This is a genomic window from Janthinobacterium aquaticum (assembly GCF_009208565.1).
Taxonomy (GTDB): domain Bacteria; phylum Pseudomonadota; class Gammaproteobacteria; order Burkholderiales; family Burkholderiaceae_D; genus Janthinobacterium.
Genome location: NZ_WFLK01000006.1, coordinates 173,014 through 285,388 on the forward strand (window position 1 = coordinate 173,014; position 112,375 = coordinate 285,388).

Genomic DNA, 112,375 nt, shown 5'->3' on the forward strand with positions numbered 1-112,375 from the left:
TTCGGTGGATCGACTGCATAGGCATTATTTATCATGACCAGCATAGCCAGCGGAATGAATTTGTTGACGCTCACAACGTTCCTTTCAATCATAGGCCACTTAGCCAATGCAAATTATCAGATATCTGACCGTATCAATTCAGCATTACTTTGCATTATCTTGAAAACAGCAATAACTACTTACGGTTACATTTAGCAAGACAACACTTATCGATTATCTTTAAAGCTTAAAGTATTTCTAACCAGTAACTCCATCGAATAATCACAATCGCTTTGATAGTTGAAGAAAATTGCATAAATAGCTAATGACCGTATTTTTTACGCAACAAATATAGCGTTAGCGCCATAAATAGCGTTGTTTTTCAGATTTTAAAAAATATTCGCATACGAATACCATTATATAAAATACAATTTTACACATTGAAAATATATTTTATTTAGCAAATTACCTCAGAAACATTTATATAAATATATGTTTTTCATTCATTGTTGAAATATTAAAATATATAAATAATATTTACTGATAGTCGCAAACCGATGGTTTCTGACTGGTTGAAAAAAGTGAAGCCTACGGGGGAAGGGAAAAGAAGAGGGGCGCGGCATGCAAACCGGCAGAAAACTGGCAGGCGCGTTGGCCTGCCAGAGAATGGATTTTATTGAACAGCGCTGATTAAGTAGCGCTCACTTGCGGCCAAGGCGGGTAATCAGGCTGGAAGTATCGAAGCGGTTGCCGCCGGCTTGCTGGACTTCGCCATAAAACCGGTCGGTCAATTCGGTCACCGGCAGGTCGCTGCCGTTGCGGCGCGCTTCGGCCAGGCAGATACCGAGGTCCTTGCGCATCAGGTCGACCGCAAAGCCGAAGTCGAACTTGCGCTCGATCATGGTCTTGCCGCGACTTTCCATCTGCCACGACTGCGCCGCGCCCTTGGAAATCACATCAATGACCAGTGACGCATCGAGCCCGGCATTCTCGGCAAAGGCGATCCCCTCGCTCAATGCCTGCACCAGGCCGGCGATGCATATCTGGTTGACCATCTTGGTCAGCTGGCCGGAGCCGGACGCGCCCATATGGGTGACGGCGCGCGCAAACAGCGCCATCACCGGCTCGGCGCTAGCGTAGGCATCGGCCTCGCCGCCTACCATCACCGTCAGCTTGCCATTCTCGGCGCCGGCCTGGCCGCCCGAAACGGGCGCGTCGAGAAAGGGCACGCCGCGCGCCTGCGCTGCTGCATGAATGGTGCGCGCCGCTTCGGCCGAAGCGGTCGTATGGTCGATCAGGATGCTGCCCGGCGCCATCGCCGCCAGCACGCCACCCTCTTCCAGTATCACCTGGTACAGATCGTTGTCGTTGCCGATGCAGGTCAGCACGAACTGCGCATCGCGCACGGCCTCGGCTGCCGTGGGCGCACTCTTGCCCTGGTACTGCTCGAGCCAGGCCGCAGCGCGTGCCGGATTGCGGTTGTAGACGGTGACCTCGTGACCGCCAGCGGACAGGTGTCCTGCCATGGGAAAGCCCATCACGCCCAAACCGATAAAAGCTACTTTTGCCATCTTGTCCGTCCTGTGAAATAAAATCAGTTGTCCGCTTGCGGCAGGATCGCGCGCAAGGCCTGCACCAGTGCCGCGCACTCCTGCCCGGTACCGATACTGATACGCAAATACTGGCTGATGCGCGGCGCCGTAAAATGGCGCACGATAATCGAGCGGGCGCGCAAGGCTGCTGCCAGTTGCGCCGCGTCATGCGCGTCATGGCGGGCAAACACGAAGTTGGCCTGCGACGGCAGCACCTCGAAACCCAGCCCCTCCAGTTCCTGCGTCAGCTGTTCGCGGCTGGCGATCACAGCGGCGCGGGTCTGCTGGAAATACGCCTCGTCCTCGAACGAGGCAGCCGCACCAGCCAGCGCCAGGCGGTCCAGCGGATACGAATTGAAGCTGTTCTTGACGCGTTCAAGCGCTTCGATCAGGTCAGGGTGGCCCAGCGCAAAACCGACGCGCAGGCCCGCCAGCGAACGCGATTTGGACAAGGTCTGCACCACCAGCAGGTTCGGATAGCGCTCAACCAGGCTGGCCGCGCTCTCGGCGCCAAAGTCGACATAGGCTTCGTCGACCACCACCACCGCATCGGGATGGGCGCGCAACATCGCTTCGACGCCATCGAGCAGCAGGCCAATGCCAGTTGGCGCATTCGGGTTCGGGAAAATAATTGCGCCACAAGCACCACTGTAGTCTTGCGGACGGATGTGCATGGTCTCGTCGAGCGGCACGGTGCGATAGTCGATGCCATACAGCTTGCAGTAGACCGGATAGAAGCTGTAGCTAATATCGGGAAACAGCAGCGGCGCCTCGTGCTTGAGCAGCGCCATAAAGGCCAGCGCCAGCACTTCATCGGAGCCATTGCCGACAAACACCTGTGCCGTGCTCAAGCCATGATAGTCGGCCAGCGTCTGCTTGAGCGCGCTCCCCGAAGGATCAGGATACAGCCGCAGCTGTTCGTTGGCTGCCGCACTGATGGCCGCCAGCACCTGCGGCGACGGACCATACGGATTTTCATTGGTATTGAGTTTGATCAGGCCAGGCAGTTTAGGCTGCTCGCCAGGCACATACGGGGTCAGCTCGCTGACGATATTACTCCAGAATCGGCTCATTGCTTTTACTTGAAAGTCGGAAGATGGGTGGGAATGCAGCGAGAGCTAGATTACCATAGGCCATGCAGGTGCAAGGAGGGAAGATGCCTGGGGATTTTTATCGCGGCCAATAAAAAAAGCTCCCTTGCGGGAGCTTTTTTATTTATTCTGGCGGAGAGGGTGGGATTCGAACCCACGGTACGATTTAACGTACGCTTGATTTCGAGTCAAGTACATTCGACCACTCTGCCACCTCTCCAGGTACTGCTTTGCTGTTGCGGTCTTTCTGCGCATTGCTGCGAGAAGGCAAGATTATATAGGGGGTGATGGGGAAATGGAAGGGTTTTTTGGGTCACAACCATTGTGACCTGACCTTCAAGCCGCCAAGTTGGCGTACCGGCTCGACAAGCGCACCAGCAAAGGTGACAGCACTCCAGGCGCCGGCACAGGAACATCGGGCCAAGCGGGGCTGAAAAATGTCGAGGGCAAGGCGCAGCGACGAAGACAGTACGAATGTACGGCGAGGAGCTGCAACGCAGCCATCGGCATTTTCTCAGACTCGCGTCTCTGGCCCGCTGTTTTTCGTCTTAGGGCTTTGCATATCTGAAAAAATTTAACTTAGCGGCATTATGCTTGCTTTGACTCTCAAACCTTTCGGTATCTTGGCTTTTACCCCAAAAAAATCCCCTTTGCGCTGCGCGCTTTGGGGGATTTTTTTAACTGCAGAATGGGCGATTCGGAGAGGGCTGGGCAAATATGCCCAGCCCTTCGAATCCCACGCGCCCGCCCCGCAGGGGGCGGGCTCCTCTCCGCCGACACAAATAAAAAAGCTCCCTTGCGGGAGCTTTTATTTGTTCTGGCGGAGAGGGTGGGATTCGAACCCACGGTACGATTTAACGTACGCTTGATTTCGAGTCAAGTACATTCGACCACTCTGCCACCTCTCCAGGTACTGCTTCGCTATTGCGGTCTTTCCTCACATCGCTGCGAGAAGGCAAGATTATAGCAGCCCGCAGCGAAAAGGGAAGCGATATTTTATGGCTTCAAATGCGTAAGGCCACCCATGTATGGGCGCAGCACTTGCGGGATCTCGACGCTGCCGTCGGCCTGCTGGTAGTTTTCCAGCACGGCCACCAGCGTGCGACCCACGGCCAGGCCGGAGCCGTTCAGTGTGTGCACCAGTTCCGGTTTGCCGGCGGCGTTGCGGAAGCGCGCCTGCATGCGGCGGGCCTGGAAGGCTTCGCAGTTCGACAGCGACGAGATTTCACGGTAGGTGTTCTGCGCCGGCAACCATACTTCCAGGTCGTAAGTCTTGGTGGCTCCAAAGCCCATGTCGCCGGTGCACAGCGACATCACGCGGTATGGCAGGCCCAGGCGCTGCAGGATGGTTTCGGCATGGCCGACCATCTCGTCGAGCACCTGGTACGACGTTTCCGGATGCACCACCTGCACCATCTCGACTTTATCGAACTGATGCTGGCGGATCATGCCGCGCGTATCGCGCCCATAGCTTCCCGCTTCCGAGCGGAAGCATGGCGTGTGGGCGGTCATTTTCAGTGGCAGCGCGTCGGCCGCCAGGATTTCATCGCGGGCCAGGTTGGTCAGCGTGACTTCCGAAGTCGGGATCAGGTAGAAGGTCTCGCCCTCGCCTTCGGCGCCGCCTTTTTTCACCGAGAACAGGTCGGCTTCGAATTTCGGCAGCTGGCCGGTGCCGCGCAGCGAATCGGCGTTGACCATGTATGGGGTATAGCATTCGGTGTAGCCATGCTCGTCAACGTGCGTATTGAGCATGAACTGCGCCAGCGCGCGGTGCAGGCGGGCAATGCCGCCCTTCATCACCGAAAAGCGCGAACCGGTCAGTTTGGTGGCCACTTCAAAGTCCAGGCCCAGCGGGGCGCCGACGTCGACATGGTCCTTGACTTCAAAATCAAAGCTGCGCGGCGTGCCGACCTTGCGCACTTCCACGTTGCCCGCTTCGTCTTCACCGACCGGCGCCGACTCGTGCGGCAGGTTCGGTACCGCCATAATGAAGTCGCTCAGCTTGGCTTGCACCAGGCTCAGGGCGGCTTCATCGGCTTTGAGTTCATCGCCCAGGCCCGATACTTGTGCCATCACGGCCGAGGTATCTTCGCCCTTGCCTTTCAACATGCCGATCTGCTTGGACAGCGCATTGCGCTTGCCCTGCAGTTCTTCGGTACGCGTCTGGATCGCCTTGCGTTCGGCTTCGAGGGCGCTGAAGGCGGCCACGTCGAGCTTGAACTTGCGTGTTGCCAGACGGGCGGCAACGGTGTCGATGTCTTTACGGAGTAATTGGATATCTATCATGGGTGCGTGTCGGTGCTGGTGTATCGAAAACAGCCATTGTACCGCGACCCGTTCACTTCATTATGTGTTTTGCAGGCAGTGCAGCAACACCAATCAGATCATTGCGGCTTTCTCTTCGGCAGAAAGGCGGCGTGCGCTGACGGTCACCACCGGCATGCTGCTGTCGGCTGCCTGGGCTACCAGAGCGCTGCTGGCGGCGACATCGACGGTGCGTGCATCGGCGCTGGCGAAGCTGGCGGCAATGGCCAGGGTAGCGGCGGCGATAAAGGTGATTTCCATGTTTTTCAGTGCGTTCATGATCGGTTCTCCTGGTGGGTTTGACTGCTTGAGTGCAGCTGGTATGGTGTTACTTTAACCAGCTGCCCTTGCCAATTCCACCAGCTTGCGACCAGCCGCAAAAAACGCGGCGCGAACGGTAAAAAATGCGGATTGAAGCGAAACGGCGGTCAGCCTTTGCCCGCCTTGCGGTCGAGTTCGCGCAGCCAGGCCAGCTTGTCGGCGATCTTGCTTTCCATGCCGCGCGGTACCGGCTTGTACCAGCCTGGCTCCGGCATGCCATCGGGGAAATAGGTCTCGCCAGCCGCATAGGCGTCAGGCTCGTCATGCGCGTAGCGGTAGGCGTGGCCGTAGCCCAGTTCCTTCATCAGTTTGGTTGGTGCATTGCGCAGATGCACCGGCACTTCGCGCGACTTGTCTTTCTTGACGAACGCCATGGCCGTATTGAAGGCGTTGTAGCCGGCATTGCTTTTTGCGGCGATCGCCAGGTAGATCACCGCCTGACCCAGTGCCAGCTCGCCTTCGGGCGAACCGAGCCGCTCGTAGGTGGCGGCTGCATCGTTGACCATGGTCATCGCGCGCGGGTCGGCCAGGCCGATATCTTCCCAGGCCATGCGCACGATGCGGCGCGACAGGTAGCGCGGATCGGCGCCGCCATCGATCATGCGGCAGAACCAGTACAGCGCCGCATCGGGGTTGGAACCGCGCACCGATTTGTGCAGCGCCGAGATCTGGTCGTAGAAATTGTCGCCACCCTTGTCGAAACGGCGCGAATTGAGCGTCAATGCATTGTCGACAAAGGCCGCGTCGATTTTGGTGGTGCGGGTCGAACTGGCGGCCGTCTCGGCCTGTTCGAGCAGGTTGAGAAAGCGCCGCGCATCGCCGTCGGCGTAGCCGATCAGGGTATCGGCTGCTTGCGCATCGAATTCCAGGTGCTGCAGGGCTGAGCCTTGTGCCTTGGCCAGCAGCTGGCGCATCTCGTCATCATTGAGTGATTCCAGCACATACACCTGCGCGCGTGACAAGAGCGCCGAATTGACTTCAAAGCTCGGATTCTCGGTGGTGGCGCCAATAAACGTGACTAGGCCCGACTCGACAAACGGCAGCAGCGCATCTTGCTGCGATTTATTAAAACGGTGAATCTCGTCGACAAACAGCAAGGTATGCTTACCGAACTGGTCGAGATTATGGCGCGCCTGGTCCATCGCGGCGCGGATATCTTTCACGCCGGCAAACACGGCCGACAGGGCAATAAATTCGCTGTCGAAAGCATTGGCCATCAGGCGCGCCAGCGTGGTCTTGCCCACGCCTGGCGGGCCCCACAAGATCATCGAATGGGCCTTGCCGGCTTCAAATGCCAGGCGTAGCGGCTTGCCGACGCCCAGCAGATGGGTCTGACCGATCACTTCATTGAGCGTTTTCGGGCGCAGTGCCTCGGCCAGCGGCTGGCGCGGTTCGGTGGAAAACAGGTCAGCCATAAGATTACCCCGTAAGAATACAAAAGCCCCGCATCGCTGCGAGGCCGCTTGATACGCCGGTTGCGGCAGGATCAATTATTGATGACGTCGGCGCCTTTGGGCATGACAAATTTAAAGTGATCGGCTGGCAGCGACGGGTTTTTCTGGAAGTTGCCAAACGACAGTACCGAAGTCTGGCCGAACGAGTCGCGCAGTTCCATCGCTTCCGGCGTGCCATTGCGCAGGCCGATATTGATTTCGTCAAACGTGGTGTCTTTGGCCTTGGGCGTGGCTTTCAGCCATTCCAGGCCGTCGCGCGTGCCGGCCTCGGCCAGCGTGAAATTCTTTTCCAGGTCGTTGCTGCCAAACAGGATGGCGGCCGGCGAGGAGCCTAAAGCATCGCCCAGTTTCTTGACCGTCACCTGGCTCAGGTCCTTGTCGTAGATATAGAGCTTGTCGCCATCGGCCTGCAGCAGCTGCTCGTAGGGCTTCTTGTAAGTCCAGATGAACTTGCCTGGACGGGCAAATTCAAACGTACCGCTGGCCGGGGTCGATGTTTTGGTTTTCGAGCCGGCCTCGGTTTTTTTCACCTGGCGCTGCACGAAGTCACCCTTGGCCGATTTGGTGCCGGCGGCGAACGCCTTGAATTGCTCCAGCGCGCTGGCCGAGGCGCCGGCGGCCAGTACCAGACCGGCCACGCCCAAAACGATTTGTCTGATTGAGTTTTTCTGCATCTTGTACCTTTATTCGCTACTGGTAGCCGGCACCAGGATTTCCCGGTTGCCATTGGACTGCATGGATGACACCACGCCGCTGTTTTCCATCTGTTCAAGCAGGCGCGCGGCACGATTGTAGCCGATCCGCAAATGCCGCTGCACCAGCGAAATCGAAGCGCGGCGGTTTTTCAGCACCACCGCCACGGCCTGGTCGTACAACGCGTCGGCTTCGCCACCGCCCTCGCCGGCTGGCGCCCCTTCGGCACCGTCGCCCTCGAGCGTGCCGCCTTCAAGGATGCCGTCAATATAGTTCGGCTCGCCCTGCAGCTTCAGATGGCTGACCACGCGGTGCACCTCATCATCGGACACAAAGGCGCCATGCACGCGCATCGGCAAACCGGTGCCGGGCGGCATATACAGCATGTCGCCCATGCCCAGCAGCGTTTCGGCGCCCATCTGGTCGAGAATGGTGCGCGAGTCGATCTTGGACGACACCTGGAAAGCAATCCGGGTCGGGATATTTGCCTTGATCAGACCGGTAATCACATCAACAGATGGGCGCTGCGTGGCCAGAATCAAGTGCAGGCCGGCGGCGCGCGCCTTTTGCGCGATACGCGCAATGAGCTCTTCCACCTTCTTGCCCACCACCATCATCAGATCGGCCAGCTCGTCGATGATAATCACGATGGTCGGCAGTTTTTCCAGCGGCTCGGGCGAATCGGGCGTCAGGCTGAACGGGTTCGGGATATGTTCTTCGCGCTTGGCGGCCTCGGCAATCTTCGCGTTATAGCCGGCCAGGTTACGCACGCCCATCTTGCTCATCAGCTTGTAGCGGCGCTCCATCTCGTTGACGGCCCAGTTAAGCGCATGGCCGGCCTGGCGCATATCGGTCACCACCGGCGCCAGCAGATGCGGAATGCCTTCATACACCGACATTTCCAGCATTTTCGGATCGATCAGAATCAGCCGCACATCGAGCGGATCGGCCTTGTACAGCAGCGACAAAATGGTAGCGTTGATGCCCACCGATTTGCCGGAACCGGTGGTACCGGCCACCAGCAAGTGCGGCATCTTGGCCAGGTCAGCCACCACTGGCTTGCCAGCGATATCCTTGCCCAGTGCAATAGTCAGGCTCGATACGCCGTCGTTATACACCTTGGAGCCGAGGATTTCGGTCAAGCGCACGATCTGGCGCTTGGTGTTGGGCAATTCGAGCGCCATGTAGTTTTTGCCCGGAATGGTTTCCACCACGCGAATCGAGGTCAGCGACAAGGACCGCGCCAGGTCGCGCGCCAGGCCGACGATCTGGCTGCCCTTGACGCCCGTGGCCGGCTCGATTTCATAGCGCGTGACCACCGGGCCGGGGTAAGCGGCCACGACCTTGGCGTCCACGCCAAAGTCGGACAATTTCTTTTCAATCAGGCGGCTGGTAAATTCCAGCGTTTCAAGCGACACGGTTTCGACCACCGTTGGCGCTTCGTCGAGCAGGGAGAGCGGCGGCAGCTTGCCGTCGCCATTGACTTCAAACAATTGTGTCTGGCGCTCTTTTTCCACCCGCTCTGACTTGACGACCGTCACCACCTGCGGCTCGATCTTGACCGGCGGCGCAGCCACATGCTTCTCCACATGTTTGGCGCGCTCCGTTACCACCGCCTCGTCGCGGCGTACGGCCGCCACTTCGCCCTGACGGCGGTCTTCACGGTCATGGTAGCGCAGCACAAACCAGTTGAACGTGCCTTCGATGGTGGCGCCGATGCGCTCGGCCACCTGCAACCATGACACATGGAAAAACAGCGAAAAACCGAGGGCAAACAGCAACAGCAGCAGCAAGGTTGCACCCGTAAAGCCGAACGCCACGTGAGCGCTGTGGCCGGCCAACTGGCCCAGCACGCCACCGGGATCGCGCGGCAGTTGCACATGCAGGCTCTTGGCCATGCGCAGGTATTCCAGGCCCATGCTGCCGATCAGCATGATGGAAAAGCCGACAATGCGGATCAGCATCTCGATATGGTGTTCGCGCTCGACCTCTTCCTCCTGCTCGAGCAGGAAGCGCCGGCTCAGCCGGCGGTAGCCGTTCCAGACCGTGCGCAGCAGCCACACGCACCACCACCACGCGGAAAAGCCGAAGATATACAGCAGCAGATCGGAAAAAGTCGCGCCCAGCCGGCCGCCCAAGTTGGCGACCCGGTCGACACTGGTGGCGTGCGACCAGCCCGGGTCGAGCTTGTTGAAGCTGGCCAGTATCAGCACGAAATACAGCGCAAAGGCAGCCAGCGCGAACCAGCGCGCCTCGCTCAGCAGCCGTACCAGCCGGTTAGGCAGGGGCCGGCGGACGACCGGTTTGCGGGTATAGCTATTGGAAGTGGCCTGGGCTGGTTTAGTCATTCTGGGAAGTACTGCAAGGTGGAAAATGTTTCTGTCAGGGAATTTCCCATTATAAGCAAGTATTCTAAGACATATAAGCTCCAGACCATCTCACGATACGTCTGCTTGGTCGCCTTGGTCTATAATCAGGCATTGCTTGCGTCAGAACAACACCATCTTGTGCCTGGCGTGATTGCCCCCAAATTCGCTTAGATTCCATTATAGAGAAGCTCTCATGACAACTACCAAACACGCCCGCGTACTGATTCTCGGCTCCGGCCCTGCCGGCTACAGCGCTGCCGTCTACGCCGCCCGCGCCAACCTGAAACCGATGCTGGTCACCGGTGTGGAACAGGGCGGCCAGCTGATGACCACCACCGACGTGGAAAACTGGCCAGGCGACCCGATGGGCGTACAGGGTCCGGACCTGATGCAGCGCCTGCTGCAACACGCCGAGCGTTTCAATACGGAAATCGTGTTTGACCATATCCACACCACGTTCCTCAATGAAAAGCCGATCCGCCTGAAAGGCGACAGCCATGAATACACCTGCGATACGCTGATTATCGCCACCGGCGCCTCGGCGCAGTACCTGGGCCTGCCGACCGAGTCCGAATTCATGGGTCGCGGCGTATCGGCCTGCGCCACCTGCGACGGCTTCTTCTACCGCGACCAGGAAGTGGCCGTGGTCGGCGGCGGCAATACCGCTGTCGAGGAAGCGCTGTACCTGTCCAATATCGCCAACAAGGTCACGCTGATCCACCGCCGCGACAAGTTCCGCGCCGAAGCCATCCTGATCGACCGCCTGAACGCCAAGGTTGCCGAAGGCAAGATCGTGTTGAAATATAACCACACTCTGGATGAAGTGACCGGCACCGAAAGCGGCGTCACGGGCCTGAACATCAAGTCGACCATCGACGGCAGCATCGAGTCGTTGAGCGTGCATGGCGTGTTTATCGCCATCGGCCACAAGCCCAACACCGGCATCTTCGAAGGCCAGCTCGATATGCACAACGGCTATATCAAGACCAAAACCGGCCTCGAAGGCATGGCCACGGCCACCAGCGTGCCGGGCGTATTTGCCGCCGGCGACGTGCAGGACCATATCTACCGCCAGGCCATCACCAGCGCCGGCACCGGCTGCATGGCCGCGCTGGACGCCCAGCGCTATCTGGAAGGCCAGGAGTAAGCAGCGCCATGGCCTCGATGAAAGACTTTGCTGACCTGAAAGCGGTCAGCAAGCAATTGCGCGAGCAGGCCGAAGCGCGCGCGCAAGCCGAGGCCGAGCGCGCACGCACGGCCAAGGTGCAGGCACTGGAAGGCAATCTGTTCAAGGCCAGTATCGGCGGCGTCAAGCGCCTGCCGGAAAGCGACCGGTATGTCCCGAGCGCGCCGAAGACCAGCACTGCGGCGCCCGCGCCGGCGCGCAAGCTGAGCCAGGCAGAAGACGATGCGGCCGTGCTGCGCGAGTCGCTGTCGGATCTGTTCGAGGTCGACCACTACCTGGAGAACGATCCGGCGCTCAATTACGCCGCGCCCGGCATTGGCCCGGACGTGGTGAAAAAGATGCGCAAGGGCCACTGGCCGATCCAGGACGAACTCGACCTGCACGGCCTGCGCCGCGACGAGGCGCGCGACAGCATCGGCGCCTTTCTCGGCCACGCCACGCGGCGCAAGCTGCGCTGCGTGCGCGTGATTCATGGCAAGGGCTTCGGCTCGAAAGGCCAGGAACCGGTTCTGAAATCGATGGTGCACAGCTGGCTGGTGCAAAAAACCGAAGTGATCGCCTTTTGCCAGGCGCGCCGCTCCGAAGGCGGCGATGGCGCGCTGGTGGTGTTGCTGGCCTCAGCCTTGCAGGCGGTGCGCTAGGCGCACGTTCAGCCCCTCGTAAAAGTTATACCTAAGTTACACCACCACGGCCCCGTTTGTCACCATTCGGGGCCGTGTCATGTTAACCTGTGGCTACTTTTCCCGCTACCACGCACGACTCCATGCTGCTACCGCAACTGACACCAGGTTCGCTGATCAAACTGATTGAAGTGATCGCCATCCTGGTCGGTGCGTTTTCCGGTTTTATCGAGGCGCGCCGCAAGCGCATGGACCTGGTCGGCGTATTCGTGGTGGCCTTTATTACCGCGTTTGGCGGCGGCACGCTGCGCGATATCCTGCTCGACAAGCGCCCGCTGTTCTGGGTTTCGCACCAGGAATATGCCATCCTCATTTTCGTGCTGGCCCTGATCGCCGCGCCGCTGATCCAGCACCTGCGCCAGATCGTGTCAGAACGCCTGATCATCGTGGCCGACGCCATCGGCCTGGGCATGTTTGCCATTGCCGGCGTGGCCGAAGCCATGCGCGCCGGCATGCCGATCTTTATCGCCTCGATGATGGGAGTGATTACCGGCATCTTCGGCGGCGTGCTGCGCGACATTATCTGCAACGAAGTGCCGATGGTCTTTCGCGACGGCAAGCCCTACGCCATCTGCGCCTTTATCGGCTGCTGGGCCTACCTGCTGCAAATGCACTTCGGCGCCGAGCACGACTTTGCCCTGTGGACCAGCGCCGCCAGCATCACCATCATGCGGCTGGTGAGCTGGAAATTCGATATGCGGCTGAGCGGGTAGTAACAACAACGCAGGGTCAGTTCCGCCATTTGGACACAAGCTGGGCTGTAGCAATCACGGCTTTGCAACCGGAGACATATTCTTGCTCATACAGATGAGGCTGTGTCTGATTGGCGGAACTGACCCCGAGTTGCAGGGTATGGGCGGATTAGACTGCGTCCGGGCCGGTTTCGCCGGTGCGGATGCGGATCACCTGTTCGACGTCGCGCACGAAAATCTTGCCGTCGCCGATCTTGCCGGTGCGTGCCGCCTTGATAATGGCGTCGACCACCTGCTCGGACACGCTGTCGTCCACCACCACTTCAACCTTGACCTTGGGCAGAAAGTCGACCACGTATTCGGCGCCACGGTACAGCTCGGTGTGGCCCTTCTGGCGGCCAAAGCCCTTCACTTCCGTGACGGTCAGGCCGGTGACGTTCACGTCGGCCAGCGCTTCGCGCACTTCGTCGAGCTTGAATGGTTTGATAATGGCGGTAATCTGTTTCATGGTTTTCTCCTGGTCTTGAACATATTGATGCAATAATTTTTTTGGCTGGTTTTTATCGCGATGCCAACCATGTTGTCGGATTACGCGGGGCTTTGCCCCGCTAATCCGACCTACTCATAAAACTTTGACGTAATCGGATAGCGCCAGTCGCGCCCGAAGCCGCGGTGGGTCACGCGGATGCCGACCGGGGCCTGGCGGCGCTTGTATTCGTTGATCTTGATCAGGCGCGTGACGCGTGCCACGTCGGCAGCCGGGTAGCCAGCGGCGATGATCTCGTCGACCGGGCGGTTTTCTTCCATATACAGCTGCATGATGCCATCGAGAATGTCGTACGGCGGCAGCGAATCCTGGTCGAGCTGGTCGGCGCGCAGTTCGGCCGACGGGCCGCGCGTCAAGATGCGTTCGGGAATCACCTCGGCCACGCTATTGCGCCACGCACACAGGCGGTACACCAGCGTCTTGGCAATATCCTTGATCACGGCAAAGCCGCCGGCCATGTCGCCGTACAGCGTGCAGTAGCCGACCGCCATCTCGCTCTTGTTGCCGGTGGTAAGCACAATGCTGCCGTGCTTGTTCGACAGCGCCATCAAGAGCGTGCCGCGGATGCGCGCCTGAAGGTTTTCTTCGGTCGCGTCTTCCGGCAGGCCGGCAAATTCGGTGGCCAGCGTGGCGCGGAAAGCGTCGAAGGTGGCCTTGATCGGGATTTCATCGTAGCGCACGCCGAGGCGCTTGACCATGTCGCGCGAGTCGATCCAGGAAATATCGGCGGTGAACTGCGACGGCATCATCACCGCGCGCACCTTGTCGGCGCCCAGCGCATCGACGGCGATCGCCAGCGTCAGGGCCGAGTCGACGCCGCCCGACATGCCGATCAGCACGCCCGGAAAACCGTTCTTGACGATATAGTCGCGCACGCCCAGCACCAGCGCCTGGTAGACCTGCGCTTCAATCGCCAGCGCCGGCGCCACCGACTGCGCCAGCGGACGGGCACCATCGAACTCGACGATCTGCAAGTCTTCCTCGAAATGGCGCAGCTGCGCGCAGATGGTGCCCTCACTATCCATCACAAACGAATCGCCGTCGAAGATCAGTTCGTCCTGGCCGCCGACCAGGTTGGCATACACCAGCGCCATGCCTTGCGCGCACACATTCTTGCGCATGGTTTCGTAGCGCAGATGCTGCTTGTTCATGTGATACGGCGAGCCGTTCGGCACCAGCAGCACTTGCGCGCCGGCAGCGTGGGCGCGCTGCGGGGCGTGGCTGAACCAGGTGTCTTCACAGATATTGATGCCGAAGCGCACGCCCTTGACTGCAAACACGAAGGCCTGGTCGCTGGAGGTGAAATAACGCTTTTCGTCAAACACGGTGGTATTGGGCAAATCATGCTTGCGGTAGGTGCCCAGCACTTCGCCATTGCACAGCACGGAGGCGGCGTTGTAGCGGTGTTCGCCGCTCTCATCCTGCAGCGGCAGGCCGACCACCACGTGCAGGTCGGGGAACTGCGCCAGGTCGGCGGCCAGGGCGGCAAACGTCTGCTGCGTTTTTGCGTAGAATGCATTGCGCAGCAACAAATCCTCGGGTGGATAGCCGACCAGCGACAATTCCGGCGTGAGCACGATATCGGCGCCCAGTTCATGGGCACGGCGCGCCAGATCGAAGATGCGGGCGCGGTTGCCGGCCAGATCGCCGACCGTACTATTCATTTGAGCAATTGCGACTTTGACTGTCATGATGATGGCTATTTCGTTTATTAATTTTATTAAACAAGCGGGCAAGCGGAGCTGGCCCCGGCGGTGCGCAGGCCGATGGCGGCGGGCCGAAAGTGAAGAATGCACACGACAACGATGAATTATCGCACGGGTATCGTCTCGACTCTGGCTGAAATTGGCGAAGCTGCCTGGACCGGACTGCTGGCGCAGCAAGCCGAAGCCAATCCTTTTCTCTCCTATGCGTTCCTGCATGCGCTGCACGAGTCGCGCTGTGCCAGTATCGAATCGGGCTGGCAGCCCAACTATCTGGTGCTGTGGCAAGGCGACACGCTGGCCGCCGCCCTGCCGCTGTACCTGAAAATGCACTCCTACGGCGAGTATGTATTCGACTGGGCCTGGGCCAACGCCTACGCGGAGCATGGCCTTGCATATTACCCGAAACTGCTGTCGGCCATTCCGTTTACACCGGTCAGCGGCACGCGCTTGCTGGCGCGCGATGATTATGCGCGTGCGGCCCTGCTCAGCTTTTTGCAGCAACAGCAGCAGGCGGCCGAAGTGTCGTCCACGCATATCCTGTTCCCACCCGAAGAAGAGGCGCGGCAGCTTGGGCAGGCCGGCTTTTTGCTGCGCAGCGGCGTGCAGTTTCACTGGATCAATCCCGGCTATGCCGATTTTGAACAGTTCCTGGCCACGCTCGAACACAAGAAACGCAAGAATATCCGCGCCGAACGGCGCAAGGTGCTTGATGCCGGCGTGACCATGCGCCAGGTGCGCGGCGCCGATATCACGCCGGCACAGTGGGAGTTCTTCCACCGCTGCTACAGCAATACCTATGCCGAACACCGCTCCTCGCCTTACTTGAGCCTGGAATTTTTCCAGCGTATAGGCAGCAGCATGCCGGGCAATATCCTGCTGGTGCTGGCCGAACGCGAAGGCCGCCCGATTGCCGCCTCGCTGCTGATCCACACGGCCGACACGCTCTACGGGCGCTACTGGGGCGCGCTCGAACACGTACCCTGCCTGCATTTCGAGACCGCCTACTACCAGCCGCTGGAGTTCTGCATCGCGCAAGGCATCGCCACCTTTGAAGGCGGCGCCCAGGGCGAGCACAAGATGGCGCGCGGCTTCCTGCCGCAAAAGACCTGGTCGGCGCACTGGCTGGCCCATCCGGCCTTTGCCGACGCCGTGCAGCGCTTTCTCGAGCGCGAACGCGGCGGCATCGACGCCTATCTCGATGAGTTGCATGAGCATAGTCCGTTTCGCGCACCGCCTGCAGACTGACGCCACACTGCAACAATGGTTTGTTTTACAAGCAAAGCGCTTGTGTTAAGCTGCCATCCGCCCGCCTTTCAAGCGGGCAACAACCGGATATTCAACTTCTACTTGGTGGTGTAATTGCAAGCATTTAAATTGACTGGCGCACGTGTGGCGCGCCGCGGGAGCCGCGCATGACGGGCGTGATCGGCTGGTGGGAAGCGGCCCTGCTGGGCCTGATCCAGGGCCTGACCGAATTTTTACCTGTCTCGTCGAGTGCGCACCTGCGCATTATCGGCCCCTTCCTGCCTTCCGGCACCGACCCTGGCGCGGCGTTTACCGCCATTACCCAGATCGGCACCGAGCTGGCGGTACTGATTTACTTCCGCAAAGATATTTTGCGCATAGCGCTGGCGTGGTTTGCCGCCCTGCCCGGTACCGGCGCCAGTGCTGAAAAGAAAAACAATCCCGATGTGCGCCTGGGCTGGCTGGTGATTATCGGCTCGCTGCCGATCGCCATCCTGGGACTGGCGTTCCAGCATGCAATCGAAACCTATCTGCGCAATCTGTACCTGACAGCCGTCATGCTGATCGTGTTCGGCCTGATCCTGGGCGCGGCCGACCGCCATGGCCGCCATGCGCTATCGCTGTCGAGCATGCGCTGGCGCGACGGCATCATCTTCGGCTTTGCCCAGGCGATGGCGCTGATTCCTGGCGTCTCGCGCTCGGGCGGCACCATTACGGCCGGCTTGCTGATGGGCTATACGCGCGAAGCGGCAGCGCGCTACTCGTTCCTGCTGGCCATTCCAGCCGTGCTGGCCTCAGGCTTTTACCAGCTCTACAAGAGCTGGGGCGTAGCCGGCCCGGTCGCACCCGGCCCTACCCTGCTGGCCACGGCAATCGCCTTTTTTGTCGGTTACGGCGTGATCATGGTGTTCCTGCGCATCGTAAGCAGCCGCGGCTACTGGCCGTTTGTGGCCTACCGCATCGTACTGGGCGTGTTTGTGCTGGCTTTGCTGGGCATGGGCGTCATCCAGCCGCACTAAAAGCATGTCCATATAAAAAAGCCCCGCTCCTAGTAACAGGAGCGGGGCTTTTTCTTTGCCTGCAACAAATTACGAAGCGGCTTTTTCTGCGTCGGCCTTGTAAGCGGCTACGCCGTTCAGGATCTCGGCGCGGGCTTCGTCAACGCCGTACCAGCCGTCGATCTTGACCCATTTGCCTTTTTCCAGGTCTTTATAGTGCTCGAAGAAGTGCTGAATCTGGCGCAGGCGCAGTTCGTTCAGGTCTTCCGGCTTTTGCCAGTGGCTGTAGATCGACAATACTTTATCGACCGGCACGGCCAGCACCTTGGCGTCTTCACCGGATTCGTCGGTCATTTTCAACACGCCGATAGGACGGCAGCGCACGACTACGCCAGGAATCAGCGGGAACGGGGTGATCACCAGCACGTCGACCGGGTCGCCGTCCGGCGACAGCGTATTCGGCACATAGCCGTAGTTGCATGGGTAGTGCATGGCGGTGCCCATGAAGCGGTCAACGAAGATCGCGCCCGACTCTTTGTCCACTTCATACTTGATCGGATCAGCGTTCATCGGAATTTCGATGACCACGTTGAAATCGTTCGGCAGGTCGCGGCCGGAAGAAACATTATTCAAACTCATGGCAAGTCCTTATGTGCAGATTGTTTAACGGCGTAATTATAGTGAAGTCGGCATGGCTTGTGCGGCGCAACAGATAAAAAAACAGCCCGCCTTTCAATGAAAAACGGGCTGCCTGCAGCGCTTATAGAATTGTTGCCAGCGCACACTGGCGGTAATGGGCGGCCGCCTGTTCGTCCTGCTGCAGCCCCTCGTGCATCTGCGCCAGCTTCAGGTGCGCATCGCGCACCATATGCGGCTCGCCAGCGTCCGACAGCGCCTGTTCCAGATGACGCTGGGCCTTGCCCCACAGCTTTTGCTTCAGGCACAGCGAACCGAGCGTCAGCGCCAGTTCGGCGTCCAGCGGATGCTGGCGCTGCCACTGTTCGCAGTGTTCGATCTGCAGCAGCAGCGCCGGCGTGCCGGCTGGCGCCGCCGCTTCGCGGTAGGCGCGCAGCACGCGCTCGTCCCAGTCGGCCGCCAGCGACTCTTCGCAGACCAGCCGCGCTTCGTCGTGCAGGCCGCGCGCGTTGAGCGCCGTGGCGGCGCGGCAGGCGATATAAGGCTTGATGCGGTCGGCCGTGGGCACGGTCGACCAGACCCGCAGCAGCGACTCGGCGTCGTGCGACTTGTCCGACAGCAGATGCTCGTAGGCCAGCTCGCGCAGGCGCGACGACAGCGCCGGATGCAGTGCGCGGTGCTTGTCGAGCGAACGCACCAGGCGCAGCACTTCGGGCCAGTTCTTGGCCTGCTGCTCGGCTTTCAGCGACCATTGCAGCGCATGGATATGGCGCGTGCCGCTGGCGTTGAGTTCACGTACGGCCGCCAGCGCCGCCTCGGGCTGGTGATCATCGACCAGCAGCTCGGTGACCGTCATCAGGCGCGCCGTCTTCAGGGCGTTATCGTCTTCGATGCGCGCCAACCAGCTGTCGCGGCGCTCGGCCTGGCGCATGCGGTGCGCGGCGCGCGCGCCGATCAGCGCGGCCAGGCCGGCGTTGTCGGGCAGGTCGGCGGCGCGCAAGGCGGCTTTCTCGGCGTGGCCAAAGCGCCCTTCAAACAGCGCTTTGAGCGCTTCGCGCAGGCCCTTGTTGCTGTCGCGCTCGCGCTTGCGCAGGCGGTATGCCGCCACTTCGGCCGGCATGCGCGCCGTGGCACGCACGGCACGTACCAGCAGATACAGCGCGACGAACAGCAGCACCTGCATCAGCACGAAGAAATTGAGCGACAGGTCGATGCGATACGGCGGATAGAACAGCACCACGTTGCCGGGATTGAAACGGGCTGTCACGGCGATGCCGATCGCCGCGGCCATCAAGGCGAGTAACCAAAGAAATAAACGCATGACTTATGACTTCGCTTTGTAGTTGCGCACAGCCGTCAGGCTGTCCGACAAGGTCGGCATTTCAATCGCCAGATTGCTCGCCTGCACCTGGCGCAGCAGCGCCTGCGCCGTTTGCGTGACCCTGGCGCGGGTATCGAAATACTTGGCCAGCGCATCCTGGGCCGCGATCAGATCGTTACGGAATGCGGTTTCATTGCGCGACAGCAAGGCCATGCGCGCATTGAGCAGGCGCAGCTTGACGTTTTCACGCAGGAAGTACGACTGGGTCGGCGACAGCATCAGCGCCTCGGGCGTATCGACGCGACGGATGCGGATCAGCTGGCGCACGTCGTCCCACATGTCACCGCTCCAGCTGTTCCAGCCTTCGCGCACCTGCTGCAACAGCGGTTCCGGCGCGGGCGGGCCGACCAGCTTGCCATTGGCGTCCTTGACCGCCTGCACCTTGCCTGGCTTGACCGGCGCGGCTGGCAAGGCCGGCTTTTCGTCCGACAGCATCGGCAAGGCGTCGATCTGGGCAATCACGGCGTCCAGGCGCAGCGCCACGCCGGTCGAATCGACGCTCGGCAGGGCCTTGAGTTTTTCCATGTCGCGCCCGATGGCGCGGCGGATGGTAATGAATTGCGGCTTGTCCGAACGCGACAGGCTGCGGTCGGCATTTTGCAGCGCGATCAGCGCGCCGGGCACGTTACCGGCCAGCTGCAGCTGCTGGCTGGCGGTCGACAGTACCTGCTCGATCTCGGTCAGCGCCCATTCGTCGCGGTTCTTCGACAGGTCGTTATACAGCTGCTCGAGCGCCAGTTGCTGGCTTTGCGTCTCGCTCTGGCGGTTTTCCAGTGCGCCGACCTTGATCTGCAGCTCTTTCGTGCCTTCTTGCACGTTGCGCGCCAGCGCGCCCGTTTCGGCGTTGCTGACGTCGCCTTTTTGCAGGCGCTTGGCCACTTCCTCGCGCAGATTGCGTATCTTGCTGCTGCTCGACCAGCTTTGCGCGGCCAGCAGCACGGCCAGCACGATAATGGCAATGCTGGTGGGCTTTTGCAATTGCGTCAGCAAGGAAGGCGCGCGCGCACCGGATTGATCGGCAGCCTGCGGCGCCGTCGTGACGGTGCTGCCAGGCGTGGCATTCGGTTCGGAGTGTGTAGGCATTTCGTTCATGCTCGTGATTGTAACGCGGCAAGCACGCCTGCGTCGCCAGATCGTGTCAGGGTGACCCGCACAAAGCCCAGCGCCTGCGCCGATTGCGCGATGCGCGCGTGCGGTACGATCAAATGTTGCTGTTGCATTTTCGCAACAATGCCATGCTGTCCATCGCCATTGGCCAGGTCGATCTCGCCCAGCAAGCCCAACAGGCCGCGCAACGCTTCCGAGCTGGTGATGATCCAGTCATTATTCTGCTGCAATAGCTGTTCGAGCGTGGCACGCATGGCCGGGGTCAAGACTGGCGGCGCGCGCCGGTAGGCGGTCACAAAACTGACCTCGGCGCCGGCCTCGCGCAAGGCGTCGGCCAGAAAGTCGCGCCCGCCATCGCCACGCACGATCAGCACGCGCCGGCCGCGCAGCGCCGGCAGGTCGAGTGCCTGCAGCAGATGCTCGGAGTCGCTGGGCATGTTGGCGGCCGGACGATGGATCAAGGCGGTGGCGTCGGTCACGCCATGCGCAGCGAGCGCCAGCCGGCTGCCCTCGCCCACTACTGCCAGTGGCACGCCGGGCGGCCAGGCGGGCAGATGGGCAAATACGCAGTCGATCGCATTGGGCGAAACAAACACCACCAACTCGTGCCGCTGCAACTGCGCCAGAGCCGCCAGCAGTGCGTCAAGCTGTTCACCTTCAAGCGCATGGATTTCCAGCAGCGGCAGCACGTGTACCGGCAAGCCCAGCGCCGCCACGCTGGCCGCCAGCGGCCCGGCTTGCGCCGCCGGCCGCGTGATGACCACCGTATCAGGCATGCGGCGCCAGGCCCTCGTGCTGGTCGGGCGTAACGATGCACGACGCAAGGATGGCGCTGGCGTCCTGCTGGCGCAGCAGTTCGGCCACCTGTTCGCCCAGCTGTTCGGGCGCTTGCGCGTCGCCGGCCACGTCGGCGCTGGCCATGCGCGCGCCGTCGGGGGTGGCCACCATCGCGCGCAAACGCATTTGGTTGCCATCGACGGTGGCAAACGCGGCCAGCGGAATCTGGCAGCTGCCACCGAAGATTTTCGATACCTTGCGCTCGGCCGTCACCGCCTGGGCAGTGGCCGTGTGGTTGAGCGGCGCCAGCAGGCGCTGCAGGTCGACGCCATCGCTGCGCCCGGCCAGGATTTCAATTGCCATAGCGCCCTGGCCGGCGGCCGGCAGGCTGTATTCGGGATCGAGCACGGCGCGGATGCGCTGTTCCAGGCCCAGGCGCTTGAGACCGGCGGCGGCCAGGATAATGGCTGCATAGTCACCTCGGTCCAGCTTGCCCAGGCGCGTGTCGAGGTTGCCGCGCAGCGGCAAAATGGTCAGGTGCGGATAGCGCGCCGCGATCAGCGACTGGCGGCGCAGGCTGCTGGTGCCAACCACGGCGCCGTGCGGCAGCTCGTCCAGGCTGGCATAGTCATTCGAGACAAACGCATCGCGCGGATCTTCACGTTCCAGAATGGCGGCCAGTTCATAGCCGTCGGGCAGCTCCATCGGCACGTCTTTCAGCGAATGCACGGCCAGGTCGGCACGGCCTTCCTGCATCGCCACTTCCAGTTCCTTGACGAACAGGCCCTTGCCGCCGACCTTGGACAGCGCGCGGTCAAGGATTTGATCGCCGCGTGTGGTCATGCCGAGGATCTCCACGCTACACTGCGGATACAGGGCGGCCAGGCGCGCGCGCACATGCTCGGCCTGCCACATGGCCAGGCGGCTTTCACGCGATGCAATAATCAGCCTGGCAGGCACGGTGTAATTCTGTTCTTGGTTCAGTTCGGATGCATTCAAAACAAGTTCTTTCGCTATGTTTATTCACACTAATGGCGTCATCGCGCCGGCCGTCGCTATAATCGTGTTGCCTTTGCCTCTACGGCCAATGACATCCAACCAAGGCCAGCGTCCATGCTAAATACCACAAATTTTATCATGCGCCCCTACCCAACTGCGGCCAAACGCCCGGTGCGATCCTCATTTCCTTGCTTTTACACCTATATTGGTTACAACTATGCTCAATGACGTCCATGCACCCCAGACGGCCGCTCCGGCCACGCTTGATAAAGATGCTCCGCTGAAAGAAGATATCCGCCTGCTCGGCCGCCTGCTTGGCGACGTGCTGCGCGAGCAAGAGGGCGATGCTGTCTTCAATGTGGTGGAAACCATCCGCCAGACGTCGGTGCGTTTCCGCCGCGAAGACGATGCCGAAGCCGCCATGGAACTCGACGCCATGCTCAAGGACCTGACGCGCAACCAGACCATCTCGGTGGTGCGCGCCTTTTCCTATTTTTCGCATCTGGCCAATATTGCCGAAGACCAGCACCATATCCGCCGCCGCCGCGCCCACCTGCTGGCCGGCTCGCCGGCGCAAAAAGGCAGCATCAGCTTTGCGCTGAAAAAACTGCATGGCGCCGGCGTGCCGCGCGCGACCATCAAGCGCTTCTTTGACGACGCACTGATCGCACCGGTGCTGACGGCTCACCCGACCGAAGTGCAGCGCAAGAGCATTCTCGACGCCGAGCACGATATCGCGCGCCTGCTGGCCGAGCGCGACCTGCCGCAAACACCGAAGGAGCAGCGCGCCAACCTGCAGCTGCTGCGCGCGCGCGTCTCGACGCTGTGGCAGACGCGCATGCTGCGCTACTCGAAGCTGACGGTGGCCGATGAAATCGAGAATGCGCTGTCGTACTACCGCATCACCTTCCTGCGCGAGTTGCCGGCCCTGTACGACGATATCGAGGACGATATCGCCGCCGAATACCCGAACGCCGACGGCACAACCGAGGCGATCAATGCCGCCTACGTACAGATGGGCAGCTGGATCGGCGGCGACCGCGACGGCAACCCGAATGTGAACGCTGGCACCATGCAGCACGCGCTGGTGCGCCACGCCACCACCGTGCTCGACTTTTATCTCGATGAAGCCCATGCGCTGGGCGCCGAACTGTCGGTCTCGACGCTGATGGTGCCGGCCAGCGCGCCGCTGCTGGCGCTGGCTGAACAGTCGCCGGACGCCTCGCCGCACCGCAGCGACGAACCGTACCGGCGCGCCCTGATCGGCGTCTATGCACGCCTGGCCGCTACCGCGCGCAGCCTGGGCGCCACCAACATCCTGCGCAAGGAAGTGGGCAGCGCCGCGCCCTACCCTGACGCTGGCGCGTTTGTGGCCGATCTGCGCGTGATCGTCGCTTCGCTGGAAGCACACCACGGCGGCGCGCTGGTGCGTCCGCGCCTGTCGACGCTGCTGCGCGCGGCCGAGATTTTCGGCTTCCACCTGGCGTCGCTCGACATGCGTCAGACCTCCGATGTGCACCAGCGCGTGCTGGCCGAGCTGTTTGCCCACAGCGGCGTGGCGCCCGACTACGCAGCGCTGTCCGAAGAAGAAAAAGAAACGCTGCTGCTGGCGGAACTGGCGCAGCCGCGCCTGCTCTATTCGCCGTATATCACTTACAGCGATGAAACCAATTCGGAACTGGCCATCCTGCGCGCCGCGCGCGAGATCCGCCAGCGCTATGGCGCGCGGGCGATACGCAACTACATCATTTCGCATACCGAAACCGTGTCGGACCTGCTGGAAGTGCTGCTGCTGCAAAAGGAAACCGGCCTGCTGCGCACCGAAGGCGGCGACAGCACCTGCGAACTGATGGTCATTCCGCTGTTTGAAACCATCCCCGACCTGCAGCGCGCGGCCGGCATCATGAGCCGCACCATGGCGCTGCCGTTGGTCAAGCAGCTGATCGCGCGCCAGGGCCAGTTGCAGGAAGTCATGCTCGGCTATTCGGATTCGAACAAGGACGGCGGTTTCCTGACCTCGAACTGGGAACTGTACAAGGCCGAGCTGGCGCTGGTGGCGGACTTCCGCCAGGCCGGCGTCAAGCTGCGCCTGTTCCATGGCCGCGGCGGCACGGTCGGACGTGGCGGCGGCCCCAGCTACGAGGCCATCCTGGCGCAGCCGCCAGGCACCGTCAATGGCCAGATCCGCCTGACGGAACAGGGCGAAATCATCGCCTCGAAGTTCTCCAATGCGGAAATCGGTCGGCGCAACCTGGAACTGCTGGTAGCGGCCACGCTGGAGGCGAGCCTGACGCCGCAGGAAGACGATGCGGCGCGCAGCAGTACGCTGGCGCAGTTTGAAAGCGTAATGGCCGAACTGTCGCAGCTGGCCTACAAGGCGTATCGCAACCTGGTCTATGAAACACCGGGCTTTACCGAGTATTTCTTTGCCGCCACACCAATTGCCGAAATTGCCGAACTGAACCTCGGTTCGCGCCCCGCTTCGCGCAAGGCCAACCAGCGCATCGAAGACCTGCGCGCCATTCCCTGGGGTTTTTCCTGGGGCCAGTGCCGCCTGCTGCTGCCGGGCTGGTACGGTTTTGGCAGCGCCATCGGCGCCTGGATCAACGACGCGCAAGGCGGCTCGAAAGACGAGCGCATCGCCACGCTGCGCGCCATGCATGCGCAGTGGCCGTTCTTTGCCACGCTGCTGTCGAACATGGACATGGTACTGGCCAAGACCGACCTGGCGATCGCCTCGCGCTATGCCGAGCTGGTGGCCGATACCGAACTGCGCGAGCGCATCTACAAGCGCATCACGCAGGAGCATGGCCATACGCTGCAATGCCTGGAGCTGATCACCGGCAAGGCCGAGCGCCTGGCCGGCAACCCGATGCTGGCGCGCTCGATCCAGAACCGCTTTGCCTACCTCGATCCGCTGAACCATCTGCAGGTCGAACTGATCAAGCGCCACCGCGCACTATCAAGCAGCGGCGACGTCGACGAGCGCGTGCACCGCGGCATTCAGCTGTCGATCAACGGCGTGGCGGCGGGGTTGCGTAATACGGGCTGATGGGCATGCATCGTAGGTCGGATTAGGCCCTGCGGGCCGTAATCCGACACCACCGCGAACGTCAACAATGTTGTCGGATTACGGCCTCTTTGGGGCCTAATCCGACCTACGGTCCTTGCGCTTTTTGCGCCAGAGCCGGCGCGCCAGCAGGGCGCCGCCGACCAGCAGCGCCAGCAAGCCGCCGCCAGCGAGCCCCACCGGCAACGGCAGCACGCTGCGCTGTGGCAGCGCGCTGGCCAGGCCGTCGCGTAGTGATGCCGGGAAAGGCCGTGGCTCGACCGGCACGATCTTCCAGTCGGCGTGATCGGCCGGTGCGCGCGCCATGAATTCGTCATAGGAAAATACCGGCGCCGAACCGAAGGCGCGGCTCGATGGAAACTGCGGAATGCGCACCAGGATCAGCGCCTCGACATCGCTTTGCAGCTGCTGCTCGAATGGCGTCAGCACCCTGCCCGGCTTGCCGCTAACCAGTTGCAGCAGATCCTGGCCTGCCGCGTCAAAGGCCACGGCCGGATACAGCCGGGTCTGCTCTTCATTCAGATACTCGTAAGCCTTGCGCCCTTCGGTCAGCTTGCCTGTACTGATCGCCTTGTAGGGATAGCCGGCCAGCGCCATCAGCGCGTGGGTCGGACCGCGCTGCGGAATATGCCAGCCCAGCGCGGCAAACACGTCCATGCTGAGGCCGGCGCAATTGTTCAGCGCGCCGTCATAGGCAATATCGTGCCGGTAATACTGGTTGTAGATACGCTGCACGCCGCCCTGATAGGCTGCAGCCGTGCGCGCCTGATTGAGCACCGCCACCAGCATATACGAGGGGCGGTAATACGATTGCCCGCTATTCAGGTCGGCAAGATAGTTATCCATCGGCACGGGCGCGGCCAGGATGCCCTTTTCGCCATACGCATCGAGCGCATAAAAATTGTTGACGATCCAGTCGGCCATCTCGCCGCCCGGCCCCATGGTGCCGGTGGCAATCGCAAAGTGGCCGCCATAGGCTTCGTCATCGTCGCCCTGGGCGCCATTGAGCATGATGCCGAGCACGGGACGGCCCTGCCACTGGCGCCCCGCTCCCGGATGGCGCTCCCAGATCAGCCGGTTGTCATAGGCACTTTTCGCGCCGCCATCGTGCGCACGGACATAGTCGACCAGCGCGTTCTTGCCGGCCAGCGGCGCAAGACGCAGCGACTGCGCCTTGATGACATAGTCGCTGGGCCAGATGGTGCGCGCCACGAAACGCGGCTGGCCGTCATGCTGTTGCGCGCTGCCCCGCATGCGCACCGGCCCGGCGCCAAAAAAAGCCAGTGTACTGGCGTCGAAGTAAGACAGGTTGGTGGCAATTTTCGGCACTGGCTGCCACGGCAGCAGCGCGCCGCCGGGCAGCTTAAGGCTGGCGCCATCGGGTGCAATGGCGGCCTCGACCGTTTGTGGCGCCCCGAGCCAGACCAGCCCCGGGTAGGCCAAGGCTTGCGCGCCACTGGCAGCCCAGGCCTGCACGTCATCCCGGCCGCGTTCGGTAGTGGAAAATCCCGAGACGGGCAAGCCAGCTTTGGGCACGGCAATGACTTCGTCACGGAAATAAAACAGCGCCTGCGGCAGTGCTGCACAGTCCTTGCACTGGCCATCGGCCAGGCGAAAGTCCGAGCCCGGATACAGGCCCAGGCGCTGGCCTTGCAGCGCATCGCGCACGCCAGGCGGTGGCACCGCACCGGTATCGGCAGCAGCAAAGGCCTGGCCAGCCAGGTTGACAATCAGCGCCGCCATTATCGTACGGGCAAGGTTCTTGCGGTCAAGCATGGATCAACGACTCCCGAAGAAGATGCTTCACGCCGGGCCATGGCGGCCAGGCAGCAATATGACAGGTAAATCGGCATTGATACTACCTCATGCAGGCATGGTGTTCGTTGCGCAAAGGCAAAAAAAACGCCGCATCGAATGCGGCGTTCCGGTGTGTCGCATGTCCTGCCGCGCCGTTGCCGTCGCGGTCAAGCCACTGTACCTCAGTTTTGCGTCAGGAACGTTTTCAGCTTGTCCGAACGCGACGGCTGGCGCAGCTTGCTCATGGCTTTTGCCTCGATCTGGCGGATGCGCTCGCGCGTCACGTCAAATTGCTTGCCCACTTCTTCGAGCGTGTGGTCGTTCGACATTTCCACGCCATAGCGCATGCGCAGCACTTTCGCTTCGCGCGGGGTCAGCGAGTCCAGCACTTCCTTGATCACGTTGCGCATCGAGGCGTGCAGCGCGGCGTCCAGCGGCGCGAGCGTGGCGTTGTCTTCGATAAAGTCGCCCAGCTGCGAATCGCCATCTTCGCCCATCGGCGTTTCCATGGAAATCGGCTCCTTGGCGATCTTCATGATTTCACGCACTTTGTTTTCCGGCATTTCCATCTTGACGGCCAGCGTCGCCAGGTCCGGCTCGCTGCCGGTTTCCTGCATGATCTGGCGCGAGATGCGGTTCATCTTGTTGATCGTCTCGATCATGTGTACCGGCACGCGGATGGTGCGCGCCATGTCGGCGATCGAACGCGTGATGGCCTGACGGATCCACCAGGTGGCGTAGGTCGAGAACTTGTAGCCACGACGGTACTCGAACTTGTCGACCGCTTTCAACAGACCGATATTGCCTTCCTGGATCAGATCGAGGAATTGCAGGCCGCGGTTGATGTATTTCTTGGCGATCGAAATCACCAGGCGCAAGTTGGCTACCGTCATTTCACGCTTGGCGTGACGGGCGCGCTTCTCGCCGGCCGCCATCTGCTTGTTGGTCTTGCGCAGTTCGGCCAGTGGCATGGCCACGCGTTCCTGCAGGTCGATCATCTTCTTCTGCAGCTCTTTGACGGCAGGCACGTTGCGGCCCAAAATGGCGCTGTACGGATAGGCGCAATCGACTTCGCGGTCGACCCATTCCAGATCCGTTTCATTGCCCGGGAAGACCTTGATGAAGTGCGCGCGCGGCATGCCGCATTTGTTGACGCACAGTTCCAGCACGGCGCGCTCGATATGGCGCACTTCTTCCATCTGGCCGCGCAGCGTGTCGCACAGCTTTTCAACCACCTTGGCCGTAAAGCGGATGCCCAGCAGTTCCTGCGAGATCGCTTCCTGCGCCTTGACATAGGCTTTCGAGTTGTAGCCTTCCGGCGCCTTACGCATTTTTTCGTACTGGCTGGCGATGACGTCGAATTTTTCCAGCGCGCTTTTCTTCAGCTGCACCAGTTGCTCGCTCGAGAAACCGGCCGCGCCGCCATTGGCGTCGCCGTCTTCTTCCTCGACTTCTTCTTCCTCTTCCTCGTCGTCGCCATTCTCGCTGGCAGCGGCCGGCGCAGCGGGCGCAGGTGCAGCGGGCGCATTGCTTTCGTTGAGGTCGACAAAACCGTCGACCACTTCATCGACCTTGACTTCGTCGCGCTCGATCTTCTGCGCCAGCGCAACGATTTCGCCGATGGTGGTCGGGCAGGCCGAAATGGCCTGGATCATGTCTTTCAGGCCGCCTTCGATACGCTTGGCGATCTCGATCTCGCCTTCGCGCGTCAGCAGCGCCACCGCGCCCATTTCACGCATGTACATGCGCACCGGGTCGGTAGTGCGGCCGAAGTCGGAATCGACCGTCGACAGCGCGGTGGCGGCAGCCGCTTCGACTTCGTCGTCGCTGGTGACGGTGGCGACGTTATCGGTCAGCAACAGGCTTTCCGCGTCAGGGGCGCGCTCGTAGACGGCGATGCCCATGTCGTTGAAAGTCGCGATAATGCCTTCGATCGCTTCCGGATCGATGATATTTTCCGGCAACTGGTCATTGATCTCGGCATAGGTCAGGAAACCGCGCTCCTTGCCCATGTTGATCAGGCCGGTAATTTGCTTGCGGCGACGCTCGAGGTCGGCCGCCGATGCTTCCGGATCGCCCAGCGCGTCGGCCATGGCGCCCTTGGCCTTGCGGTCGCGCGCTTTCGAGACCGCCTTCAGTTCGGCGCGCTCGACCGCGTTCAGTGCTGCCACTTCGTCGTTTTCCGGCGTAAATTCGCTCGGCTTGCGGCCACGGCGGCCTGGCACCTTGACGGTCGGCAGGAAATAATTCGAGGTATCGATGGCAGCCAGGGCATCGGCATCGGTGGTCTTGCTGACCGCCTGCGCGCCGCTGATGACGGTCACCGGCGCCTGCTCGACCTTGGCGCGCACGACTTTGGAACGGGTCGGCGCACTCACCTTGGCCGACGACGCATTGTCGGCCAGCTTGCGCGGGGCAGCGGCAATCTTGACGGACGGTGCAATTTTCACGCTTGGCGCCCGCGATGCTTCTGCTGCCTCTGGCGCTGCTGGTGCCTCGGCATGAGTCTCGGCCGCCATCTCGGCCGCTGGCGCCACGACCGGCGCTTCTGCTGCGGCCTCTGACGGCGCCATGGCGGCCAGGCGCGAACGGCTCTTCTTGACTACCGTAACCACGGTTGGTGTAGTCACGGTTGCCACGGCGGCTTCCGGATTTGCTTGCGCATTATCGATATAGTACGATAAAGTCGTTTTCGGCACGGCAAGCTGAGCCGGTGCAGGACGCGGCGCTTTGGCGGACAACGTTAAAGTTTTTGGCGTATTCTTCATAGATATCTCTTAATGCGAGACCAGATGGTGTCGGCGCGAAGTGAATGATTCCACCTAAGCCTGCGAAACCGGACTCGATGGAGCGTATTGTTGCGGCGGCCGTCTAGCGGCAGCGGCGCCTGCCTGTCAGCAACTGCCGGGGCCGCGCATGGCGCCATGAAAACGGCGGCAGCAGGACCGGAACAGCGTCAGACGGGCAGTGATGTAAGTCAGCGATATACCTTGCGGAATGAAAAAAAGCCCGTACCAGAATGGGCTCGCGGGCTTGTGTTGTTCAGTGAAGACACAGTGGAGAGCAAGATTATCCATGAAAGCCGCTTATTTGAATAATTGATCATCGCCATAGCCGATATCAAAATGCTCAATAACTTAGCTCGTTCATGTGCTGCTCTTATCCCCTGTTTAACCTTGGCTGCACCGTTAAAAACACGGCCCAGTCATCAGCGCAAGGCGACATTATACACATTTTCATGTTTTTGCGCTGCCCCCACCCGCATTGCAGCATGTCAAGTTGCCAAAAAAGACAATGCACTTGCTGGTGCCGCGTGCTATGCTCCCCTTTTATAGCCTAACCAATGAAGTCGATGACCAGCTCCACGCCAGACCAGCAAGCCACCACTCCCGACACGCAAGCGGACGCAGCAAGTGCGCCTGCGCCAGCCCCTGCCGTTCCGGCGCCGGCTGGCCTGACCGCGCGCGCGCTGCTCAAGCAGTTCCAGCAGCAATTTCCGTCCTTCCGCGATTGCCTGCCGCTGGCGATCGGCATCGACAAGCAGATCCTGGCGCGCCTGCCCGAAGTAGACCGCAAGCTCATGCGCGCGGCGCTGGGCATCCATACCGGTTCGCTGCGCTACCTGCGCGTGATGGAAAAAGCCAAGGTGCGCCACGATCTCGACGGCCAGCCCGGCGCGGAAGTGACGCAAACCCACCGCGACCACGCGACCCAGGTATTGCGTGAGCGCGCCAAGAAAGAAGCCGAGCGCAAGAAAGCCGAGCGCGAAACGGCTGCCGCCGAGGAAGCGAACCGCCTGCGCCAGGAAAAGCTCAATTTGCTGACCGCGAAGTTTTCGCGCAAGGGCTGACCCGGTCGCATGGATACCGACTCAGCTGCGCCGCTGCCGCCCTATCGCGGCATCGAACTCGGGCAGGTCAGGCTGGTGCGCACCAGCGCCGAGGCGCAGGCCGCCATGGCGGCGCTGCTGGCCGCCGACGCCATCGGCTTCGACACCGAATCGAAGCCCACTTTCGTCAAGGGAGAATCGTCGACCGGCCCGCATCTGATCCAGCTGGCCACCGACGAGGTTGCCTACCTGTTCCAGGTGGGCGCTGCGCCCACCCCGGCGCTGGCCGAACTGACTGCCATTCTCGAATCAACCACCACGCTCAAGGTCGGCTTTGGCCTGTCGGACGATGTCAAGCGCCTGCGCAGCAAGCTCGGCATCAACCCGGCCCAGGTGCTCGACCTGTCGGTCGCCCTGCGCGGCGGACAGCGCAACGACCTCGGCGCCAAGACTGCCGTGGCCAAATTCTTCGGCCAGCACCTGCAGAAATCGAAGAAAATTTCCACCACCAACTGGGCGGCAGCGCGCCTGACGGACAAGCAGATCCTGTACGCGGCCGACGACGCTCAGGTGGCCCTGCGCGTGTACCGCCGCTGGATCGCCGACGGCGGCAAGCTGCCGCCACAAAAAACGCCGCGCGCCGGTGTCATGGCGACAGCGAACGCGGCGGCGCAATCAGGTACGGCTGACGCACTGAGGTCTTAAGAGAGAACAACCGGGCAGCACAGGGGAACCATCGATGCGCAGCAAAGACACCATGCTGGCCCTGCTGGCCGGCGCCGGCCTGATGTTCCACCCGGCCCATGCGGCACCAGCCACGGTGTCCGACACACTGGAACAGCGCCTCAAGGCCTGCACCGCCTGTCACGCCCCGAAAGATCGCCATGACGCGTTTTTTCCGCGCATCGCCGGCAAGCCGGCCGGCTACCTGTACCACCAACTGCTCAATTTTCGTGACGGCCGCCGCCAGTATCCGCTGATGACGTATATGGTCGAGCACTTGCCGGACGCCTACCTGCACGAGATCGCCGTGTATTTTTCCGAACAGCATCCCGCGCCGCCGCCTGCCCAGGCCAGTACTGCAGGCGCCGCCGTGCTGGCGCGCGGCCGGCAACTGGTGTACACGGGTGATGCAGCAAAAAAAATCCCTGCCTGCGTCAGCTGCCACGGCGAGCGCCTGGGCGGCGTAGCGCCAGCTATTCCAGGCTTGCTGGGTCTGCCGCGCGACTATATCAATGCCCAGTTCGGCGCCTGGAAGAACGGCGTGCGCCGCGCCCACGCGCCCGACTGCATGGCGCAGATCGCGCAGCAGTTGTCCGATGCCGATGTCAGCGCCGTGTCCGGCTGGCTGTCCACGCAGGCAACCGAGGCCGATGCGCGCCCGGCCGGCAGCATCGCCCTGCCCCTGCCGCTGCAATGCGGCAGCGTCAGCTCGCCTGCGGTGGCGCCATGAAGAAAATCGTGCTGGCAACTGCCCTGCTGCTCGCGACCGCGCTTGCCGCCAGGGCATGGCTATGGCCGGCCGACGATGCCGGTGCACCGGCTGCGCCAGGCACCTTGAACCAGCAACAGCTGGTGGCGCGCGGCGCCTACCTGGCCAGGGCCGGCAACTGCATGACCTGCCATACCGTGCGCGGCGGCGCGGCCTATGCGGGCGGCGCGCTGCTGCAGACGCCGTTTGGCGCCGTGGCGGCGCCCAATATCACCTCCGACCGCCAGCATGGCATCGGCGACTGGAGCGGCGATGATTTCTGGCGCGCCCTGCATAACGGCAAGTCGCGCGACGGCCGCCTGTTGTATCCGGCCTTTCCCTACACCAGTTACACGCGGGTGCGGCGCGAAGACAGCGACGCCCTGTACGCCTACCTGCAAAGCGTGCCGGCGAACAACCGGCCCAATACGCCGCATGCACTGCGCTTTCCCTACAATACGCAACTGGCGCTGGCGGCCTGGCGCGCGCTGTATTTCCGACCCGGCGTCTATCAGGGTGATCCCAGGCACAGCGTGGAATGGAATCGCGGCGCCTACCTGGTGCAGGGTCTGGGGCACTGCAGCGCCTGCCATAGCAGCCGCAACGCGCTCGGTGGCAGCGACGGCGCACTGACCGGCGGCATGATCCCCATGCTGGGCTGGTACGCGCCTTCGCTGGTCACCAATGATGAAGCCGCCCTCGGTGACTGGCCGGTGACGCAGATCGTGCAACTGCTGCAAACCGGCGTGTCGCCGCGTGGCAATACCACCGGCCCGATGGCAGCCGTGGTGCGGCAAAGCCTGCAATACCTTGACAATACGGACATGCAGGCGATGGCCGTGTACCTGAAGCACTTGCCGGCAAGCGCCGGCACTGTGGCGCGCCAGCCGCTGCCGGCACCGTCCGCAGCGGTGAAAGCGCAGCTGGCGCTCGGTGAAAAACTGTACGACAAGCACTGCGCCAGCTGCCACCAGGCCGATGGCGGCGGCGCACCAGCAGCCTACCCGCCACTGGCCGGCAACCGCGCGGTGACGACAACATCGGCCGTCAACGCCATCCGTGCCATCCTCAACGGCGGCTTCGCGCCCGCTACCGCCGGCAATCCGCGCCCGTACGGCATGCCACCGTTCAGCCATGCGCTCAACGATGCTGAAGTAGCGGCAGTGGCCACTTACATCCGGGCGTCGTGGGGAAACCATGCGCCTGAAGTATCGGCGCTGGAAGTGAACCGTTATCGCAATGTGCCGCTGGAGTGATGACGCCTCTGATACCAACCCCAGAATTTGCTTTGGGGTAAAACAGCTCCCCCCGCCACCTACCTGAACTTGCTCTTGTGCCCAGTCTTCAGATCAAGCGCAAAGCGTACGCCGTTGTCGGTCAGCATGACTTCATCGGGCGGCTCTTCGCCGGCCAGGGTGCCGTCGATCAGCGGCAGGCCTTCGCCCTTGCGCATCAGGTCGTTGCAGCGCTCGTAGACATTGGCGCAGCCGGTCGAGGCCATCAGCGCCTGCACGATGGCCACTTTCCAGGCGTCGACGCCGCCGGCGTTGAATTCACAGATCAGATAGCCATCCACGCCGCCGAACAGCTGCACTTCCAGGCCCGACAAACCGACATCATCGCCCTTGATCAGGGTCAGCAGCTGGTTGGCGCCGGCCTTGTTGATCGCCGGCAGGCGCTTTTCAATGGCGGTCTTGACGCGGCGCTTGATCAGCGCATGGTCGACCGGCTCGTCTTCCTTGAAGCTCCAGATGCGCGCGCGGATCTGCGACTTGGAGTTATAGGCCGCGCGCGCGATGAACTGGCGCGCGGAATTTTGCACGATGGCCGTCGAGCCGGGCTTCATTTTTTCCTGCGGCTTGCCGTCGACTTTTTCAATCGCCGAAGCATAGATCCACGGCTGGCCCAGCAAGCTTTTTTCCTTGCCCTGTTTGATGGTAATAATAAGCATATTTTTTTCAGTAATCGGTACGGATAGTCAATGCCCGCATAATAGCCCACACAAGGGGCCGATGCCATACTGACGCTGCGCCTGCATCTCAGGCCCCCGATGCTGCGGCCTGTCGCATGGCGCTAGCACAGGCGGATCGGCAGCATTACCATGCAGGCAGTCCAACAAGTTCATCAGACAGGAAACTATCATGACGGTATCGCCGCGCAATGCCCACTCTTCCCTTGCTGCACTGGTTCGCAGCGCAACCCTCGCGCTGGGGCTGTGCGCGCTGGCTGCACCGCTGGCGCCGGTGCAAGCTTCTGCGCTCGACTGGGTCACCGGCGGCCACAGCGTACAAGGCAGCGGCAGGCTGCAGCAGCAAACGCGCGACGTAGGCCAGTTCAACGGCCTGGCGCTGAGCCTGCCGGGCCAGGTGACGCTGCGCCAGGGGCCGCGCGAAAGCGTCAGCATCGAAACCGACGACAATCTGCTGCCGCTGATTGAAACCGCGGTGGAAAACGGCACCTTGCGCATCCGCGCCGCCAAACGCAACACCAGCTTGCGCCAGACGGCGCTCAAGATCGTGGTGACGGCGCGCCAGATCGAGCGCATCAGCGTCGGCGGCTCGGGCAACGTCGAAGCGCGCGGCCTGCGCAGCGACAAATTGCGCTTTGATGTGGGCGGCTCGGGCAATATCACCGCTAGCGACATCGACAGCAACGCCGTGACGGTCGCCATCGGTGGCTCGGGCAACTTCAGCGCCAGCGGCAAAACCCGGCAGTTCAGCGCCTCGATCGGCGGCTCCGGCCAGATCGAGGCGGGCCGTCTGGCTGCGCGCACCGCGCAGGTCAGCATCGGCGGCTCGGGTACGGCCGAGGTATGGGCCACCGACGCGCTCAGCGTCAGTATCGGCGGCTCAGGCGAGGTGCGCTATTACGGCGAGCCGGCCATCAGCCGCGCCGTGCAGCGCGCCGGCAGTATCAAGCGGCTGGGCGCGGCGCCAAACTGATCAGCGTGCCGGCTTGACCGGCTCGCGCTCGATCAGCACCGTGTCGACGCTGTCGGTCAGCCAGATCTGGCCGTCCTGGATGGTGCACTGCAACTGCATGGTGCGCTGCGCCAGCTTGCTCATCTGCTGCGCCGCTTCCGACGGCAGATTGATCACGGTCAGGTTTTTCGCACGCTCGAGCTTATTGGCAATCTGTTTCCACCAGATATGGCTGGTCGCGCCATAGCTGTAGACGATCACCTGCTCCGAGCGGCCGCAGGCCTTGAGGATGCGCTTTTCATCAGGCTGGCCCACTTCGATCCACAACTGGATCGCGCCGGTCAGGTCCTTTTGCCACAGATCGGGCTCTTCCGTATCGAACAGCCCCTTGGTAAACGTGAGCGCTTCGTCGGCATGGATGGCAAAGGCCAGCAGGCGCACCATCATGCGCTCATCGGTTTCCGATGGGTGGCGCGCCAGGGTCAGTGCATGATCCTGGTAATAATTGCGGTCCATGTCGGCGATCTGCAGATCGGCTTTGAAAATGGTTGCTTTAAGAGCCATCGTATTGTTATGTATTGAGATTAATGAACTGCCGCCGCACTTGCAGCCGCAATCAGCGGAACACCACCGTCTTGTCGCCGTTTTGCAAGATGCGATGTTCGACAAACCACTTGACGGCACGCGCCAGCACCACGCACTCGACGTCGCGGCCGATGGCCGTCAGCGTCTCGACATCCATCGCATGGTCAACCCGCTCGACATCCTGCTCGATGATCGGACCTTCGTCGAGGTCGCCGGTGACGAAGTGCGCGGTGGCGCCGATCAGCTTGACGCCGCGGTGATGCGCCTGCGCATACGGCTTGGCGCCCTTGAAGCTGGGCAGGAAGGAATGGTGAATATTGATGGCGCGCCCTTCGAGCGCCTGGCACAGGCCCGGCGACAGGATTTGCATATAACGCGCCAGCACCACCAGGTCGATCTGGTGCGTGTTCATCAGCTCGATGACTTTGGCCTCCTGCGCCAGCTTGGCCGACTCGGGTGCGCCCGCTGCCAGCGGCAGGTAATGGAACGGAATATTGTAGCTGGCCGCCAGCTGGTAGAACTCCATGTGGTTCGAGACGATCGCCGGAATTTCCACGTTGAGCAGGCCGCTCTTGTAGCGGAACAGCAAGTCGTTCAGGCAATGGCCGATCTTCGACACCATCAGCATCACGCGCGGCTTGACGTGCGCGTCGTGCAACTGACCGTGGAACGGACCATTTTGCTGCATCGCCTGCGACAGCGCCGCAAAGTCGGCGCGCAGCTGGGCGTCGCCAACGGCTGCGTCTTCCAGCGCAAAATGCACGCGCATAAAGAACAGTTGCGACTCCTGGTCGCCGAACTGGGCCGAATCGAGAATGTTGCAGCCATGTTCGGCCAGGAAACCTGACACGCGATGCACGATGCCGCGCTGGTCCAGGCAAGACAGGGTCAGAATATATTCAGGATGCGTCATGGTCGCAAAATCAGATAAAGAAGGTGACAAATAAGCGGTGTCCAGCGCGCCGCGCGGGCCGCTGGGGCGCCACTGCGCTACTGCGCTACTGCGAGGCCGGTATTGTCGCACGGCTGGGCTGCGACACCGCGACTTTTCCTGATCTGGCCGCCTGGCCAGCGCCACGATTTGTTTGATCTGGCGCAAAACACCAGTCTTTTCCGCACCCACTTGCGCTTGGCTGCATAAAAAACCTCGCCGCTGCGGAACCTGAGGCGTCGTCCGGCGTCTATCTCTGTGTTTGCTGCATACCTTGCATCCGCCTGGCCGGATGCTGTCCAGACCAACCTGACCAACCTCTTGAGGTAGACCATGACCACCAACAGCCTTACCCCCGCCCTGAAATCGCACCTGGAAGCGCAATGCCAGTTCATGGCCGACTTGTCGCGCAAGATGCTCGACACGGCGCAAGGGCTCAATGCCCTCAATATGCGCCTGGCGCAGGATCTGATCGCGGAAATGACAGCGGCCAACCAGCGCCTGCTGGCAGCTGGCGACACGGCGCAGATGCTGTCGCTGACGGCCAGCCATCCCCAGCCCGGCATCGACAAGCTGCGCGACTATCAGCAACAGTTGTCCGAACTGCTGGCCGGCGCCAGCCGCGACATCCATTCCACGGCCGAGGCACATCTGCCGGCAACGCAGTGCACGGCCGCAGCCTTTGCCGACGAACTGGTGCGCAAGAGCGCGGAAGAAACAGAGAAAGCCGCACAGCGCCAACGCGCGCTGCTGGGGCAACTGCAGTTTTCCATCCCCGGCAACGACGGCGCCGGCCTGCCAGCGCCACAGCAAGGCCGTTGAAACGCATCACCCATCCAGACATCGACAGGAGCACACCATGGCCACCAATCAGCGCGACGAACAGCAGCACAAGGATCAAAATGCGGATCAGCAGGGTAAAAGCGGCAGCCAGAAAAGCACGGTCAAGCGCGGCTTTGCCGCCATGAACGAAGCGCAGCAGCGCGAAATCGCCAGCAAGGGTGGCCAGGCTGCGCACCAGAAAGGCACGGCGCATGAATTCGACTCGGAAGAAGCGCGCCGGGCCGGGCAAAAAGGCGGCGAAGCGGTCAGCCGCAACCGCGAACACATGGCCGAGATCGGCCGCAAGGGCGGCGAAAGCCGGCAGGCCGGCAACCGCACCACAGAGCCGGGCAAAGGCGGCGCCAGCCGCAAGAACGCAGACAAGCAACCGTAGCACCGCAGCGCACAGGCTGGCGCCGCCTGTGGTGCAGGCGCCGGCCTGCCAGCCATCGCGGGCAATCACCGGCGCATCGCTTTGCGCGGATGTCCTTGCGCGGACATCTTTGCGATATGGTACATTCTCGTCCCCGATTCCCCAATTCCCCGACCACTGCGCAATGTCTCCCCTGAAATACCTGAGTGCCTACCCCGACCAGACCCAGGCGCAAGTGCGGCAACTGATTGCGCAGGATAAACTGGGAGAAGCCCTGCTCAAGCGCTACCCGGTTGCCCATGAAGTGCGCAACGACAGGGCCTTGTACCAATATGTGCAGGACCTGAAGAGCGAGTTCCTGCGCAACGCCGAGCCCATCAACAAGGTCGCGTTCGACAGCAAGATCCATGTCATCAACCATGCGCTGGGCCTGCATACCTCGATCTCGCGCGTCCAGGGCGGCAAGCTCAAGGCCAAGCATGAAATCCGCGTGGCCACCATGTTCAAGGACGTGCCGCTGGAGTTCCTGCGCATGATCGCCGTACACGAACTGGCGCACGTCAAGGAAAAGCAGCACGACAAGGCATTCTACAAACTGTGTACGTATATGGAGCCGCAATACCACCAGTACGAGTTCGATGTGCGCCTCTATCTGACCCAGCTTGACCTGTCCGGCCAGCGCTTGTGGACGTAAAAAAATGGCGTTCAGTTAATCTGCCCGACGCATTTAAAAGCGTAAAAACGTAAGGGCGGGCCCGCTTGGCCCGGCACGCCCGTTCTGGCAACTGGGGCCCTAATCCGGTTTGCAGCTTGACCGGTCGAGTAAGGATGCTAACTGAACGCCATTACCGCTTGCGCGGCTTCTTTACATCCTGAGCGATCAAATCGTTTTCCGGCGACGCAGCATCAACGCCATCAGGCCCAGGCCGCCTAACAGCATGCCATAGGTAGCCGGTTCCGGCACGGCGCTGACCGAGGCGCCGATATTATCGACTTGATAGGTATGCACCAGGCCTTGCTGCCACGAGGCTGAAACCAGGTTGGTAAAGCCGTTCAGGGTGTAGTTGCTGAAGGAATTGCTGCCGCTGAGCGACAAAGTCTGGCTGACCGAGCCGCCGCCAGCGAGCTTGCCGACCAGCGTGACGTTGTAGGCACCTGGCCAGCCGATGTAATCGGCCAGGCTGATGGAGCCCAGCGAAAACGCTGCGCCATCGGTACGGCTGAGCGTGGTGGTGCTCAGAGCCACTGCACCCAGGCCAGCCGAGCCGGCATAGGCAAGGTTGCTTTTTTCGGCATAGCTGAGACCGTACCAGTAGTTATTGTTGAAGCTGTAGCCACTCTCGGTGTACGAGTCGAGCAGATTGGTCACTACCCCTCTTTGTTCCAGGCCGTTGAAATTGATAACGGTCGTTTGCGCCTGGGCGGCGCCAGCGGCAAACAGGGCTGCAATGGCGGCAGTGCGCAACAATGACATAGGTTTCAAGATAACGATCCTTTTAGAACAAGCGGCATTTGAATGGAGCAGAACCGGCGTGCGGCGACTAATTTCGCGTTTGCAACTTTTTCGGCCCTGAATTTGATATGTGTCAGTAAAACACATTCATAGTCAAATTGCATCTAAATTTTCAAAAAATCATGTTTTCGAGGAAACCTTATGAACATATTGTCACCAATTACAACACTGGCCCTGATGAATTTTTCCTTGTGGAAATAATAACAGGACCCGCTGCCAACTCAGGCCGGCAGCGACTTCAGGCGCTGCACCAGCGCTGCCGGATCGGCGTCGGCATTGAGAAACAAGGCATGCTGGGGCCGGATAAAACCCTGCTCGCGGCCATTGTTGACAAAATCCAGCAAGCCATCGTAAAAGTGGTCGACATTAAGCAGGCCGATCGGCTTGGCATGGATGCCCAGTTGCGCCCAGGTCAGCATTTCAAACAGTTCTTCCAGCGTGCCATAGCCGCCCGGCATGGCAATAAAAGCATCGGACAGGCTGGCCATCATGGCCTTGCGCTCATGCATGTCCTTGACCACAAACTGGCGTGTCAGTCCCGTATGCCCCACTTCGCGCTCGACCAGCGCGGTCGGGATCACGCCCGTCACCTCGCCGCCCAGGCGCAGCACCTCGTCGGCGATCACGCCCATCAGGCCCACGTTGCCGCCGCCATATACCAGCGAAATATTTTCCGATACCAGCACACGCGCCAGTGCGCGCGCACTTTCCGCATACTGCGGCGTAATGCCCGCGTTGGCGCCACAGTAAACACATAAAGCTTTAATCACAGCATCCTCATCATTTCATTTGGTTTCATATCGTTACTTCAATTCGTCGACGGCATCCTCGACCTCCAGGCGCTCCTTGGCGTCCTGCGCCTGCAAGCCGGCGGCCTGCTCGTACAAGGCGAGCACTTCGGCCAGCTTCTTGTCGCCGTCCAGCATGGTCAGCGCGCGCGCAAACTCCACATGCGCCGATGGTGATTCGGGATTCAAGGCCAGCGCGGTCCTGAAGTGCTGGTAGCCGTCATCCTTGTTGGCGCCATAGGTCAGGCTGCCGATCATGGCACCGACCTTGTCGATGATTTCCGTATGATAAATGCCGAACGCAATATGGGCGTCGGCATGCAGCGGCGCCAGCGTCACGGCGCGGTTCAGGCTGTTGCGTACCTTGGCACCCACGCCCTGCGCCAGCGCCTTGACCACCGAAATGCCCAGCGCATAGCGCCCCAGGCTGTAAGCATGCCAGTAATAACCGGCCGCATCGTCGGGCTGCTCGGCCTGTTGCCGCTCGCAGCGCTCGGCCACCTCCTCGAACAGCGCCAGCTTGCGCGCCTCGTCCGGCTCCAGATGCGTGGCGTAGACGCAGGTGGCCTTGTGCGCCACGCTGTAGCCGGGCACGCCAACGGCCAGCCCCTGGCGCGCCGCGCTTTCAAAGTCGCCCGCATGGTAAGCGAGCCAGGCCTGCACCAGCGCCGCGCGCTGCGGCCACGGCTCGACATCGCCTGCGTGCAGGCGCTGCCAGTGCACCTGCAGGGTCTCTGGCGTGTAACGCCAGGCGTCTTGCGGATAGGGGTAGGAATTCCAGGCCATGGCATGCCTCCTTCAGGTAAGAATCAATCGGGCTTGAGCGTCGTCAAATACTCTTCGGACAGTTTGCGAAACAGCGCATGGGTCTCGCCGCGCAGGTAGGGGCCGATCAGCGACAGCACCTGGTAGCAGCCGCGCGCCAGCGCCTCGGACATCGACTGCTGCTCGCTGTATTTGCGTGGATTGCGCACATATTCATAGGATAGCCAATAGGTGGCCACCACCACCATATTGGTGGCCATGGCGCCGATTTCCATGTCGGAGGCCTCGAGCGACTGCTCGCTGCGCAGGTCTTCGCACAGCTGCGTGGCCACCTTGATCTTGTGCGCCAGGATCAGCTTGAAATGCAGTTCGAGCTTGCGGTTGCGCGACAGCAGGTCATTGAGATCGCGGTAGAAAAAGCGATAGCGCCAGATCAGTTCGAACATCAGCCGCAGGTACAGCCAGACGTCCTCGATATTGGAACGCCGGCCGCTGGGCACCGTCAGGATGCGCTCGATCTCGGCTTCGAACTGCACGAAGATCGAGTTGACGATATCGTCCTTGTTGCGGAAGTGGTAGTAAAGATTGCCGGGCGATATCTGCATTTCTTCGGCAATCACGGTGGTCGTGATATTGGGCTCACCAAATTCATTGAACAGCCGTAAGGACAATTCCAGGATGCGTTCGCGGGTGCGGCGTGGTGCTTTCTGTAGCATGGCGGGCAGTCTCTCTCTATTCTGCCACAAGCATACCATCTTCGCCCCATGCAACCCAACCGCCTGCCCTGCCCCAAGCCTGGCCTGCTCCAAGCCTGTGCTTTGCCAGCCTACGCCGCCGCCTTGACCTGGCCATGCAGCAGGCCGTGCAGGCGAAAGCCCTCGCGGATATTTTCGCGCAGCACGGCGCCCTTCCACGGCTTGGTATAAAAACGGTCAACCGCGCCGCGGTTAATCGCCGCCATGATCGGCGTCAGGTCGGCATAGGCCGACAGCATGATGCGGAACGTATCGGGGCACAGCTGCTTGACGCGCTCCATGAACTCGGTACCGCTCATCATCGGCATGCACTGGTCGCACAGGATCACCTGCACCTTGTGGCGCGCCAGGATATCGAAGCCCTCGGCAGCCGTCTGCGCGGTCAGGATGCGATAGCCATCCTGCGCCAGGAAGTCGCTCAATACATCGAGCATGAACACATCGTCGTCGACGATCAGCAGCGTCTGCTGCTCTTCGCTGCCCGAATCGCGCGGCGCCGGCAGCAGCTTGCCGGCCGACAGCATCTGCTCGAACTCCTCCTGCGGCAAGGGACGGCTGAAATAATAACCCTGCATTTCGTCGCAGCCATGGCGGCGCAGATAGGCCAGCTGCGCATCGTTTTCCACCCCTTCGGCAATCACCTGCAGCTTCATGCTGTGCGCCATGCTGATAATGGCCACCACGATGGCGGCGTCGTCGGGATTGCTGGTCACTTCGCGCACGAAGGCGATATCGATCTTGAGCTTGTCGAGCGGGAAGCGCTTGAGATAGGCCAGGCTCGAGTAGCCGGTGCCGAAGTCGTCGATCGATATCTGGATGCCCAGCGCCTTGAGGTTGCGCAGCACTTCGATGGTTTCTTCGGCGTTCGACATCAGCGAGCTTTCCGTCAGCTCCAGTTCGAGCAGCTCGGGCGCGATATCGTATTTGCGCGTGGCTTTGAGCACCTCTTCTTCCAGGCCGCCGACAAAGAACTGGATGCCCGACACATTGACCGACAGATGCACCGGACCGATATCGCCGGCGCACCACGCGCTGATGGTCTTGCAGGCCTGGTCGAGTACCCAGTTGCCGACCCGCACGATCAGGCCCGTTTCTTCGAGCAGCGGAATAAACAGCGCCGGCGAGACCATGCCGTGGCCCGGGCGGCGCCAGCGTATCAGCACTTCGGCGCCGCTGATGCGACCCGTTGAAATATTGACCTTGGGCTGGAAGAACAGCACGAATTCTTCGTTGTCGATGGCGCGCCGCAGGGCGTTTTCCATATCGAGCCGGGCCATCGACTGCGCATTCATCTCGGCCGTAAAGAAGCGGTAGGCATCGCGCCCGGCTTCCTTGGCGCGGTACATGGCCGTATCGGCATACTGGATCAGGGTATCGGCGTCGGCAGCGTCATCGGGATAGACGGCGATGCCGATGCTGACCGTGACCGTCGCTTCGTGGCCCTGCAGGTCGAATGGCCGGCGCATCGCCTCGCGGATCTTTTCCACCACGCTGACCGAATGCTGGGCGCCGTCGGGCAGCATCAGGATGGCGGCAAACTCGTCGCCGCCAAAGCGCCCGACGGTGTCGCGCACGCGCAGGCAATCGACCAGGCGGCTGGAAAACTGGCGCAGCAGATCGTCGCCGATGGTGTGGCCCAGCGTGTCGTTGACGTTCTTGAAGCGATCGACATCGAGGAACAGCACGGCCAGCGCCCATTGATGCTCCTGTGCCTGCGCCAGCGCATGGGTCAGCGAATCATAGAACTGGCTACGGTTGGGCAAGCCGGTCAGCGTATCGAAATGGGCCAGCTTGAGCAGGCGCTGCTCGGACTCCTTGCGCTCGGTGATATCGCGCGCCACTGCCACCAGGATCCAGCTCTGGCCCGAGCGCAGCGTGCGCCGCTGCACCTCGACGGCCAGCAGCGAGCCGTCCTTGCGGTGCAGCTGCAGTTCGGCCATGGCGCCGTTCTGGTCACCGGCCAGCAGCTTGTTGTACAGGTCTTCGAGCTGCGCTTCGCCCTCGTGCGCATGGCTGGGCCCGACATGCAGGAAATCCTCGCGCTCGAAGCCCAGCATGCGGCAGGCCGTCTGGTTGACATCGACAAAGCACACGCCGGCGCGGTCGACCAGGAAGATGGCGTCGGCGGTGGCGTCCATCGCCAGGCGAAAGCGGCGCAGGTCTTCATCGAGGCGGATGCGCGCGGCCATGTCCAGCGTCAGCTGCTCATGGTTGCGCTTGATCTCGTCGTACAGCAGCAGGTTGTCGTAGGCCACGGCGATCTGCGCGGCCACGGTGACGGCCACGCGCTCGTCAACCTCGGAGAACTCCTGTGCACCAAGCTTGTCGACCAGGTACAGCCAGCCGTGGCTGCGCTCGCGCGAAGCAACCGGTACGCCGAGAAAGGAATGGATGGGCGGGTGCGTGGCGGGCAGATCGAGCACCGTGGGGTCGCCATCGACGCCGCTTACGCGCACCGGCTCGCGCTGCTCGATCAGCCGGCTCAGCACGCCCGTGCGTGGCGCCGTGGCGATCTGTTCGATGTTTTTCTCGCTGCCGCAGGCGGAGAAATAACTGAGCTTGTCGGCGCCCTCCTCGAGCACGCCGATGCACGCATACCGGGCCACGCAGATGTTTTGCGCCACCTTGCAACCAGCCTCGATCAGCTTGCGCGGATCGCGCTCGACGCCCAGGTCGATACCCAGTTCGATCAGCGCTGTCAGGCGCAGGCTGACCGCCTGCAGGCTGCCCAGCGAGCGTGACAGCCGCTCGGTCATGATCGCCAGGTCTTCCGGCGCCGCCGCCTGGCCATCGCCGCGCACGGCCAGCTGCGATATCTGCTGGCTGCTGGTCTCGAGCGCATCGAGGTAGCCGCTGACCTGGTCGCCGATGGCCACCAGCGGACTGTCGTTTTCGGGCGTTTCCGACCTGGCCGGCGTGCCGGCAGGCGTGCTGCCGGCCTGCAGACCGCGCAAGGCTTCGTTGACGGTGCGCACGATCACCTCGGGATCGGACGGCTTGGGCAGCACCCAGCGCACGCCGCAGGCCTGCGCCAGCACAATGGCTTCCTGCTCGCGGTAGGTGGCGGTGTAGAAAATGATCGGCACGTCGGCCAGCGCGGGATTGTCATGCACGCGCGTGACGAACTCGTAGCCATCCATATTGGGCATCAGGATGTCGGAGATGATCAGGTCGGGCCGCTCGGTGCGCATCAGTTCGAGCCCTTCGGCGCCATTGGCCGCCTGCAGCAGGCGATGGCCGTCATAGCCGAGCAGCGCCGTCAGGAACTCGCGGTTCAGTACATGATCATCAACGATCAGGATAGTGGCAGTGTCGTTTTTAGCGGGCGTCGACGGCGCCCCGGGTAAAAAAGATTCGAGTTCCGTCACGAACAGATCGGGCTCGATCGGCTTGCCGATATAGCCGTTGAAGCCCGCCTCGAGCAAGCGTTCGCGATCGCCCACCATGGCCAGCGCCGTTACCGCCAGCGCCGGAATGTTGCGCAGCGCAGGATCTTTTTTCAGCTCCGCAACGACACCGTAGCCATCGAGCTTGGGCAGGTGCACGTCGCAGATGATCAGGTCGGGCAATTCGCTGCGCGCCATGCGCACCCCCTCCTCGCCATCATAAGCGGCCAGCGGCGTATAGCCAAAAGCCCGCAGCAGGTACACCATCAACTCCATGTTGGTGGCGTTATCTTCAATAATCAGGATACGTGCGGACAATTAGCACTCCCACCAAAAAGGACGTTGAATCATTTATACGTTTTTTAACTTCCAGCGTCTGTGCGCTAAAGCACCTGAGCACTTGGACCATAAAGAATCGCTATCGGCGGCACTGCGCCAATGCCATGGTGCAAAGGCAGCAACGTTGCAGCAAGGTGCCAGTATAAATCAATCATGCAACATAATTACAGACCGCCTGCAGCCGTGCGGCTGCCGGCCACCGATGCACGCTACTAGCTTAAACCAGTGTGCACAGGCGCCACAAGACTTTCTCGAAGTGGGCGAACTGCACAACCAGGAGCGGCGACACGGGGCAAATTGACGGGGCAACGCCTGCCCGCCCACTTCAAGCCGGCAGGCTGCTGCGCAAAATTGCGGATTGAGCGACTTTGGAAACGATAGTAATTTCACACAGCACGGCCTGCTGCACCCGCGTATCGAAGGCCAGCGCCACATGGCCGACGCCGTCAAACACCAGGTTGTTTGCGCCGGGCAGTTCGGCCGATGCCTGCGGCGCCACGATATTGTCGTGGCGCGACCAGATCGAGGTCAGCATGGCGCGCCGCGCCGGCGTCTCGCTGGCAGCGAGCTGCGCCAACCAGGCGCTGGGCTGGCCACCCTGGCGGCTCATCTGGCGCGCATTGCTGCCCACGCCCAGGTTGGCCAGCGCCGTGCCGTGATGCGGCGTGCCGAGCGTAATCACGTGGGCAATCCTGGCCTCGCCGTGCCTGGCAAGGTAGGCGCGCGCCACCAGTCCGCCCATGCTGTGGGCCACGATGATCAGCCGTTCGCTGCCGCTACGCGCACACAGCGCATCGACCGCCTGCGCCACCAGCGGCACGAAGTCATCGATGCTGGCCGACGGCGGTTCGAGATCGACTGCCGCATGCACCACGCCAGCGCTGGCCAGCGCGCCGCTCATGGCGCCCCAGAAGCCGCGATTGCAGACGTAGCCATGCACCAGCAGCACCGGCAGCAGTCCATCGGCGGCCTGGCAGGCAACAGCCAGGCGCGGGCGCAGCATGCCCCACGACGACGTCCACAGATTGCCGCGCAATTCATTGCCGAACAGCCGCACCGCCTGCCGCATCGACAGCGGCGCCATGGCCTGCTGCCCCGCTTCGGCGCGCCGGCTGTGCCAGATATTGCGCGCCACGATCAGCGCGCGCGCCGCCAGCACCGCAGCAACGCCGCCCAGGCCAGCCAGCGGCCAGCATATGCCGGCGTGGTGCAGCTGCCAGGCCAGCGCCAGCATGGCCAGCAATTGCAGCAGCATCAGCGCGCGCAGCGCACGCGCGATCATGCCGCCACTCCTGCAGCCTTCGCCGGCTGGCCAGCGAGCTGCTGCGCCAGCGCGCTGGCCAGCCGCGCGGCCAGTGCATAGATCGTCAGTTGCGGATTGGCGCCCAGCGAGGTTGGAAACAGCGAGCCGTCGTGCACCGACAGATTGGCCAGCCCACGATAGCGCCCGTGGCCATCGGTCACGCCCAGCCGTTCATCGTCCGACATGGCGCAGCCGCCCATTACATGGGCCGACACAACGCGCGTGAGCGGCGCCTTCATGGGCAGCGCTTCGATGGCCTGCCTGGCCTGGTGCCAGCTGGTGTAGTGCTGCGCCAGCTCATGCACCGGATAGACGCTTTGCGCGCCGGCGGCAAACTGGATTTCCGCCATGGACAGCAGCGCGCGGCGCACGCCGTCCCAGATAAAAGGCGTCAGCGGATAATCGAGCAGCGCTGCGCCGTTACGGTCCAGCGTCACGCTGCCGCCCGGCGCATCGGCATGAAAGCCGTCGCGCAGCAGCGCCAGCAGGCCATGCACGTGGGGGAACTGGCGCATGGTGTGCGCATGCGCATCGCCAAAGCCGCCCATGGTGGTGGCCATCAGCAGCGGATGCAGCGGCGGCGCCTCAAGCTTGTAGCCGATGGCGCCATCGATGGGCTGGGCATGCAGAAAATGATCGGTATAAATGGTTTGCGGCGCACCGGCATACGCGTCCACGCGCTGCGCAAACAGGCTGGCGGAAATCACGGTCGGATGCAGAAAGGTGCGCTTGCCCAGCAGCTGATGTGGATCGGGCGCTTTCGAGCGCAGCAGCAGCGCCGGCGAATTGATGGCGCCGCCGGCCAGCACATAGTGGCGCGCACGCAGCGTCACCAGCACGCCGGTCGGCGCCAGTCCGTGCGCATCCATGGCCGCCACCTGCAGGCTGGCCACGCGATCACCCTGCAGCACGAAGCGCTCGGCACGGGCATGGGTAAGCAGGCGCGCGCCCAGCGCCAGCGCGCCCGGAATGGTGGTCACCAGCATCGACTGCTTGGCATTGGTCGGACAGCCCATGCCGCAATAGCCGAGATTCCAGCAGCCGTTGACATTGCGCCGTATGGCAGCCGTCAGTATGCCCAGCGCCTGTGCGCCGCGCCTTAACAGATCGTTGTTTTCATTGGGCGGCACGGGCCAGTCGCCGATCTGCAATCGCTGTTCCATCATGGCGAACCAGGGCGCCATCGACGCCACCGTGTAGCCGGACAGGGCGTGCTGGCGCTGCCAGTACGCCAGCGTGTCGGGCGGGGTGCGAAAGCTCGAGGTCCAGTTGACAGTGGTCGAGCCGCCCACGGTGCGCCCTTGCAAAATATTGATCGCCTTGTCGCGCGTCTTGCGCGCCGCCGATTCCTGGTACAGCGCCGGATAGGCGTCGGCCTCGCGCATCTTGAAGTCGCGCGAGGAATGCAGCGCGCCCTCCTCCACGATCAGCACGGCCAGACCGGCCTGCGCCAGGATTTCCGCGGTGACGCCGCCGCCGGCGCCGCTGCCGATTACCACCACATCGGCTTCCAGGGTCAGCTCGCGCTGCAGCGTGGCGCAATCGGTCATCTGCCAGCCAGCGGCAAGGCCGGCGGCAATCGGATCGGGAATCGGCGAAGTGCTCATGGCGCAGGACTCAATTCGGGCAGCGGCCCCGGGTAGCCGATGGCCGCCCAATGGCGCGCATCGCCATACCAGGCGCCCAGCATCAGGTCATGCAGGGCCAGGTATGCCGTCTGCAAGGTGGCAAAGCGGTGCAGGCGCCAGTCCTGCAGAAAGGCCGCCACCTGGGCCGCACTAGCCTCGCCCCAGCCGCCCTTGATACCGACCAGCAGGCGGCGCGCCGGCGCCAGCGCCAAGAGGGCGAACAGATCCTGCACTTCCTGCTGCTGCGCCAGCGGCAGGCCGGCAATGGCCAGTTGCACGCCACGCACCAGGCTGGCGATGTCGGCATTGCGCTGTGGCTCGGTAGCGGCCAGCGCACTGCCCAGCATGGCCGGCGCGATGGCCGCCAGTACGAGGTGCGCCTCGCCATCGAGCGTAAAACGGCCGGGCGCGGCCGGATGCAGCACGCGATACAGCCCCCCACCTGCAGCCACGCCGGCGGCGGCCATCAGGCCCAGTTTCAGGAACGATCTGCGCTGCATCACCATGTCTCCATTTTTTACACGCCAGTGTAAGCGATGCAAGACAGGCGAACGGCGCAAAAACTAGAGCGCGGCGTCTAGCCGGCGCGGCTGCCCAGCAGCTTGACGGCCATCTCTTCGATATCGCCGCGCATGGCCAGCGGCGCACGCCAGGCGGGTGGAATCGCTTCCACGCCGTAGTAGGCGCCGGCGATCTGGCCGACAATCGCCGCGGTGGTGTCGGCATCGTCGCCCAGGTTGGCTGCGCGCAGCACGGCCGCTTCAAAGCTGTCGGTATGAAAAAAGCACCATAAAGCCGCCTCGATCGACTCCACGCAGTAGCCGCTGCCGCGCAGCTGCGCTTCGCTCTTGTCGAGAAAGTGCCCGCTGGCCAGTTCCACCAGTTTTGGTTCAAGCGGCTGCCAGGCGCACAGGCGCAGCAGATCGGCCTTGGCTTGCTCCGCCAGCACGCCGCACAGCAAGGCGGCAAACCACTGGCAGCTCTGCACTGCTTCGGGTGCGCCGTGGGTGGTGCGCGAACTGTCGGCGGCCAGTTGGACCGCTTGCGCCACGTCGGGCCACGCATGCAGCACTACCGGCGCCAGGCGCATCAGCGAACCGTTGCCGGCGGTATTGGGTGAAGTGGAACCGCTGTAGGGCTGGCCCGTGCTTTCAAAGCGGTCGAGTGCATCCCTGACCGTCATGCCGATATCGAAGCAATTGCCGGTTGAACTCAGGTAGCCCCAGCGCCACCAGTTCAGATAGCGCACCATCTGGTCGGCCGCATCAAAATCCTGCTTGACGATCAGGCTTTCGGCCAGGCACAGCGCCATTGAGGTGTCGTCGGTCCACTGACCCGGCTTGAGCGCGAACGGGCCGCCACCGGTCATGCCGATCACCGGCGCAAAACTGCCGCGCGGCGAAAACTCCACGGTGGTGCCGACCGCGTCGCCGCACGCCAGGCCCAGCATGGTGCCAAGATAGCGGCTTTCCAGGGAAATCGTCATTGAACCTTCCTATTTTTTGTTGGCGGCCAGAATATGGCGCGCAATCCCGCGCACGATATTGACCTCTTCCGTTTCCAGGCCGGTACGCGAAAACAGCCGGCGCAGGCGCGGCATCAGCTTTTTCGGATTGTCGGCGTCAAGAAACCCGACGGCCACCAGTGCCTGCTGCAGATGATCGTACATGCCATCGATCTGCGCCAGGCTGGCCGCCTCGCCCTGGAAACCGATGGCGCTGGTCATTTGCGCCACCGGTGCCGCATCAAGCGCCGCCATGCGGCATTCGTAAGCGACCACCTGCGCCGCCTGCGACAGGTTGAGCGAAGAATACTCGGCATTGGCGGGAATATTGATCAATACGTTGCATTGCGCCACGATCTCGTTGGGCAGGCCGAAGCGCTCATTGCCAAAAATCACGGCCGCATGCAGCTCGCTGCTGGCGGCAAGCTGTCCGGCAATCGCGCGCGGGGTGGTGACCGGCGGCGAAAATTCGCGCAGCCGGGCCGAGACGGCGGCCGCATAATTGCACCCTTCCAGCGCTTCGGCGATCGAGCCGACAATGCGCGCATTGGCCAGAATATCCTGCGCGCCGCTGGCAAAGGCCACCGCTTCCGGATCGCTCACGGCATCGGCAAAGCGCGGATTAACCAGCACCAGGTCGGAAAAACCCATGGTTTTCATGGCCCGCGCCACCGCGCCGATATTGCCGGCGCGGCTGGTCTCGACAAGGATAAATCGCAGGCGTTTGAAAAGAGACGTGTTGATTTCGGGCAGATTCATTTAAAATAGCGCCATTGCGCGGTATCGATACAAGGAAATGTTGGGCACGACGTCACACAACGCTGACGCCAGCCCCGGATTTTAACCAGTTCGGCACCGCCCCGCTCTTTAATTCATTCTTGCTCGTCTCGCGCTCCAGTACAAATCGGTACGATGGGCGCTCGCGTGCTTTTAACGGAAAACTGATATGCACCCAATGCTCAATACGGCCATCAAGGCCGCCCGCCGCGCCGCGACCGTCATCAACCGCGCTTCTTTCGACGTCGACCGCATCGTCGTTACGGAAAAACAACATAACGACTTCGTCACCGATGTCGATCAGGCGGCCGAACAAGCCATCATTGAGGTGCTGTCCAAAGCCTACCCTGACCACGCCTTCCTGGGCGAAGAGTCGGGCGCTTCCGCCAACAGCCATGACGAGAATGAATTCCAGTGGATCATCGACCCGATCGATGGCACCATGAACTTTATCCACGGTTTCCCACAATACTGCATCTCGATCGCGCTGGCCCAGCGCGGCGTGATCACGCAAGCGGTGATCTACGATCCCGTGCGCAATGACCTGTTTACCGCCAGCAAAGGCGCCGGTGCCTTCCTGAACGAAAAACGCATCCGCGTCACCAAGCTCGACCGTGTTGCCAACGCCATGCTGGGCACCGGCCACGGCGCCGGCCCGCGCGCACTCGATGAATACCTGAAAATGTACGCCATCATGGGCGAACGCAGCCAGGGCGTGCGCAGCGCCGGCTCGGCCGCGCTGGACCTGGCCAACGTGGCCTGCGGCCGCCTGGACGGCTACTATCAGAAAGGCCTGAAGCCTTGGGATATCGCCGCCGGCGCCCTGATGATCACCGAGTCGGGCGGCATCGTCGGCGAATTTTCGGGCGAGTCTGACTACCTGTACAAGGGCGACGTGATTGCCGCCAGCCCGAAAGTGTTTGGCCAGATGGTCGCGTTGCTGAAACCCTTTGCATAAAACGGTCTTGCACAGCAAAAACCGGCCAGCTGGCCGGTTTTTTTATGCCTGCCGGATCAAACCGACAGGCTACAAAAGAAGCAACAAATTATCAGTCGCTGACCCCATAGCTTGCGTTCGTAACAATACCTGATGGCGTGCGTACCGATACACTCAACAGTCCGTTGCGCACCGTGTTAGGCTGGCAGACGGTGCCCACCTGCGTCACATCGCTGATCATCTGCACCGGATAAATCCAGCCAGCTGCCGAAGGATTGGACGTATTGGGTACCGTGAAACTGCTACCGCTGATGATGGTGCCGTTGGTTGTCGTAAAAGTGATCACAGTTCCAGCCGGCAGCGGATTGCCTGGAAGATCGGGCAAACCAGTTGCATTGGCGCTGTTAATGGCGAACAGCGTTCCATTGGTGTCGCGAATGGCAAGGCGCAAGGTACGCGGCTTGTTTTCAAATACTGCACCATTGACACACTGGTCAAGTGCCACCGGCACAGCATCGAGTGGCGTGATGTTCGCCGTACTCAGCGACAACACCTGCACCAGGGACTGGCGGATATGCACAGTGTTGACAGGCGAGCTATTGACACTGGTCTGCGCCCGCAGCACGCCATTGTACTGACCATCACCAGCCTGATCCCAATGACCATTGCCGTTGGAATCGATATACATTTCATTGCCCACGCGTACCGTGTTACCAACGCTATAAGCATCATCGATATAGTTGGCGTTGGCACTGGTGATGGCGCGGTCATTGCGGAACGGCTCACCGAGTTCAGTGTACTGCTCGCCAGCGTCAAAGCGGTTGTTACCGTTGGCATCGACAAAGCTTTCTTCGCCAAGCGCATAGGCCATGATCGTCACACGGCCATCGGCGGGCTTTGGATTGCCGGCACAAAAGCGCACCGAGCACGAACCCGGCGTGCCTTTTTGCGTAATCACCGTGCCATCGGTAAGCGTGGTATTGTCGAGCCCAGTCAGGCAGGACGCGTCGATGGTGCCGCCTTCAGCCGTAAAGCTCACTGCCGTGCCGTCCGGTACCGGATTATGGAAATGATCGCCCAGGCGTGCCGTGATGAGCGAACCGACGGGCGCTGCACAACCGGCAAAATCGCCGCCTTCGGTATTGAATGTTGCACTACTGAGCGTAAAGCTGTTCTGCTCGCCCAGGCCGGTCGACACTACCAGCTGATCAGACTGCGTCGTCAGGCTGGTGCCGCGCAATACGGCGGTAATACGCACAGGAGTATTTACCGTGCCGGCAGCAACTGTGGTACTGACAGAACCATCCGTGCCGGTGGTGGCCTGTATCGGATTGATCACCAGCCCGCCTGCGTTGCTGTTCAGGCTGAAGTCGACCAATTGGCCACTGACTGGATTGCCATTACGATCAAGCACCTTGAACGAGACCAGCGAGGTTTCCTGCCGGCCGGCACCGCCGGTACCTTTGAGCGCAATATTTTGTGGCAGTGCCGAAACAAACGCGATCTGGCCGGCACTGGCTGCCTGCACCGTCACCGTGCCGGTCTGGCTGATCGTATTGCCATGGAATAAGGTGCTAGCAGTAATCACGTCGGCCGCGCCGCAGCCTTTGTCGATATACGAGGTGCTGGCTACACCATTGACCGTGTTGACCGGGCTGCTGATCGTGGCTTTGCCAGCGATCGAGCACGGCGAACTGAATGCAACCGACAGCACCGGTGCGTAGGCCGTTCCATTAAGCACGGTAACGGCCAGGCCTGCCGTACCGCTGGCTGACAGACTGGCTGGCGAAATACCCATCGCACTCATGGTCAGCGCAGGGAACTCGACGCTGTAATTGGTCGTTGCGGTCAAGGCCGTACCATTGACCGTAGCCGAGGCGGTCAGCACAAAAGCGCCGCTCTGGCTGCCTGGTGCGACAGTAATGGTCGCTACGCCATTCGCGTCCGTCAGGGCACTGGCAGCGCCCGGCGTAAATACGGCGCCCTTGTCGCTGCTGGTCACGCTGAGCAACACGCCAGGTAAAATTTTACCGCTGGCATCCTTGACCAGTGCCTGCAGCGTCGCATTGGCATCGGGACCGACCTTGGTGGTGGCATTGCCATCAGCGCCCTTCAGGCTCAGTACCAACGTAGGCAGTGCCACCGGCGTCACTGGCGGCGTAACCGGCGTGACCGGCGCCGCGCAGCCAGGCAGACTGGGATCGCGGCTCGGGTCGAGCGTGGTGCAGCCATTGCTGCTGGTACCGCCGCCGCCACATCCGGCCAGCAGCACGGCAGCGCTGCAAGCGGCAAGGTAATGCGCCAGATGTACCGGCCGGTTATTTCTTGTTGTTTCAAACATGCACTTCTCCCTGTATGAATATTTTAAATACTGTGCGTTTCAACCCCATCCGGCACTGACTGACAGGCTTTTTTCAAACCACTGCGTGGCCTAAGCATCCTCAATTGCCGCTCATCGCAGGCAACAGCACGCGGTAAATCTGCAGGAAAGCCGGTCCCATCAGCACCACCATCAGCGACGGGAAAATAAAGAAGATCAGTGGAAACAGCAGTTTGAGCGCCACCTTGGCAGCCCGCTCCTCGGCGCGCTGGCGCCGCTTGGTGCGCAGCTGGTCGGACTGCACGCGCAGGGACGCGCCGATGCTGGTGCCGAAGCGCTCGGCCTGGATCAGCAGCGTGACCAGTGCATCGACGTCTTCCACGCCGGTACGCAGGGCCAGGTTGCGCAGCGCCTTGTCCTTGGCGCTGCCGGCGCGCAATTCCAGCGTGACCAGTTGCAATTCCTCGGCCAGCACCTCACTTTTCAGGCCGATTTCCTGCGCCACGCGCGCCAGTGCCGCATCCATTGCCAGGCCCGCTTCCACGCACACCGTCATCAGGTCGAGGGCGTCGGGGAAAGTTTCAAATACTTCACGCTGGCGCTGCTTGAGGCTGCGCGAGAGCCACAGATTGGGCAGGTAGTAACCAAGAGCGGCGGCAGACACCAGCCACAGCAGCATATTGTGCTGGCCATGACGCAAAGTGAAGTAGGTAATCAGCGGCAGCCCCAGAAACAGGCCGGTTTTGGCCGCGTAATACAGCGCCGGCGCCGAATGGCCGCGCCAGCCGGCGTTGATAAAGCGCTTGCGGATCGGCGAATTCTCCCAGCCTTCCTCGGGCAGCGACAGTCTGGCCAGCGGACTGGTCAGACTGATCACGCGCGCCAGCCAGCGCCGCTTGGCATTGCGCCGCTTGTCGACATCGACCTTGACGCCATCGAGCGCGTCGAGCCGCTCCTGCACCGGGCTGCCGGCAAACAGGCGCAGCAGCACCAGGATCACGCCAAAGACGATCAGGAAAAAGACGGCCAGCAGGGCCAGTTGCATCGGATTCATGCCGTTCATGCTCGCTCCCCTCCTGTCATACGCGGATATTGATGATCTTGCGGATCACCAGCACGCCAATCACCAGCAAGCCCATGGCCACGCCCACCATCTTGCGTCCGCCCGAATCGGTATAGAGCACGGCGATAAATTGCGGATTCATCACATACATCATCAGCGCTGCGCCAAACGGCAGCAGGCCCAGTACCCAGGCCGACATGCGCCCTTCAGCCGACATCACGCGTACCTGGCCCAGCAGCTTCAAGCGGTCGCGGATAATCGCACTGATGCTGGCCAGCAGTTCGGTCAGATTGCCGCCCGTTTCACGCTGGATCAGCACGGCAATGACGAAGTAGCGCAGATCGGTACTGGGCACGCGCGCGGCCAGGTTCATCAGCGCATCCGACATGGCCACGCCAAAATTGACTTCATCGAACACGGTGCGAAATTCCTCGGCCAGCGGCGCCGTCATTTCTTCGCCCACCATCTTCAACGCCGTGGGAAAAGCATGGCCGGCGCGCATGGCGCGCGCCATCAGATCGAGCGCTTCGGGCAGTTGCTGTTCGATACGCACCAGCCGTTTGGCCTTGGCGCGCAGCACCAGCAGATACGGCAGCGCCGTGCCGGCCAGCATCAGCCCCAGCCGGAAAAACCACGGCAGCGGCAGTACGCTGGCCAGCAGCAGGCCGATCATCCAGCCCACGCTGGACCAGCCGAGGAAGGTGGCGACTTTCCAGTGCTTGCCCGACTGCAGCAGCACCTGGTCGATCTTCTGCACACCCGGCAAGTCGGCCAGCAGCCCCTGCAGCACCGGATTGTCGCTCAGCGGGCGATCCTTGGTAATCGAGACCGCCTTCTCGCTCTCGCCGCTGGCCGTCTGCATGGCGCGCAAACGCCGCGCCACGCGCGCCGCACCAGGGCCGCGCGCGGCCTGCCAGGCCAGCCAGGCGCCGCCGCACAGCAGCAGCACGGCCAGGAACACCAGCGAATAGACGAGGTAGGAAAGATCGAGCATGTCCATGCCTGTGTTCAGCGCCCGCTGCCGGTCGGCTCGAACAACGAACTCGACACGCCGATGCCAAAGCTGTTCAGGCGTTCCAGGAAACGGGGACGGATACCGCTGGCAGAGAAATGCCCGACTACCGCACCGCCCTCGCCCACCCCGGTCTGCTTGAAGCTGAAGATCTCCTGCATGGTGATCACTTCGCCTTCCATGCCCGTGATTTCCATGATCGAGGTGACCTTGCGCTTGCCGTCGATCAGGCGCGATACCTGCACCACCACCGATACGGCCGAGGCGATCTGCTGGCGGATCGCCTTGCTCGGCAGGTTGGCCGCCGCCATGCTGATCATGTTTTCCAGCCGCGTAATGGCGTCGCGCGGCGTATTGGCGTGGATGGTCGCCATCGAGCCTTCGTGGCCGGTGTTCATGGCACCGAGCATATCGAGCGCCTCGGCGCCGCGCACCTCGCCCAGGATAATGCGGTCCGGGCGCATGCGCAGCGCATTTCTGACCAGCGCGCGCTGCGATACTTCCCCCTTGCCCTCGATATTGGGCGGGCGCGTTTCAAGCCGCACCACATGCGGCTGCTGCAGCTGCAGTTCGGCCGCGTCTTCCACCGTGACCACCCGTTCGGTGTGGCCGATAAAGCCCGAGATCACATTCAACATGGTGGTCTTGCCGCTGCCGGTGCCGCCCGAGATCAGGATATTCATCTTGGCCTTGCCGAGGCCCTGCAGTACCTCGGCCATCTCGGCCGTCATGCTGTTGTAGGCCACCAGGTCGGCCAGGCGCAGCGGATCGACCGAAAAACGCCGGATCGACATCACCGGCCCGTCGATCGCCAGCGGCGGGATAATGGCATTCACGCGCGAGCCGTCCGGCAAGCGTGCATCGACCATCGGGCTCGATTCGTCGATGCGCCGACCCACGCGCGAGACGATCTTGTCGATGATTTTCATCAGATGCGCGTCGTCGTTGAAGGCCACGTCGGTCAGCTCGAGCTTGCCGCGCCGCTCGACATACACCTGCTTGTGGCCGTTGACCAGGATATCGGACACCGACGGGTCGGCCAGCAGCGTTTCAAGCGGCCCGAAACCGAGCATCTCGTTCTGGATATCGCGCGTCAGGCTCTTGCGCTCGCTGTCGTTGATGACCACCGCTTCTTCATCGAGCAGGCGCTCGACCAGGCTGCGCAGTTCGTCGCGGATCTGCTCCTGCGAGAGGCGCTGCATGCTTTCCAGATCGATGCGTTCCAGCAGCAGGCCGTGGATGCGCAGTTTCAAATCGCGATAGCCGCGGTTGTCGATGGCCGGCGTGCGCTGCGGCGTCAGGCTGGCCATCTTGCCGCTGCCAAGGCGATCGCGGATGGATAAAGGTGTAGTCACCATGATGAAATCCTGTTCTTCAGTAACTTAGTCGCGCTGGCGCAGCCGGTCCAGCCAGCTTTTGCGCACCGGTTCCACATGGCCCGACAGTACCGCGGCAAATTCGCGCAGCGAACGCGTGATCGGGCTGGCCTGGTCGAGCTTCAGGATCGGCACGCCCTGGTTGACCGAGGCGGCGGCCGACGCGTAGTGATTGGGCACGGTACGGTAGATTGCCGTGCCGTACGCCGCTTCCAGATCCTGCAGGCGGATTTCGCCGCCCTTGTCGTGGCGGTTGACGATCAAGTGCACCTTGTCCTTGTCGTATTCGAGCGAGCGGAACATGCCCAGCAGGCGCTTGCCATCGCGGATATACGGCAGCGTGGTCTGCAGGATCGGGAAGATCATGTCGGCATGGTCGAGCGTGCGCACGCTGACGGCGTCGAGGTTGCGGCCCACGTCAAGCACAATGAAATCATATTGGCGGCGCGCCAGCTTGATAATGGCGTCAATATGCTCGGGCAGCACCTCGCTGGCGTGGGCCGGGTCTTCGGGCGCGGCCAGCACGCTGTAATTGGGCAGGATGCTGAGCGTGCTTGACGACAGAAACGACGGATCGAGCCGGTGGATCTGGTGCGCCACATCCGACAGCGTGGCCAGCGGCTTGCTTTCCGAGACAAACAGCGAGGCGTCGCCGAAATGCAGGTTCATGTCGATCAGCAGCACGCGCTTGTGCCCGCCGGCAGCGAGCGCATAGCCGAGGTTGGTGGCGATAAAGGTCGCGCCGCTGCCGCCCTTGCACGAGATAAACGCCAGCACCTTGCCATTGCCGTCACCGCTGCTGCGGCGTTCCAGTTTTTCGGCGATACGGTCGAGCGATGTGTGCAGAGCTGGCGCTGTCACCGGCGCCGGCAGCACTTCGCGCACGCCGGCGCGCATGGCCTGCAGCAGAAACTCCGGCGTTTGCTGCGGACACAGGGCAATAAAGGCCAGTTGCGGATACAGGCCCGACAGGCGCTCGATGGCGGCCAGATCGGCGCCTTCCTGGCCGGGCCGGTCAAAAATAAGCACGTCCGGCAGTTGCTGCGCCGAATAGAGCTGCTCGACCGGGCCGGCGCTCGCTTCGACCTCATCGTCGGCATTGCGCGCGCGTACCAGGCGCACCAGTTCGGTCAGTGTCGGGTCGTCACGCGAGATGATGGTGATTTTCAATTGGGATCCGATTCAAGGGCGCGTGCCCACGCCGATGGTAAAAGCGGCCGGCTGCGGCGTCGGCGCACTGAACGATTTCTGATAGCTGTCATAAGCCGCGCTGGCGGCCTGGCCGTCCATGCCCGCAACCGGATCGCGGTTGAGCGGCGCGTTTGCATGCACGCTTTGCTGCACGCGCAAGGCAGCCACGCTGCTGCCGAACTGCCGGTCCAGGCGCGGCGTGGTGCCGCAACCGGCCAGCAAAACAGCCAGACCCAGCAAGCAGGCAGCAGCGCGATTCAAGGGAAATTTCAGCATGGCGCTCTCCTATTTCACGGGCGGCGCGGAAGGAGCAACCGGCGCCGACTGGGCAGGCGGCGTGCCTTCCATTTTGCCTTGCAAGAAAAATTGCGCGCGCGACGGCGGCACGTAGGCATCGGTCGGCAGCGGGAAGTTGCTTTCCAGCGGCTTGACCAGATGCGGGGTAATCACGAACACCAGTTCGGTGCGGTCGGTCTGGAAGTCGCTGCTGCGAAACAAGGCCCCCAGCACCGGGATCTCGCCCAGGAACGGCAGCGCCTTGATATTGGTGGTGACGTTATTCTTGATCAGACCGCCGACGGCAAAGCTCTGGCCGTCGAACAGCTGTACCGTGGTGGTGGCGCGGCGCGTGGTAAAGGCCGGCAATACCGCGCTGCCGGTGGTGCCGCTGGCGGTAATGCCGATGCCTTCGCGGTTCAGTTCCGACACTTCCGGCGCCACCTTCAGATTGATGCGCCCGCCTTCGAGCACGGTCGGCGTGAATTTCACGGCTATGCCGAATTCCTTTTCTTCCAGCGTGATCTTATTGGTGCCGCTGCTGCTGTCCTGCGCTACCGGAATAAAGATCTTGCCGCCTGCGAGAAAACTGGCTTCCTGGCCGCTGATGGCCATAATGTTCGGCTCGGCCAGCACCTTGACCAGACCGTCGCGTTTTTGCGCGTCCAGCGTCAGGAAGTTGCCGTTCTTGCCGTTAAAACCGTCCACCACGCTGGGGTTGCCCGACAGCAGGTTCGACAGCAAGGTGTAAGTCCAGTTGCCGCCAGTGGCGCGCGCACCGATGCTGGCACCGAGCTGGTCGACCAGGGTTTTGGAGACTTCGGCAATTTTTACTTCCAGCATGACCTGCTGCGGTGCGGCCACCGACAGCATATTGATTACCTTGACGCTTGCGGTAGCCGAGGGCAGCGCGGCGGCAGTGGGCGCGGCCACAGTTGCTGGCGCAGCGGCGGTAGCGGAGGTGGTAGCAGCAGCTTCACCGAGGCCGCGCTGCGCATAGGCACTGGCCATTGCCACGATCTGGCTGGCCTTGACGCTATCGCTGACCATGCCCGACAACACGATAGCGCCACCGGCCGCGGTGGCCTTGACCGCCGTCTCGCCGGGAAAGGAAGCGGCCAGCTGCGCCTGCAGGCCATCGGCATCGACATCGACTTCGATATCGACAATCACCGGGCGCTGCTGCTTGTCCCATAAAATCAGATTGGTGCTGCCGGGCGCCACGCCCCACACATACAGTTCGCTGGCGCTGCCGAGCATGCGCGCACCGGCCACTTTCGGATCGTTGACGGCAATCTGCGAGACCGGTTTGCTCAGGCTGCGCAGGGTGGACTTGCCCACCGCAATGCGGATCGGCGCGCCCAGGCGGGGGATATCGGCGCCCAGCGCCAGCGGCGCCTCGGTTGCCGGCGCTGGCGGGGCGGCCTGTACGGCGGCCGGGCTACACAATAGCAACAACAGGCTTGCAGGTACAACGGTGCGAAAAATCATGCTCATCGACTCTTCCTGGCGAGATTTAGAAATGCTGGACGCTGCTGTCCATGCCCTTGATGACCTTGACGCTGTCGCCATCCGGCGCCTTGGGCGCGGCGGGGCGCGGCGCCAGCTGCCTGGCAGGCGCGCGTGGCGCTGCCGGCGCGGCGGCCGGGGCGACGGCCACCGGCGCCGGTTCAGGCAGGCCCAGCAAGGTGGCCTTGGTGGCGCCGCTGGTGTTGACCGGCGCCGGATCGACCTGATTGCGCAGCACCAGCGACAGCTGGCCCACGCTGCGCGCCAGGTCGAGCTTTTCCACCTGCTCGGGCGACAGTTCCAGCGTCACCGCGTTGACCACCTTGGGCTTGTTGTCATCGCGGCTCGATTCCTGCGCAACGGCCAGCACCAATATGCGTTCAAGCACGATCTTGGAAATGGCCTGGCCACCGCCACCGCCGCGCGCGCTGTCGTCGGTATTGACCAGGATGTCGACAAAATTGCCTGGCAGCGCAAAGCCGGCCACGCCCACCACGTCATTGACGCGCACCGTCATGGCGCGCTTGCCGTCGGCCACGATGGACGACAGGCCGCCGGTGGCGCCGGGCGGCGCCAGATGGCTGTCGAGCACCGGTTCGCCGACGCTGACGAGTGCCCGCGTAATGCGCCCGACCAGCGTTTTTTCATCGCCGGTGGCGCCCGGCGGCAGTTCGGACGCCGGCCAGTCGATCAGGCGCAGCATTTCCGGGGTGATCTTGACGCCGACATGGATGTCGACCAGCGCCACCGCTACCTTCTTGTTCGAGGCGCCGGTTTGCCCGCCCATCCAGCGCGCCGCTACCAGCACGGCCGCGCCGGCCAGCACCAGGGCCAGCAACAACATCATCAGGGCACGCGTATTTCTCATCAATTCTCCTCCGACGTGGGCAACAGGGTGTGGCCGCGCCGCTGCGACAGCCGCTCGTGCGGCGCCTCTGCCAGTGCTTCCGGCTTGCCGCGCTTGTGCTCATCAGCAAAATAATTTTCCCAGGCCCAATCTAGCATGTCCAGGTTCAGGACTGGCGCCACACCTTCGTATCGTGCGAGATCGCGCACCTGGCGCAACAGGTCGCGCGGGTAGCACGCCAGCAGCGGCGTGTTCTGGCGCGCGTGCCGCTGCAGCAATGCCTCGAAAACGGTCGCGTCGAACTGCACCCCGCAGGCCGTGCAAGCCTGGCGAAACACCTGCTCATAGCGCGCTGTATCGAGCGCCGGCACCTCGATCTTGTAGCCGATACGGCGCAGGAAAGCCGCATCCGACAAGCGCTCTGGCAGGAAGTTCGAGGAAAACACCACCTGCACATCGAACGGCACCTGAAAGGTGTGTCCATTATGCAATGACAAATAGTCCGATGCACGATCCATCGGCACGATCCAGCGGTTCATCAGTTCCAGTGCGGAACAACGCTGGCGCCCCAGATCGTCGATGATGAAAAGACCGTTGTTCGCCTTAAGATGCTGCGGGGTACGATACAGCCTGGTTACGCTATCGAAACGCAAGTCGAGCATCTCGAGCGTCAGCTCGCCGCCGCTCAGCACGCTCGGGCGGCGCAGGCCGCGTACCCAGCGCATATCGAGTGGCTGGAGTGGCTGGAGCGTCAGCAACGAGGAGGCCGCGCTGGCACTGACCGGCTCTGGCAGCGCCTGGTGCACCAGCGGATCGTAAACCGGCAGCACTTCACCGTCGACCATCAGCGCATACGGCACGGCAATAGTGCCGCCCTGCAGGCCGCCGAGGCGCTCGGCCAGGTAGCTCTTGCCGCTGCCGGCGGCCCCGTGCAGCAGGATAGCGCGGCCCGAATTCATGGCAGCACCCAGCTGATTCATCACTTGCGGATCGATCACCACGCCGTCGAAATGGCGCAGCAGCGCCGCGCGCGTGACCGGTGTACTGGCAGCGCTTTGCGCCGCTACCTGGGCGTTGTAGGCAGCCAGCGGCACCGGACACGGTCCCGCATAGGCATTGCGCGCCATCGCCGCCACGGCGCGCGCGCCGCCGCTCTCGCTCAGTTGATAATGGAGGTCGGCGTCGGTGCCGCTGCCGCCGCGGCGCGTCACTTCCAGCATTTTCTCCTGGCGCATAAAGGCCACCAGCGGCTCGATCACGCCGGGCCCCAGCTTGAGATGGGCACTCAGTTCGGGCAGTGGCAGCTGGCCGCGCTGGAACAGCACCTTGGCCAGCAAATCGACCAGGAACAGGAAGGGCAAACCGGTGTCGTCGACGCTGCGCGGCGCGCGCAGGCCGGCCGGCCCGGTATCAATAGCGGAGCTCAAAACAGCTCCGGCAATACGCCTGCCCGCAACAGCGCAAGATAGATAATGGTGCCGGCGGCAATTGCAATCGCATACGGCAGCTTGCCGCTCGGTGCGGCAGGTGCATCGATATCGGGGCGCTGGCGGGAAATGCCGCGCATCAGGCTGCCCAGCAGCAGTTGACAGGTGTTGCCTGTCATCTGGCGCAGGCTGCCATGCCACGCGCTGACGACCAGCGCCAGCACACCGCCGGCCAGCAGGCTGGCCAGCACGGCACCGAGCACTGCCTGCGGGCCAACGATGGCGCCAATGGCGGCCATCAGCTTGACATCGCCGGCGCCCAGCGTCTTGAGCGCATACATCGGCATCAGCAGTGTCAGGCCCAACGCCCAACCACCCACTGCCGGCCACAGTCCTATCGCCCCAGGCAAGGCAGACGCATTGAGCGCCACGCCAATCAACGCCGCGATCGCAACGAGCCAGTTGGGAATACGGCGGCTGCGCACATCATGCCAGACGGCCAGCACCAGCAGCAAAGCCAGCAAGAGCACCAGCGGGCCAGCAAAAAACGACTCGTTCATGAGATACCCGCAAGTCAAGGCGACATAAAAAATGGCCCGGTGCCGTTAAAGCTGGCCGGACCACTCATTGCGCGCCGCGAGGCGCACCTGCCTGATTTACTTGGGGAAGTAGCCAGCAATTTTCGTGAAAGCAGCCGAGATACCGCCCGTCAAAGAGGCAACTGCAGTCACCAGGACAGCGGCGACCAGGGCAGCGATCAGTGCGTATTCGATTGCGGTAACACCATCTTCTTCGGCGATGAAATTTTTGATGAAGTTCATGATAGATCCATTCAGAGTTAGTTTAACAAAAGGTTATTTGTTCACGTTCAGGAATTGGATCAGCTTTAAGGACCCTTGCAATGGTATGTCGTGCGAACAGGCACATGACCAATTCAGCGTTGCCGGCGGGGTAAGTTTCTGCCCCTTGACTGTTCCATCAGTCTGGCTGACTCGTTGTTGTTGTCGAGTGCTGATGTAGGTATCTTACCGATGGCCCCTTTGATTTGCATCAAACAAAAGTACTTAATCACCAGTACAAAACGCCTTTTCATGCCAGTACATTTGTACTGATCCGGTTAATCCGGCAGCTTGTCGAGGCCATGCTTGCCCGCAAACACATACAGTTCCAGCCGGTTGGCCACATCGAGCTTCTGGTAAATCGTGGTCAGGTGATTGCGCAGCGTCTGCTCGGAAATAAAGGCGCGCTGGGCAATGGTTTTGTTCAGTGCGCCATTGCCTTCGGCCATCATGGCGATAATCTTGCGCTCCTTGGGTGTCAGCTGCGCAATCTGCGCCGCTACCCTGGCCGCCTGCGGATCCTGTACCACCGGCGCCACCGGGCGCATCATGGTACCCAGCATGCGCTCGAACAGCGCCGGCTCGAGCACCATTTCGCCGCAATGCACCTTGGCGATGGCGGCAATCAGCTGTTCAGCCGACGCGTCCTTGCCCACCACGCCGCGCGCGCCGCTGCGCACGGCGCGGCATAATTCATCCTGGTCGCGCGTGCCGCTGAACATCAGCGCGCGCGCAGCGCCGCCAGCGAGCAGCGCCGGCAAAAAGTCAACCGAACTGACGCCGCCCAGGTCGATATCGAGCAGCACCACATCGGGCAGCTTGTCGGCCGCCATCGCCAGCGCCGCTTCGATATCGCCGGCGCTGCCAACCACGCGCATGGCCGGTTGTGCGCCGGCCAGCAGTTTTTCCAAGCCCCACAGCATGGTCTTGTGATCGTCAACCAGCATGACGCGTATGGCATTGTCCTGCATTCCCATCACTCCTATTAACTAAAGCAAACCCTACACGGGAATAGTAATCGAGACGACCGTCAGGGCGCCGCCAGTATTGCCCACTTCGAGCGTGCCACCAAGCGCCTGCGTACGCTCGGCCATCGAGACCGGCAGAAAACTGGCTGCACTGCCCTGGCGTTCGTTTTCCATCGCGATATGAAGCATGCCGGCGCGCTTGCCCAGCACGATGCGCGCGCTGCGGGCCGTGGTGTGCTTGCGGATATTGCTCATGCCTTCATTGACGATCTGGAACACTTCAGCAGCCAAGCGGTCGCTGAGATGGAGCTCGCCCTGCACCACGATATCGATTTCCAGACCAAAGAACTTGCGTATCTGCTCGGCCTGGCGGCGCAACGCCAGCAGCAGTTCGGCTTCTTCGGGCGCGGCGCCGGTGCGCAGTGACTGCGCCATCTGGCGCAGGTCGCCGATGACCTGGCCGCTCATCTCGATCAACTTGTCGAGTTCGCCGATCAGCGGATTGTCGGGCGCGGCGCTGTTGCGCAGTGCGCTCAAGCCATGGCGCAGGCCGATATACGGCTGGATGGTGGTGTCATGCAGATCGCGCGCAATTTTCTGCCGCTCGCGATAGGCGGCGCCCGAGGCCAGGCGGTCGACCAGTTCGATATTTTCAATCAGGGGAAACACCTGCGAGACGATCTGCAGCAAAAAGCGCGTATCGGCGCGCGCATAGCGCTGGCTTGAGGTGGCCAGGTAAATACGGCCCTCGCCTTCGCGCAGCGGCAGCGGCACGCTGATGTAACTGTCGCCATCGAGCAGTTCGGCCACCGCCGCTCCCGTCTGTCCGGTCGCCCCGTCCAGGTGCTGCCAGCGCAAGCTGCCCTGCTCGAAACACTGCAAGCGGGCGTCCCTCCCAAGCCTGGCCAGCGGCGACGCCGCATACAGCACGCTGGTGCGCGCGCCAAAAGCCATCAGCGGCGCCACCGCAGCGGCCCCCATGATGGTGCTGCGCGCTGGCGTGCCGGCAACGGCCGTGCGCAGCAGCCACTGTTCGCCGGTGCCGCGCATAATCAGGGTGCAACTACTGGCATGGAAAAACTGACGGGTCTTTTCCAGGATGGAATTGAGCGTATGATCGACGCCAAAGCGTGGGTTGGACTGCTGGCTGATATCGTGCAGCAGCGCCAGGCGGCGTTTTTGCAGCAGGCCCAGGCCGCCCCAGTAGGCAAACATATAGCCGAGCGCCATCACAAAGATCACCCTCAGCAACAAATCGGGCTGATCGACCAGGCCGCCGCCAAACAGCGAAGCGACACCGAGCAATAACGACGAGGCCAGCGTAATGCGTGTACCCGTGTCGAGCCCGTGCTGGAACGACGAAGTGAGAATGGCAAAGAAGAAAAACGGAAAAAAATAGCTCTCGCTGCCGCCGGTACAAAACACCAACAGACCCGACCAGCAGACATCGAGCCAGTAAATCAGCCTGCCATGCGAAAAAGGCTGATTGAAATGCGCCAGGATAAACAGCACCGCACTATGCAGCACATACAGCAGCAATACCGACCAGGTCAGATGGGCTGGCACGCCGATCTGACCAGGATTGACAAACCAAGTCAGCAAGGCAGTCACGGACAGCAGCAGGCGCATGCCCGAGATCATGGCGACATCGGCATTGCCAGTCGAAGGCGTGTTGCCTGCTTCGATCGATTGTAGGTGGGCCAGCAGCATAAATGATCATCCATCTTGTTTAAAAAATCAGTTTTCCGGCTTGCTACGAAAAACGTGAAAAGCCATGCCCGATAGCCTATCTTAATCGCTTGCAGTGGCGTGCACACCCGACCAGACCATATCATACATGCAACACTATTATCTTGAGAGTATCGAAAAAGTAGTAAGTATCGGTGCTAAATTGACTTAAAACAAGATAGAATAAAAATGCCCATGCCGCCAACACATGGTTCCTGATATCCCTTGCACGCTGCCACCGGCCAAAACACCCGACTCGACATGACAACACTCCCGCCCGTATTCCTGCCTCGCCACGGGCAACGCCCCGTGCGCCAGCGCGGCGCGACGATTGTCGAGTTTGCCATTATTGCGCCGGCGTTCCTGCTGCTGATGATCGGTGTGATCGAATTGAGCATGGTGTATTTCGCCAACCTGACCATGCAGCATGCGGTGCGCGAAGGCGCGCGCTACGCGGTGACCGGGCAGAGCAATCTCGATCCGAACACCTCCAGCCAGCAGCGCTACCAGGCGGTGCTGCAAAAGATCAAGGACAGCTCGATGGGCATGTACGACAAAGTCAACCCGACCGTTTCGGTCACCAATATGAGCGGCGGCAGCAACAGCGGCGCCGGCACGTTCGGCAGCGCCGGCGACATTATCGTCATCTCGCTCGACTGCAACTGGGCCCTGGCCACGCCGATGATGGCGGCCTTTTTCAGCAACGGCAAAGCGCACTTCGTGGTGTCGGCCACCATGCGCAACGAAAGCTACGGCGGCTTATGATGCCACTGCCACGCTACCGAGGCAGGCTTGCGGCCGGCATTGCCGCCGTCGAGTTTGCCATCGTGCTGCCGCTGCTGGTGCTGTTGCTGCTGATGGTGGTCGATCTGTCGCGCGCCATCCAGGCCAAGATCATCCTGCTCAATATCAGCCGCGAAGGCGCCAACCTGGCCTCGCGCTCGACCTCCGACCTGTCCGGCTCCAGCCAGACCATCATGGATGCGCTGGCCACGACCACGCCGCCGCTGGACATGAACAAGCGCGGCATGATCTACATTACCAAGATCATGGGCTACACCAGCAAGTCGGGCCTGCGCAATATCGTGCTGGAACAGTACCGCTGGAACACCGGTGCAAAATCGAGCGGCTACCAGCCGGCCAGCCAGGTGTGGAGCTGCCCTAGCTGGGACAGCGGCGGCACCTGCAGCAGCATCGGCAAGGGTGAAAGCGCGCCGGTAGTCACGCTGATGAAGGGTCAGCTGGCCGATGGCGAACTGATTTACTCAGTGGAGACCTTCTATAACTTCGACATGGTTTTTGGCGCGGCGCGCCTGGCCGATTCGACCCTGCCGACCCTGGGGCCCAACCTGTATTCGATGACGGTGTTCTGATGCACATGCCATTTCCCTCACGCCGCCAGGGCGGCCAAGTACTGTTGATGATGGCACTGTCAGCAGTCATGCTGATTGCCGCCGTCGGCCTGGCCATCGACTCGGGCCTCGGTTACCTGATCAAGGCCAAGTTGAATGCCGCCGTCGACTCGGCCAGCCTGGCCGCTGCGCGCGGGGTGACGCTGGGCGACAACCAGGCGGCGCAGGCGGCCAATGCACGCCAGGCCGCGCGCGAATTTTTCGACGTGAACTATCCCGACAAATACCTGATGTCCACGCCGGTGCTCAATCCGGTCGGCGTGACGTTCGACAAGGGCACCGTAACGGTCGACGTGTCGGCCACCGCTTCGCTGCCGGTCACGCTGATGGGCATCCTCGGCTTCAAGACGCTCGATGTGGCAGCCACCGCGCAGACCATCCGCAAGGACCTCGACATGGTGCTGGTGATGGACACCTCCGGTTCGCTGTCGGGCAACGCCACCGCCGTGCGCGCCGCCGGCGTGTCGTTCATGAACAAGTTCAATTCCACAGTCGACCGCGTGGGCCTGCTGCACTTTGCCACCGGGGTGCAGGTCGACCTGCCGATCAAGCCGGTCAACCGCGGCTTTGACCGCACCGTGGCCACCACTGCCATCAACCTGTTTGCCTTTACCGGCGGCACCAATTCCTCGGAAGGCATGTGGCAGGCGCGCAACCAGTTGAACAGCATCGACCAGGTCAACCGCTCCAGCCTGCGCGTGATCGTGTTTTTTTCCGACGGTTCGCCGGCCGCGTTTTCCTCGTATTTCTTCCCTGCCACCAGCGGCACCTGCAGGACGCCCGGCTCGATCGCCACGCTGACCGACAAACCCGGCAGCGCCTCGCCGCTGCGCGGCCTGTACCGCATGGACCTGACCAATACTGACCTGACGCCCACCACCTCGTGCGATGTCGACCTGCTGACCACCCTGCCAGCCTGGTACAACCCGCATAACCCGGCCGCCAACGCCAATGATGCGTCCTTGCGTGAGTTTCCTATCGTCACCAATACGCCGCGCGTGGTTACCAATTCGCTGGCCACGCCGCTGCTGGAATGGACCAATGTGCACCGCGCCTCGCGCAACCTGGCCGAAGCGATTGCCGCCAAGGCGCGCCAGGAAGGCATTTATGTCTTTACGCTGGGCATGGGCGACTCGCTGACCGCAGCCGAAGGACCGGACAATGAAAAAGGCGAAGACCTGCTGCGCTGCCTGGCCAATACCATCGACGCCAAAGCCAGCTGCCGCAAGCCGGCCGAACCGCAAGGACTGTACTGCTACGCGGCCACCGAAAGCGACCTGAGCCCGTGCTTTACGCGGCTGGCTTCGGCCATCCTGCGCATTTCCAAATAAGCGGCTGCCTCAGCTGCCATTCATGGAAGGCAGCAGCACCCTGTAAATCTGCAGCACTGCCGGGCCCAGCAGCACCACCATCAAGGTCGGAAAAATAAAGAAAATCAGCGGGAACAGCAGCTTCAGGGCAATCCTGGCGGCCGTTTCTTCGGCACGCTGGCGCCGCTTGGTGCGCAACAGGTCGGACTGCACGCGCAGCGATGCAGCGATGCTGGTGCCAAAGCGTTCGGCCTGGATCAGCAGAGTCACCAGTGCGTCGACATCGTCCACGCCGGTGCGCAGCGCCAGATTGCGCAGCGCCCTGTCCTTGGCGCTGCCGGCGCGCATTTCCAGCGTGACCAGCTGCAGCTCTTCAGCCAGCACCGTGCTTTTCAGGCCGATTTCCTGCGCCACGCGCGCCAGCGCCGCTTCCATCGCCAGCCCTGCTTCCACGCAGACCGTCATCAGGTCGAGCGCATCGGGAAAGCTTTCAAACACCTCGCGCTGGCGCTGCTGCAGGCAGTGCCTGAGCCACAGTTCAGGCAGATAATAGCCGGCGGCAGCGAGCGCCGCCATCCACAGCAGCACATTATGCCGGCCGTCGCGCAGCACCAGATACGCTGCCAGGGGCAGCAGCACGGCCAGCGCCGTCTTGCTGGCGTAAAACAGCACCGGCGTGCTGCTCTTGCGCCAGCCGGCATGGATAAAGCGCAAGCGCGCCGGCGATTCATCCCAGCCATCTTCGGGCAGCGACAGCCTGGCCAGCGGCTGCATCAGGCCAGCTAGCTGCGCCAGCCAGCGCGACTGAGCGGGCCGTACGGCCGCTTTCGCCGTGGCGCCAGCATCATAGAGTGCAGCCAGGCGCTGCTGCACGCGGTTGCCGGCCGCGGCGCGCGCCAGCACCACTACCATGGCAAACACGATCAGGAACAACAGCAGCAGCAAGCTCATTTGCAGCAGATTCACGGTTCCGCTCCTTTCCTTGTCAGATTCAAGCTCATATCCGTATGCGCACCACGCGGCGGATCACCAGCACGCCCAGCAGCAGCATGCCGGCCGCCATCATGATCATCTTGCGTCCGCCCCGGTCCTGGTACAGCAGCGCCAGGAACTGCGGATTCATCAGCTGCATCATCAGCGCCGCGCCAAACGGCAGCAGCCCCAGCACCCAGGCCGACATGCGCCCTTCCGCCGACAGCACGCGTACCTGCCCCATCAGCTTCAAGCGGTCGCGGATAATCGCGCTGATGCTGGCCAGCAGTTCGGTCAGGTTGCCGCCCGTCTCGCGCTGGATCAGCACGGCGATCACGAAATAGCGCAAGTCGGTGCTGGGCACGCGCGCAGCCAGGCCGACCAGTGCGTCGGCCATGCCGACACCGAAGTTGACCTCGTCGAACACGGCGCGAAATTCATCGGCCAGCGGCGCCGTCATTTCTTCGCCCACCATCTTCAACGCGGTGGGAAAGGCGTGACCGGCGCGCATGGCGCGCGCCATCAGATCGAGCGCATCGGGTAGCTGCTGTTCGATGCGGGCCTGGCGGCGGTGCCTGGCGCGCGTCACCAGCCAGTACGGCAGTGCGGCGCAGGCAGGCGCCAGCAGCACGCGCATCAGCCATGGCAAAGATAACAGGCTGGCCAGCACCACGCCGATCAGAAGGCACAGCAACGTCCAGGCCACAAAGCGGGCCACATTCCAGCTTTTGCCCGATTGCAGCAGCAGCCGGTCCAGGCTGTCTACGCCCGGCATGCGCTGCAAGACGCGCTGCCATTGCGCATGCTGGCTATACAGGCGCTGCTTGGTAATCGACACGGCGGCGCTATGCTCGTCGCTGGCCGTCTGCATGGCGCGCAGGCGCCGCGCCACGCGTCCGGCGCCGGGACTGTGCCGGCTCTGCCAGCCCTGCCACAGTCCCCAGGCCAGCAGCAGTACCGAGCAAAACACCAGCAGATACACCAGCGTGCTCAGGCTCAACAGTCCAGTTGCGCCGTTCATGCCGCCGCCTTGCCGCGCGCGGCGCCCTGTGGCTCGAACAGGCTGCTCGACACGCCGATGCCAAAGCTGTTCAGGCGTTCCAGGAAGCGTGGTCGGATACCGCTGGCCGAGAAATGCCCGACCACTGCACCGCCCTCGCCCACCCCGGTCTGCTTGAAGCTGAAGATCTCCTGCATGGTGATCACTTCGCCTTCCATGCCCGTGATTTCCATGATCGAGGTGACCTTGCGCTTGCCGTCGATCAGGCGCGATACCTGCACCACCACCGACACGGCCGAGGCGATCTGCTGGCGGATCGCCTTGCTCGGCAGATTGGCCGCCGCCATGCTGATCATGTTTTCCAGCCGCGTAATGGCGTCGCGCGGGGTATTGGCGTGGATCGTCGCCATCGAGCCTTCGTGGCCGGTGTTCATGGCCCCCAGCATATCGAGCGCCTCGGCGCCGCGCACCTCGCCCAGGATAATGCGGTCCGGGCGCATCCGCAGCGCATTTCTGACCAGCGCGCGCTGCGATACTTCCCCCTTGCCCTCGATATTGGGCGGGCGCGTTTCAAGCCGCACCACATGCGGCTGCTGCAGCTGCAGTTCGGCCGCGTCTTCCACCGTGACCACCCGTTCGGTGTGGCCGATAAAGCCCGATATTACATTGAGCATGGTGGTCTTGCCGCTGCCGGTACCGCCCGAAATCAGGATATTCATCTTGGCCTTGCCCAGCCCCTGCAGCACCTCGGCCATCTCGGCCGTCATGCTGTTGTAGGCCACCAGGTCGGCCAGGCGCAACGGATCGACCGAAAAGCGCCGGATCGACATCACCGGCCCATCGATGGCCAGCGGCGGGATAATGGCATTCACGCGCGAGCCGTCGGGCAGGCGCGCATCGACCATCGGGCTCGATTCGTCGATGCGCCGGCCCACGCGCGAGACGATCTTGTCGATGATTTTCATCAGATGCGCGTCGTCGTTGAAGGCCACGTCGGTCAACTCGAGCTTGCCGCGCCGCTCGACATATACCTGCTTGTGGCCGTTGACCAGGATATCGGACACCGACGGGTCGGCCAGCAGCGTTTCAAGCGGCCCGAAGCCCAGCATTTCGTTCTGGATATCGCGCGTCAGGCTCTTGCGCTCGCTGTCGTTGATGACCACCGCTTCTTCATCGAGCAGGCGCTCGACCAGGCTGCGCAGTTCGTCGCGGATCTGCTCCTGCGAGAGGCGCTGCATGCTTTCAAGGTCGATGCGCTCGAGCAGCAGGGTATGGATGCGCAGCTTCAAATCCTGGTAAAGCCGGTTGTCGATGACCGGGCTGCGCTGCGGCGCCAGTGCCGAGACCTTGGCGCTGCCGAGGCGTTCGCGGATGGATAAGGGCGTGGTAGCCATATGCATATGTCTTTCGTCTGTCAGTGGCGCTGGCGCAGCCTTTGCAGCCAGCTTTTGTGTTCCGGTTCGCCGTGGCCAGACAGCACCGTGGCAAATTCGCGCAGCGAGCGCGTAATCGGGCTGGCCTGGTCGAGTTTGAGGATCGGCACGCCCTGGTTGACCGAGGCGGCGGCCGACGCATAGTGATTGGGCACGGTGCGGTAGATTGTGGTGCCGTAGGCCGCTTCCAGATCCTGCAGGCGGATTTCGCCGCCCTTGTCGTGGCGGTTGACGATCAGGTGCACCTTGTCCTTGTCGTATTCAAGCGAACGGAACATGCCCAGCAGGCGCTTGCCGTCGCGGATATACGGCAGCGTGGTCTGCAGGATCGGGAAGATCATGTCGGCATGGTCGAGCGTGCGCACGCTGACGGCGTCGAGATTGCGGCCCACGTCAAGCACGATGAAATCATACTGGCGGCGCGCCAGCTTGATAATCGCGTCGATATGCTCGGGCAGCACCTCGCTGGCGTGGGCCGGGTCTTCGGGCGCGGCCAGCACGCTGTAATTGGGCAGGATATTGAGCATGCTCGAGGCCAGGAAGGACGGATCGAGACGGTGGATATCGCGCGTCAGGTCCGACAGCGTGGCCAGCGGCTTGCTTTCGGACACAAACAGCGAAGCGTCGCCAAAATGCAGGTTCAGGTCGATCAGCGCCACGCGCAGCTTGCCGCTGGCCGCCAGCGCATAGCCGAGGTTGCTGGCGATAAAGGTCGCGCCGCTGCCGCCCTTGCAGGAAATAAAGGCCAGCACCTTGCCTTCGCCGCTCACAGCACTGCTGCGCTGCTCGAACTTGCTGGCCAGCCGCTCGAGCGCCGGCAGCAGGCTGGCCGAGACCGGTGGAAACGGCAGCACTTCACGCACACCGGCGCGCATGGCCTGCAGCAGAAATTGCGGGCTTTGCTGATGGCACAGCACGATGATGGCCATCGCCGGCGCCAGGTTGGCCAGTTTTTCAATCGCCGCCAGTTCGCCGCGATCCTGGTCAGGGCGGTCGACGATCAGGATATCGGGCCACTGCCTGCTGCCGGCCAGTTGATCGAAAGTCGCCACGTCGACGTCGTCGACGCGCGGATGGTGGCGCAGCAGGCGCTCGAGGTCGGCCAGCGTTGCGGCATGGTTGGATATGACGGTTATTCTCACGGTAAGCCTTGTGTGCGGGCCGCTAACGCGCGCCGATGCCGATGGTAAACGCGCCGGCTTGCGGCGGCGGCGCGGTAAAGCTCTTGTGGTACTGCGCGATGGCCGCGTTGGCGGCTTGCCCATCGATGCCGGTCGCCGGATCGCGGTTCGGCGCGGCCTGCGGCGCCATCAACTGCTGCTGGCGCAACTGCGCCACGCTGTGGCCGAATTCGCGGTCGAGCCGGGAGTGGCTGGCGCAGCCGCCGGCCAGCAGGGCGATCACGGCGCCAGTGAGCAGGCAGCGTAAAAACATGGGAAAACGAGCTTGCATGAATTACTCCTGTTCAATCATGGCGCCGTTGGACGGCGTGCCTGGCTGCGGCGGTACGTTGGCGCGGCCTTCCATTTTTCCTTGCAGGAAAAATTCGCTGCGGCTGGGCGCCACGTAGGCGTCGGTCGGCAACACGGGCGCGCCCGGCAGCGGCTTGACCAGGTGCGGCGTAATAATGAAGACCAGTTCGGTGCGGTCGGTCTGGAAATCGCTGCTGCGAAACAGCGCGCCCAGCACCGGAATTTCACCCAGGAACGGCAGCGCCTTGATATTGGTGGTGACGTTATTTTTGATCAGGCCGCCAACGGCAAAACTCTGGCCGTCGAACAACTGCACCGTGGTGGTGGTGCGGCGCGTGGTAAACGCCGGCAGCACGGCGCTGCCGGCCGTACCCGCGCCGCCAGCGCTGATGCCGATGCCTTCACGGTTAAGCTCGGATACTTCCGGCGCCACCTTCAGGTTGATGCGCCCGCCTTCAAGCACGGTCGGGGTGAATTTCACGGCAATGCCGAATTCCTTTTCTTCCAGCGTGATCTTGTTGGTGGTGCTGTCTTGCGCCACCGGAATGAAAATCTTGCCACCCGCAAGAAAACTGGCTTCCTGGCCGCTGATGGCCATGATGTTCGGTTCGGCCAGCACTTTCACCAGACCATCGCGTTTTTGCGCGTCCAGCGTCAGGTGATTGCCATTATTGCCCTGCACTGCGCCGATCTGGCTGGCGTTGCCCGACAGCAGATTGGACAGCAAGCCGTAACTCCAGTTGCCCGTCACTCCGCTCAGGCCCACGCTGGCGCCCAGCTGGTCGACCAGGGTCTTGGAGACTTCCGCAATTTTCACCTCCAGCATCACCTGCTGCGGCGCCGCCACCGACAGCATATTGATCACCTGCACCCCGGCGCTGGCCGGCGCAGTGGCTGTGGTGGCAGCAGCGGCGCTGGCGCCCTCGCCGCCGCTGCCGCTGCCGCGATGTGCATAGGCGCTGGCCATGGCCAGTATCTGGCTGGCCTTGACGCTGTCGCTCACCATGCCCGACAGCACGATCGCGCCGCCGGCCGCACTGGCTTTAACTTGTGTTTCACCGGGAAAGGCCTGCTGCAGCTGCGCCTGCAGGCCATCGACATCGATATCAACTTCGATATCGACAATGACCGGCTGCTGGTTCTTGTCCCATAAGATCAGATTGGTGCTGCCCGGCGCCACGCCCCAGACAAACAGCTGGCTCGATGTGCCCAGCAGGCGCGCGCCGGCCACCTTGGGGTCATTGACGGCAATCTGCGCCAGCGGCCGGTTCAGCTGGCGCAGTGTGGATTTGCCGATGGCAATACGAATCGGTGGCCCCAGGCGGGCGATCTCGCCGCCCAAAGACAGCGCCGGCGCTGCCGGCTGCCTGGCGACGGACGCCGCAGCACCAGCCGGTGAAGCCCCGGCCAGGCAGGCAGCCACTGCCAGCGACAGTGGCAAAATGCGAAGTAATGATGTGCTCATGAGTTCCCTGCTTGCTTAAAATTGCTGGACAACCGAGTCCATGCCCTTGATGACCGTCACGCTGTCGCGCGGTGGCGCCGGACGCGCCACCGCGCGTACTGCCGTGCGCACCGGCGGCGCGACAGCGCGTGGCGGCGGCGTTTTCAGGCCCAGCATGGTGTCCTTGGTGGCGCCATCGGTATTGGCCGGCGCCGGATCGATCTGGTTGCGCAGCACCAGCGACAAACTGCCCACGCTGCGCGCCAGGTCCAGCGTTTCCACCTGCGCCGGCGTCAGCTCGAGCGTGACGGCGTTGACCACCTTGGGCTTGCTGTCGTCGCGACTCGATTCCTGCGCCACGGCCAGCAGCAAGATGCGCTCGAGCACGATCTTGGAAATCGCCGGCGCTGCCGCACCCGCTTCCTTGGCACGGTCGTCCTGGGTACTGACCAGGATGTCGACATAATTGCCGGGCAGTGCAAAACCGGCTACCCCGACCACGTCATTGACGCGCACCGTCATGGCGCGCTTGCCGTCGGCCACGATCGACGACAGGCCGCCGGTAGCGCCGGGTGGCGCCAGCTTGCTCTCCAGTATTGGCTCGCCGATGCTGATGGCGCTGCGCGTAATGCGTCCTTCAAGCGCAGCGAGATCGCTGACGGCGCCCGGCGGCAAGGCGCCAGCCGGCCAGTCCATCACGCGCAGCATGCTGGCGCTGATCTTGACGCCGGGCGCTATTTCGCTGGTGGCCAGCACCAGTTTTTGCCCGGCTGGCGGGGTTTGCCCGCCCATCCAGCGGGCGGCGGCCAGCACGGCGCCGCCTGCCAGCAGCAGGGCCAGCATCAACACGATTACAGTACGGCTGTTGCTCATCAGGTTTCCTCGGTATGCAGTGTATGGTCGACTCTTGCGCGGCGTTCGCGCGCAGGAGTCGGATTGGCGGCGCGGCGCGGTGCGGCGCCAAAATAGTTATGCCAGGCCCACTCGAGCACGGCCGCGTCGAGCCTGGCAGGACCGCCTTCATAGCGCGCCCGATCGCGCACCTGGCGCAGCAAATCGCGCGGATGGCAGGCCAGCAGCGGCACGCGCCAGCGTGCATGCAGCTCCTGCAGCAAAAAGGCAAACGCCGGGGCATTGAAGGGCACGCCATGGGCGATGCAGGCGGCGCGAAATACCTGCGCATATTCGGCCACGCTGAGCGCCGGCACTTCGATCTTGTAGCCGAGCCGGCGCAGAAAGGCCGCATCAGACAGGCGCTCGGGCAGGAAGTTCGATGAAAACACCACCAGTACGTCGAACGGCACGGCAAAGACATGGCCGTTATGCAGCGACAGGTAATCGACGGCGCGATCCATCGGCACGATCCAGCGGTTCATCAGCTCTTGCGGCGAACAGCGCTGGCGGCCCAGGTCGTCGATAATGAAGAGTCCGTTATTGGCCTTCAGGTGCGGCGGCGCGCGATACAGGCGCGTGACGGGATCGAAGCGCAGGTCGAGCATGTCGAGCGTCAGTTCGCCACCGGTCAGGATGGCCGGGCGGCGCAGGCCGCGTACCCAGCGCATATCGAGTGGCTGGCGCGGCACGCCCAGGCTGCACGCACCAGCCGCTTCCTGCCCGGCGCCATGTTGCTGCGCATCGTAGAACGGCAGCACTTCGCCGTCGACCATGATCGCGTGCGGCAGCGCAATAGCGCCTTGCAGCAGGCCGGCCAGGCGTTCGGCCAGCCAGGTCTTGCCGCTGCCGGCGGCGCCATGGATAAAGATGGCACGGTTTGAATTCATCGCCGCACCAAGCTGCCCAAGCACGCGCGGGTTGACCACCATGCCGTCAAACTGCGCTTGCACATGTTCGTGCGTGACATGCATGCCGGCCACGCTTTGCAGCGCCGCCTGCGCGTTGTAGGTGGCCAGCGGCACCGGACATGGCCCGGCATAGGCGTTGCGCGCCAGGCAGGCAAGCGCGCGCTGGCGGCCGCTGTCGGACAATTGATAATGAATGTCGGCATCGGTGCCGCTGGCGCCACGGCGCGTCACTTCACACAGTTTTTCCTGTCGCATGAAGTTGATCACCGGATCGATCACCGCCAGGCTGAGCTTGAGGTGGGCCGCCAGTTCCGGCAAATGCATCTGGCCGCGCTGGAACAGCACTTTGACCAGCAACTCGAGCAAAAACAGAAAGGGCATGCCGGTTTCTTCCACCGTGCGCGGCGCACGCGCATGGGCCGGCGCCAGATCGGGCGTCAGCACTGGCTCAGGCATGCCGGTCATGCCGGTCATGCCAGCACGCCCAGTCGGCCGCCGGCTGCCAGCGCCAGGTAACTGGCCGTGCCGGCAGTAATCGCCAGCGCATACGGCAGCTTGCCGCTGGAGGCCGCTGGCGGCGTCATGCGCAGTGTGCCCTGCAGAAAACCGCCGAGCAGCATCTGGCCGGTATTGGTCAGCACCTTGCGCAGCACGCCGCTGTAGACCGCCGCCGCGAGCGCCAGCACGCCGCCGGACAGCAAGGTAAACAACACCGCCAGCAATACCGGCTGCGGCCCGAGAAACGCGCCCACCATGGCCATCAGCTTGACGTCGCCGGCGCCCAGCGCCTTGAGCGCATACATCGGCAGCAGCAGGGCCAGGCCCAGCATCATGCCGGCCAGCGCCATCAGCAGCCCGGCCGGCGCCAGGTCGGGCAGCGGCAAGGTATTGAGCAGCAAGCCCAGCAAGGCGCCCGGCAGCACCAGGCGGTTCGGGATGCGCCGGCTGCGCACATCGTGCCAGGCAGCCGCGCCAAGCAGGCCCCACAGCACCAGGGCGGGGGAAAACATCCAGAAAGATTCGGGGTTCATCGTAATCCTGGCGCAACGGCCGAGAGGATGCAGAAAATCAACAGGCCCGACATTCCGTCGCGGGATGCGGGCCTGTCATGTGTTCGTACGGCGCCAAGACACTGCGCGCCGCTGCAAGTTAAGGTGCTTTGCCGCCGACAGCGTCGGAGACTTTTTGGAAAGCGCCCTTGATTTCGCCACCAAGTGTACTAAGCACAGCGACCAGAGCCACCGCCACCAGCGCTGCAATCAGGCCATATTCGATTGCCGTCACGCCGTCTTCTTCCACCAGGAATTTTTTAATAGCATTCATTATCCGCTCCATTTACATTTAATTTAAAAACACGATAAAACCGGTATTCAGTTGAATGACGAGAATTACCTCGCTCAATTTCTGATACATGTATTTTATATAAATATAAAATTAATTAAATCAGAGAAAAGTCATTTTATGCACAGTACATATCGCCTTATTTTTTTATTACCGGCCATGACATTTATCCCGGCATCAAGCATTCATCGGCTCTGCCAGCTTGTTGCGCGTGGCATAGACATACAATTCGAGCCGGTTGGTCACGCCAAGCTTGCTGTAAATGGAAGTCAAATGATTGCGCAGGGTCTGTTCCGAAATAAAGGCGCGCTGGGCAATTGCCTTGTTCAGCGCGCCGCTGCCTTCGACCATCATGGCAATGATCTTGCGTTCCTTGGCGGTCAGCCTGGCAATGCGCAGTTCTTCCGGATCGGGTGCGCTGGCCGGCTGGCTGAAGGCGCAGATCATGCTGTCGATCAGCTCCTGATCCAGGCACAGCTCGCCCTGATGCACGCGCACCACCGTATCGATCAGTTGCTCCACCGCCGTGTCCTTGCCGGCGACGCCACGCGCGCCGCTGCGCACCCCCTGTACCAGCAGTTGCCGGTCGGGCACACTGCTGAACAGCACGATGCGGGTGACGCCGTTGTCGAGCAAGGCCGGCAGATACACCACCACCGACTCCTGATCCAGTTCGGTTTCCATATCGAGCACAATCACATCGGGACACAGCGTATTGGCCAGCAACAGCGCGCTGCCCATGTCGCCGGTACTGGCAACGACTTCCATGGCGGGCTCGGCGTTACTGAGCAGTTGTTCCAGGCCCCATGACAGGCTTTTGTGGTCGGAGATCAGCATCACACGGATGACTTTTTGAATCGACATGCATTACCTCTTTACTTGATATTATTGATCCGCATCAATTTATTAAGATCAAATTCCATCACTTTTTTCAATTACGGCACATATTACCCTTTCAATATCAAACCACGCAGCCGCACGATCAATTTTCATCATCAAACTTTCATATAATTGATTTGAGAAAATTTCACAAAAAACGATTCAATATATTATTCCGACCATAATCACCGCCTTGCAGGAATTTTCTTTTCCACTTATGCCGGAATGCCCGGATTTATAGACATGACCAAAATCAAGGCCATACCGGCCAACGCTCAGCGCGGCGCCACGCTGGTTGAAATGGCGCTGATCACGCCGGCGTTTTTATTGCTGATGATCGGCGTGATTGAAATGAGCATGGCCTACTTTGCCAACATGACCATGCAGCATGCGGTGCGCGAAGGCGTGCGCTACGCCGTGACCGGCAACAGCGATCTCGATCCCGACAGCGCCAACCGGCACCGCTACCAGGCCGTCACGCAGAAAATCCGCGACAGTTCCATGGGCCTGTATGACAAGGTCAACCCGGTGCTGTCGGTCAATGGCAGCAGCCAGAGCAATGCCGGCATGTTTGGCCAGGGCGGCGACATCGTGGTGGTGACGATTGCCTGCAGCTGGACCTTTGCCACGCCCATGGTGCGCGCCCTGTTTCGGGACGGCAAAGCGCATTTCGTGGTCGCGGCCACCATGCGCAACGAGAGCTTCGGCGGCCTGTGATGCGCGTTTCTCACCACCATCGCCGCCAGCGCGGTATTGCCATCATGGAATTTGCACTGGCCCTGCCCTTGCTGGCGCTGTTGCTGCTGATTGCTGTCGACCTGTCGCGCGCGATCCAGGCCAGGACCATCCTGCTCAATATCAGCCGCGAAGGCGCCAACCTGGCGTCGCGCTCGACTGCCGACCTGCACGGCTCCAGCCAGACCATCATGAATGCGCTGGCCGCCACCACGCCGCCGCTCGACATGCGCGCGCGCGGCATGGTCTATATCACCAAGATCGCCGGTTACGCCGCCAAAGCCAGCGATCCGGTACGCAATGTGGTGCTGGAGCAGTACCGCTGGAATGATGGCGTGCAAAGCAGCGGCTATGCGCCGCGCAGCCAGGTATGGCACTGCAATAACTGGAACAACGACGGCGCCTGCAGCAAAATACCGGCCGGTGAGATGGCTCCGGACGCGCCCCTGATGCAAGGGCAGTTGGCCAGGGGCGAGCTGATCTACGCGGTGGAAACCTTCTATCGTTTCGACATGCTGTTCGGCGCGCTGGCGCCTGGCGGCGCCAACGGGCCCGCACTGGGCCCTGACCTCTATTCGATGACGGTGTTCTGATGCGCATTCCATGCAGAAAACAGCACGGCCAGGTGCTGGTGATGATGGCTTTGTCGGCCGTTGTACTGATCGGCTCGGTGGGCCTGGCGATCGACTCGGCGCTCGGCTACCTGGTCAAGGCCAGGCTGAACGCTGCAGTCGATGCGGCAAGCCTGGCGGCGGCGCGCGCCGTTACGCTGGGCAATAACGAAGCCGAGCAGAAAGCCCACGCGCGCGAGGCGGCCCGGCACTTTTTCAACATCAACTATCCTGACCGCTTCCTGCTGTCGACCCCGCAGCTGGCGCCCACGCAGGTCAGTTTTGACGCCGGCACGGTCACCATCGACGTGGCGGCCAGCGCCAGCCTGCCGGTATCGCTGATGGGCGTGCTGGGCTTCAGGACGCTGGAGGTCGCGGCCAGCGCACAGACCATCCGCAAGGACCTCGACATGGTGCTGGCCATGGATACCTCCGGTTCGCTCAAGCCGAACCAGGACGCCGTGCGCCAGGCCGGCCAGGACTTCCTCGACAAATTCAACCCCAATGTGGACCGGCTCGGCCTGCTGCACTTTGCCAGCAATGCGGTGCAAGACATCGCCATCCGTGCGACCAGCCGTGGTTTCGACCGCGCCAGCGCCAGCAACCTGATAGGAAACTATGTTTTTGACGGCGGCACCAACACCGCCGAAGGCCTGTGGCAGGCGCGCGACCAGCTCAATACCATCGGTATCGTCAACCGCTCCAGCCTGCGTGTGATCGTGCTGTTTTCCGACGGCTCGCCGGCAGCCTTTTCTTCGCATTTTTTCCCGACCGGCAGTGGCAACTGTCGCAGTGCCGGCGCCGTTGCCACACCCACCGACAAGCCGGACTACCGCAGCAGTTCGGCCCTCGATGGCCTGTATAAAATGGACAAGAGCAACGAAAAGAACGGGCAGTGCAATACCGCCGGTGTAAGCGAATTTCCCGACTGGTATAACGCCCATGACGCGGGCGCGCGCGCGTTTGCCGTCGTCACCGGTGCGCCGCGCGTGGTCAGCAAAAAGGCCGATACGGCGCTCAAACAGTGGACCAATGTGCACCGCGCCTCGCGCAACCTGGCTGAAAGCTTTGCCAGCAAGGCACGTCAGGAAGGCATATATATCTTTACGCTGGGCATGGGCGCTTCGCTGGTCAAGGGCGAAGGACCGGATCTGGAAAAGGGCGAGGATCTGCTGCGCTGCCTGGCCAATGCGCCCGACGCCAGGCCAGCCTGCCGCAAGCCGGCCGAGCCGCAGGGACTATACTGCTACGCCGCCACCGAAACCGATCTGAGCCCGTGCTTTACGCGACTGGCGTCGGCCATTCTGCGCATTTCCAAATAAGTCCCGTACAAAAACGGGGTCAGGAAGTGGACGGCTGACGCCCTTACAACGCCCCCTCCAGCATCAGGCGCCAGCTGCGCCAGCCGCGGGTGTCGACCGTGCGCAGCATGCGGCCGGTATCGTCGGAATAGATGCTGCTCTCTGTGCGCGCACGCGCCAGCAGGTTGGCGCCCGACACGCGCAGGCGCAGTTGGTCGCTGAAGCGCCACAGGCCGTACACATCAAGTGTGCGCGCAGCACCCGCCGTTTCCAGCAGCGCACTTGATACGCGCATGCGCGTGCCACCCTGCAGATTGACGTTGCCGCCCAGCGTCAGGGGCCAGCGCGCCAGCCGATAATCGAGCCCAAGGTTGGCGCTCCACGGCAGTTGGCTGGCCAGCCGGTTGTCCGGGCCGGCCACGGCGTCCAGGCGCGACCAGTTGCGCGCCAGATTGGCGCGCAGGTCGATGGCAGGTGCAGTGGGCAGCAAAGTGGGCAGCAAGGCCGACAGCGGCAGTTTGGCTTCCAGTTCCAGCGAACGCACCTGCGCGCCGCCCTGGTTCGATGGCGTCGCCAGCCAGCGCCCGTCCTGGTAATACAGGCGGTCGAGCATCACATCGTCGATCCGGCGTAGCGAACCGCTCACGCCCAGCATGGCGTCCTTGACCGGATAGAACTCGTAGGCCGCGTCCAGGCCCCAGGCGCGTTCGGGGCGCAGGGCCGGGTTGCCCAATGTATCGGGATTGGTGCTGCTGTTGCCATTGTTGATGGTATAGCGGCGCGGTATCAGCTGGAACAGGGTGGGCGCCTTGTAGGTGCGCGTCAGCGCCAGGCGAAGCTGGTCTTTTTCGGTACGCTTCCACAGCAGTTGCAAGAGCGGACTCCACAGTTGCGAGGCCACCTTGTCCTGCATGGTGCTGTCGCCGCTGCTGGCCGTCTGCAGCTGCTCCCAGCGCAAGCCCAGATAGGCAGACCAGCGCGGTGCAAAAGTCCATTCATCCTGCGCAAACAGGGCCAGCCGGCGTACCGTGCCGCTGTAATCTTCATCGCTGCGCAGCGTTGTCACACCGAGATCGACCTGCTGCTCGCGCCGGAAGTCGTTGCGCCGGCGCCATTCGCCATCCCAGCCTGCGGCCAGCGTATGCTGCGCGCCCAGGCTGCGCCGGTAACTGCCGCTGCTGCCGGCCGAGACTTCATCGACACCGCTGTCGACCAGGTTGGTGGCCAGCAGCCTGCCATCGCGGCTGCGCCCGAGAAACACAAAATCGCTGCGGCGGTGGTTGCGCCCGGCGCCCAGCTTGACTTCCAGCGTGGCGCCGCCGTCGAGCTTGCGTAGCCACTGCAGATCGGTGCGCAGCACGCTGCTGTCCTGGTCGAAGTTGCTGCGGTTGTCCGGGTAGGCACTGTTCTCGCCCAGTTCGGCCGTTTCCACGCCATGGTGGCGGTTGCTCTGGCGCTTGAAACTGAGCAGGTTTTGCCAGGCCAGGCTACCCTCGCCGGCCAGCGCCCACGACAGGCGCGGCGCCAGTTCCACGCCTTTGCTGCGCACGATTTCCTGCTGCGGCGTATGGCGCACCAGCACCGGTGCGCCCTGCAGGTCGGCGTCGCGCTGCCACTCGTCGAACTGCATGGTGCTGGTGCTCTGGCTGAGCGTGGCGGCCAGCGCCTGGGCGCCGCCGCCCTGCCGGTCCGACCATTGCAAGGTGGCGCTGCCAGATGGCCTGCCGGCGCTTTCCGAGGCGCCCAGCTTGAACTCGCGCTGGCGCTTGCTGCCGGCTTTTTTCAGCACGATATTGATGGCGCCGGCAATCGCCTGGGTGGAAAACTCGGCCGTGGCGGCGCGGCGGATTTCCACCCGCTCAACCAGCTCGGGGTCGAGCGCATCGAGCGAAAAACCCGGCTGCACCGGCACCCCGTCGAGCATCACCAGCGTATAGCCCTGGCCCAGTCCGCGCAGTTGCAGCTGGCTGCCCTGCCCCTGACCCTTGCCTGGGCCCACGGTCACGCCAGGCACGCGGCGCAGCGCATCGGTCAACGTGCGGTCGCCCTGGCGCACCAGCTCGGCATGCCCCACCACCACGGTGGCGACCGATTCATCGCGGCGCTGGGCGGTAGTGTCGGGACTGGCCGTGACTGTCACGGTGGACATGGGTTCTTCGGCACGGACGTGCGCCGTCAACGGCAGCACCAGGCTGCACAGCAAAGTGGTCAATCGCATCGGGTGTGGTGGTCAGTTAGTGGAAGTTTATCGGCCAAACTGTTCGCGCCGCATGCGCAGCGCACGGGCGCTGGCATTGGCGTCCAGGCCGGCCAGCCGGCTTTGCGGGTCCTGCAGCCGGCCGTTATGCCAGACCTGGAAATGCAGGTGCGGGCCGGTGGCAAAACCGGTATCGCCTACCGTGCCTATCACCTGTCCGCTGGCGACGGCTTCGCCATCGCTGATATCGACGCGGTCCAGATGCACATACCACGATTGCCAGCCGCCGCCATGGTCGACGCGCACGGTCTTGCCCAGGCGCGCATCTTCGCTGGCGGTGGCAATGCCGTCTGCCGTTGCATGCACCGGCGTGCCACGCTTTGCCGCCAGATCGAGTCCGCTCAGGCCACCCAGATTGGTCGGCCGGACCACGCCAAAAAAACCGGTCACGCGCATTTGCTCAAGTGGATTACGCCAGGCAGGCAATGCGCTGGCGGGCGCTGTGGCCTGGCTGCCCGGCGGCTGTGGCTGCACGGGCACGCTCCAGGCCAGCGCAGGCTGCAGCGCCAGGCTGGCTGCGGCGGCGGCGGCCATCGCCAGCACGCCCAGCAGGCGCATCGGCCACGACATGCGCGCTGGCTGCGTCTCACGCATGCGCAGCAGGCGATCGGCCATCGACGAACAGCGCTGGCCGGCAAAGGCCAGTGCGGGCAACCGCTGCTGCTGGCGCTGCTGGCGCAACTGGGCCACCAGCGCGGCAGCATATTGCTTGCGCTCGCTTTGCGGACGGCCGGCCAGTACCTGCGCATCGCAGCCAAGTTCCTGCGCCCAGGCCAGGCGCTGGCCGAGCCAGTGCAGCAGCGGGTTAAACCACAGCAGTGCCTGCAGGGCCAGCGACAGCGCCTGCAACAGCGGATCGTGGCGACGCGCATGGGTCAGCTCATGCTCAATCATCAATTGTTGCTGCTGAGGTGAAAACTGCGCCAGGTGCGCCGGTAACAACAAACGGCGGCGCCACAAACCCAGCAGCATGGGCGACACCGGCGCATCGACTTCCAGCCACTTCAAGCGTGGCTGCTGATGCCCGGACGGCGCGTCGATGGCGCGCGCCAGGCTCAACAGTTGCGCCAGCCGTGCATGGCCGCGCCACTGGCGCCATGCTGCCAGCGCCATGCCCGCCGTATATGTGGCCAGCCAGAGCCAGGGCAACAGCGCCAGCAGCGGTGGCCAGTCTGGCGCCGCCGACGCCGGCAGCGGCCTAGCAGCTGCTGGCGCCGCCGACGCCGGCAGCGGCCTAGCAGCTGGCAGCAGCGTGTCGGCAGTCATGGCCTGCTCCGGCAATGAGACGGCCACGGGCAAGCGCATTTCCGGCACCACGCTCACGACCTGGCTGTGCGGCAGCAGCGACAGCACGAAAACACCGGCCAGCAGCAACTGGGCAGCCAGCCATGGGCTGCGCCGTGCAGCCAGTGCAGGCCAGCGGCGAACCGCCAGCCACAACATGGCGCACAGCAGCAGGCCGGCAACCACACTGGCCAGGCTGGCCTGGAGCAGCAGCAGCGGATAGGCGACTAGCGGCATCGCTTACTCCTTCCCGTCTTGCGGCCAGTCGTGCAGCAGCTGCTCGAGTTCGGCCAGCTCTGCGCCGTCCACCAGTTTGCTGCCGGTAAACATACTGACGGGCAAAGGCGTATCGATTTCCATCACGCGCCGGCCAAAGTCATGCGCAAAGGCGGCCAGCGTGGCCACCTTGTCGGCCTGCGGCTCATACACCAGCACGCCATGCAGGCTGCGCTGCGACAGCAGGCCTTTTTCCAGCATGCGCTCGACGGTCTTGCGGGTCGAGGAAAAAGACCAGTCGAGCTCGGCTTGCACGCTGGCGTGCAGCTGGCGCGCCGACTGCGGCTGATCTTTCCACAGTGCCTTGAGCAGGCACAGTTCGGTAACCGATGGGGTGGACAATGAGGTGGACATGCGTGCTCCTGTGACGAATGACACAATTATGCGACCATTGTCACATACCCTGCAAGCATTATTTGCGACAACTGTCACACACCACCGCAACGCCTCCATGTCAATCAGTTTGAAGCGCTTTGCATGCATGCTGTTATACTTCGCCGGTGCGGCACACTGACCAGTCCCCTTGCCGCTGTCTTTCGACACTAATCTGATTGCCTGCGACTGGCGCCTCACGATGGCGACAGGCCGATCTCACCATAAAGTTATCATGTCCTTTTCCTCACTCGGCTTGTCCGATGCTATCGTTCGTGCCGTTACCGAACATGGCTACACTGTGCCAACCCCGATCCAGACCCAGGCGATCCCTGCCGTGCTGGCTGGCGGCGACCTGCTGGCCGGCGCACAGACCGGCACCGGCAAGACGGCCGGCTTCACGCTGCCGATCCTGCACCGCCTGTCGACCGACGCTAACGGCGCGGCCATCACCAGCAATACCTCGACCCGCCCGATCCGCGCCCTGATCCTTGCGCCAACGCGCGAACTGGCAGCACAGGTGGAAGAAAGCGTGCGTGCCTACAGCAAATACACCAAGCTGAATTCGGCCGTGATCTTTGGCGGCGTCGGCATCAATCCGCAGATCAAGCAGCTGAAACACGGCGTCGATATCCTGGTGGCCACGCCTGGCCGCCTGCTCGACCATATGGGCCAGGGCACGGTCGACCTGTCGAAAGTGGAAATCCTGATCCTCGACGAAGCCGACCGCATGCTTGACATGGGTTTTATCCGCGACATCAAGAAAGTGCTGGCAGTGTTGCCACCGAAACGCCAGAACCTGCTGTTCTCGGCCACCTTCTCGGATGAAATCAAGGCGCTGGCCGATGGCCTGCTGAACAAGCCGGCCATGATTGAAGTGGCGCGCCGCAATTCAACCGTGGAAGTGATCAAGCAAAAGATCCATCCGGTCGACCGCGACAAGAAGCACCCGATGCTGTCGTACCTGATCAAGGCCCATAACTGGACCCAGGTACTGGTATTTACCCGCACCAAGCACGGCGCCAACAAGCTGGTCGAGCAACTGGGCGCCGACGGTATCGGCGCGCTGGCCATTCACGGCAACAAGAGCCAGTCGGCGCGTACGCGCGCGCTGTCCGAATTCAAGGACGGCACGCTGCAGGTGCTGGTGGCCACCGACATCGCCGCGCGCGGTATCGATATCGACCAGCTGCCACACGTGGTCAACTACGACCTGCCGAACATTCCGGAAGACTATGTGCACCGTATCGGCCGTACCGGCCGCGCCGGCGCCAAGGGCGAAGCGGTGTCGCTGGTGTGCGTCGATGAGCACGAAATGCTGAAAGACATCGAAAAGCTGATCAAGCAAACGCTGCCGCGTGAAGTGATCGAAGGCTTCGAGCCGGACCTGAACGCGCGTGCCCAGCCAGTCCAGCTGCGCAGCGGCAACCCAGGCCACCGCAACCCGCGCCCTGCTGGCCAGGTGGTGCGTGTGAAGACCGGCGGTGGCGGCAGCAAGCCACGCAGCGGCGGTGGTGGTGGTGGTAATGGCGGCGGTGGCGGTGGTGGTAACCGCAGCGGCAACAGCCAGCCACGCTCGGCGGCCAATCACCGCTCCGGCGGTCGCGGCCGCTAAGCAGCTGCCCGCCTGACAAGAGCCGCTCCCGACTTCGGTCCGGAGCGGCTTTTTTCCGTCCGTCGTTTCAGTCGACCATTTGCCCCAACGCAATGCATTGAAGCAAGAACAGCGCGACACTGGATGCTCATTTTCTTCCACGGTGCATCATGCGTACTGTTCAGGTCACGCTCTCGTTCTGCCTGTGCTTGTGTCTGTGCGGCTGCGTGGTGGCGCCCGGCGCCTCACCGTCCACGCAACAGGTGCGCGCACTGGCAGCGCAGGACGACGCCATCGCCGATTTTTCTGCCCTGGCGCTGCGCTACCGCGACAGCTACGAGCGCTTGCAACCGTATCTCGATGCACAGCAGGATGCGCTGGAAAAGCGGCTGGACCGCCAGCGCCGCGACATGTATCGCGATGTGGCCCAAATCAGCCTGGCGCTGAGCCAATACCTGCAGGCGCTGGCCCAGCTGGCCAAGCAGGACCGGCACGCCATGACTGCCGAAATCAACAGTGCCGGCGTGGCGATCCGTGCCTGGCCCGACGCGGGCATCAACGACGAGGCCGTGACTGCCGCCACCATCGTGCTGCGCCTGCTGGCGCGCCTGCAGGGCGAAGCGGGCCAGCGCGCCGTGCTGGCACAAACCCTGCAAGAAGGCAATCTTCCCGTGCAAACGCTGCTGGCCACGCTGGAGCATCTGCTCAGCCTGTACGACCGCGCCGGCGACAATGAACGCGATATCGTGCTGGGACTGTTGGAAACCGATATTGCCTTTGCCGAAGCGCCAGCCCAGCGGCTGCTGGCGGTGCTGGCAAAAACCGTGCAGCAAAGCAAGAAGGAAGAATACCGGCTGTATGGGCTGCGCCATACGCTGGCGCGGCAAAAGCTCAGTGCGCTGGCGCGCCAGCATGCCTTGCTGGCCGGCATGGAGCCGCCGTTATGGTAACGCCGAACCAGCCGGTACTGGCAGATGGATTGCCGGAGCAGCCATTGGCCGAACAGCTGGGCGACGAGCTGACGCTGACTGCCGCCACCTTGCATGCGGCGCTGCGCCGCGCCATCGCCCGCCGTGGCGAAGACGGCGCCAATGCGATCAGCCAGCAGCAGGTGCAAACCATCTTTGCGATGGAGGTGGCACTGCGCCAGCAAGCCAATACCCTGTATGCGCGTGCCGCCGGCAGCGTGCTGGCGGTGCTGGCCGGCGAACAGCAGCAGCTGCAATCGCTGCTGCTGACGGTGCGCCGCACGATGGAACGCCACGATGACGCCAGCGGCTGGATCAGCGTGGCCACGGGCGTGCTCAACCTGGGCAGCGCCGTGTTGTCGGGCAACCCCGAGCGCATCCTGACCCAGCTCGCCCGGCTGCGCGAACGGCTGCCCTGAATATCGCGCCAAGCCATTTGTCGCCGCTTGCGTGCGCAGCGCACCTGCCAGACTGTGCCAGAATGCAGGCACTGCATCGTGAAAGGTGATCTCATGACTTATAAAACCATCCTGCTGCATGTGGACGACGGGGCCGGACGCGACGCGCGTATTGCCGCTGCCGCCAGCGTGGCGCAGGCCTGCGGCGGCCACCTGACCGGCGTGGCGCTGACCGGCGTGTCGCGCCTGCTGTACCAGAACCAGCCCGACCTCGACGCCGATCCCAACCTGACCTTGCACCTCAACTTCCTGCGTGAACGCGCCGCGCGCGCGCTCGACGGCTTCGGCGCCCAGGCTGCGGCGGCCGGCGTGGCCTCGTTTGAAGAGCGCGTAATTGACGATGAGGCGGCCGGCGGCATCAGCCTGCTGGCGCGCTACGCCGACCTGGTCGTGATCAGCCAGTACAACGCCCAGGACAAGTCGCCGTCAGTGATGCGCGATTTTCCCGCCTATGTGCTGCTGCACTCGGGCAAACCGGTGCTGATCATGCCTCATTCGGCGCAGGCCACCGCGCCGGCGCAGCCTGCCAGCGCACGTAATGTACTGATTTCATGGAAAGGCAGCAAGGAATCGGCGCGCGCCGTCAGCGCCGCCCTGCCCCTGCTCCAGCGCGCCGGTACCGTGCATGTGGCCGTATTTGACGCCCAGATGCATGGCGCCGAGTATGGCGAGCATCCGGGCGCCGATATCGTGCAATACCTGGCGCGCCATGGCGTGCAGGCACGTTTGCAACTGCTCGACGGCGGCGGCAACCGGCGCAGCGATATCGGCGAGGCGCTGCTGGCGCATGCGTCGGACGTGTCGGCCGACTTGCTGGTGATGGGCGCCTACGGCCACTCGCGCCTGCGTGAAACCATTTTGGGTGGCGTCACACGCACGGTGCTGCAAAGCATGACGATGCCGGTGCTGATGGCGCACTGACAGCGGCTGGCCACTGCGCCTGCGGTCAGTCGCGCCACGGCTGGCTGCGGATCTTGGCCACCTGGCGCTGCGCCAGCCATTGCCACAGCTGCAGCGCATCGTCCTGGCACAGGGCCGACATGCGGCGCGGGCTGGCCAGCGCGATTTCGCAATCGCGGTCCGACCATTCCTCGAAAGTGACTTCGCCACCGCTAGCGACTTCGACCTGGTACATCAGGCCGTCGTCGTAGCCAAAGCGCAGCAAGGCGCTGGCGGGACTGCCATCGGCGGTGTCCGTTTTGCCACGGTATAGCTCGGCAAGCGTCTCGGCCAGCTGCGACGGCGTGGGCGCGCTGACGTCGCGCCCATCGGGCCGGGTGAGAATAAACCAGGCTTGTGTCATGTATCGCTCCCTGTCACCGCTCGTTAGCGTAAGGCTGGCAAGTGCAAGCAATAGTGGCGGCGATACGGCCGTACCTGTGCGCTGGCGCCATCCCTGTCTGTACCGGTCGATACCGCTGGCCGGTACATTAGTCCTACTAATCTTAACAGCGATGATACCGAAAATCACGCAAGCTGGGTTGGGCGTTGCAAACGCCGTTCAGGCAACCAGTACCGGCAGGCTCAGCGGGTCGAAATCGCGCCAGTCGCCGTCGACGATCTCGCCTTCTGCCTCTTCGATCTGCCAGGCGCCTTCGCCGCGCAGCGTGGCCAGCGCCGCCTCGCGCTCGGCCGGCCCGTCAAAGGCGACGGCCAGCAGCATGCCGGGCTGGCGCGGCGCATGACGGTTTTCCTGCGGCACGCTGTCGCGGTCTTCCGGTGCCACGTCTTCGCCTTCGCCGGCGCCCTTCATCTTGTTAAGGCTGTAGAGCGAGCCGACATGGGCGCCCACCAGCGCACCGACTACCGGCCCCAGCGGCCCGGTAGCGAGCGCCGTGGCCGCACCCACGCCAGCGCCGACGGCGGCGCCCACTGCCGCGCCGCCGGCCACGCCTTCCGGCGTTTCCTTGGCGCCCGGCGACATGTCGCGGTCGCCGCCCAGCGCATGCAGGTCATGCTGGCCCGGCTGGTTCACAAAAAAATCGCTGATGCGCTGGTCGGCAAAGCCGGCGCGGTTCAGGGCGGCGCGCGCGGCCGCCACCTCATCCTGCAACTGGAAATGGCCTGCAAGTATGCGTGACATGATGGCTCCTGGTCGTGGAATAGCATGCTGCGCAGCATGCGCCCGCCGGCGCGCGCCGACTGTACGCCTGCGCACGCAGCAGCCATTTGAAACGCAGCGGTGCCAGCAGCGATCAGGCCAGCTTGAGCATTTCACGGTACAGGTCGGCCTTGCCTTCGAAGCCGATGCCGGGCAGTTCCGGCAGCACGATATGGCCGTTGTCGACCGTCACGCCATCGGGGAAGCCGCCGTACGGCTGGAACAGGTCCGGGTAAGATTCATTGCCGCCCAGGCCCAGGCCGGCCGCAATATTGAGCGACATCTGGTGGCCGCCGTGCGGAATGCAGCGCGCAGGCGACCAGCCGTGTTCGCGCAGCATGTCGAGGGTGCGCAGGTACTCCACCAGACCGTAGCTGAGCGCGCAGTCGAACTGCAGCCAGTCGCGGTCGGCGCGCATGCCGCCGTAGCGGATCAGGTTGCGTGCATCCTGCATCGAGAACAGGTCTTCGCCGGTGGCCATCGGGTTCTTGTAGTAGTTGCGCAAGGTCGCCTGCAGCTCGAAGTCGAGCGGATCGCCCGGTTCCTCGTACCAGAACAGGTCGTACTGCGACAGCGCCTTGGCGTATTTGACGGCCGTATCGAGGTCGAAGCGGCCATTGGCGTCAACCGCCAGCTTCTGGCCGTCCTGCAGCACGCTCAGCACCGAATCGATGCGGCGCAGGTCTTCGTCCAGGTCGGCGCCGCCGATTTTCTTTTTCACCACCGTGTAGCCGCGGTCGATATAGCTACGCATCTCGTCTTTCAGCTTGTCGTGATTCTGGCCCGGGTAGTAGTAGCCGCCGGCCGCATACACGAAAATCTTGCGCTCGGCCTGGCCGTTGCCGTAGCGGTCGGCCAGCAGCTGGAACAGCGGCTTGCCTTCGATCTTGGCCACCGCATCCCACACCGCCATGTCGATGGTGCCGATGGCCACCGAACGCTCGCCGTGACCGCCCGGCTTTTCATTGGTAAACATGCAGTTCCAGATCTTGTGCGGATCGAGATTGGTGCCGGCGTCGTCGATCAGGCTGGCCGGGTCGGCTTCCAGAATGCGCGGGATAAAGCGCTCGCGCATCAGCGTGCCCTGGCCGTAGCGGCCGTTGGAGTTGAAGCCGTAGCCGATCACGGGCTTGCCGTCGCGGATCACATCGGTCACCACGGCGACCAGGCTCAGCGTCATTTTGCTGAAGTCGATATAGGCGTTGCGGATAGGGGAACTGATCGGTACGGTCTTTTCGCGGATTTCAACGATTTTCATGCGGGTCTCCTTTGAGTGCGGTGCGTGACTGATAAAACACAGCTTACTCTTGAAACCAGCACTTATAATTCACTGAAATTTAAACCATTATTCACTTTAAATGAAAACTGCACCCGATCTGGATTTCTTTGTCCTGCTGGCCAAGCTCGGCAATATGACGGCTACCGCACGCGAACTGGGCCTGACGCCGCCCGCGGTGACAAAACGCCTGAGCCAGCTGGAACAGCGTCTGGGCGTGCGCCTGGTCAACCGCACCACGCGCCGCATCAGCCTGACCAATGAAGGCGAACTCTACCTGGCGCAGGCCACGCAGATCCTGCATCAGATCCGCGACATGGAAGAATCGGTTTCCAGCGGACGCGCCGCACCCAAGGGCCTGCTGCGCGTCAACGCCACGCCCGGTTTTGGCCGCACCCGCATCGCGCCCATTGTCTCGCGCTTTGCCCATGCCTACCCGGAAGTGGAAGTGGAACTGCATCTGACCGACCGGCCGATCAGCCTGGTGGAGGAAGCCTACGACCTGGCGATCCGCTTCGGCGAACTGCCCGACACGCGCCTGACGGCGCGCCGGCTGATGGCCAACCGGCGTTTCCTGTGCGCCTCGCCAGCCTATCTGAAAGCGGCGGGCGAGCCGCAGACGCCGGAAGAGCTGCACCGCCACCGCTGCATTTTGCACCGCCAGAACGACGATGTGTATGGCACCTGGCGCTTGCAAAAGGGACGCGCGGTGGAGCTGGTCAAAGTGCGCGGGGCAGTGTCGAGCAATGACGGCGATATCGTGATGAACTGGGCGCTGGACGGCCACGGCATCGTGCAGCGCTCGGAGTGGGACGTGGCCAAATACCTGGCCAGCGGGCGCCTGCGCGAAGTCATGCCGGGCTACACGCTGCCCTCGGCCGACCTGTATCTGTACTACCTGTCGCGCAACAACCTGCCGGCCAAGATGCGCGCCTTTATCGACTTTCTGGTGGCCGAGTTCGGGCCGGCCTGAGCAGTTTTACCAGCGCGGGGCATAGTTGGCAAACACCGGCTCCTGTGCCGCATCATCGGGCGGCGGCGACATCCAGTCGCGCGGATCGACCTTGTAGTAGCCGAGGAACTGCGCATACAGTTCCTCGTGGTGTTCGGCCATCTGGTACGGCTTTTCAAAGAATGTTTCGGTGGCCACGGCAAAAAATTCGGCCGGGTTGGTGGCGCCGTAATGGTCCATCACGCTCTTCTGGTGATAGATGGCGTCGTGGCGCAGATTGTCAAAGTCACGCAACAGCACGGTGGCCCAGCTGCGGTAACTGCTGACGTTCGGCAGATACGGCGCACCATTGGCGGCGCCCGATTCACTGTCGAGCTGATGGGCAAATTCATGCAGCACTACATTGTGGCCGTCGGTCCAGTCGGCGGCGCCGCGCTGCACATGGTTCCAGGCCAGGATCACGCGGCCATCGCCCCACGACTCGCCCAAGAGGCCATTGGCCGACGGCGTCACCACCCCGCCCGGCCCCACTTCATTGCGCGTGACCACGAATTCATCGGGGTAGACCAGGATGGTGTCGAGTTCGGGATAGACGGCGCTCTGGCGATTGAGCAGCAGCAAGCAGGCCTGGCCGGCAATGGTGTAGCGCATCTCGTCGGTGATAGTCAGGCCGGCGCAGCCGACAAACTTCTTCTGGTACAAAAACTGCACCACCAGCGATTGCAACTGCTGCTGCAGCGGCGCCGGCATGCGCGCATAGACGGGAATGTTTTTTTCCAATATCGCCAGGCCGTCAGCGGACAATGGCCGCGACAGGGCGCGCTTCAGGCGCCAACGCGGGAACCACAAGGAAAACACGATGGCCAGCGTGACAAGGGCAATCCACAGCAACGGGTTCATGCGGGCCACCCTGAACTACCCGGTGCAGGGACGGTGGCATGGCGGATGGTAATCATATGACAGGCTGGCAAGGAACGCTCCTCAAGGTCACCGCCGCATATCGGCGGGCTATGCCAGCCACATGGGGATGCTTGACAGGGTTTCAATCCTTTCCAGGCAGACAGCAAAAAGCCGGGCATTGGCCCGGCTTTACTGGGAGTATCAGAGCATGACCGCCCCAATGCACGGCAAACCCTGCTACGGTGTTGCTCAGGCCGTGGTTTGCGCCTTCTGCTGCGGTGCGCCGAACAGGGCGGCAACCAGCGGATCGCGGGTCACCGGGCCGCGGTTGACGCGAATGGCGTAATGCGTGTCATCGGCCAGGATATGGAAGTGACGGCCGCTGCCTGCCATGCTTTGCTCGCGCAGACCCGGACGGTCTTTGCGCGGTGGCGCGCCTTCGCGTTTTGGCTGCACGATGGCGGCCAGGAAGGCTTTCACACGTTCAGGGTCTGGCGTCAGCTGGTAGACTGCCTTACCCAGATAGGTGGCGGTGCCTTCGATATAGCGGGCCAGTTCGATCACGCCGGCTTCGCGCAGGTCGCGGATGTATTTGCGGGCGCCCGATGGCGAAAATTTCAGGAACCAGGCGATTTCATCTGCCAGCATTTCATGATTGGACAGTTCGCCAATCAGCTTTTGCATGTTCTCGATCCGGCGCAGGGTGGCGGAAGTGGAGCGCACACGTTCGATCGGCGCCATGGAAATTGGATTCATGCGCTCCGGAGGAATCGGGGCGGCGCGTTCCACCATGGTCATTGAAGAAGCTTTACCGGTCGCACGAAGTTCCTGGTGCGCTGCCTTCATGTCGCTCTTGACGTGAGATTGAGTCATTGCATGCATTTGAATACTCCTAAATTAACGATTGCAGGTAGCCCGAATTATTGGGTTTTTGGCATTTTTCATCCAAGAGACCGCTAATTCCAGGCGTCTGACCACAGAATGCCGTCCTGGACGATGCTGGTCTGTGCGTTAACGAACATTGCTGACGGTTTTTTGCTGAGAAAGTAAAAATATTCCATCAAGCACCAATTATCAGAACACTTGCTGCCGCACCGTTTGCCAAAATGCAGCGTGCCAGGCACATGCATGTCGAAAGACCAAACTTGGCTAAACGTGAAATGGCGAACAGAAGCGCCACGCTCGTTAACATAAAATTAATCCGAACGTCAGGAACCCGATACGGCGCTTTGTTTCATGAATTTTTGGTTCACTATTTCATGGTTGCGCTTTATCGTTAGCTTCACCTCCTGCCGACACCGTTCGATGTCTGGCCCTGGCATGGCCTGCCATGCATATGGCACCGCCCGCCGGCTTTCCGTCGGTTTTCAACCTTATCGGATACGCACAGGCGCTACCGGCAAGGAGTTAATCAGCGTCAGCCTCGCTAACTTACTAGTTACTATTTGCAAAGGAACTATCATGAAGATCACTTATCTGTTGGCCGCCACCGCCCTGATCAGCCTTTCCGCCTGCAAGAAGCCGGCTGACGCCCCCATGCCGGAAACCACCCCGGCCGTGACCGCGCCAGCGGTCACGCCAGCGCCTATGCCAACCGACCCGGCGGCGCCGGCCACGACGCCAGACGCAGCGCCTGGCACGCCCGCTGCGGCACCATTGACCGACCCGGCCACCACGCCGGCCGTACCGCCAGCCGAACCAGCCAAATAAGCCGATACCCTGGTTCATCCCAGCGATGTCGCGCAATGCAGACAGCTGAGTACCAAAGTTACAACAACGGTACAACAGCGGCACCGCATCAGCACCCCGGCCAGCGGCCGGGTGCCTGATCGTGCCCATTGCGCGGCATTTCCCCTACTCCTCGGGGGAGTTGCGCGTTGCGAAGGTTATGCAACGCGCTTTTTTCTATTGGAGTAAGCCTTGAAGGCTTAGTTCACCCCAATGCCAGCTGGGCTGTTTGATGCAGCTCAAAGCCTCTTTTTCCCGATCTGATAATCCGCACCACTTTTTCGCCCTGCGTGCGGAAAGGCAGAATCACGCGTGCCACCTGCTTTTGCGCACGTACAAATTCAGCTTTAGAAACAATCACTTGTCAGCAAGCAAAAAATGCGTTCCACTGGCATGGAAGATGCTTTTATATTTTTATGGCCGCCGTCAGAGCAGCCGGATCACATAAACCATCTCACGATTGGAGACACAGCATGGCCCGTACTTTCACCCGTAGCACGTCCTTTGTTTCGTCCTTGTTCAACGCCAGGGCGCTGGCTGTTGTCGTGGCGTTCGCGGCGCAATGGCCGCTTGCCGCGCAGGCCGCCGATGTGGTGCGCCTTGGCAACCTGAAGTTCGCCCACTATGGCGCAGTCGCCTACATGAAGGAAATCGCGCCCAAATACGATTTGAAAATCGAAGAGCGCATCTTCGCCAAGGGCCTCGATATCGTACCGGCCATGATCGCCGGTGAAATGGACGTCTCGGCCAGCGCACTGGAAGCGGCCATTACCGGTCGCGCCAGCGGTTTGCCGGTCTACCTGGTGGGCGGCTTCGCCAAAGGCGGCGTGCAGATCGTCGGCCGGCCCGACCTCAATCTGAAGACCATTGCCGACCTGAAAGGCAAGAAAGTCGGCGTCACGCGCGGCGGCCCGCAGGAAATCCTGCTGTTTGCCGAACTGTCCAAGGTGGGACTCACCTGGTCGGACAAACCGGGCAAGGATGTGCAGATCCTGTACATGGGCTACCCCGACCTGAACCAGGCGCTGCTGACGCGCGATATCGACGCCATGAGCCAGTCCGAGCCGTACTCGACCCAGGCGATCCACAAAAAATACGGCTCGGCCATTCTGAAGCCTTACGACACGCCGCTGGGCGAACCGGTGCGCGCTCTGGTCATGTCGGAAAAAATGTACAGGGAAAAGCCGGCCGTGGCGCAGCGTTTCATGGACTGCTTCGTGGCGGCCACGCGTCAGTTCCTGGCGGACCCGAAGCTGGCTGAAAAATATGTGCGTGAGTCGATGTTCAAGAACCAGATCACGTCCGAAGACTACCGCGATGCGATCGACAACGCCATCTTCACCGAAGACATCAGCGTCAGCCATGTGCAACTGACCACCGACTACATGATCAAGTTCGGCGTGGGCCGCATGACCAAAGCGCCAGCAGCCAAAGACTGGGTCAAGCTCGATCTGCTGGAAAAAGCCAAGAAGTCCTACACACCCCGCTAACTTCGAAAGCCTGACGATGAATGTACAGATGATGAAACGCTTCGCCCACGGCGCCATCGTGCCGGTGGCCGTGCTGCTGCTGTGGCAGGCGCTGTCCTCCTTCGGCTGGATCAATCCGCAAATCCTGCCTTCGCCGGTGGCGGTGGTGGTCAAATGGTATGAGTATCTGATGCCGCTCGAAGCCTATACGCCGGGCTCAGGCAGCTACCTGGCCTGGATGTTCTCGGGCGAATTGCCGCATGACGCCTGGGCCAGCCTGTCGCGCGTGCTGGGCGGCTTTGCCATCGGCGCCGGCCTGGCCCTGCCGCTGGGCCTGCTGATGGGCACCAACCAGACCATCTACAAGCTGTTCGACCCGCTGGTGCAGGTGCTGCGCCCGATTCCGCCGATTGCCTATATTCCGCTGGCGATCCTGTGGTTTGGCCTGGGCAATCCGCCGGCCTTCTTCCTGATCAGCATCGGCTCGTTCTTCCCGGTGCTGATGAACACGATTGCCGGCGTGCGCCAGGTCGACGGCATCTACATCCGCGCCGCGCGCAACCTGGGCGCCAGCCAGATGACCATGTTCCGCCGCGTCATCCTGCCGGCGGCCACGCCGTATATTCTGGCCGGTGCGCGCATCGGCATGGGCACCGCGTTTATCGTGGTGATCGTGGCCGAGATGATCGCCGTCAACAGCGGCCTGGGTTTCCGCATCCTGGAAGCGCGCGAATACTTCTGGTCCGACAAAATTATCGCCGGTATGTTTACCATCGGCCTGTTCGGCCTGGCCATCGATATCGCCATGAATGCCCTGAACAACCATCTGCTGCAGTGGCATCGCGGCCTGGAACACTGAGAGAACGCCATGACCACCATCAATATCAATGCCGTCAATAAAATCTTTGCCACCGGCGGCAATGAAGTCGTTGCCCTGAAAGATATCAACCTCGATATCGCCAGCGGCGAATTCATCTGCCTGCTGGGACCGTCAGGCTGCGGCAAATCGACCCTGCTCAATGCGATTGCCGGCTTTTCCCACCCCACTTCGGGCCAGATCACGGCCGGCGGCAAACTGATTACCGCGCCGGGACCAGACCGCGGCATGGTGTTCCAGGAGTACGCGCTGTTTCCATGGATGACGATTGAAAGCAATATCGCTTTCGGCCTGGAGATCGCCGGCAAGAGCCCGGCTGAAATCAGGGAACGGGTCGATATGCTGCTCAAGATGCTGGGCCTGTCCGAGTTTCGCGCGCGTTATCCGAAAGACCTGTCGGGCGGCATGCGCCAGCGCGTGGCAATCGCCCGCGTGCTCGCGCTCGATTCACCGATCATGCTGATGGACGAGCCTTTCGGTGCGCTCGACGCGCTGACCCGGCGCAACCTGCAGGACGAGTTGCTGAAAATCTGGAAAGTCTTCGGCACCACCATCGTGTTTGTCACTCACTCGATCGAGGAATCGATCTATCTGGCCGACCGCACCATCGTGATGACCTACCGCCCCGGTACCATCAAGCGCGATGTGGCCATCGAACTGCCACGCCCACGCGACCCGAGCGACCCCGAGTTCAACCGCCTGAAACGCATGCTGGGGGAAATGGTGATGGAAGAGCAGCAGCGTCATCATCATGCCGAAACCATGGCCAGCACTGCCGACTGACGCGCTGCATGCTGCTGCGCAAGCGCCCTTCCGGGCCGCTACTGCCGGTTCTGCTGGCGGTGGCGTCGCTGGCGCTGCTGGCCTGGGCATCGTACGCCTGGGTCTGGCAGCGCCAGCTCGACGAGCTGCACCGTACGCTCGATTCGCGCGCCGAGCTGTATGCGGCGTCGATCGGCGGCGCGCTCAACAAATACGAATTCCTGCCGCTGGCGGTGGCGCAAAGCGAGGCGGTGGCGCAGCTGCTCGAGCATCCCGACGCCGCCAGGGTGGCGCAGATCAACGCCTACCTGGTCGACATCAACCGGCGCGCCGGCGCCTTCGCCGTCTACGTGCTCGACAGCCAGGGCACCACGCTGGCGTCGAGCAACTGGCAGGACCGCAGCTCGTACGTGGGCGTCAATTACGGCTTCCGGCCGTATTTCAAGCAGGCCATCGCCGGCGGCATCGGCCGCTTCTACGGCATCGGCGCCTCGACCTTCGAGGCCGGCTATTTTATTTCGCAGCCGGTGCTGCGCAACGGCAAGGTCATCGGCATCGTGGCGGCCAAGGTCAACCTGGACTGGATTGAACAGTCGTGGCGCTCGCCCAGCGCCAGCGAGCAGATCTGGCTCAAGGACGCCAACGGCGTGATTATCCTGGCCACCACGCCGGCCTTCAAGTTCAGGACGCTCGGTGCGCTGGGCAGCGCCGCCAAGCGCGATATCAGCGAGCAGCGCCAGTTCCTGCAAGAAAACCTGCCAATCCTGCCGCACCGCCTACAGCGCCGCTTTGCCGACGGCGCCAGCGTGATGACGCTGGAACGTCCGCCAAGCAGCGAGGCGGCCGCGCTGCCGGGCAGCGGCGACTACCTGGCCGTCAACCGCACGCTCGGGCCCTTGCACTGGCAGATCACGGTGCTGGCCGAACTGGACCAGGTGGTAGAGGCGGCGCGTAGTGGCGCCGTTGGCGCAGCACTGGCCTGGGCACTGCTGATGCTGGCGCTGATGTACGCGCGCCAGCGCCGGCGCCGCCTCGACGAACGCCAGCACGCGCAGCAGACGCTGGCGCGCGCCTATGAACAGCTGGAATTGAAGGTGGATCAGCGTACGGCCGACCTGCTGCACGCCAATGTGCGCCTGCAGGCCGAAGTGGCCGAACGCGAACGGGCCGAACAGACGCTGCGTTACGCCCAGGCCGAGCTGGTGCAAAGCGGCAAGCTGGCCGCCATCGGCCAGATGGCGGCCGGCGTCACGCATGAACTGAACCAGCCGCTGGCGGCGCTGCAGACGTTTTCCGACAATGCCAGGGTGCTGCTGGAACGCGGGCGCATCGACGACGCGCTCGACAACCTGACGACGATTTCCGCCCTGGTCACGCGACTCGGCTATGTCACCTCGCAATTGAAAGGCTTTGCGCGGCGCGGCGACGATGCGCGCAAGCCGGTCAGCGTGCGCCAGGCATTTGCCCACACCATGCTGCAGATCCGCACGCGTCCGGGCGCGCAGCGGCTGCAGTTGCATGAACAATGGCCGCAGGAAGAACTGGTGGTGCTGTGCAGCGCCATCGGCCTGGAGCAGGTATTGTCCAACCTGATCGGCAACGCCATGGAGGCGGTGCCGGCTGAAAAAGAAGTGCAACTGTGGCTGGCGGTGCGGCGCGATGGCGCGCAGGCCGGGCAGGCATACATTACCGTGACCGACAACGGCCCCGGCATTCCCACCACGGCGCTCGAGCGCATTTTCGATCCGTTCTACACCACCCGCGAAGAAGGATTGGGGCTGGGCCTGTCGATCAGCGCGGGCATCGTGCGCGCCGCCGGCGGTTCGCTGGCCGCGCGCAACCGTTCGACTGCCGAAGGCGGCGGCGCACAGTTTACAATCACGCTCACCTGCCACGACCATCATAAAGGCAGGGACGAATAGAGGACGACAACAACCATGCAGGAAAACACTTTTGACGGCCTGCAAGTACTGCTGGTCGAGGACGACGCCGTGGTGCGCAAGGGCGCGCGGCAGTCGCTGGAGCTGGCCGGACTGGCCGTCACCGCCTGCGCCAGCGCCGAAGAGGCGCTGCCGCTGCTGGTGCCCGAGTTTGCCGGCGTACTGGTCAGCGATATCCGCCTGCCCGGCATCGACGGCCTGCAACTGCTCGACCGCGCCGTGGCGCAGGACGCCAGCCTGCCGGTGATCCTGGTCACGGGCCATGGCGATGTGTCGATGGCAGTGGGCGCCATGCGCCGCGGCGCCTACGATTTTATTGAAAAGCCGTTCTCGGCCGACCTGCTGGTGGAAGTGTGCCGGCGCGCGCTCGACAAGCGCCGACTGGTGCTGGAAAACCTGGCATTGCGGCGCCAGCTCGAACAGCGCGTCGGCATCGAAGCGCGCATCGTCGGGCGCAGCGCAGCCATGGCCAAAGTGCGCCATCTGGTGCTGAACCTGGCGCCCAAGTCGGCCGACGTGATCATCCTCGGCGAAACGGGTACCGGCAAGGAGCTGATCGCGCGCTGCCTGCACGACTTCAGCGAGCGGCGCGAGCACCCGTTCGTGGCGATTAACTGCGGCGCCCTGCCCGAAGCGATCTTTGAATCGGAACTGTTCGGCCACGAGGAAGGCGCGTTTACCGGCGCGCAGCGCCAGCGCATCGGCAAGATCGAGTATGCCAACGGCGGCACCCTGTTTCTCGATGAAATAGAAAGCATGCCGCTGGCGCTGCAGGTCAAGCTGCTGCGCGTGCTGCAGGAGCGCCAGGTGGAACGGCTGGGATCGAACAAGCTGATCTCGGTCAACTTTCGCGTGATCGCCGCCGCCAAGGACGACCTCAATGTGCTAGCCGAACAGGGCCGGTTTCGCGCCGACCTGTACTATCGCCTCAACGTGGCCAGCCTGGCCCTGCCGGCCCTGCGCAACCGGCGCGAAGACATCCCGCTGCTGTTCGAATATTTTGTGCTGCAAGCTGCCGTGCGCTACGGCCAGCCGGCGCCGCTGGTCAGCGCCGAACTGCTGGCCTCGCTGATGGCGCAGCGCTGGTCCGGCAATGTGCGCGAGCTGCACAATGTGGCCGACCGCTTCGTGCTGGGCCTGCTCGACGACAGCCTGAACCCGGCCAACTGCCGCGCAGCGTCGCTGGCCGAGCAGGTCGATGCGTTTGAAATTTCGATTATCGAAGAAGCGCTGCGCCGCCATGGCGGCAACGTGATCGACGCCGCCGGCAGCCTCAATATTCCGAAAAAAACTCTGTACGACAAGCTCAAGCGCTTCGATATCTCGACCGAACAATTCCGATAACGACCGGCAATATCCTCACAAAATCATGAGGTGTACTCCTACTCACAGGCGTCTGGCGCCATGCCAGAATGCGGCATCGATCATGCACTTACAGGAGCACACCATGAAATCTGCCGCCCTTTTGCTTTCCGCCATGCTGATGACCGTCGGTGGCGCCTGGGTCCAGGCCCAGTCAACCACCAATGTCAACCAGACCGGCAACCACGTCAATAACCAGCGCGATCCGGGCCAGCAGACCGACCATGCCGACAAGGTCGACAGCAAGGGCAAGACCATCCGCCCGCTGCCAAAAGAACAGAACCGCAAAGCAGTGACGGAAAAACACCACAAGCAGCAGCAACGCCATGCCAGCCCGAAAGCGCCGCCGGGCAACACCGACGTGCAACCGCCGTCGGAGCGCCCGGCGCACCCGAGCGTGCCATTACAGCCGTTGCCGCCTATGCCGCAAGTGCCGCCAACGACCCCGGCAACCATGCAGTAAGTTGCCTTGCCTTGCCCGGCTTTTCCGGTCTGGCAAGGCTGTAGTACTATCGAAGAATCACCATCTTCGAGGCTGCCATGTATCCGATCGAGCAAAAATTGTGGTTTGTAGCAATCATCTGCTTTTTCACCAGCTTTCTGAACATCTTCCTGATACGCGCGGCAGGTCTGCAGCTCTACCCTCTCGACAATATTGCAGCGTTCGTGCTGATGATGTTGAGCTGGGCAGCGATCTATCGCAGCCTGTCATTTGCCGGCTGGCTGCTGGTCTTGTGGATGGCGCCCCACCTCGCTGACAAGCGCATCGCCAAACGGTCATAAGGCCCGGCGCGCCCCGCACCCACCACATCATCCTGTAACGAGCACAGCGCAAAGACACCAGTAACTTCTAACTGGAAAGCCGTGATGCGGCCAGTCAGCAGGACTGGCACGCACGCTCTAACACCCATGTATAAGTTGCCAAGCCCGCTATTGTTGCTAATATACCTCTGGTCATCGATGCAAAGATGTCAGAACAAATGTTGTGCTGTTTGTACAAATATTGTCGTTTCAATGCAACACAATTGATATGTCACAATGCTTTGTGCGCTAGCGCACTGACTGGATGAACCAGGCACCGTAATCTTCAGTCCAACAGCAGTGCATTTATCGCAGACATGCGCATGTTGCCGAAATATGTTTTTGTCGCTGTAGAGAAAATCTCTTATTAACGTTGGGAGTTACTTGTGAATAATATTAAGAAAATCGCCGTCGCCGCCGCAGTTCTGTGCTCCTCTTTTGCAGCACAGGCCCAGGAAATCAACCCATCCTGGTACATTCAACCTAGCATCAATGCAATGAAGCCAGATTCGGATTTCTCTACCGACAAAACCGGCTACGGCGCGGGCCTGCGTTTCGGTAAGCCAGTGTCGCCAAACTGGGACGTTCAGTTCGGCACCACCTACGCTCGCTCGAAAGGCGACAACGGCACCCGCTACCAGCAAAACACGCTGGGCGTTGATGGCCTGTACATGTTCAACCGTAACCCTGGCTTCAGCCCGTTCGTGGTGATGGGCGCCGGCATGCAGCGCGACAAGGATACCAACCCAATCCAGGGCGAACGCAGCAAGAGCTCCCCATACGTCAACCTGGGTCTGGGCTTCCAGAGCAAAATCACCGACCAATGGTCGACTCAGGTTGATGTGCGCAACGTACACGGCTTCCTGCGCGGTAACACCTTCGACCAAAGCAAATCGAGCAACTGGATGGTCAACGTTGGCCTGAACTATGCTTTCGACAAGCCGCCAGTCGCAGTACAACCAGCTCCACCACCGCCGCCAGTGCGTGAAGAAGTTGTCGTGGTTCCACCACCACCACCGCCGCCACCAGCACCACGCTTTGAAAAAGTCACGATGTCGGCAACCGAACTGTTCGCCTTTGACAGCGCAAAACTGGGCGCAACCCAGACCAAGCTGGACGAAGTGGCACGCGTGCTGAACGCTGCACCGGACGTCAACAACGTCGTCATCAGCGGCTATGCTGACCGCATCGGTTCGGCCAAGTACAATCTGAAGCTGTCGCAAGAACGTGCTGACGCTGTCAAGCAATATCTGGTTGCCAACGGCGTTGCCGCCAGCCGCCTGACGGCCGAAGGCAAGGGTTCGACCAACCCGGTCGTTACCTGCGACAACAAGAAACGTGCTGACCTGATCAAGTGCCTGGAACCTAACCGTCGCGTTGAAGTCGAGCAGATCACCATCGAGCGCCGCGTACGCTAAGCAACAAACCTGGTGGTACGCCACTGGACAAAAAAAAGGGGCCCTGGCCCCTTTTTTTCATTGAAAGCCACTTTATGACACTATTGACCCGCTATCCTCGCCTGGGCAACCTGCTGCCGTTTGCCAAGCAGATGCGCAAGGTGATCGTCTGTTCCGTCACTGAATGGCTCGAGCACCGCGCGTCCAGCAAGGGCGCCGCCCTCGCCTACTACACCCTGTTTTCGGTCGCCCCGATTCTGGTGCTGGTGATTGCCATCGCCGGTTTTTTCTATGGCCAGGCCGCCGCGCGCGGCGAACTGATGGCCCAGCTGCAGGACCTGCTGGGCACGCAAGGCGCCGAAGCCATCCAGCTGGTGCTGGCCGGCGCCCAGAACCACGAACAGGGCCGCATCGCCACCCTGATTGCCGGCGCCCTGCTGCTGTTCGGCGCCACCAGCGTATTTGCCGAACTGAAGGCCAGTCTCGACGAGATCTGGCAAGTGCCGGCGCTCAAGGAGTCCGGCGCATGGGATATGCTGCGCACGCGCCTGTTGTCATTCGGGCTGGTGCTGGTGCTGGCCTTCCTGCTGATGGTGTCGCTGGTGATCAGCGCGGCCATGGCCATTATGGAAAATTACTGGGAAGGCCACTGGAAAGACGCCGCCGTGCTGTTTTCCATCCTCTCCAACCTGATCAGTTTTGCCGTGATCGCCTGCCTGTTCGCCGTGATCTACAAAATGCTGCCACGCGTGCGCCTGTCATGGCGCGACGTCAGCATCGGTGCGCTGGGCACGGCGTTCATGTTTGCGTTGGGAAAATATGCAATTGGCGTCTATATCGGCAACAGCGGCGTAGCCAGCAGCTTTGGCGCCGCCGGCTCGCTGGTGGCGCTGCTGCTGTGGGTGTACTACTCGGCCCAGATATTCTTCCTCGGCGCCGAATTCACGCGCCAGTTCACACTGCAGATGGGCAGTATGCAGCATCTGGAAAAAACCGAAGATGGTGATGTGGTGCACAAGATATTGAAGCGGCATCAATCATAGATGGGTTAAAAATGTTGGGGTAATTTAAGTTTTTCAGGCATTGAAAGTCGCAAATCGAAAAACGGCGGGCCAGAGACGCGAGCTTGGCCCGGCACTCCTGTGCCGATGCCTGGAGTGCTGCCACCTTTGCTAGTGGGCTTATCGAGCCAGAACGCTACTCCCCTAGCAACTCCGCCACCACCTCCATCCCCTGCACCCGCTCGGCCACCACCTTGACGATGACAATGATGGGCACGCCCAACAGCAAACCCCATACGCCCCACAGCCAGCCCCAGAACAGCAGGCTGATGAATACTGCGGTCGGGTTCATGCGGGCGATGCGGCCGGTCATCCAGGTGGTGACAAAGGTGCCGACCAGGGTGGCAATGCCCATCGAGGTGGCCGTCACCAGCAGCACCATTTCCAGCGACTCGAACTGCAAAAAGGCGACCAGACCGGTGGCGATGGTGATCAGCAGCGGGCCGAAATACGGCATGATATGCAGCAGCCCGGCCACGATGGCCCAGGCGCCGGCGTTTTCCAGGCCGATCAGGTGCAGCGCTATCCACATCAGCAGCGCCAGCAGCACGTTGGTCACCAGCAGCATGAACATATAGTGCTGGATCGAGATATTGATGTCTTCCAGAATATGCACGGTCACCTTCTTGCGACTGAGCGATGGCCCGGTCAGCTTGACCAGCTTGCGCTTGAACGTGTCACCCGACAGCAGCAGAAAATACACCAGGAAGATCACCATGGTAGCCTGGCTGACAAAGCCGACCAGGCCCAGCGAACCTGCCCAGACCCAGTCCATCACCTTGAAATTGGGACCTTCTGCCGCAGCAGCGGCGCGGCGCACGTTGCGGCGCGCTTCGGCGCCGGCCGCCACCTGCTCGATCTCGTTGGCTACCGCGCGCATCTTCTGGAAGGTGCTTTCCTTGCCGCCGGTGCTGGCCGCGATCAGGCGCGACAGCTTGTGCGTGGCCGCTGGCAGCTCCTCGACGATGGATTCGAATTCGCCCTGCACGCGCTCGATCACGGCAATCGAGCCGAACAGGATAAGACCGGTCACCAGCGTGGCGCCGATAGAACGCGGCAGGCGCAGCTTTTCCAGCCAGGCCACGACCGGGTTAAGCGTATAGGCAATAAAGATGCCGAAGATAACGGGAATCAGGAATTTTTGCGCCCATTGCAGCGCATAGACAAAGCTGACAGTGGCGATAATGCCCAGTGCGAGGCCACGCGCATTGACATGCAGCGGCAGCCGGAGCGCAGGATCAAGCGTTTCTTGCGCAGTGCGCGCAGCAGGCTCTGCAGGTTCGGACTGGTGAGGCGTGGAAGGTGTGGATGGTGATTCTGGAGACGGGCCGGCCACGGCCGACTCCGGTGAAACATCGGCTGGCTGCTGACTCATGTGGCTCCCGCGACGGTCGGTCTATGACCACCAGGCCCGCCTGATAGCGGGCCCGGTAGCTAACATGCGCTCAATTATTTGACGCGGATATCGTTTTTAACCGATTTCACGCCTTTGACGCCACGTGCGATTTCGCCTGCTTTGGCAGCGTCACCTGGCTGGGCCACGAAGCCGCTCAGCTGTACCACGCCCTTGAAGGTTTCCACGTTGATTTCGGTGGCTTTCAGGGTAGGCTCGTTGATGATGCTGGCTTTGACTTTGGTGGTGACCAGTGCGTCATCGACGTATTCGCCGGTGCCTTCTTTGGTTGGGGTCGAGGCGCAGCCAGCGACAGCGAACAGGGAAGCAACGAACAGGCCAGTAGCGATAGATTTGGTGAATTTCATGGTATTTTCCTTAGGAGAGGTCAATCAAATATGCTCACAATGAGCTTCTTTTTACAGCTTGCCCGCCAGACACCGGGGGCGCCGGTGTTCAGTAGCCAAACTGGTTTTTTGCAGCCTTTGTGCATTCATCCTTGGCTGCACCTGCCAGTGCATCGCACTTTTCAGTAGCGACCTTGTACTCGGCCTTGCGCTTTTCTTCGCGTGCATCGCTGCGCGCTTCGATCACTTTCTTGTCGGCCTTGGCGTCAGCCATTGCAGCAACTTTGGTCGACTTGGCCAGCTTGACGCACACATCCTTGTCGTTGCCGGTCAATGCGTCGCAGCGGGTCTTGTCGACGTCGTAGTTGGCATCGGCAATTTTTTCCCGCGCCTTGGTGTAGGCTTTCAGCGTGTTGTCGTACTGTGCCTGGGCGACTGCTTCGTCGTAGGTACGCACGGCTTTGGCTTCGGCGACGCAGACGTCTTTCGGATTGCCGGTAATTTTTTCGCATTCGGCATGCGATGCCTTGTAGTTAACGGCTGCCTGGTCCTTGGCGGTCTTGTAGGCGGCTTTTGCTTCGGCGGTGGCAGCACCGGCCTGGCCGGCAAACGCGGCGCCGGCCATGGCCATTACTACGCTGGCGATGATCTTGATCTGGTTGTTCTTTTTCATATGCAGCTCCCTGTTGGTCATTAAGCTTGCCCGTGTTGCTGGCATGACTACAGTGTCCCGCGCTTCACCCCCTCGCTTCTGTACGCTGCCGTACACAAGCGAAGCAAAACCACCGACGTCCTGATCGATAGGGCAAATAACAACAAAGTTCGCTGTTGTTATGGAAGCCAGGCAATAAATAAGTGCGTGCGGCAGCGTACAGACCGGTTTGGCGCCGCTGCCTAAGATGGCCTCACAACTTCACCCCGTCAGGAGAATAAAATGAAAAGCAATGCCACCTTGGCCGCACTGATGCTTGCTGCCACCGCCGTCTTGAGCGGCTGCGCCAATACCAGTCCATCGCAAAACTACGGCTATTCGCAACCTGAATCGGCCAGCTACGGCACCATCGACTCGATCCAAGCAGTACAAGGCGCAAGCCAGACCAGCGGCGCAGGCGCCGTGGTGGGCGGGATTGCCGGCGCCCTGCTGGGCAATACCATCGGCTCGGGCAGCGGCCGCACGGCCGCCACCGTGGCTGGCGCCGTGGCCGGTGGCGTGGTCGGCAACCAGGTCGAAGGCCGCCAGCAACATGCGCAGAACTACCAGATCAATGTGCGGCTCGACAACGGCCAGTTCCGCAGCGTGGTGCAAGACAGCATCTACGACCTCAATCCGGGCAACCGCGTGCGCGTCATCGACGGCCGCGTGTACCGCTACTGATCACACCACGATAATTAATACAGGGAGAAAAACATGGGCACCATTATTCTGATTATCCTGATCCTGGCGCTGGTCGGCGTGCTGCCAACCTGGCCGCACAGCCGCAACTGGGGCTACGGCCCCAGCGGCGTCGCGGGCCTGATCGTGGTCATACTGATCCTGCTGCTGTTGACCGGCAGGTTATAAAAAAAGGCGCTACGGCGCCTTTTTTGCATCTGGCGCAACACTGCCTTACGCCGCGTTGCGCTCATAGGGCGGCAGCTCATGCACCACCAGCGGTGTATCGTCTGCGACCAGCGCCAGCCAGCCGGCCGCCTTGATCGCGCGCAAGCCATCCTGGTAGCCCTGCTCCCAGCGCCATTCGATCGAACCCTGTGAAAAATTGATGTCCTTGGCCGCCATATGCCAGTCGCGCCCCGCGTACGGCAGGCGCACGATATGCATGGTGCTGTCGCAGCCGAGCGCCACCAGTTCCTCGGTGTCGCGGCGATTCTGCGCGTCGTCGGGCAGCTTTGCGTACAGCTGGCGCAGCTTGCGCTGCAGCGTATGCGTGCTGACATAGTCTTCGATATGGCGCTTCGAACGCGAGGCAAACGTCACGTCCTTCTGGCGCGTCTGCACCTCGTCGAGCGTGGTCGGCTCGGGCCCGTCGGCGCTCCATAAGTCGACCATGAAGACCAGCGTGTCGACATGCGGTGTATCGTCGAGCACGCTTTCAAGCGGGGTATTCGAATACAGGCCACCATCCCAGTACAGATCGCCATCGACGCGCACGCCGGGAAAGCCGGGCGGCAAGGCGCCACTGGCGCGGATATGTTCTTCGCCAAGGCGCTGGCGGGCACTGTCAAAACTGGCGAGCGTCCCGCATTTGACGCGCAGCGCATTGACCGACAGGCGCATGGCGCCAGGCTGGTTCAGATAATCGAAATCGACCAGTTCATCGAGCGTGGCGGCCAGTTCGGCCGTATCGTAGAAGCTCGCTTCTTCGGGCGGCACGGCCAGGCCGGTCGCAAAGGGGCTGAAATGGCGCGGCTTGAAAAAGCCGGGCACGCCGCGCAGCAGGGTATCAAACGTCGATAGCCAGCTGTTCGAGCGCCGTTGCTGGTCGCTGAGAAAATTGAGGTCGATGCTGTCGCGGTGCGCGATGCGCTGCCAGAACTGCTTGAGGCGCACCAGCCGATCCTGTGGCCGGTTTCCCGCCAGGATGGCGGCATTGATGGCGCCAATCGAGGTGCCCACCACCCAGTCGGGCGCGAGTTCATGCTCGTGCAGCGCCTGGAACACGCCGGCCTGGTAGGCGCCGAGCGCGCCGCCGCCCTGCAGCACCAGCACGATGCGCATGCCGGCAGGATTGAGGGGATGAACAGGTTTGTCGATCTTGCTCAAGATGGCTCCGGGGTCTGGCGTGCGCAAAGGCACGGTGGGAGCATTGTACGGGATATGGGCGATGTGTAAATGTGGGGTGCCGCGCTTTTATCGCGCAAGGCAGGGGCGCCGGGGCCGCGCCCTGAAAAAGGGCCGCCCCCGGTCATGCAGCAGGGCACAGCAGGGCCTGCCCCGGCAGTACAGCCTTTCTACTGCTTGCGCCTGAACCACGCAGCAGCACCGGCAGCGGCCGCCACCAGTACCAAAGCCGGCTTGACCAGCTTCTTGCGGCCGATAAACGACAGCGCCGTCAGCACATACGGCATCACGGTCTGCAGGTGGGCGCCGCCGGGCGCCAGCAGCGCTTCGACACGGTGGCCGGCAAAGCCCCTGGCGGTGTCGACTACGCCCTGCAGCAGCGTTTCAGGACGCAATGCATGACCGACGTTGGCGCGCGCGTGAATGATACTGACGCGATACAGCTCCCCTTCGGCAATCAGTTGCTGCTTGCGCGCCTGCGTGCTCAGTTTATCCAGATCCGGCATGATACTCCTCGTTGAACCCTAGGCAACCAGGCCGGCGACTGCAAGCCGCCAGCCTCGCTGTACTTACATCAGCATATCGCGGTCAGCCTTCAGCTCGGCCATGGTGGCCGGCAAGGAAAGCTTGCCTTGACGCAGCATTGCGCGCGCATACAGCACCAGTCCGAGGGCCAGCAGCGCGAACACGCCCGTCATGATCAGCAGGATCTTCCAGCCCAGGCTATCCCAGGCAAGAAACACTACCGTGACGCTGGCGTAAGCGATGGCAAACAAGCCTGCCACCATCGCCAGCGCGAACATGACCACCAGCTGCACCAGGTGATTGCGCACCTCCGACAGCTCAATGCTGGCCAGTTCCAGCCGCGACAGTACCAGCCCGACCGCGTTTTTGGCCAGGCCGGCGATCGAGGCGATCAGGCCAGGGCCCTGGTGAGACGAAGCAGACTTGTCCATATCGCTCCCGGCCCGGATTACTTGCGGCCCAGGATAAAGCCGACCAGCACGCCGACACCGGCAGCCACGGCCACGGTGCGCCATGGATTTTCCTTGACGTAGCCGTCAGCCTGGGCAGCCATCTGCTTGGTGGCAACGATGGCCGTGGCTTGCGCTTCCTGGGCCTTGACCAGCGCCGCGTCCAGGGTTTTCATGCCCTTGACGCGCACTTCGTCAGCTTTTTCGCCGGTCAGTGCAGCGGCAGCGCTGAACAGGGCCTGGGCATCCTTGACCAGGGTTTTAACGTCGTTGTTGACGGTAGTAATGCTGTTTTCCAACATGGTATGGCTCCTTAGCTGTGGATGAATGTAATGGTTGACGGCTGGTGACGGATGCTTATTCCATCAGATCGCGCATGTCGTCGGCGTGCTCTTCTTCGACGGCCATGATCTTGATCAGCAAATGACGCGTGGTCGGGTCACTGTCGCCGATCTTTTCGATCATCTGGCGGTACGACTCGATCGCCACACGCTCGGCGATCAGGTTGGCCCGCACCATGCTTTGCACATCGTCGGAGTCATCATACTCGGCATGACTGCGCTCAAGCAATGTTGCCGGATTAAAATCTGGTGCGCCGTTCAATTGAACGATGCGTTCGGCCAGCCAGTCGGCGTGTTCCTGTTCCTGTTCGGCGTGTTCGAGGAATTCGGCCTTGATGGTGCCGTTGTCGCGTCCGCTGACGGTATAGTAATGGCGCTTGTAGCGCGCGATGCAGACCAGCTCGGTTGCCAGTGCATTGTTGAGCATGCGGATGACTTCTTCGCGGTTGCCCTTGTAGCCGGCGGTGACGGCGCCGTCGTCAAGATTGCGGGCTGCTTCACGGATGGCGGCCGTATCGATTCCCGATGGAACCTGCGATGGGTTGGCAACTGATGTATCGGACATGATTTCCTCTCTTTGCTTGCTTGGGTATCCGCCGGCCTGTGCTGCAGCCGGCGCTGCCTGGTGTGGCAGGCGCCTTGAAAATTGGCACCCGCCGTTTCAACGGTGATGGCTTAGCGGCGTGCCGGAATGGCCGTATTGTCTTCCGACAGCACGATCTCGACACGGCGGTTCAGTTGGCGGTTCGACGCGGTATCGTTGCTGGCGGCCGGATAGGCGACGCCATAGCCGTGGGTGGCGATGCGGTCACGTGCAATGCCCTGCTCGAGCAGCGCATTGCGCACCGACTCGGCGCGGCGCTGCGACAGATCCAGGTTGTGCGAAGCGCTGCCGGTGCTGTCGGTAAAGCCTTCGATCAGCACAGTGCGCTGCGGATTGTTTTTCAGCACCTCGGCCAGCCTGCGCGCGGTACTCATGCCGTTGGCCGTGAGGTCCGACTTGTCGGTGCCAAACAGCACGTCGCCCAGCGTAATGACCATGCCGCGCTCGGTTTTCTTGGCGGCCAGATCGGCCAGCTGTACTTCCAGCGCCGCAGCGCGGGCCTGCGCATCGCGGGTGGCCATTTCAGCGCTTTGCGCCTGTGCCTTGGCGGCCTCGGCGTCAGCCTGGGCTGCCTGGGCGCGGG

At 62.2% G+C, this 112,375-nt stretch carries 109 protein-coding genes and 2 tRNA genes (2 of these 111 running past the window's edge); 38 read left to right on the forward strand and 73 right to left on the reverse strand.

Annotated features, from left to right (window positions below):
* The 10 genes from GCM43_RS11890 to GCM43_RS11935 all read right to left on the reverse strand — a co-directional run.
* Positions 1–74, reverse strand: partial view of a ShlB/FhaC/HecB family hemolysin secretion/activation protein gene (locus GCM43_RS11890; RefSeq protein WP_226929454.1) — the 5' portion only. 1,588 nt of this gene lie to the left of the window's left edge; 74 of the gene's 1,662 nt are visible here — the first part of the coding sequence; the start codon lies at positions 72–74; the stop codon falls past the left edge of the window.
* Positions 75–680: 606 nt separating this feature from the next.
* Entirely contained in the window at positions 681–1,550 is an 870-nt protein-coding gene (locus GCM43_RS11895; RefSeq protein ID WP_152244466.1) for an NAD(P)-dependent oxidoreductase, read from the reverse strand.
* Positions 1,551–1,573: 23 nt separating this feature from the next.
* A complete protein-coding gene (gene hisC / locus GCM43_RS11900; protein ID WP_152244468.1) occupies positions 1,574–2,644 on the reverse strand; it encodes a histidinol-phosphate transaminase in 1,071 nt (356 codons plus the stop codon).
* A 148-nt stretch (positions 2,645–2,792) separates the two neighbouring features.
* Positions 2,793–2,882: transfer RNA gene (locus GCM43_RS11905), tRNA-Ser, on the reverse strand.
* Positions 2,883–3,480: 598 nt separating this feature from the next.
* Positions 3,481–3,570, reverse strand: a tRNA-Ser gene (locus GCM43_RS11910).
* 88 nt (positions 3,571–3,658) lie between these two features.
* Positions 3,659–4,948 carry a serine--tRNA ligase gene (serS, locus tag GCM43_RS11915; RefSeq protein WP_152244470.1) on the reverse strand — a complete coding sequence of 430 codons (1,290 nt, stop codon included), beginning with the start codon at positions 4,946–4,948 and terminating at the stop codon, positions 3,659–3,661.
* Between the two features lie 93 nt (positions 4,949–5,041).
* Positions 5,042–5,245, reverse strand: coding sequence for a hypothetical protein (locus GCM43_RS11920; protein ID WP_152244472.1), 204 nt, complete (start codon positions 5,243–5,245; stop codon positions 5,042–5,044).
* 149 nt (positions 5,246–5,394) lie between these two features.
* The gene (locus GCM43_RS11925) at positions 5,395–6,702 is read right to left on the reverse strand and encodes a replication-associated recombination protein A (RefSeq protein ID WP_152244474.1); all 1,308 of its coding nucleotides are present in this window, start codon (positions 6,700–6,702) and stop codon (positions 5,395–5,397) included.
* A gap of 71 nt (positions 6,703–6,773) precedes the next feature.
* Positions 6,774–7,415 carry an outer membrane lipoprotein chaperone LolA gene (gene lolA, locus GCM43_RS11930; protein ID WP_152244476.1) on the reverse strand — a complete coding sequence of 214 codons (642 nt, stop codon included), beginning with the start codon at positions 7,413–7,415 and terminating at the stop codon, positions 6,774–6,776.
* Positions 7,416–7,424: 9 nt separating this feature from the next.
* Positions 7,425–9,782 carry a DNA translocase FtsK gene (locus GCM43_RS11935; protein ID WP_152244478.1) on the reverse strand — a complete coding sequence of 786 codons (2,358 nt, stop codon included), beginning with the start codon at positions 9,780–9,782 and terminating at the stop codon, positions 7,425–7,427.
* Between the two features lie 214 nt (positions 9,783–9,996).
* On the opposite strand from GCM43_RS11935, the gene trxB reads away from it, so the two are divergent.
* From trxB to GCM43_RS11950, 3 genes are all read left to right on the forward strand, one after another.
* Entirely contained in the window at positions 9,997–10,950 is a 954-nt protein-coding gene (gene trxB / locus GCM43_RS11940; RefSeq protein WP_152244480.1) for a thioredoxin-disulfide reductase, read from the forward strand.
* A gap of 8 nt (positions 10,951–10,958) precedes the next feature.
* Positions 10,959–11,630 (forward strand): Smr/MutS family protein, encoded by a 672-nt coding sequence (locus tag GCM43_RS11945; RefSeq protein WP_152244482.1) that lies wholly within the window; start codon positions 10,959–10,961, stop codon positions 11,628–11,630.
* A 122-nt stretch (positions 11,631–11,752) separates the two neighbouring features.
* The gene (locus GCM43_RS11950) at positions 11,753–12,382 is read left to right on the forward strand and encodes a trimeric intracellular cation channel family protein (protein WP_152244484.1); all 630 of its coding nucleotides are present in this window, start codon (positions 11,753–11,755) and stop codon (positions 12,380–12,382) included.
* Positions 12,383–12,530: 148 nt separating this feature from the next.
* Here GCM43_RS11950 and GCM43_RS11955 read toward each other — a convergent pair whose 3' ends face one another.
* Positions 12,531–12,869, reverse strand: a complete 339-nt coding sequence (locus GCM43_RS11955) for a P-II family nitrogen regulator (protein ID WP_152244486.1) — start codon at positions 12,867–12,869, stop codon at positions 12,531–12,533.
* Between the two features lie 110 nt (positions 12,870–12,979).
* Positions 12,980–14,599: an NAD+ synthase gene (locus tag GCM43_RS11960; RefSeq protein ID WP_152244487.1), complete on the reverse strand. Its 1,620-nt coding sequence runs from the start codon at positions 14,597–14,599 to the stop codon at positions 12,980–12,982.
* A 114-nt stretch (positions 14,600–14,713) separates the two neighbouring features.
* Between GCM43_RS11960 and GCM43_RS11965 the strand changes: the two genes are divergently transcribed.
* Positions 14,714–15,859 carry a GNAT family N-acetyltransferase gene (locus GCM43_RS11965; RefSeq protein ID WP_152244488.1) on the forward strand — a complete coding sequence of 382 codons (1,146 nt, stop codon included), beginning with the start codon at positions 14,714–14,716 and terminating at the stop codon, positions 15,857–15,859.
* 167 nt (positions 15,860–16,026) lie between these two features.
* Complete coding sequence (locus tag GCM43_RS11970; protein ID WP_152244489.1) at positions 16,027–16,878, forward strand: undecaprenyl-diphosphate phosphatase; 852 nt, start codon at positions 16,027–16,029, stop codon at positions 16,876–16,878.
* A gap of 69 nt (positions 16,879–16,947) precedes the next feature.
* On the opposite strand, the gene ppa is transcribed toward GCM43_RS11970, so the two are convergent.
* The 5 genes from ppa to hemC all read right to left on the reverse strand — a co-directional run bounded on the left by ppa (position 16,948) and on the right by hemC (position 21,757).
* Positions 16,948–17,496, reverse strand: coding sequence for an inorganic diphosphatase (ppa, locus tag GCM43_RS11975; protein WP_152244490.1), 549 nt, complete (start codon positions 17,494–17,496; stop codon positions 16,948–16,950).
* Between the two features lie 121 nt (positions 17,497–17,617).
* A complete protein-coding gene (locus tag GCM43_RS11980) occupies positions 17,618–18,814 on the reverse strand; it encodes a heme biosynthesis protein HemY (RefSeq protein WP_152244491.1) in 1,197 nt (398 codons plus the stop codon).
* 3 nt (positions 18,815–18,817) lie between these two features.
* Complete coding sequence (locus GCM43_RS11985; RefSeq protein ID WP_152244492.1) at positions 18,818–19,966, reverse strand: uroporphyrinogen-III C-methyltransferase; 1,149 nt, start codon at positions 19,964–19,966, stop codon at positions 18,818–18,820.
* A complete protein-coding gene (locus tag GCM43_RS11990; protein WP_152244493.1) occupies positions 19,963–20,757 on the reverse strand; it encodes a uroporphyrinogen-III synthase in 795 nt (264 codons plus the stop codon). Before GCM43_RS11990 ends, GCM43_RS11985 begins: the two co-directional genes overlap by 4 nt.
* Positions 20,750–21,757 (reverse strand): hydroxymethylbilane synthase, encoded by a 1,008-nt coding sequence (hemC, locus tag GCM43_RS11995; protein ID WP_152244494.1) that lies wholly within the window; start codon positions 21,755–21,757, stop codon positions 20,750–20,752. The genes GCM43_RS11990 and hemC overlap by 8 nt, the downstream gene beginning before the upstream one ends.
* A 217-nt stretch (positions 21,758–21,974) precedes the next feature.
* On the opposite strand from hemC, the gene ppc reads away from it, so the two are divergent.
* On the forward strand, positions 21,975–24,809 hold the full coding sequence (gene ppc, locus GCM43_RS12000; protein WP_152244495.1) for a phosphoenolpyruvate carboxylase: 2,835 nt from the start codon (positions 21,975–21,977) through the stop codon (positions 24,807–24,809).
* 96 nt (positions 24,810–24,905) lie between these two features.
* Here the strand turns inward: ppc and GCM43_RS12005 are convergent, their stop codons facing one another.
* Positions 24,906–26,603: a hypothetical protein gene (locus GCM43_RS12005; RefSeq protein WP_152244496.1), complete on the reverse strand. Its 1,698-nt coding sequence runs from the start codon at positions 26,601–26,603 to the stop codon at positions 24,906–24,908.
* Positions 26,604–26,806: 203 nt separating this feature from the next.
* A complete protein-coding gene (gene rpoD, locus GCM43_RS12010; protein ID WP_152244497.1) occupies positions 26,807–29,392 on the reverse strand; it encodes an RNA polymerase sigma factor RpoD in 2,586 nt (861 codons plus the stop codon).
* 575 nt (positions 29,393–29,967) lie between these two features.
* On the opposite strand from rpoD, the gene GCM43_RS12015 reads away from it, so the two are divergent.
* The 4 genes from GCM43_RS12015 to GCM43_RS12030 are packed head-to-tail and all read left to right on the forward strand — an operon-like array spanning position 29,968 to position 33,180.
* The gene (locus GCM43_RS12015; RefSeq protein ID WP_152244498.1) at positions 29,968–30,474 is read left to right on the forward strand and encodes a ProQ/FINO family protein; all 507 of its coding nucleotides are present in this window, start codon (positions 29,968–29,970) and stop codon (positions 30,472–30,474) included.
* Positions 30,475–30,483: 9 nt separating this feature from the next.
* Positions 30,484–31,158: a 3'-5' exonuclease gene (locus tag GCM43_RS12020; protein WP_152244499.1), complete on the forward strand. Its 675-nt coding sequence runs from the start codon at positions 30,484–30,486 to the stop codon at positions 31,156–31,158.
* A gap of 34 nt (positions 31,159–31,192) precedes the next feature.
* Positions 31,193–31,906 carry a c-type cytochrome gene (locus GCM43_RS12025; protein WP_152244500.1) on the forward strand — a complete coding sequence of 238 codons (714 nt, stop codon included), beginning with the start codon at positions 31,193–31,195 and terminating at the stop codon, positions 31,904–31,906.
* On the forward strand, positions 31,903–33,180 hold the full coding sequence (locus tag GCM43_RS12030) for a c-type cytochrome (RefSeq protein WP_152244501.1): 1,278 nt from the start codon (positions 31,903–31,905) through the stop codon (positions 33,178–33,180). Before GCM43_RS12025 ends, GCM43_RS12030 begins: the two co-directional genes overlap by 4 nt.
* Positions 33,181–33,239: 59 nt before the next feature.
* Here the strand turns inward: GCM43_RS12030 and GCM43_RS12035 are convergent, their stop codons facing one another.
* Positions 33,240–33,875 (reverse strand): SAM-dependent methyltransferase, encoded by a 636-nt coding sequence (locus GCM43_RS12035; protein WP_152244503.1) that lies wholly within the window; start codon positions 33,873–33,875, stop codon positions 33,240–33,242.
* 190 nt (positions 33,876–34,065) lie between these two features.
* Here GCM43_RS12035 and GCM43_RS12040 point away from each other — a divergent pair, with 190 nt between their 5' ends.
* Complete coding sequence (locus GCM43_RS12040) at positions 34,066–34,866, forward strand: head GIN domain-containing protein (protein ID WP_152244505.1); 801 nt, start codon at positions 34,066–34,068, stop codon at positions 34,864–34,866.
* Here the strand turns inward: GCM43_RS12040 and GCM43_RS12045 are convergent, their stop codons facing one another.
* Both GCM43_RS12045 and purU read right to left on the reverse strand, forming a co-directional pair.
* Entirely contained in the window at positions 34,867–35,409 is a 543-nt protein-coding gene (locus GCM43_RS12045; protein WP_152244507.1) for a YaeQ family protein, read from the reverse strand.
* 52 nt (positions 35,410–35,461) lie between these two features.
* The gene (purU, locus tag GCM43_RS12050; protein ID WP_152244509.1) at positions 35,462–36,343 is read right to left on the reverse strand and encodes a formyltetrahydrofolate deformylase; all 882 of its coding nucleotides are present in this window, start codon (positions 36,341–36,343) and stop codon (positions 35,462–35,464) included.
* A gap of 351 nt (positions 36,344–36,694) precedes the next feature.
* Between purU and GCM43_RS12055 the strand changes: the two genes are divergently transcribed.
* The 3 genes from GCM43_RS12055 (at position 36,695) to GCM43_RS12065 (ending at position 38,250) form a co-directional block, all read left to right on the forward strand.
* Positions 36,695–37,183 carry a phasin family protein gene (locus tag GCM43_RS12055; protein ID WP_152244526.1) on the forward strand — a complete coding sequence of 163 codons (489 nt, stop codon included), beginning with the start codon at positions 36,695–36,697 and terminating at the stop codon, positions 37,181–37,183.
* A 37-nt stretch (positions 37,184–37,220) separates the two neighbouring features.
* Entirely contained in the window at positions 37,221–37,577 is a 357-nt protein-coding gene (locus GCM43_RS12060) for a KGG domain-containing protein (RefSeq protein ID WP_226929455.1), read from the forward strand.
* Between the two features lie 163 nt (positions 37,578–37,740).
* Entirely contained in the window at positions 37,741–38,250 is a 510-nt protein-coding gene (locus GCM43_RS12065) for a YgjP-like metallopeptidase domain-containing protein (protein ID WP_152244535.1), read from the forward strand.
* 186 nt (positions 38,251–38,436) lie between these two features.
* Here GCM43_RS12065 and GCM43_RS12070 read toward each other — a convergent pair whose 3' ends face one another.
* The 10 genes from GCM43_RS12070 to GCM43_RS12115 form a co-directional block, all read right to left on the reverse strand.
* On the reverse strand, positions 38,437–39,030 hold the full coding sequence (locus tag GCM43_RS12070) for a PEP-CTERM sorting domain-containing protein (protein WP_226929466.1): 594 nt from the start codon (positions 39,028–39,030) through the stop codon (positions 38,437–38,439).
* A 260-nt stretch (positions 39,031–39,290) separates the two neighbouring features.
* Positions 39,291–39,836 carry an LOG family protein gene (locus GCM43_RS12075; RefSeq protein WP_152244707.1) on the reverse strand — a complete coding sequence of 182 codons (546 nt, stop codon included), beginning with the start codon at positions 39,834–39,836 and terminating at the stop codon, positions 39,291–39,293.
* Between the two features lie 36 nt (positions 39,837–39,872).
* Entirely contained in the window at positions 39,873–40,643 is a 771-nt protein-coding gene (locus tag GCM43_RS12080; RefSeq protein WP_152244539.1) for a tetratricopeptide repeat protein, read from the reverse strand.
* A gap of 23 nt (positions 40,644–40,666) precedes the next feature.
* The gene (locus GCM43_RS12085) at positions 40,667–41,338 is read right to left on the reverse strand and encodes a TetR/AcrR family transcriptional regulator (RefSeq protein ID WP_152244541.1); all 672 of its coding nucleotides are present in this window, start codon (positions 41,336–41,338) and stop codon (positions 40,667–40,669) included.
* A 110-nt stretch (positions 41,339–41,448) separates the two neighbouring features.
* Positions 41,449–45,081, reverse strand: a complete 3,633-nt coding sequence (locus tag GCM43_RS12090) for an EAL domain-containing protein (protein WP_152244543.1) — start codon at positions 45,079–45,081, stop codon at positions 41,449–41,451.
* A gap of 346 nt (positions 45,082–45,427) precedes the next feature.
* The gene (locus GCM43_RS12095) at positions 45,428–46,384 is read right to left on the reverse strand and encodes an esterase/lipase family protein (protein WP_152244545.1); all 957 of its coding nucleotides are present in this window, start codon (positions 46,382–46,384) and stop codon (positions 45,428–45,430) included.
* On the reverse strand, positions 46,381–48,012 hold the full coding sequence (locus GCM43_RS12100; protein WP_152244547.1) for a GMC family oxidoreductase: 1,632 nt from the start codon (positions 48,010–48,012) through the stop codon (positions 46,381–46,383). Before GCM43_RS12100 ends, GCM43_RS12095 begins: the two co-directional genes overlap by 4 nt.
* Positions 48,009–48,533: a twin-arginine translocation signal domain-containing protein gene (locus tag GCM43_RS12105; protein ID WP_319636959.1), complete on the reverse strand. Its 525-nt coding sequence runs from the start codon at positions 48,531–48,533 to the stop codon at positions 48,009–48,011. Before GCM43_RS12105 ends, GCM43_RS12100 begins: the two co-directional genes overlap by 4 nt.
* Positions 48,534–48,610: 77 nt before the next feature.
* Complete coding sequence (locus GCM43_RS12110; protein ID WP_152244551.1) at positions 48,611–49,519, reverse strand: ADP-ribosylglycohydrolase family protein; 909 nt, start codon at positions 49,517–49,519, stop codon at positions 48,611–48,613.
* 9 nt (positions 49,520–49,528) lie between these two features.
* A complete protein-coding gene (locus GCM43_RS12115) occupies positions 49,529–50,296 on the reverse strand; it encodes an RNA methyltransferase (protein ID WP_152244553.1) in 768 nt (255 codons plus the stop codon).
* 196 nt (positions 50,297–50,492) lie between these two features.
* Between GCM43_RS12115 and GCM43_RS12120 the strand changes: the two genes are divergently transcribed.
* The gene (locus GCM43_RS12120) at positions 50,493–51,272 is read left to right on the forward strand and encodes an inositol monophosphatase family protein (RefSeq protein WP_152244709.1); all 780 of its coding nucleotides are present in this window, start codon (positions 50,493–50,495) and stop codon (positions 51,270–51,272) included.
* A 91-nt stretch (positions 51,273–51,363) separates the two neighbouring features.
* Here the strand turns inward: GCM43_RS12120 and GCM43_RS12125 are convergent, their stop codons facing one another.
* The 13 genes from GCM43_RS12125 to GCM43_RS12185 form a co-directional block, all read right to left on the reverse strand.
* Positions 51,364–53,592, reverse strand: a complete 2,229-nt coding sequence (locus tag GCM43_RS12125) for an Ig-like domain-containing protein (RefSeq protein WP_152244555.1) — start codon at positions 53,590–53,592, stop codon at positions 51,364–51,366.
* 100 nt (positions 53,593–53,692) lie between these two features.
* Complete coding sequence (locus GCM43_RS12130; RefSeq protein WP_226929456.1) at positions 53,693–54,634, reverse strand: type II secretion system F family protein; 942 nt, start codon at positions 54,632–54,634, stop codon at positions 53,693–53,695.
* A gap of 16 nt (positions 54,635–54,650) precedes the next feature.
* Positions 54,651–55,628 carry a type II secretion system F family protein gene (locus GCM43_RS12135; RefSeq protein WP_152244557.1) on the reverse strand — a complete coding sequence of 326 codons (978 nt, stop codon included), beginning with the start codon at positions 55,626–55,628 and terminating at the stop codon, positions 54,651–54,653.
* Positions 55,629–55,642: 14 nt separating this feature from the next.
* The gene (locus GCM43_RS12140) at positions 55,643–56,956 is read right to left on the reverse strand and encodes a CpaF family protein (RefSeq protein ID WP_226929467.1); all 1,314 of its coding nucleotides are present in this window, start codon (positions 56,954–56,956) and stop codon (positions 55,643–55,645) included.
* 72 nt (positions 56,957–57,028) lie between these two features.
* On the reverse strand, positions 57,029–58,192 hold the full coding sequence (locus GCM43_RS12145; RefSeq protein WP_152244561.1) for an AAA family ATPase: 1,164 nt from the start codon (positions 58,190–58,192) through the stop codon (positions 57,029–57,031).
* Positions 58,193–58,204: 12 nt separating this feature from the next.
* On the reverse strand, positions 58,205–58,489 hold the full coding sequence (locus tag GCM43_RS12150; RefSeq protein WP_152244563.1) for a hypothetical protein: 285 nt from the start codon (positions 58,487–58,489) through the stop codon (positions 58,205–58,207).
* A gap of 9 nt (positions 58,490–58,498) precedes the next feature.
* The gene (locus GCM43_RS12155; protein ID WP_152244565.1) at positions 58,499–59,986 is read right to left on the reverse strand and encodes a type II and III secretion system protein family protein; all 1,488 of its coding nucleotides are present in this window, start codon (positions 59,984–59,986) and stop codon (positions 58,499–58,501) included.
* A 19-nt stretch (positions 59,987–60,005) separates the two neighbouring features.
* Complete coding sequence (cpaB, locus tag GCM43_RS12160) at positions 60,006–60,866, reverse strand: Flp pilus assembly protein CpaB (RefSeq protein WP_152244567.1); 861 nt, start codon at positions 60,864–60,866, stop codon at positions 60,006–60,008.
* Positions 60,866–62,272, reverse strand: coding sequence for an ATP-binding protein (locus GCM43_RS12165; RefSeq protein WP_193315603.1), 1,407 nt, complete (start codon positions 62,270–62,272; stop codon positions 60,866–60,868). The genes cpaB (GCM43_RS12160) and GCM43_RS12165 overlap by 1 nt, the downstream gene beginning before the upstream one ends.
* Positions 62,269–62,832: an A24 family peptidase gene (locus GCM43_RS12170; protein WP_152244569.1), complete on the reverse strand. Its 564-nt coding sequence runs from the start codon at positions 62,830–62,832 to the stop codon at positions 62,269–62,271. Before GCM43_RS12170 ends, GCM43_RS12165 begins: the two co-directional genes overlap by 4 nt.
* Before the next feature lie 96 nt (positions 62,833–62,928).
* Complete coding sequence (locus GCM43_RS12175) at positions 62,929–63,093, reverse strand: Flp family type IVb pilin (protein ID WP_152244571.1); 165 nt, start codon at positions 63,091–63,093, stop codon at positions 62,929–62,931.
* A gap of 296 nt (positions 63,094–63,389) precedes the next feature.
* On the reverse strand, positions 63,390–64,082 hold the full coding sequence (locus tag GCM43_RS12180) for a response regulator (RefSeq protein WP_226929457.1): 693 nt from the start codon (positions 64,080–64,082) through the stop codon (positions 63,390–63,392).
* 30 nt (positions 64,083–64,112) lie between these two features.
* Positions 64,113–65,789 (reverse strand): sensor histidine kinase, encoded by a 1,677-nt coding sequence (locus tag GCM43_RS12185; RefSeq protein ID WP_152244573.1) that lies wholly within the window; start codon positions 65,787–65,789, stop codon positions 64,113–64,115.
* A gap of 279 nt (positions 65,790–66,068) precedes the next feature.
* On the opposite strand from GCM43_RS12185, the gene GCM43_RS12190 reads away from it, so the two are divergent.
* The 3 genes from GCM43_RS12190 to GCM43_RS12200 are packed head-to-tail and all read left to right on the forward strand — an operon-like array spanning position 66,069 to position 68,550.
* Complete coding sequence (locus tag GCM43_RS12190; RefSeq protein WP_152244575.1) at positions 66,069–66,572, forward strand: TadE/TadG family type IV pilus assembly protein; 504 nt, start codon at positions 66,069–66,071, stop codon at positions 66,570–66,572.
* Complete coding sequence (locus tag GCM43_RS12195; protein ID WP_152244577.1) at positions 66,569–67,180, forward strand: TadE/TadG family type IV pilus assembly protein; 612 nt, start codon at positions 66,569–66,571, stop codon at positions 67,178–67,180. Before GCM43_RS12190 ends, GCM43_RS12195 begins: the two co-directional genes overlap by 4 nt.
* Before the next feature lie 5 nt (positions 67,181–67,185).
* Positions 67,186–68,550 carry a vWA domain-containing protein gene (locus tag GCM43_RS12200; protein ID WP_264372656.1) on the forward strand — a complete coding sequence of 455 codons (1,365 nt, stop codon included), beginning with the start codon at positions 67,186–67,188 and terminating at the stop codon, positions 68,548–68,550.
* A gap of 9 nt (positions 68,551–68,559) precedes the next feature.
* On the opposite strand, the gene GCM43_RS12205 is transcribed toward GCM43_RS12200, so the two are convergent.
* The 11 genes from GCM43_RS12205 to GCM43_RS12255 all read right to left on the reverse strand — a co-directional run bounded on the left by GCM43_RS12205 (position 68,560) and on the right by GCM43_RS12255 (position 78,857).
* Positions 68,560–69,480, reverse strand: a complete 921-nt coding sequence (locus GCM43_RS12205) for a type II secretion system F family protein (RefSeq protein ID WP_152244715.1) — start codon at positions 69,478–69,480, stop codon at positions 68,560–68,562.
* Between the two features lie 46 nt (positions 69,481–69,526).
* Positions 69,527–70,522 (reverse strand): type II secretion system F family protein, encoded by a 996-nt coding sequence (locus GCM43_RS12210; protein WP_152244581.1) that lies wholly within the window; start codon positions 70,520–70,522, stop codon positions 69,527–69,529.
* Complete coding sequence (locus GCM43_RS12215) at positions 70,519–71,895, reverse strand: CpaF family protein (protein ID WP_152244583.1); 1,377 nt, start codon at positions 71,893–71,895, stop codon at positions 70,519–70,521. The genes GCM43_RS12210 and GCM43_RS12215 overlap by 4 nt, the downstream gene beginning before the upstream one ends.
* A 20-nt stretch (positions 71,896–71,915) precedes the next feature.
* On the reverse strand, positions 71,916–73,076 hold the full coding sequence (locus GCM43_RS12220; protein WP_152244585.1) for an AAA family ATPase: 1,161 nt from the start codon (positions 73,074–73,076) through the stop codon (positions 71,916–71,918).
* A 22-nt stretch (positions 73,077–73,098) separates the two neighbouring features.
* The gene (locus tag GCM43_RS12225; protein WP_152244587.1) at positions 73,099–73,386 is read right to left on the reverse strand and encodes a hypothetical protein; all 288 of its coding nucleotides are present in this window, start codon (positions 73,384–73,386) and stop codon (positions 73,099–73,101) included.
* Positions 73,387–73,389: 3 nt separating this feature from the next.
* Positions 73,390–74,871 carry a type II and III secretion system protein family protein gene (locus tag GCM43_RS12230; RefSeq protein ID WP_152244589.1) on the reverse strand — a complete coding sequence of 494 codons (1,482 nt, stop codon included), beginning with the start codon at positions 74,869–74,871 and terminating at the stop codon, positions 73,390–73,392.
* A 15-nt stretch (positions 74,872–74,886) separates the two neighbouring features.
* Positions 74,887–75,723 (reverse strand): Flp pilus assembly protein CpaB, encoded by an 837-nt coding sequence (gene cpaB / locus GCM43_RS12235; RefSeq protein ID WP_152244591.1) that lies wholly within the window; start codon positions 75,721–75,723, stop codon positions 74,887–74,889.
* Entirely contained in the window at positions 75,723–77,126 is a 1,404-nt protein-coding gene (locus GCM43_RS12240) for an ATP-binding protein (RefSeq protein ID WP_226929459.1), read from the reverse strand. The genes cpaB (GCM43_RS12235) and GCM43_RS12240 overlap by 1 nt, the downstream gene beginning before the upstream one ends.
* Positions 77,123–77,683 (reverse strand): A24 family peptidase, encoded by a 561-nt coding sequence (locus tag GCM43_RS12245; protein WP_226929460.1) that lies wholly within the window; start codon positions 77,681–77,683, stop codon positions 77,123–77,125. Before GCM43_RS12245 ends, GCM43_RS12240 begins: the two co-directional genes overlap by 4 nt.
* Positions 77,684–77,801: 118 nt before the next feature.
* Positions 77,802–77,975 (reverse strand): Flp family type IVb pilin, encoded by a 174-nt coding sequence (locus GCM43_RS12250; protein WP_152244593.1) that lies wholly within the window; start codon positions 77,973–77,975, stop codon positions 77,802–77,804.
* Between the two features lie 195 nt (positions 77,976–78,170).
* Positions 78,171–78,857 carry a LuxR C-terminal-related transcriptional regulator gene (locus GCM43_RS12255; RefSeq protein WP_152244595.1) on the reverse strand — a complete coding sequence of 229 codons (687 nt, stop codon included), beginning with the start codon at positions 78,855–78,857 and terminating at the stop codon, positions 78,171–78,173.
* A 258-nt stretch (positions 78,858–79,115) separates the two neighbouring features.
* On the opposite strand from GCM43_RS12255, the gene GCM43_RS12260 reads away from it, so the two are divergent.
* Genes GCM43_RS12260 through GCM43_RS12270 form a run of 3 tightly spaced genes read left to right on the forward strand, consistent with a single transcriptional unit; the run spans position 79,116 to position 81,540 of the window.
* Positions 79,116–79,589 carry a TadE/TadG family type IV pilus assembly protein gene (locus GCM43_RS12260; RefSeq protein WP_152244597.1) on the forward strand — a complete coding sequence of 158 codons (474 nt, stop codon included), beginning with the start codon at positions 79,116–79,118 and terminating at the stop codon, positions 79,587–79,589.
* Complete coding sequence (locus tag GCM43_RS12265; protein WP_152244599.1) at positions 79,589–80,200, forward strand: TadE/TadG family type IV pilus assembly protein; 612 nt, start codon at positions 79,589–79,591, stop codon at positions 80,198–80,200. Before GCM43_RS12260 ends, GCM43_RS12265 begins: the two co-directional genes overlap by 1 nt.
* The gene (locus GCM43_RS12270; RefSeq protein WP_152244601.1) at positions 80,200–81,540 is read left to right on the forward strand and encodes a vWA domain-containing protein; all 1,341 of its coding nucleotides are present in this window, start codon (positions 80,200–80,202) and stop codon (positions 81,538–81,540) included. Before GCM43_RS12265 ends, GCM43_RS12270 begins: the two co-directional genes overlap by 1 nt.
* A 43-nt stretch (positions 81,541–81,583) precedes the next feature.
* On the opposite strand, the gene GCM43_RS12275 is transcribed toward GCM43_RS12270, so the two are convergent.
* The 3 genes from GCM43_RS12275 to GCM43_RS12285 form a co-directional block, all read right to left on the reverse strand.
* The gene (locus GCM43_RS12275; protein WP_193315604.1) at positions 81,584–83,668 is read right to left on the reverse strand and encodes a TonB-dependent receptor plug domain-containing protein; all 2,085 of its coding nucleotides are present in this window, start codon (positions 83,666–83,668) and stop codon (positions 81,584–81,586) included.
* A 96-nt stretch (positions 83,669–83,764) separates the two neighbouring features.
* Entirely contained in the window at positions 83,765–85,297 is a 1,533-nt protein-coding gene (locus GCM43_RS12280) for a M23/M56 family metallopeptidase (protein WP_152244605.1), read from the reverse strand.
* A 3-nt stretch (positions 85,298–85,300) separates the two neighbouring features.
* Positions 85,301–85,690 (reverse strand): BlaI/MecI/CopY family transcriptional regulator, encoded by a 390-nt coding sequence (locus GCM43_RS12285; protein WP_152244607.1) that lies wholly within the window; start codon positions 85,688–85,690, stop codon positions 85,301–85,303.
* 253 nt (positions 85,691–85,943) lie between these two features.
* Between GCM43_RS12285 and GCM43_RS12290 the strand changes: the two genes are divergently transcribed.
* The 4 genes from GCM43_RS12290 (at position 85,944) to GCM43_RS12305 (ending at position 89,649) form a co-directional block, all read left to right on the forward strand.
* Positions 85,944–87,323 (forward strand): DEAD/DEAH box helicase, encoded by a 1,380-nt coding sequence (locus tag GCM43_RS12290; protein ID WP_152244609.1) that lies wholly within the window; start codon positions 85,944–85,946, stop codon positions 87,321–87,323.
* Positions 87,324–87,472: 149 nt separating this feature from the next.
* The gene (locus GCM43_RS12295; protein WP_152244611.1) at positions 87,473–88,252 is read left to right on the forward strand and encodes a hypothetical protein; all 780 of its coding nucleotides are present in this window, start codon (positions 87,473–87,475) and stop codon (positions 88,250–88,252) included.
* Positions 88,246–88,689, forward strand: coding sequence for a hypothetical protein (locus GCM43_RS12300; RefSeq protein ID WP_152244613.1), 444 nt, complete (start codon positions 88,246–88,248; stop codon positions 88,687–88,689). Before GCM43_RS12295 ends, GCM43_RS12300 begins: the two co-directional genes overlap by 7 nt.
* A gap of 93 nt (positions 88,690–88,782) precedes the next feature.
* A complete protein-coding gene (locus GCM43_RS12305; protein ID WP_152244615.1) occupies positions 88,783–89,649 on the forward strand; it encodes a universal stress protein in 867 nt (288 codons plus the stop codon).
* A gap of 25 nt (positions 89,650–89,674) precedes the next feature.
* On the opposite strand, the gene GCM43_RS12310 is transcribed toward GCM43_RS12305, so the two are convergent.
* The 3 genes from GCM43_RS12310 to GCM43_RS12320 form a co-directional block, all read right to left on the reverse strand.
* Positions 89,675–90,031, reverse strand: a complete 357-nt coding sequence (locus GCM43_RS12310) for a hypothetical protein (RefSeq protein WP_152244617.1) — start codon at positions 90,029–90,031, stop codon at positions 89,675–89,677.
* A 198-nt stretch (positions 90,032–90,229) separates the two neighbouring features.
* Positions 90,230–90,811 carry a hypothetical protein gene (locus GCM43_RS25820; protein ID WP_193315605.1) on the reverse strand — a complete coding sequence of 194 codons (582 nt, stop codon included), beginning with the start codon at positions 90,809–90,811 and terminating at the stop codon, positions 90,230–90,232.
* A 112-nt stretch (positions 90,812–90,923) separates the two neighbouring features.
* On the reverse strand, positions 90,924–92,087 hold the full coding sequence (locus GCM43_RS12320; protein WP_152244619.1) for a mandelate racemase/muconate lactonizing enzyme family protein: 1,164 nt from the start codon (positions 92,085–92,087) through the stop codon (positions 90,924–90,926).
* Between the two features lie 100 nt (positions 92,088–92,187).
* Between GCM43_RS12320 and GCM43_RS12325 the strand changes: the two genes are divergently transcribed.
* Positions 92,188–93,078 carry a LysR family transcriptional regulator gene (locus tag GCM43_RS12325; protein ID WP_152244621.1) on the forward strand — a complete coding sequence of 297 codons (891 nt, stop codon included), beginning with the start codon at positions 92,188–92,190 and terminating at the stop codon, positions 93,076–93,078.
* A 6-nt stretch (positions 93,079–93,084) separates the two neighbouring features.
* On the opposite strand, the gene GCM43_RS12330 is transcribed toward GCM43_RS12325, so the two are convergent.
* Positions 93,085–93,957, reverse strand: coding sequence for a M90 family metallopeptidase (locus tag GCM43_RS12330; protein WP_152244623.1), 873 nt, complete (start codon positions 93,955–93,957; stop codon positions 93,085–93,087).
* Positions 93,958–94,206: 249 nt separating this feature from the next.
* Entirely contained in the window at positions 94,207–94,839 is a 633-nt protein-coding gene (locus GCM43_RS12335) for a winged helix-turn-helix domain-containing protein (RefSeq protein ID WP_413770951.1), read from the reverse strand.
* 579 nt (positions 94,840–95,418) lie between these two features.
* Here GCM43_RS12335 and GCM43_RS12340 point away from each other — a divergent pair.
* From GCM43_RS12340 to GCM43_RS12385, 10 genes are all read left to right on the forward strand, one after another.
* Complete coding sequence (locus tag GCM43_RS12340) at positions 95,419–95,667, forward strand: hypothetical protein (RefSeq protein WP_152244625.1); 249 nt, start codon at positions 95,419–95,421, stop codon at positions 95,665–95,667.
* Positions 95,668–96,158: 491 nt separating this feature from the next.
* Positions 96,159–97,175: an ABC transporter substrate-binding protein gene (locus tag GCM43_RS12345; protein WP_152244627.1), complete on the forward strand. Its 1,017-nt coding sequence runs from the start codon at positions 96,159–96,161 to the stop codon at positions 97,173–97,175.
* Positions 97,176–97,203: 28 nt separating this feature from the next.
* Positions 97,204–98,013: an ABC transporter permease gene (locus tag GCM43_RS12350; RefSeq protein WP_413770952.1), complete on the forward strand. Its 810-nt coding sequence runs from the start codon at positions 97,204–97,206 to the stop codon at positions 98,011–98,013.
* Between the two features lie 9 nt (positions 98,014–98,022).
* Positions 98,023–98,814 (forward strand): ABC transporter ATP-binding protein, encoded by a 792-nt coding sequence (locus tag GCM43_RS12355; protein WP_152244631.1) that lies wholly within the window; start codon positions 98,023–98,025, stop codon positions 98,812–98,814.
* 8 nt (positions 98,815–98,822) lie between these two features.
* Positions 98,823–100,715: a sensor histidine kinase gene (locus GCM43_RS12360; protein ID WP_152244633.1), complete on the forward strand. Its 1,893-nt coding sequence runs from the start codon at positions 98,823–98,825 to the stop codon at positions 100,713–100,715.
* Positions 100,716–100,730: 15 nt separating this feature from the next.
* The gene (locus GCM43_RS12365) at positions 100,731–102,077 is read left to right on the forward strand and encodes a sigma-54-dependent transcriptional regulator (RefSeq protein ID WP_152244635.1); all 1,347 of its coding nucleotides are present in this window, start codon (positions 100,731–100,733) and stop codon (positions 102,075–102,077) included.
* Between the two features lie 103 nt (positions 102,078–102,180).
* Positions 102,181–102,558, forward strand: a complete 378-nt coding sequence (locus GCM43_RS12370; RefSeq protein WP_152244637.1) for a hypothetical protein — start codon at positions 102,181–102,183, stop codon at positions 102,556–102,558.
* Between the two features lie 77 nt (positions 102,559–102,635).
* The gene (locus GCM43_RS12375; protein ID WP_152244639.1) at positions 102,636–102,878 is read left to right on the forward strand and encodes a hypothetical protein; all 243 of its coding nucleotides are present in this window, start codon (positions 102,636–102,638) and stop codon (positions 102,876–102,878) included.
* Between the two features lie 404 nt (positions 102,879–103,282).
* Positions 103,283–104,314, forward strand: coding sequence for an OmpA family protein (locus GCM43_RS12380; RefSeq protein ID WP_152244641.1), 1,032 nt, complete (start codon positions 103,283–103,285; stop codon positions 104,312–104,314).
* A gap of 74 nt (positions 104,315–104,388) precedes the next feature.
* Entirely contained in the window at positions 104,389–105,336 is a 948-nt protein-coding gene (locus GCM43_RS12385) for a YihY/virulence factor BrkB family protein (RefSeq protein WP_152244643.1), read from the forward strand.
* Between the two features lie 154 nt (positions 105,337–105,490).
* Here GCM43_RS12385 and GCM43_RS12390 read toward each other — a convergent pair whose 3' ends face one another.
* The 3 genes from GCM43_RS12390 to GCM43_RS12400 form a co-directional block, all read right to left on the reverse strand.
* Positions 105,491–106,729, reverse strand: a complete 1,239-nt coding sequence (locus GCM43_RS12390) for an AI-2E family transporter (protein WP_226929461.1) — start codon at positions 106,727–106,729, stop codon at positions 105,491–105,493.
* A 74-nt stretch (positions 106,730–106,803) separates the two neighbouring features.
* Positions 106,804–107,115 (reverse strand): BON domain-containing protein, encoded by a 312-nt coding sequence (locus tag GCM43_RS12395; RefSeq protein WP_152244645.1) that lies wholly within the window; start codon positions 107,113–107,115, stop codon positions 106,804–106,806.
* Between the two features lie 88 nt (positions 107,116–107,203).
* Positions 107,204–107,767, reverse strand: a complete 564-nt coding sequence (locus tag GCM43_RS12400) for a hypothetical protein (protein ID WP_152244647.1) — start codon at positions 107,765–107,767, stop codon at positions 107,204–107,206.
* Between the two features lie 261 nt (positions 107,768–108,028).
* Between GCM43_RS12400 and GCM43_RS12405 the strand changes: the two genes are divergently transcribed.
* Together GCM43_RS12405 and GCM43_RS12410 are read left to right on the forward strand one after the other, a co-directional pair.
* Positions 108,029–108,469, forward strand: coding sequence for an outer membrane lipoprotein (locus GCM43_RS12405; RefSeq protein ID WP_152244649.1), 441 nt, complete (start codon positions 108,029–108,031; stop codon positions 108,467–108,469).
* Between the two features lie 33 nt (positions 108,470–108,502).
* On the forward strand, positions 108,503–108,655 hold the full coding sequence (locus tag GCM43_RS12410) for a DUF3309 family protein (protein ID WP_152244651.1): 153 nt from the start codon (positions 108,503–108,505) through the stop codon (positions 108,653–108,655).
* 45 nt (positions 108,656–108,700) lie between these two features.
* On the opposite strand, the gene GCM43_RS12415 is transcribed toward GCM43_RS12410, so the two are convergent.
* From GCM43_RS12415 to GCM43_RS12440, 6 genes are all read right to left on the reverse strand, one after another.
* On the reverse strand, positions 108,701–109,810 hold the full coding sequence (locus GCM43_RS12415; protein ID WP_152244723.1) for a patatin-like phospholipase family protein: 1,110 nt from the start codon (positions 109,808–109,810) through the stop codon (positions 108,701–108,703).
* Positions 109,811–110,043: 233 nt separating this feature from the next.
* The gene (locus GCM43_RS12420; protein WP_152244653.1) at positions 110,044–110,379 is read right to left on the reverse strand and encodes a hypothetical protein; all 336 of its coding nucleotides are present in this window, start codon (positions 110,377–110,379) and stop codon (positions 110,044–110,046) included.
* A gap of 63 nt (positions 110,380–110,442) precedes the next feature.
* On the reverse strand, positions 110,443–110,829 hold the full coding sequence (locus tag GCM43_RS12425; RefSeq protein WP_152244655.1) for a phage holin family protein: 387 nt from the start codon (positions 110,827–110,829) through the stop codon (positions 110,443–110,445).
* Positions 110,830–110,846: 17 nt separating this feature from the next.
* On the reverse strand, positions 110,847–111,149 hold the full coding sequence (locus GCM43_RS12430; RefSeq protein WP_152244657.1) for an ElaB/YgaM/YqjD family protein: 303 nt from the start codon (positions 111,147–111,149) through the stop codon (positions 110,847–110,849).
* 55 nt (positions 111,150–111,204) lie between these two features.
* Positions 111,205–111,753, reverse strand: coding sequence for a ferritin-like domain-containing protein (locus GCM43_RS12435; protein ID WP_152244659.1), 549 nt, complete (start codon positions 111,751–111,753; stop codon positions 111,205–111,207).
* Between the two features lie 110 nt (positions 111,754–111,863).
* Positions 111,864–112,375, reverse strand: partial view of an OmpA family protein gene (locus tag GCM43_RS12440; RefSeq protein ID WP_152244661.1) — the 3' portion only. It continues 388 nt past the right edge of the window; 512 of the gene's 900 nt are visible here — the last part of the coding sequence; its start codon lies off the right edge, out of view; it ends in the stop codon at positions 111,864–111,866.

What these genes read in the sequence shown, in the direction of transcription:
- GCM43_RS11895 (WP_152244466.1), bottom strand. Translation starts at nt 1,550, where the DNA reads ATGGCAAAAGTAGCTTTTATCGGTTTGGGCGTGATGGGCTTTCCCATG.
- hisC (WP_152244468.1), bottom strand. Translation starts at nt 2,644, where the DNA reads ATGAGCCGATTCTGGAGTAATATCGTCAGCGAGCTGACCCCGTATGTG.
- serS (WP_152244470.1), bottom strand. Translation starts at nt 4,948, where the DNA reads ATGATAGATATCCAATTACTCCGTAAAGACATCGACACCGTTGCCGCC.
- GCM43_RS11920 (WP_152244472.1), bottom strand. Translation starts at nt 5,245, where the DNA reads ATGAACGCACTGAAAAACATGGAAATCACCTTTATCGCCGCCGCTACC.
- GCM43_RS11925 (WP_152244474.1), bottom strand. Translation starts at nt 6,702, where the DNA reads ATGGCTGACCTGTTTTCCACCGAACCGCGCCAGCCGCTGGCCGAGGCA.
- lolA (WP_152244476.1), bottom strand. Translation starts at nt 7,415, where the DNA reads ATGCAGAAAAACTCAATCAGACAAATCGTTTTGGGCGTGGCCGGTCTG.
- GCM43_RS11935 (WP_152244478.1), bottom strand. Translation starts at nt 9,782, where the DNA reads ATGACTAAACCAGCCCAGGCCACTTCCAATAGCTATACCCGCAAACCG.
- trxB (WP_152244480.1), top strand. Translation starts at nt 9,997, where the DNA reads ATGACAACTACCAAACACGCCCGCGTACTGATTCTCGGCTCCGGCCCT.
- GCM43_RS11945 (WP_152244482.1), top strand. Translation starts at nt 10,959, where the DNA reads ATGGCCTCGATGAAAGACTTTGCTGACCTGAAAGCGGTCAGCAAGCAA.
- GCM43_RS11950 (WP_152244484.1), top strand. Translation starts at nt 11,753, where the DNA reads ATGCTGCTACCGCAACTGACACCAGGTTCGCTGATCAAACTGATTGAA.
- GCM43_RS11955 (WP_152244486.1), bottom strand. Translation starts at nt 12,869, where the DNA reads ATGAAACAGATTACCGCCATTATCAAACCATTCAAGCTCGACGAAGTG.
- GCM43_RS11960 (WP_152244487.1), bottom strand. Translation starts at nt 14,599, where the DNA reads ATGACAGTCAAAGTCGCAATTGCTCAAATGAATAGTACGGTCGGCGAT.
- GCM43_RS11965 (WP_152244488.1), top strand. Translation starts at nt 14,714, where the DNA reads ATGAATTATCGCACGGGTATCGTCTCGACTCTGGCTGAAATTGGCGAA.
- GCM43_RS11970 (WP_152244489.1), top strand. Translation starts at nt 16,027, where the DNA reads ATGACGGGCGTGATCGGCTGGTGGGAAGCGGCCCTGCTGGGCCTGATC.
- ppa (WP_152244490.1), bottom strand. Translation starts at nt 17,496, where the DNA reads ATGAGTTTGAATAATGTTTCTTCCGGCCGCGACCTGCCGAACGATTTC.
- GCM43_RS11980 (WP_152244491.1), bottom strand. Translation starts at nt 18,814, where the DNA reads ATGCGTTTATTTCTTTGGTTACTCGCCTTGATGGCCGCGGCGATCGGC.
- GCM43_RS11985 (WP_152244492.1), bottom strand. Translation starts at nt 19,966, where the DNA reads ATGAACGAAATGCCTACACACTCCGAACCGAATGCCACGCCTGGCAGC.
- GCM43_RS11990 (WP_152244493.1), bottom strand. Translation starts at nt 20,757, where the DNA reads ATGCCTGATACGGTGGTCATCACGCGGCCGGCGGCGCAAGCCGGGCCG.
- ppc (WP_152244495.1), top strand. Translation starts at nt 21,975, where the DNA reads ATGCTCAATGACGTCCATGCACCCCAGACGGCCGCTCCGGCCACGCTT.
- GCM43_RS12005 (WP_152244496.1), bottom strand. Translation starts at nt 26,603, where the DNA reads ATGCTTGACCGCAAGAACCTTGCCCGTACGATAATGGCGGCGCTGATT.
- rpoD (WP_152244497.1), bottom strand. Translation starts at nt 29,392, where the DNA reads ATGAAGAATACGCCAAAAACTTTAACGTTGTCCGCCAAAGCGCCGCGT.
- GCM43_RS12015 (WP_152244498.1), top strand. Translation starts at nt 29,968, where the DNA reads ATGAAGTCGATGACCAGCTCCACGCCAGACCAGCAAGCCACCACTCCC.
- GCM43_RS12020 (WP_152244499.1), top strand. Translation starts at nt 30,484, where the DNA reads ATGGATACCGACTCAGCTGCGCCGCTGCCGCCCTATCGCGGCATCGAA.
- GCM43_RS12025 (WP_152244500.1), top strand. Translation starts at nt 31,193, where the DNA reads ATGCGCAGCAAAGACACCATGCTGGCCCTGCTGGCCGGCGCCGGCCTG.
- GCM43_RS12030 (WP_152244501.1), top strand. Translation starts at nt 31,903, where the DNA reads ATGAAGAAAATCGTGCTGGCAACTGCCCTGCTGCTCGCGACCGCGCTT.
- GCM43_RS12035 (WP_152244503.1), bottom strand. Translation starts at nt 33,875, where the DNA reads ATGCTTATTATTACCATCAAACAGGGCAAGGAAAAAAGCTTGCTGGGC.
- GCM43_RS12040 (WP_152244505.1), top strand. Translation starts at nt 34,066, where the DNA reads ATGACGGTATCGCCGCGCAATGCCCACTCTTCCCTTGCTGCACTGGTT.
- GCM43_RS12045 (WP_152244507.1), bottom strand. Translation starts at nt 35,409, where the DNA reads ATGGCTCTTAAAGCAACCATTTTCAAAGCCGATCTGCAGATCGCCGAC.
- purU (WP_152244509.1), bottom strand. Translation starts at nt 36,343, where the DNA reads ATGACGCATCCTGAATATATTCTGACCCTGTCTTGCCTGGACCAGCGC.
- GCM43_RS12055 (WP_152244526.1), top strand. Translation starts at nt 36,695, where the DNA reads ATGACCACCAACAGCCTTACCCCCGCCCTGAAATCGCACCTGGAAGCG.
- GCM43_RS12060 (WP_226929455.1), top strand. Translation starts at nt 37,221, where the DNA reads ATGGCCACCAATCAGCGCGACGAACAGCAGCACAAGGATCAAAATGCG.
- GCM43_RS12065 (WP_152244535.1), top strand. Translation starts at nt 37,741, where the DNA reads ATGTCTCCCCTGAAATACCTGAGTGCCTACCCCGACCAGACCCAGGCG.
- GCM43_RS12070 (WP_226929466.1), bottom strand. Translation starts at nt 39,030, where the DNA reads ATGTCATTGTTGCGCACTGCCGCCATTGCAGCCCTGTTTGCCGCTGGC.
- GCM43_RS12080 (WP_152244539.1), bottom strand. Translation starts at nt 40,643, where the DNA reads ATGGCCTGGAATTCCTACCCCTATCCGCAAGACGCCTGGCGTTACACG.
- GCM43_RS12085 (WP_152244541.1), bottom strand. Translation starts at nt 41,338, where the DNA reads ATGCTACAGAAAGCACCACGCCGCACCCGCGAACGCATCCTGGAATTG.
- GCM43_RS12095 (WP_152244545.1), bottom strand. Translation starts at nt 46,384, where the DNA reads ATGATCGCGCGTGCGCTGCGCGCGCTGATGCTGCTGCAATTGCTGGCC.
- GCM43_RS12100 (WP_152244547.1), bottom strand. Translation starts at nt 48,012, where the DNA reads ATGAGCACTTCGCCGATTCCCGATCCGATTGCCGCCGGCCTTGCCGCT.
- GCM43_RS12105 (WP_319636959.1), bottom strand. Translation starts at nt 48,533, where the DNA reads ATGCAGCGCAGATCGTTCCTGAAACTGGGCCTGATGGCCGCCGCCGGC.
- GCM43_RS12110 (WP_152244551.1), bottom strand. Translation starts at nt 49,519, where the DNA reads ATGACGATTTCCCTGGAAAGCCGCTATCTTGGCACCATGCTGGGCCTG.
- GCM43_RS12115 (WP_152244553.1), bottom strand. Translation starts at nt 50,296, where the DNA reads ATGAATCTGCCCGAAATCAACACGTCTCTTTTCAAACGCCTGCGATTT.
- GCM43_RS12120 (WP_152244709.1), top strand. Translation starts at nt 50,493, where the DNA reads ATGCTCAATACGGCCATCAAGGCCGCCCGCCGCGCCGCGACCGTCATC.
- GCM43_RS12125 (WP_152244555.1), bottom strand. Translation starts at nt 53,592, where the DNA reads ATGTTTGAAACAACAAGAAATAACCGGCCGGTACATCTGGCGCATTAC.
- GCM43_RS12130 (WP_226929456.1), bottom strand. Translation starts at nt 54,634, where the DNA reads ATGAACGGCATGAATCCGATGCAACTGGCCCTGCTGGCCGTCTTTTTC.
- GCM43_RS12135 (WP_152244557.1), bottom strand. Translation starts at nt 55,628, where the DNA reads ATGCTCGATCTTTCCTACCTCGTCTATTCGCTGGTGTTCCTGGCCGTG.
- GCM43_RS12140 (WP_226929467.1), bottom strand. Translation starts at nt 56,956, where the DNA reads ATGGCCAGCCTGACGCCGCAGCGCACGCCGGCCATCGACAACCGCGGC.
- GCM43_RS12150 (WP_152244563.1), bottom strand. Translation starts at nt 58,489, where the DNA reads ATGCTGAAATTTCCCTTGAATCGCGCTGCTGCCTGCTTGCTGGGTCTG.
- GCM43_RS12155 (WP_152244565.1), bottom strand. Translation starts at nt 59,986, where the DNA reads ATGAGCATGATTTTTCGCACCGTTGTACCTGCAAGCCTGTTGTTGCTA.
- cpaB (WP_152244567.1), bottom strand. Translation starts at nt 60,866, where the DNA reads ATGAGAAATACGCGTGCCCTGATGATGTTGTTGCTGGCCCTGGTGCTG.
- GCM43_RS12170 (WP_152244569.1), bottom strand. Translation starts at nt 62,832, where the DNA reads ATGAACGAGTCGTTTTTTGCTGGCCCGCTGGTGCTCTTGCTGGCTTTG.
- GCM43_RS12175 (WP_152244571.1), bottom strand. Translation starts at nt 63,093, where the DNA reads ATGAACTTCATCAAAAATTTCATCGCCGAAGAAGATGGTGTTACCGCA.
- GCM43_RS12180 (WP_226929457.1), bottom strand. Translation starts at nt 64,082, where the DNA reads ATGCAGGACAATGCCATACGCGTCATGCTGGTTGACGATCACAAGACC.
- GCM43_RS12185 (WP_152244573.1), bottom strand. Translation starts at nt 65,789, where the DNA reads ATGCTGCTGGCCCACCTACAATCGATCGAAGCAGGCAACACGCCTTCG.
- GCM43_RS12190 (WP_152244575.1), top strand. Translation starts at nt 66,069, where the DNA reads ATGACAACACTCCCGCCCGTATTCCTGCCTCGCCACGGGCAACGCCCC.
- GCM43_RS12195 (WP_152244577.1), top strand. Translation starts at nt 66,569, where the DNA reads ATGATGCCACTGCCACGCTACCGAGGCAGGCTTGCGGCCGGCATTGCC.
- GCM43_RS12200 (WP_264372656.1), top strand. Translation starts at nt 67,186, where the DNA reads ATGCCATTTCCCTCACGCCGCCAGGGCGGCCAAGTACTGTTGATGATG.
- GCM43_RS12205 (WP_152244715.1), bottom strand. Translation starts at nt 69,480, where the DNA reads ATGAGCTTGCTGCTGCTGTTGTTCCTGATCGTGTTTGCCATGGTAGTG.
- GCM43_RS12210 (WP_152244581.1), bottom strand. Translation starts at nt 70,522, where the DNA reads ATGAACGGCGCAACTGGACTGTTGAGCCTGAGCACGCTGGTGTATCTG.
- GCM43_RS12215 (WP_152244583.1), bottom strand. Translation starts at nt 71,895, where the DNA reads ATGGCTACCACGCCCTTATCCATCCGCGAACGCCTCGGCAGCGCCAAG.
- GCM43_RS12225 (WP_152244587.1), bottom strand. Translation starts at nt 73,386, where the DNA reads ATGCAAGCTCGTTTTCCCATGTTTTTACGCTGCCTGCTCACTGGCGCC.
- GCM43_RS12230 (WP_152244589.1), bottom strand. Translation starts at nt 74,871, where the DNA reads ATGAGCACATCATTACTTCGCATTTTGCCACTGTCGCTGGCAGTGGCT.
- cpaB (WP_152244591.1), bottom strand. Translation starts at nt 75,723, where the DNA reads ATGAGCAACAGCCGTACTGTAATCGTGTTGATGCTGGCCCTGCTGCTG.
- GCM43_RS12240 (WP_226929459.1), bottom strand. Translation starts at nt 77,126, where the DNA reads ATGACCGGCATGACCGGCATGCCTGAGCCAGTGCTGACGCCCGATCTG.
- GCM43_RS12245 (WP_226929460.1), bottom strand. Translation starts at nt 77,683, where the DNA reads ATGAACCCCGAATCTTTCTGGATGTTTTCCCCCGCCCTGGTGCTGTGG.
- GCM43_RS12250 (WP_152244593.1), bottom strand. Translation starts at nt 77,975, where the DNA reads ATGAATGCTATTAAAAAATTCCTGGTGGAAGAAGACGGCGTGACGGCA.
- GCM43_RS12255 (WP_152244595.1), bottom strand. Translation starts at nt 78,857, where the DNA reads ATGTCGATTCAAAAAGTCATCCGTGTGATGCTGATCTCCGACCACAAA.
- GCM43_RS12260 (WP_152244597.1), top strand. Translation starts at nt 79,116, where the DNA reads ATGACCAAAATCAAGGCCATACCGGCCAACGCTCAGCGCGGCGCCACG.
- GCM43_RS12265 (WP_152244599.1), top strand. Translation starts at nt 79,589, where the DNA reads ATGCGCGTTTCTCACCACCATCGCCGCCAGCGCGGTATTGCCATCATG.
- GCM43_RS12270 (WP_152244601.1), top strand. Translation starts at nt 80,200, where the DNA reads ATGCGCATTCCATGCAGAAAACAGCACGGCCAGGTGCTGGTGATGATG.
- GCM43_RS12275 (WP_193315604.1), bottom strand. Translation starts at nt 83,668, where the DNA reads ATGTCCACCGTGACAGTCACGGCCAGTCCCGACACTACCGCCCAGCGC.
- GCM43_RS12280 (WP_152244605.1), bottom strand. Translation starts at nt 85,297, where the DNA reads ATGCCGCTAGTCGCCTATCCGCTGCTGCTGCTCCAGGCCAGCCTGGCC.
- GCM43_RS12285 (WP_152244607.1), bottom strand. Translation starts at nt 85,690, where the DNA reads ATGTCCACCTCATTGTCCACCCCATCGGTTACCGAACTGTGCCTGCTC.
- GCM43_RS12290 (WP_152244609.1), top strand. Translation starts at nt 85,944, where the DNA reads ATGTCCTTTTCCTCACTCGGCTTGTCCGATGCTATCGTTCGTGCCGTT.
- GCM43_RS12295 (WP_152244611.1), top strand. Translation starts at nt 87,473, where the DNA reads ATGCGTACTGTTCAGGTCACGCTCTCGTTCTGCCTGTGCTTGTGTCTG.
- GCM43_RS12300 (WP_152244613.1), top strand. Translation starts at nt 88,246, where the DNA reads ATGGTAACGCCGAACCAGCCGGTACTGGCAGATGGATTGCCGGAGCAG.
- GCM43_RS12305 (WP_152244615.1), top strand. Translation starts at nt 88,783, where the DNA reads ATGACTTATAAAACCATCCTGCTGCATGTGGACGACGGGGCCGGACGC.
- GCM43_RS12310 (WP_152244617.1), bottom strand. Translation starts at nt 90,031, where the DNA reads ATGACACAAGCCTGGTTTATTCTCACCCGGCCCGATGGGCGCGACGTC.
- GCM43_RS25820 (WP_193315605.1), bottom strand. Translation starts at nt 90,811, where the DNA reads ATGTCACGCATACTTGCAGGCCATTTCCAGTTGCAGGATGAGGTGGCG.
- GCM43_RS12320 (WP_152244619.1), bottom strand. Translation starts at nt 92,087, where the DNA reads ATGAAAATCGTTGAAATCCGCGAAAAGACCGTACCGATCAGTTCCCCT.
- GCM43_RS12325 (WP_152244621.1), top strand. Translation starts at nt 92,188, where the DNA reads ATGAAAACTGCACCCGATCTGGATTTCTTTGTCCTGCTGGCCAAGCTC.
- GCM43_RS12330 (WP_152244623.1), bottom strand. Translation starts at nt 93,957, where the DNA reads ATGAACCCGTTGCTGTGGATTGCCCTTGTCACGCTGGCCATCGTGTTT.
- GCM43_RS12335 (WP_413770951.1), bottom strand. Translation starts at nt 94,839, where the DNA reads ATGCATGCAATGACTCAATCTCACGTCAAGAGCGACATGAAGGCAGCG.
- GCM43_RS12340 (WP_152244625.1), top strand. Translation starts at nt 95,419, where the DNA reads ATGAAGATCACTTATCTGTTGGCCGCCACCGCCCTGATCAGCCTTTCC.
- GCM43_RS12345 (WP_152244627.1), top strand. Translation starts at nt 96,159, where the DNA reads ATGGCCCGTACTTTCACCCGTAGCACGTCCTTTGTTTCGTCCTTGTTC.
- GCM43_RS12350 (WP_413770952.1), top strand. Translation starts at nt 97,204, where the DNA reads ATGATGAAACGCTTCGCCCACGGCGCCATCGTGCCGGTGGCCGTGCTG.
- GCM43_RS12355 (WP_152244631.1), top strand. Translation starts at nt 98,023, where the DNA reads ATGACCACCATCAATATCAATGCCGTCAATAAAATCTTTGCCACCGGC.
- GCM43_RS12360 (WP_152244633.1), top strand. Translation starts at nt 98,823, where the DNA reads ATGCTGCTGCGCAAGCGCCCTTCCGGGCCGCTACTGCCGGTTCTGCTG.
- GCM43_RS12365 (WP_152244635.1), top strand. Translation starts at nt 100,731, where the DNA reads ATGCAGGAAAACACTTTTGACGGCCTGCAAGTACTGCTGGTCGAGGAC.
- GCM43_RS12370 (WP_152244637.1), top strand. Translation starts at nt 102,181, where the DNA reads ATGAAATCTGCCGCCCTTTTGCTTTCCGCCATGCTGATGACCGTCGGT.
- GCM43_RS12375 (WP_152244639.1), top strand. Translation starts at nt 102,636, where the DNA reads ATGTATCCGATCGAGCAAAAATTGTGGTTTGTAGCAATCATCTGCTTT.
- GCM43_RS12385 (WP_152244643.1), top strand. Translation starts at nt 104,389, where the DNA reads ATGACACTATTGACCCGCTATCCTCGCCTGGGCAACCTGCTGCCGTTT.
- GCM43_RS12390 (WP_226929461.1), bottom strand. Translation starts at nt 106,729, where the DNA reads ATGAGTCAGCAGCCAGCCGATGTTTCACCGGAGTCGGCCGTGGCCGGC.
- GCM43_RS12395 (WP_152244645.1), bottom strand. Translation starts at nt 107,115, where the DNA reads ATGAAATTCACCAAATCTATCGCTACTGGCCTGTTCGTTGCTTCCCTG.
- GCM43_RS12400 (WP_152244647.1), bottom strand. Translation starts at nt 107,767, where the DNA reads ATGAAAAAGAACAACCAGATCAAGATCATCGCCAGCGTAGTAATGGCC.
- GCM43_RS12405 (WP_152244649.1), top strand. Translation starts at nt 108,029, where the DNA reads ATGAAAAGCAATGCCACCTTGGCCGCACTGATGCTTGCTGCCACCGCC.
- GCM43_RS12410 (WP_152244651.1), top strand. Translation starts at nt 108,503, where the DNA reads ATGGGCACCATTATTCTGATTATCCTGATCCTGGCGCTGGTCGGCGTG.
- GCM43_RS12415 (WP_152244723.1), bottom strand. Translation starts at nt 109,810, where the DNA reads ATGCGCATCGTGCTGGTGCTGCAGGGCGGCGGCGCGCTCGGCGCCTAC.
- GCM43_RS12420 (WP_152244653.1), bottom strand. Translation starts at nt 110,379, where the DNA reads ATGCCGGATCTGGATAAACTGAGCACGCAGGCGCGCAAGCAGCAACTG.
- GCM43_RS12425 (WP_152244655.1), bottom strand. Translation starts at nt 110,829, where the DNA reads ATGGACAAGTCTGCTTCGTCTCACCAGGGCCCTGGCCTGATCGCCTCG.
- GCM43_RS12430 (WP_152244657.1), bottom strand. Translation starts at nt 111,149, where the DNA reads ATGTTGGAAAACAGCATTACTACCGTCAACAACGACGTTAAAACCCTG.
- GCM43_RS12435 (WP_152244659.1), bottom strand. Translation starts at nt 111,753, where the DNA reads ATGTCCGATACATCAGTTGCCAACCCATCGCAGGTTCCATCGGGAATC.